109 protein-coding genes, 1 tRNA gene and 4 pseudogenes (1 of these 114 running past the window's edge) are annotated in these 111,041 nt (G+C 60.9%); 66 read left to right on the top strand and 48 right to left on the bottom strand.

Annotated features, from left to right (window positions below; genetic code table 11):
- A protein-coding gene (gene clpA, locus AB4N92_RS00570) for an ATP-dependent Clp protease ATP-binding subunit ClpA (RefSeq protein WP_010209598.1) crosses the window boundary here: on the top strand, positions 1–66 show its end. 2,205 nt of this gene lie to the left of the window's left edge; 66 of the gene's 2,271 nt are visible here — the last part of the coding sequence; its start codon lies off the left edge, out of view; the stop codon is at positions 64–66.
- A gap of 253 nt (positions 67–319) precedes the next feature.
- Here the strand turns inward: clpA and infA are convergent, their stop codons facing one another.
- The 3 genes from infA to aat all read right to left on the bottom strand — a co-directional run bounded on the left by infA (position 320) and on the right by aat (position 2,082).
- Positions 320–538: a translation initiation factor IF-1 gene (infA, locus tag AB4N92_RS00565; RefSeq protein ID WP_002553999.1), complete on the bottom strand. Its 219-nt coding sequence runs from the start codon at positions 536–538 to the stop codon at positions 320–322.
- A 100-nt stretch (positions 539–638) separates the two neighbouring features.
- On the bottom strand, positions 639–1,346 hold the full coding sequence (locus tag AB4N92_RS00560) for an arginyltransferase (RefSeq protein ID WP_010209600.1): 708 nt from the start codon (positions 1,344–1,346) through the stop codon (positions 639–641).
- Positions 1,347–1,401: 55 nt separating this feature from the next.
- Positions 1,402–2,082: a leucyl/phenylalanyl-tRNA--protein transferase gene (gene aat / locus AB4N92_RS00555; RefSeq protein WP_045791934.1), complete on the bottom strand. Its 681-nt coding sequence runs from the start codon at positions 2,080–2,082 to the stop codon at positions 1,402–1,404.
- 245 nt (positions 2,083–2,327) lie between these two features.
- On the opposite strand from aat, the gene AB4N92_RS00550 reads away from it, so the two are divergent.
- The 7 genes from AB4N92_RS00550 to cysG are packed head-to-tail and all read left to right on the top strand — an operon-like array spanning position 2,328 to position 10,063.
- Positions 2,328–2,603, top strand: coding sequence for a hypothetical protein (locus AB4N92_RS00550; RefSeq protein WP_137205507.1), 276 nt, complete (start codon positions 2,328–2,330; stop codon positions 2,601–2,603).
- Positions 2,578–4,986 carry a DNA translocase FtsK gene (locus AB4N92_RS00545; protein WP_010209603.1) on the top strand — a complete coding sequence of 803 codons (2,409 nt, stop codon included), beginning with the start codon at positions 2,578–2,580 and terminating at the stop codon, positions 4,984–4,986. Before AB4N92_RS00550 ends, AB4N92_RS00545 begins: the two co-directional genes overlap by 26 nt.
- A gap of 54 nt (positions 4,987–5,040) precedes the next feature.
- A complete protein-coding gene (lolA, locus tag AB4N92_RS00540) occupies positions 5,041–5,664 on the top strand; it encodes an outer membrane lipoprotein chaperone LolA (protein WP_010209605.1) in 624 nt (207 codons plus the stop codon).
- Between the two features lie 10 nt (positions 5,665–5,674).
- Positions 5,675–6,997 carry a replication-associated recombination protein A gene (locus AB4N92_RS00535; RefSeq protein ID WP_010209607.1) on the top strand — a complete coding sequence of 441 codons (1,323 nt, stop codon included), beginning with the start codon at positions 5,675–5,677 and terminating at the stop codon, positions 6,995–6,997.
- Complete coding sequence (crcB, locus tag AB4N92_RS00530) at positions 6,997–7,371, top strand: fluoride efflux transporter CrcB (protein ID WP_042572146.1); 375 nt, start codon at positions 6,997–6,999, stop codon at positions 7,369–7,371. The genes AB4N92_RS00535 and crcB overlap by 1 nt, the downstream gene beginning before the upstream one ends.
- A 16-nt stretch (positions 7,372–7,387) precedes the next feature.
- Positions 7,388–8,668 (top strand): serine--tRNA ligase, encoded by a 1,281-nt coding sequence (gene serS / locus AB4N92_RS00525; RefSeq protein WP_176332166.1) that lies wholly within the window; start codon positions 7,388–7,390, stop codon positions 8,666–8,668.
- On the top strand, positions 8,669–10,063 hold the full coding sequence (gene cysG / locus AB4N92_RS00520) for a siroheme synthase CysG (RefSeq protein WP_021492757.1): 1,395 nt from the start codon (positions 8,669–8,671) through the stop codon (positions 10,061–10,063).
- 105 nt (positions 10,064–10,168) lie between these two features.
- Here cysG and AB4N92_RS00515 read toward each other — a convergent pair whose 3' ends face one another.
- From AB4N92_RS00515 to tusD, 6 genes are all read right to left on the bottom strand, one after another.
- The gene (locus tag AB4N92_RS00515; protein WP_154847085.1) at positions 10,169–11,164 is read right to left on the bottom strand and encodes a glutathione S-transferase family protein; all 996 of its coding nucleotides are present in this window, start codon (positions 11,162–11,164) and stop codon (positions 10,169–10,171) included.
- A gap of 88 nt (positions 11,165–11,252) precedes the next feature.
- Positions 11,253–12,254 carry a glycosyl transferase family protein gene (locus AB4N92_RS00510; protein ID WP_021492755.1) on the bottom strand — a complete coding sequence of 334 codons (1,002 nt, stop codon included), beginning with the start codon at positions 12,252–12,254 and terminating at the stop codon, positions 11,253–11,255.
- Entirely contained in the window at positions 12,251–12,586 is a 336-nt protein-coding gene (locus AB4N92_RS00505; RefSeq protein ID WP_047540918.1) for a TusE/DsrC/DsvC family sulfur relay protein, read from the bottom strand. Before AB4N92_RS00505 ends, AB4N92_RS00510 begins: the two co-directional genes overlap by 4 nt.
- Complete coding sequence (gene tusB, locus AB4N92_RS00500) at positions 12,583–12,861, bottom strand: sulfurtransferase complex subunit TusB (protein WP_010209618.1); 279 nt, start codon at positions 12,859–12,861, stop codon at positions 12,583–12,585. Before tusB ends, AB4N92_RS00505 begins: the two co-directional genes overlap by 4 nt.
- Positions 12,861–13,211 (bottom strand): sulfurtransferase complex subunit TusC, encoded by a 351-nt coding sequence (gene tusC / locus AB4N92_RS00495; RefSeq protein ID WP_042572148.1) that lies wholly within the window; start codon positions 13,209–13,211, stop codon positions 12,861–12,863. The genes tusB and tusC overlap by 1 nt, the downstream gene beginning before the upstream one ends.
- 1 nt (position 13,212) lies before the next feature.
- Complete coding sequence (gene tusD / locus AB4N92_RS00490) at positions 13,213–13,605, bottom strand: sulfurtransferase complex subunit TusD (RefSeq protein WP_021492753.1); 393 nt, start codon at positions 13,603–13,605, stop codon at positions 13,213–13,215.
- 157 nt (positions 13,606–13,762) lie between these two features.
- On the opposite strand from tusD, the gene AB4N92_RS00485 reads away from it, so the two are divergent.
- Entirely contained in the window at positions 13,763–14,944 is a 1,182-nt protein-coding gene (locus AB4N92_RS00485) for a CaiB/BaiF CoA transferase family protein (RefSeq protein WP_010209624.1), read from the top strand.
- A gap of 105 nt (positions 14,945–15,049) precedes the next feature.
- Here the strand turns inward: AB4N92_RS00485 and AB4N92_RS00480 are convergent, their stop codons facing one another.
- Positions 15,050–15,544 (bottom strand): SprT family zinc-dependent metalloprotease, encoded by a 495-nt coding sequence (locus AB4N92_RS00480; protein ID WP_010209629.1) that lies wholly within the window; start codon positions 15,542–15,544, stop codon positions 15,050–15,052.
- 128 nt (positions 15,545–15,672) lie between these two features.
- Positions 15,673–16,275: a Yip1 family protein gene (locus AB4N92_RS00475; RefSeq protein WP_010209630.1), complete on the bottom strand. Its 603-nt coding sequence runs from the start codon at positions 16,273–16,275 to the stop codon at positions 15,673–15,675.
- Positions 16,276–16,537: 262 nt separating this feature from the next.
- Between AB4N92_RS00475 and ttcA the strand changes: the two genes are divergently transcribed.
- Both ttcA and AB4N92_RS00465 read left to right on the top strand, forming a co-directional pair.
- Positions 16,538–17,362: a tRNA 2-thiocytidine(32) synthetase TtcA gene (gene ttcA, locus AB4N92_RS00470; RefSeq protein WP_010209631.1), complete on the top strand. Its 825-nt coding sequence runs from the start codon at positions 16,538–16,540 to the stop codon at positions 17,360–17,362.
- Between the two features lie 67 nt (positions 17,363–17,429).
- Positions 17,430–18,101, top strand: a complete 672-nt coding sequence (locus tag AB4N92_RS00465; protein WP_010209632.1) for a DNA-3-methyladenine glycosylase I — start codon at positions 17,430–17,432, stop codon at positions 18,099–18,101.
- A gap of 88 nt (positions 18,102–18,189) precedes the next feature.
- On the opposite strand, the gene AB4N92_RS00460 is transcribed toward AB4N92_RS00465, so the two are convergent.
- The 3 genes from AB4N92_RS00460 to arsC are packed head-to-tail and all read right to left on the bottom strand — an operon-like array spanning position 18,190 to position 19,554.
- A complete protein-coding gene (locus tag AB4N92_RS00460) occupies positions 18,190–18,606 on the bottom strand; it encodes a DUF2069 domain-containing protein (protein WP_042572150.1) in 417 nt (138 codons plus the stop codon).
- Entirely contained in the window at positions 18,590–19,204 is a 615-nt protein-coding gene (gene wrbA, locus AB4N92_RS00455) for an NAD(P)H:quinone oxidoreductase (protein ID WP_010209634.1), read from the bottom strand. Before wrbA ends, AB4N92_RS00460 begins: the two co-directional genes overlap by 17 nt.
- Complete coding sequence (gene arsC, locus AB4N92_RS00450; RefSeq protein ID WP_010209636.1) at positions 19,201–19,554, bottom strand: arsenate reductase (glutaredoxin); 354 nt, start codon at positions 19,552–19,554, stop codon at positions 19,201–19,203. Before arsC ends, wrbA begins: the two co-directional genes overlap by 4 nt.
- Before the next feature lie 115 nt (positions 19,555–19,669).
- Between arsC and AB4N92_RS00445 the strand changes: the two genes are divergently transcribed.
- Positions 19,670–20,131 (top strand): TlpA disulfide reductase family protein, encoded by a 462-nt coding sequence (locus AB4N92_RS00445; RefSeq protein WP_010209638.1) that lies wholly within the window; start codon positions 19,670–19,672, stop codon positions 20,129–20,131.
- Between the two features lie 138 nt (positions 20,132–20,269).
- On the opposite strand, the gene AB4N92_RS00440 is transcribed toward AB4N92_RS00445, so the two are convergent.
- From AB4N92_RS00440 to AB4N92_RS00425, 4 genes are all read right to left on the bottom strand, one after another.
- Positions 20,270–20,674, bottom strand: coding sequence for an META domain-containing protein (locus AB4N92_RS00440; protein ID WP_010209641.1), 405 nt, complete (start codon positions 20,672–20,674; stop codon positions 20,270–20,272).
- Positions 20,671–21,111, bottom strand: a complete 441-nt coding sequence (locus AB4N92_RS00435; RefSeq protein ID WP_010209642.1) for a hypothetical protein — start codon at positions 21,109–21,111, stop codon at positions 20,671–20,673. The genes AB4N92_RS00440 and AB4N92_RS00435 overlap by 4 nt, the downstream gene beginning before the upstream one ends.
- Positions 21,112–21,181: 70 nt before the next feature.
- On the bottom strand, positions 21,182–22,171 hold the full coding sequence (locus tag AB4N92_RS00430; protein WP_010209643.1) for a 2-hydroxyacid dehydrogenase: 990 nt from the start codon (positions 22,169–22,171) through the stop codon (positions 21,182–21,184).
- Positions 22,172–22,293: 122 nt separating this feature from the next.
- Entirely contained in the window at positions 22,294–25,047 is a 2,754-nt protein-coding gene (locus AB4N92_RS00425) for a response regulator (RefSeq protein ID WP_021492751.1), read from the bottom strand.
- A 204-nt stretch (positions 25,048–25,251) separates the two neighbouring features.
- Between AB4N92_RS00425 and AB4N92_RS00420 the strand changes: the two genes are divergently transcribed.
- Both AB4N92_RS00420 and AB4N92_RS00415 read left to right on the top strand, forming a co-directional pair.
- Positions 25,252–25,980: a response regulator transcription factor gene (locus tag AB4N92_RS00420; protein WP_021492750.1), complete on the top strand. Its 729-nt coding sequence runs from the start codon at positions 25,252–25,254 to the stop codon at positions 25,978–25,980.
- The gene (locus AB4N92_RS00415; protein ID WP_010209646.1) at positions 25,967–27,337 is read left to right on the top strand and encodes a sensor histidine kinase; all 1,371 of its coding nucleotides are present in this window, start codon (positions 25,967–25,969) and stop codon (positions 27,335–27,337) included. The genes AB4N92_RS00420 and AB4N92_RS00415 overlap by 14 nt, the downstream gene beginning before the upstream one ends.
- Here the strand turns inward: AB4N92_RS00415 and AB4N92_RS00410 are convergent.
- Entirely contained in the window at positions 27,334–27,849 is a 516-nt protein-coding gene (locus AB4N92_RS00410; protein ID WP_021492748.1) for a DUF2062 domain-containing protein, read from the bottom strand. The two genes, AB4N92_RS00415 and AB4N92_RS00410, sit on opposite strands and share 4 nt — an antisense overlap.
- A gap of 135 nt (positions 27,850–27,984) precedes the next feature.
- On the opposite strand from AB4N92_RS00410, the gene AB4N92_RS00405 reads away from it, so the two are divergent.
- The 8 genes from AB4N92_RS00405 (at position 27,985) to murB (ending at position 34,805) form a co-directional block, all read left to right on the top strand.
- The gene (locus AB4N92_RS00405) at positions 27,985–30,210 is read left to right on the top strand and encodes a DNA internalization-related competence protein ComEC/Rec2 (RefSeq protein ID WP_236267454.1); all 2,226 of its coding nucleotides are present in this window, start codon (positions 27,985–27,987) and stop codon (positions 30,208–30,210) included.
- Positions 30,211–30,283: 73 nt separating this feature from the next.
- On the top strand, positions 30,284–30,919 hold the full coding sequence (locus tag AB4N92_RS00400; protein ID WP_010209649.1) for a MotA/TolQ/ExbB proton channel family protein: 636 nt from the start codon (positions 30,284–30,286) through the stop codon (positions 30,917–30,919).
- On the top strand, positions 30,916–31,344 hold the full coding sequence (locus AB4N92_RS00395) for an ExbD/TolR family protein (RefSeq protein ID WP_010209650.1): 429 nt from the start codon (positions 30,916–30,918) through the stop codon (positions 31,342–31,344). Before AB4N92_RS00400 ends, AB4N92_RS00395 begins: the two co-directional genes overlap by 4 nt.
- Entirely contained in the window at positions 31,344–32,354 is a 1,011-nt protein-coding gene (lpxK, locus tag AB4N92_RS00390; RefSeq protein ID WP_236267456.1) for a tetraacyldisaccharide 4'-kinase, read from the top strand. Before AB4N92_RS00395 ends, lpxK begins: the two co-directional genes overlap by 1 nt.
- Positions 32,355–32,378: 24 nt before the next feature.
- Entirely contained in the window at positions 32,379–32,564 is a 186-nt protein-coding gene (locus AB4N92_RS00385; protein ID WP_003174668.1) for a Trm112 family protein, read from the top strand.
- Positions 32,561–33,325: a 3-deoxy-manno-octulosonate cytidylyltransferase gene (gene kdsB / locus AB4N92_RS00380; protein WP_010209652.1), complete on the top strand. Its 765-nt coding sequence runs from the start codon at positions 32,561–32,563 to the stop codon at positions 33,323–33,325. Before AB4N92_RS00385 ends, kdsB begins: the two co-directional genes overlap by 4 nt.
- A complete protein-coding gene (locus tag AB4N92_RS00375) occupies positions 33,325–33,789 on the top strand; it encodes a low molecular weight protein-tyrosine-phosphatase (protein WP_010209653.1) in 465 nt (154 codons plus the stop codon). The genes kdsB and AB4N92_RS00375 overlap by 1 nt, the downstream gene beginning before the upstream one ends.
- A complete protein-coding gene (gene murB, locus AB4N92_RS00370) occupies positions 33,786–34,805 on the top strand; it encodes a UDP-N-acetylmuramate dehydrogenase (RefSeq protein WP_010209654.1) in 1,020 nt (339 codons plus the stop codon). The genes AB4N92_RS00375 and murB overlap by 4 nt, the downstream gene beginning before the upstream one ends.
- Positions 34,806–34,867: 62 nt before the next feature.
- Here the strand turns inward: murB and AB4N92_RS00365 are convergent, their stop codons facing one another.
- Positions 34,868–35,539 carry a Bax inhibitor-1/YccA family protein gene (locus AB4N92_RS00365; protein ID WP_010209655.1) on the bottom strand — a complete coding sequence of 224 codons (672 nt, stop codon included), beginning with the start codon at positions 35,537–35,539 and terminating at the stop codon, positions 34,868–34,870.
- Positions 35,540–35,691: 152 nt separating this feature from the next.
- Between AB4N92_RS00365 and AB4N92_RS00360 the strand changes: the two genes are divergently transcribed.
- A tRNA-Ser gene (locus AB4N92_RS00360) sits at positions 35,692–35,782 on the top strand.
- A gap of 233 nt (positions 35,783–36,015) precedes the next feature.
- Positions 36,016–36,513: a hypothetical protein gene (locus AB4N92_RS00355; protein ID WP_226994521.1), complete on the top strand. Its 498-nt coding sequence runs from the start codon at positions 36,016–36,018 to the stop codon at positions 36,511–36,513.
- 179 nt (positions 36,514–36,692) lie between these two features.
- Here AB4N92_RS00355 and AB4N92_RS00350 read toward each other — a convergent pair whose 3' ends face one another.
- Both AB4N92_RS00350 and AB4N92_RS00345 read right to left on the bottom strand, forming a co-directional pair.
- Positions 36,693–37,667, bottom strand: a complete 975-nt coding sequence (locus tag AB4N92_RS00350) for a fimbrial protein (protein WP_226994520.1) — start codon at positions 37,665–37,667, stop codon at positions 36,693–36,695.
- A gap of 209 nt (positions 37,668–37,876) precedes the next feature.
- Complete coding sequence (locus tag AB4N92_RS00345) at positions 37,877–38,734, bottom strand: sensor domain-containing diguanylate cyclase (RefSeq protein ID WP_021492744.1); 858 nt, start codon at positions 38,732–38,734, stop codon at positions 37,877–37,879.
- Between the two features lie 199 nt (positions 38,735–38,933).
- On the opposite strand from AB4N92_RS00345, the gene AB4N92_RS00340 reads away from it, so the two are divergent.
- The 7 genes from AB4N92_RS00340 (at position 38,934) to AB4N92_RS00310 (ending at position 44,815) form a co-directional block, all read left to right on the top strand.
- Positions 38,934–39,095 carry a hypothetical protein gene (locus tag AB4N92_RS00340; protein ID WP_021492743.1) on the top strand — a complete coding sequence of 54 codons (162 nt, stop codon included), beginning with the start codon at positions 38,934–38,936 and terminating at the stop codon, positions 39,093–39,095.
- A gap of 5 nt (positions 39,096–39,100) precedes the next feature.
- Entirely contained in the window at positions 39,101–39,418 is a 318-nt protein-coding gene (locus AB4N92_RS00335; protein WP_010209663.1) for a hypothetical protein, read from the top strand.
- Between the two features lie 385 nt (positions 39,419–39,803).
- Positions 39,804–40,553: a hypothetical protein gene (locus AB4N92_RS00330; RefSeq protein ID WP_031291146.1), complete on the top strand. Its 750-nt coding sequence runs from the start codon at positions 39,804–39,806 to the stop codon at positions 40,551–40,553.
- Positions 40,554–40,687: 134 nt separating this feature from the next.
- On the top strand, positions 40,688–40,957 hold the full coding sequence (locus AB4N92_RS00325; RefSeq protein WP_010209665.1) for a hypothetical protein: 270 nt from the start codon (positions 40,688–40,690) through the stop codon (positions 40,955–40,957).
- A gap of 192 nt (positions 40,958–41,149) precedes the next feature.
- Positions 41,150–43,267 carry a TonB-dependent receptor family protein gene (locus AB4N92_RS00320; protein ID WP_236267630.1) on the top strand — a complete coding sequence of 706 codons (2,118 nt, stop codon included), beginning with the start codon at positions 41,150–41,152 and terminating at the stop codon, positions 43,265–43,267.
- A 76-nt stretch (positions 43,268–43,343) separates the two neighbouring features.
- Positions 43,344–43,886, top strand: coding sequence for a sigma-70 family RNA polymerase sigma factor (locus AB4N92_RS00315; RefSeq protein ID WP_010209668.1), 543 nt, complete (start codon positions 43,344–43,346; stop codon positions 43,884–43,886).
- Entirely contained in the window at positions 43,883–44,815 is a 933-nt protein-coding gene (locus AB4N92_RS00310) for a FecR family protein (RefSeq protein WP_010209669.1), read from the top strand. Before AB4N92_RS00315 ends, AB4N92_RS00310 begins: the two co-directional genes overlap by 4 nt.
- Here the strand turns inward: AB4N92_RS00310 and AB4N92_RS00305 are convergent.
- Complete coding sequence (locus AB4N92_RS00305) at positions 44,812–46,629, bottom strand: sigma-54-dependent Fis family transcriptional regulator (protein ID WP_010209670.1); 1,818 nt, start codon at positions 46,627–46,629, stop codon at positions 44,812–44,814. The genes AB4N92_RS00310 and AB4N92_RS00305 overlap by 4 nt on opposite strands.
- A gap of 264 nt (positions 46,630–46,893) precedes the next feature.
- On the opposite strand from AB4N92_RS00305, the gene AB4N92_RS00300 reads away from it, so the two are divergent.
- The 6 genes from AB4N92_RS00300 to AB4N92_RS00275 are packed head-to-tail and all read left to right on the top strand — an operon-like array spanning position 46,894 to position 52,817.
- Entirely contained in the window at positions 46,894–47,988 is a 1,095-nt protein-coding gene (locus AB4N92_RS00300; protein ID WP_106119288.1) for an ABC transporter ATP-binding protein, read from the top strand.
- Positions 47,988–49,085, top strand: a complete 1,098-nt coding sequence (locus tag AB4N92_RS00295) for an ABC transporter ATP-binding protein (RefSeq protein WP_106119287.1) — start codon at positions 47,988–47,990, stop codon at positions 49,083–49,085. Before AB4N92_RS00300 ends, AB4N92_RS00295 begins: the two co-directional genes overlap by 1 nt.
- Positions 49,082–49,948, top strand: coding sequence for a carbohydrate ABC transporter permease (locus tag AB4N92_RS00290; protein WP_460128961.1), 867 nt, complete (start codon positions 49,082–49,084; stop codon positions 49,946–49,948). Before AB4N92_RS00295 ends, AB4N92_RS00290 begins: the two co-directional genes overlap by 4 nt.
- A 10-nt stretch (positions 49,949–49,958) precedes the next feature.
- A complete protein-coding gene (locus tag AB4N92_RS00285; RefSeq protein ID WP_003174634.1) occupies positions 49,959–50,759 on the top strand; it encodes a carbohydrate ABC transporter permease in 801 nt (266 codons plus the stop codon).
- Between the two features lie 10 nt (positions 50,760–50,769).
- The gene (locus AB4N92_RS00280) at positions 50,770–51,042 is read left to right on the top strand and encodes a DUF2160 domain-containing protein (protein ID WP_010209675.1); all 273 of its coding nucleotides are present in this window, start codon (positions 50,770–50,772) and stop codon (positions 51,040–51,042) included.
- Between the two features lie 32 nt (positions 51,043–51,074).
- A complete protein-coding gene (locus AB4N92_RS00275; RefSeq protein ID WP_010209676.1) occupies positions 51,075–52,817 on the top strand; it encodes an ABC transporter substrate-binding protein in 1,743 nt (580 codons plus the stop codon).
- A gap of 75 nt (positions 52,818–52,892) precedes the next feature.
- Here AB4N92_RS00275 and AB4N92_RS00270 read toward each other — a convergent pair whose 3' ends face one another.
- Entirely contained in the window at positions 52,893–53,906 is a 1,014-nt protein-coding gene (locus tag AB4N92_RS00270; protein ID WP_010209677.1) for a hypothetical protein, read from the bottom strand.
- 48 nt (positions 53,907–53,954) lie between these two features.
- Positions 53,955–54,386 (bottom strand): hypothetical protein, encoded by a 432-nt coding sequence (locus AB4N92_RS00265; RefSeq protein WP_010209678.1) that lies wholly within the window; start codon positions 54,384–54,386, stop codon positions 53,955–53,957.
- Positions 54,387–54,549: 163 nt separating this feature from the next.
- Here AB4N92_RS00265 and AB4N92_RS00260 point away from each other — a divergent pair, with 163 nt between their 5' ends.
- A complete protein-coding gene (locus tag AB4N92_RS00260) occupies positions 54,550–55,551 on the top strand; it encodes an ABC transporter substrate-binding protein (protein ID WP_042572161.1) in 1,002 nt (333 codons plus the stop codon).
- A gap of 72 nt (positions 55,552–55,623) precedes the next feature.
- On the opposite strand, the gene AB4N92_RS00255 is transcribed toward AB4N92_RS00260, so the two are convergent.
- Positions 55,624–56,412, bottom strand: coding sequence for an AraC family transcriptional regulator (locus AB4N92_RS00255; RefSeq protein WP_010209679.1), 789 nt, complete (start codon positions 56,410–56,412; stop codon positions 55,624–55,626).
- Positions 56,413–56,498: 86 nt separating this feature from the next.
- Between AB4N92_RS00255 and AB4N92_RS00250 the strand changes: the two genes are divergently transcribed.
- From AB4N92_RS00250 to AB4N92_RS00240, 3 genes are all read left to right on the top strand, one after another.
- Positions 56,499–57,497 (top strand): bile acid:sodium symporter family protein, encoded by a 999-nt coding sequence (locus AB4N92_RS00250; protein ID WP_010209680.1) that lies wholly within the window; start codon positions 56,499–56,501, stop codon positions 57,495–57,497.
- An 86-nt stretch (positions 57,498–57,583) separates the two neighbouring features.
- Positions 57,584–57,943, top strand: a complete 360-nt coding sequence (locus tag AB4N92_RS00245) for a type 1 fimbrial protein (protein WP_010209681.1) — start codon at positions 57,584–57,586, stop codon at positions 57,941–57,943.
- A gap of 123 nt (positions 57,944–58,066) precedes the next feature.
- Entirely contained in the window at positions 58,067–59,251 is a 1,185-nt protein-coding gene (locus tag AB4N92_RS00240) for a sugar transporter (protein WP_045791943.1), read from the top strand.
- Between the two features lie 21 nt (positions 59,252–59,272).
- On the opposite strand, the pseudogene AB4N92_RS00235 reads toward AB4N92_RS00240, so the two are convergent.
- Positions 59,273–59,347, bottom strand: a pseudogene (locus tag AB4N92_RS00235) (transcriptional regulator); the annotation flags it as partial.
- Positions 59,348–59,464: 117 nt separating this feature from the next.
- Between AB4N92_RS00235 and aqpZ the strand changes: the two are divergent.
- Positions 59,465–60,232, top strand: coding sequence for an aquaporin Z (gene aqpZ / locus AB4N92_RS00230; RefSeq protein WP_010209685.1), 768 nt, complete (start codon positions 59,465–59,467; stop codon positions 60,230–60,232).
- Here the strand turns inward: aqpZ and AB4N92_RS00225 are convergent.
- Positions 60,162–60,375, bottom strand: a pseudogene (locus AB4N92_RS00225) (NAD(P)/FAD-dependent oxidoreductase); the annotation flags it as partial. The gene aqpZ and the pseudogene AB4N92_RS00225 sit on opposite strands and share 71 nt — an antisense overlap.
- A 10-nt stretch (positions 60,376–60,385) precedes the next feature.
- Here AB4N92_RS00225 and AB4N92_RS00220 point away from each other — a divergent pair.
- Positions 60,386–60,559, top strand: coding sequence for a hypothetical protein (locus AB4N92_RS00220; RefSeq protein ID WP_316250889.1), 174 nt, complete (start codon positions 60,386–60,388; stop codon positions 60,557–60,559).
- A 69-nt stretch (positions 60,560–60,628) separates the two neighbouring features.
- Here AB4N92_RS00220 and AB4N92_RS00215 read toward each other — a convergent pair whose 3' ends face one another.
- On the bottom strand, positions 60,629–61,573 hold the full coding sequence (locus AB4N92_RS00215) for an aliphatic sulfonate ABC transporter substrate-binding protein (protein ID WP_236267585.1): 945 nt from the start codon (positions 61,571–61,573) through the stop codon (positions 60,629–60,631).
- Positions 61,574–61,818: 245 nt separating this feature from the next.
- Between AB4N92_RS00215 and AB4N92_RS00210 the strand changes: the two genes are divergently transcribed.
- The 5 genes from AB4N92_RS00210 to AB4N92_RS00190 are packed head-to-tail and all read left to right on the top strand — an operon-like array spanning position 61,819 to position 66,949.
- A complete protein-coding gene (locus AB4N92_RS00210) occupies positions 61,819–62,757 on the top strand; it encodes an aliphatic sulfonate ABC transporter substrate-binding protein (RefSeq protein WP_021492729.1) in 939 nt (312 codons plus the stop codon).
- Positions 62,754–64,079 carry an LLM class flavin-dependent oxidoreductase gene (locus tag AB4N92_RS00205; protein WP_236267584.1) on the top strand — a complete coding sequence of 442 codons (1,326 nt, stop codon included), beginning with the start codon at positions 62,754–62,756 and terminating at the stop codon, positions 64,077–64,079. The genes AB4N92_RS00210 and AB4N92_RS00205 overlap by 4 nt, the downstream gene beginning before the upstream one ends.
- Before the next feature lie 53 nt (positions 64,080–64,132).
- Positions 64,133–65,191 carry an ABC transporter substrate-binding protein gene (locus AB4N92_RS00200; RefSeq protein WP_042572167.1) on the top strand — a complete coding sequence of 353 codons (1,059 nt, stop codon included), beginning with the start codon at positions 64,133–64,135 and terminating at the stop codon, positions 65,189–65,191.
- Positions 65,178–66,167 (top strand): ABC transporter permease, encoded by a 990-nt coding sequence (locus tag AB4N92_RS00195; RefSeq protein WP_045791946.1) that lies wholly within the window; start codon positions 65,178–65,180, stop codon positions 66,165–66,167. The genes AB4N92_RS00200 and AB4N92_RS00195 overlap by 14 nt, the downstream gene beginning before the upstream one ends.
- Entirely contained in the window at positions 66,161–66,949 is a 789-nt protein-coding gene (locus AB4N92_RS00190) for an ABC transporter ATP-binding protein (protein WP_010209699.1), read from the top strand. The genes AB4N92_RS00195 and AB4N92_RS00190 overlap by 7 nt, the downstream gene beginning before the upstream one ends.
- 155 nt (positions 66,950–67,104) lie before the next feature.
- Here AB4N92_RS00190 and AB4N92_RS00185 read toward each other — a convergent pair whose 3' ends face one another.
- Positions 67,105–67,491, bottom strand: a complete 387-nt coding sequence (locus AB4N92_RS00185; protein ID WP_010209701.1) for a hypothetical protein — start codon at positions 67,489–67,491, stop codon at positions 67,105–67,107.
- A 145-nt stretch (positions 67,492–67,636) separates the two neighbouring features.
- Positions 67,637–68,359 carry a pirin family protein gene (locus AB4N92_RS00180; protein ID WP_010209706.1) on the bottom strand — a complete coding sequence of 241 codons (723 nt, stop codon included), beginning with the start codon at positions 68,357–68,359 and terminating at the stop codon, positions 67,637–67,639.
- Between the two features lie 180 nt (positions 68,360–68,539).
- Here AB4N92_RS00180 and AB4N92_RS00175 point away from each other — a divergent pair, with 180 nt between their 5' ends.
- Both AB4N92_RS00175 and AB4N92_RS00170 read left to right on the top strand, forming a co-directional pair.
- Positions 68,540–69,490, top strand: a complete 951-nt coding sequence (locus tag AB4N92_RS00175) for a GlxA family transcriptional regulator (RefSeq protein ID WP_045791949.1) — start codon at positions 68,540–68,542, stop codon at positions 69,488–69,490.
- Positions 69,491–69,585: 95 nt separating this feature from the next.
- Positions 69,586–71,109: a winged helix-turn-helix domain-containing protein gene (locus AB4N92_RS00170; RefSeq protein WP_045791950.1), complete on the top strand. Its 1,524-nt coding sequence runs from the start codon at positions 69,586–69,588 to the stop codon at positions 71,107–71,109.
- Here the strand turns inward: AB4N92_RS00170 and AB4N92_RS00165 are convergent.
- Together AB4N92_RS00165 and AB4N92_RS00160 are read right to left on the bottom strand one after the other, a co-directional pair.
- On the bottom strand, positions 71,056–73,818 hold the full coding sequence (locus AB4N92_RS00165; RefSeq protein ID WP_236267582.1) for an ATP-binding protein: 2,763 nt from the start codon (positions 73,816–73,818) through the stop codon (positions 71,056–71,058). The genes AB4N92_RS00170 and AB4N92_RS00165 overlap by 54 nt on opposite strands.
- 58 nt (positions 73,819–73,876) lie before the next feature.
- A complete protein-coding gene (locus AB4N92_RS00160) occupies positions 73,877–74,275 on the bottom strand; it encodes a helix-turn-helix domain-containing protein (RefSeq protein WP_010209711.1) in 399 nt (132 codons plus the stop codon).
- Positions 74,276–74,481: 206 nt separating this feature from the next.
- Here AB4N92_RS00160 and AB4N92_RS00155 point away from each other — a divergent pair, with 206 nt between their 5' ends.
- The 5 genes and pseudogenes from AB4N92_RS00155 (at position 74,482) to AB4N92_RS00135 (ending at position 79,965) form a co-directional block, all read left to right on the top strand.
- Positions 74,482–75,390: a LysR family transcriptional regulator gene (locus tag AB4N92_RS00155; RefSeq protein WP_010209712.1), complete on the top strand. Its 909-nt coding sequence runs from the start codon at positions 74,482–74,484 to the stop codon at positions 75,388–75,390.
- 423 nt (positions 75,391–75,813) lie between these two features.
- Entirely contained in the window at positions 75,814–76,404 is a 591-nt protein-coding gene (locus AB4N92_RS00150) for an antibiotic biosynthesis monooxygenase (RefSeq protein WP_010209713.1), read from the top strand.
- Positions 76,401–78,238, top strand: a pseudogene (locus AB4N92_RS00145) (amidohydrolase). Before AB4N92_RS00150 ends, AB4N92_RS00145 begins: the two are co-directional and overlap by 4 nt.
- 29 nt (positions 78,239–78,267) lie before the next feature.
- Complete coding sequence (gene ycaC, locus AB4N92_RS00140) at positions 78,268–78,885, top strand: isochorismate family cysteine hydrolase YcaC (RefSeq protein ID WP_010209715.1); 618 nt, start codon at positions 78,268–78,270, stop codon at positions 78,883–78,885.
- A 198-nt stretch (positions 78,886–79,083) separates the two neighbouring features.
- Positions 79,084–79,965 carry a LysR family transcriptional regulator gene (locus AB4N92_RS00135; protein WP_010209717.1) on the top strand — a complete coding sequence of 294 codons (882 nt, stop codon included), beginning with the start codon at positions 79,084–79,086 and terminating at the stop codon, positions 79,963–79,965.
- Here AB4N92_RS00135 and AB4N92_RS00130 read toward each other — a convergent pair.
- Together AB4N92_RS00130 and AB4N92_RS00125 are read right to left on the bottom strand one after the other, a co-directional pair.
- Positions 79,952–80,989, bottom strand: coding sequence for an AraC family transcriptional regulator (locus AB4N92_RS00130; RefSeq protein ID WP_044287338.1), 1,038 nt, complete (start codon positions 80,987–80,989; stop codon positions 79,952–79,954). The two genes, AB4N92_RS00135 and AB4N92_RS00130, sit on opposite strands and share 14 nt — an antisense overlap.
- 1 nt (position 80,990) lies before the next feature.
- Complete coding sequence (locus AB4N92_RS00125) at positions 80,991–81,905, bottom strand: GGDEF domain-containing protein (protein WP_021492724.1); 915 nt, start codon at positions 81,903–81,905, stop codon at positions 80,991–80,993.
- A gap of 381 nt (positions 81,906–82,286) precedes the next feature.
- Here AB4N92_RS00125 and AB4N92_RS00120 point away from each other — a divergent pair, with 381 nt between their 5' ends.
- The 5 genes from AB4N92_RS00120 to AB4N92_RS00100 all read left to right on the top strand — a co-directional run bounded on the left by AB4N92_RS00120 (position 82,287) and on the right by AB4N92_RS00100 (position 88,720).
- Positions 82,287–84,800 (top strand): TonB-dependent receptor, encoded by a 2,514-nt coding sequence (locus AB4N92_RS00120; protein WP_236267459.1) that lies wholly within the window; start codon positions 82,287–82,289, stop codon positions 84,798–84,800.
- 65 nt (positions 84,801–84,865) lie between these two features.
- Positions 84,866–86,731, top strand: a complete 1,866-nt coding sequence (locus tag AB4N92_RS00115; protein WP_047540957.1) for a phytase — start codon at positions 84,866–84,868, stop codon at positions 86,729–86,731.
- 46 nt (positions 86,732–86,777) lie between these two features.
- Positions 86,778–87,470 carry a protein TolQ gene (gene tolQ / locus AB4N92_RS00110; protein WP_010209725.1) on the top strand — a complete coding sequence of 231 codons (693 nt, stop codon included), beginning with the start codon at positions 86,778–86,780 and terminating at the stop codon, positions 87,468–87,470.
- Positions 87,471–87,485: 15 nt separating this feature from the next.
- The gene (tolR, locus tag AB4N92_RS00105; protein WP_021492721.1) at positions 87,486–87,932 is read left to right on the top strand and encodes a protein TolR; all 447 of its coding nucleotides are present in this window, start codon (positions 87,486–87,488) and stop codon (positions 87,930–87,932) included.
- Positions 87,929–88,720, top strand: coding sequence for an energy transducer TonB (locus AB4N92_RS00100; RefSeq protein ID WP_236267461.1), 792 nt, complete (start codon positions 87,929–87,931; stop codon positions 88,718–88,720). The genes tolR and AB4N92_RS00100 overlap by 4 nt, the downstream gene beginning before the upstream one ends.
- Positions 88,721–88,788: 68 nt before the next feature.
- On the opposite strand, the pseudogene AB4N92_RS00095 reads toward AB4N92_RS00100, so the two are convergent.
- From AB4N92_RS00095 to AB4N92_RS00070, 6 genes and pseudogenes are all read right to left on the bottom strand, one after another.
- A pseudogene (locus tag AB4N92_RS00095) lies at positions 88,789–88,911 on the bottom strand (dihydrofolate reductase); the annotation flags it as partial.
- Between the two features lie 14 nt (positions 88,912–88,925).
- Positions 88,926–90,104, bottom strand: coding sequence for an acyl-CoA dehydrogenase family protein (locus AB4N92_RS00090; protein WP_044287335.1), 1,179 nt, complete (start codon positions 90,102–90,104; stop codon positions 88,926–88,928).
- Positions 90,101–90,238 (bottom strand): hypothetical protein, encoded by a 138-nt coding sequence (locus AB4N92_RS00085; RefSeq protein WP_010209731.1) that lies wholly within the window; start codon positions 90,236–90,238, stop codon positions 90,101–90,103. Before AB4N92_RS00085 ends, AB4N92_RS00090 begins: the two co-directional genes overlap by 4 nt.
- A 13-nt stretch (positions 90,239–90,251) precedes the next feature.
- Positions 90,252–91,226, bottom strand: a complete 975-nt coding sequence (locus tag AB4N92_RS00080; protein WP_047540966.1) for an ABC transporter substrate-binding protein — start codon at positions 91,224–91,226, stop codon at positions 90,252–90,254.
- Positions 91,227–91,633: 407 nt separating this feature from the next.
- Positions 91,634–93,217, bottom strand: a complete 1,584-nt coding sequence (locus AB4N92_RS00075) for a rhodanese-related sulfurtransferase (RefSeq protein WP_069672558.1) — start codon at positions 93,215–93,217, stop codon at positions 91,634–91,636.
- Complete coding sequence (locus AB4N92_RS00070; protein WP_021492716.1) at positions 93,214–93,825, bottom strand: cysteine dioxygenase family protein; 612 nt, start codon at positions 93,823–93,825, stop codon at positions 93,214–93,216. The genes AB4N92_RS00075 and AB4N92_RS00070 overlap by 4 nt, the downstream gene beginning before the upstream one ends.
- Before the next feature lie 217 nt (positions 93,826–94,042).
- Between AB4N92_RS00070 and AB4N92_RS00065 the strand changes: the two genes are divergently transcribed.
- Both AB4N92_RS00065 and AB4N92_RS00060 read left to right on the top strand, forming a co-directional pair.
- Positions 94,043–94,948 carry a LysR family transcriptional regulator gene (locus AB4N92_RS00065; RefSeq protein ID WP_042572179.1) on the top strand — a complete coding sequence of 302 codons (906 nt, stop codon included), beginning with the start codon at positions 94,043–94,045 and terminating at the stop codon, positions 94,946–94,948.
- 107 nt (positions 94,949–95,055) lie between these two features.
- A complete protein-coding gene (locus tag AB4N92_RS00060; RefSeq protein ID WP_021492715.1) occupies positions 95,056–95,850 on the top strand; it encodes a class II aldolase/adducin family protein in 795 nt (264 codons plus the stop codon).
- A 39-nt stretch (positions 95,851–95,889) separates the two neighbouring features.
- Here AB4N92_RS00060 and AB4N92_RS00055 read toward each other — a convergent pair whose 3' ends face one another.
- The 3 genes from AB4N92_RS00055 to AB4N92_RS00045 form a co-directional block, all read right to left on the bottom strand.
- Positions 95,890–96,972, bottom strand: coding sequence for an LLM class flavin-dependent oxidoreductase (locus tag AB4N92_RS00055; protein WP_021492714.1), 1,083 nt, complete (start codon positions 96,970–96,972; stop codon positions 95,890–95,892).
- Positions 96,973–97,171: 199 nt separating this feature from the next.
- Positions 97,172–98,476 (bottom strand): ATP-binding protein, encoded by a 1,305-nt coding sequence (locus AB4N92_RS00050; protein WP_021492713.1) that lies wholly within the window; start codon positions 98,474–98,476, stop codon positions 97,172–97,174.
- Entirely contained in the window at positions 98,473–99,213 is a 741-nt protein-coding gene (locus AB4N92_RS00045) for a response regulator (RefSeq protein WP_010209741.1), read from the bottom strand. The genes AB4N92_RS00050 and AB4N92_RS00045 overlap by 4 nt, the downstream gene beginning before the upstream one ends.
- Positions 99,214–99,506: 293 nt before the next feature.
- On the opposite strand from AB4N92_RS00045, the gene AB4N92_RS00040 reads away from it, so the two are divergent.
- Entirely contained in the window at positions 99,507–100,928 is a 1,422-nt protein-coding gene (locus tag AB4N92_RS00040) for a serralysin family metalloprotease (RefSeq protein ID WP_047540974.1), read from the top strand.
- Position 100,929: 1 nt separating this feature from the next.
- Here AB4N92_RS00040 and AB4N92_RS00035 read toward each other — a convergent pair whose 3' ends face one another.
- A complete protein-coding gene (locus AB4N92_RS00035; protein WP_042572181.1) occupies positions 100,930–102,333 on the bottom strand; it encodes an aminotransferase-like domain-containing protein in 1,404 nt (467 codons plus the stop codon).
- Between the two features lie 123 nt (positions 102,334–102,456).
- Here AB4N92_RS00035 and AB4N92_RS00030 point away from each other — a divergent pair, with 123 nt between their 5' ends.
- From AB4N92_RS00030 to AB4N92_RS00020, 3 genes are all read left to right on the top strand, one after another.
- Positions 102,457–103,089 carry a LysE family translocator gene (locus tag AB4N92_RS00030; RefSeq protein WP_010209745.1) on the top strand — a complete coding sequence of 211 codons (633 nt, stop codon included), beginning with the start codon at positions 102,457–102,459 and terminating at the stop codon, positions 103,087–103,089.
- 80 nt (positions 103,090–103,169) lie between these two features.
- Positions 103,170–104,228 (top strand): diguanylate cyclase, encoded by a 1,059-nt coding sequence (locus AB4N92_RS00025; RefSeq protein ID WP_029529114.1) that lies wholly within the window; start codon positions 103,170–103,172, stop codon positions 104,226–104,228.
- Positions 104,229–104,276: 48 nt separating this feature from the next.
- Complete coding sequence (locus tag AB4N92_RS00020) at positions 104,277–105,506, top strand: M20/M25/M40 family metallo-hydrolase (protein ID WP_044287331.1); 1,230 nt, start codon at positions 104,277–104,279, stop codon at positions 105,504–105,506.
- Here the strand turns inward: AB4N92_RS00020 and AB4N92_RS00015 are convergent.
- The 3 genes from AB4N92_RS00015 to AB4N92_RS00005 form a co-directional block, all read right to left on the bottom strand.
- A complete protein-coding gene (locus AB4N92_RS00015; protein ID WP_329605911.1) occupies positions 105,484–106,095 on the bottom strand; it encodes a hypothetical protein in 612 nt (203 codons plus the stop codon). The two genes, AB4N92_RS00020 and AB4N92_RS00015, sit on opposite strands and share 23 nt — an antisense overlap.
- Before the next feature lie 315 nt (positions 106,096–106,410).
- Entirely contained in the window at positions 106,411–106,779 is a 369-nt protein-coding gene (locus tag AB4N92_RS00010; protein WP_154973405.1) for a hypothetical protein, read from the bottom strand.
- Positions 106,776–111,023 carry an RHS repeat-associated core domain-containing protein gene (locus AB4N92_RS00005; protein WP_460128932.1) on the bottom strand — a complete coding sequence of 1,416 codons (4,248 nt, stop codon included), beginning with the start codon at positions 111,021–111,023 and terminating at the stop codon, positions 106,776–106,778. Before AB4N92_RS00005 ends, AB4N92_RS00010 begins: the two co-directional genes overlap by 4 nt.
- Positions 111,024–111,041 lie beyond the last annotated feature (18 nt).

The following is a 111,041-nucleotide window of genomic DNA, read 5'->3' as shown; positions in this document are numbered from 1 at the left end:
GTGCATATCGACCTGAAGGATGGCGAGCTGACCTTCGAGTTCGAGACCACGGCTGAAATGGCCTGATAGCGGTTGCAACAAAGCAAAAGGCGCCGAAAGGCGCCTTTTTGCTGTCTCTGATTGTGCAGCGCGGTCTTCAGGTCAATAAAGATCAAATGTGGGAGCTGGCTTGCCTGCGATAGCGGTGGATCAGGAAAGGGTTCCTTGGCTGACACACCGCTATTGCAGGCAGGCCAGCTCCCACAGGGTTGACCAGTATCTGCCAAATCGCACACACACAAAAACGCCCGGCATAACCGGGCGTCTTGTATTGACTTGCTTAGCGAGCGCGGTAAGTGATGCGCCCTTTACTCAAGTCATAGGGCGTCAGCTCGACGCGCACTTTGTCACCGGTAAGAATACGAATGTAGTTCTTGCGCATCTTGCCGGAGATATGCGCGGTTACGACGTGCCCATTTTCCAACTCCACACGAAACATGGTGTTGGGCAGGGTGTCGACGACAGTGCCTTCCATTTCGAAGCTGTCTTCTTTCGACATGCAGTAAAGCCCTCGGTATCCAGTGAATGGCCCGGTGCAACTGCGCCAGGCAAAAGCGGCGTGCATTGTGCCCGAAAAAGGGTGTTTAAGCCAAGGGGTTCTAGTTAAGCACGACCCATCTTTGATTAATTAGCAGTTCTATGGGCCGATATTGGGTCTTGTAGTTCATCTTTTTGCAGTTCTTGATCCAGTAGCCGAGGTACACAGCTTCCAGTTCCAGGCGTAAGGCTTCGCCAATTTGCCAGAGGATTGCAAAGCGTCCCAGGCTGCGGCGCTCTTCGCCGGGCTCGTAAAAGGTGTAGACCGCCGACAGGCCGTTAGGCAGTAAATCGGTCACGGCCACCGCCAGCAACCGGCCGTCGGCGCGAAACTCATAGAAGCGCGAGAACGGCAGGTCGCGTACCAGGAACGTGGAGAACTGGTCGCGACTGGGCGGAAACATATCGCCATCGGCATGGCGCTCTTCGATGTAGCGCTGGTACAGGTCGAAGTACTCTTCGGTGAACCGTGGCTTGGTTGGCATCACCGTCAGGTCGGCATTGCGCTTGAGGATGCGTTTCTGGTTGCGGTCCGGCAGAAACTGCGCCACGGGAATACGCGCCGGGACGCAGGCATTACAGTTCTGGCAATGAGGCCGGTACAGATGATCGCCGCTGCGCCGAAAGCCCATCTCCGACAGGTCGGCATACACATGCACGTCCATAGGCTGGCTGGGGTCGAGGAACAGTGTGGTGGCCTGCTCGTCGGGCAGATAGCTGCAAGAGTGGGGTTGAGTGGCATAAAACTTCAAACGCGCCAACTCGGTCATGATCAACCCTCGGATAAGCTTTGAAATAAGTGTAAGCCAGGAGCGCGGAAGTCGCCTAGGAAACCCACGGTCCAGCGTTGGGCTGGTCCAGATGGTCGCGCAGGAAACCTGCGAAGTCGCTGCGGGATATGGCGCGGGCACCCAGGCTATGGAGGTGATCGTTGGGCATTTGGCAGTCGATCAGTACAAAGCCCCAGGCCTGCAGTTGTCGGGTGAGTGTGGCAAAGCCGAATTTCGAGGCATTGTCGGCGCGGCTGAACATGGACTCGCCAAAAAACAGCTGGCCCATCGCCAGGCCATACAGCCCGCCCACCAGCGTGCCGTTGTCCCAAACCTCCACCGAATGGGCGTAGCCGCGCTGGTGGAGCGTCAGGTAAGCGCTCTGGATACTTTCGGTGATCCAGGTGCCGTCGGCATAAGCACGCGGTGCCGCGCAGGCCTGAATGACCGCCGCGAAATCCTGATCGAAGGTCACGGTGTAGCGCTGCTGGCGCAACAGTTTGCCCAGGCTTCGGGAGACATGCAGCTCGTCGGGGAATATGACGGTGCGCGGGTCGGGCGACCACCAGAGGATCGGCTGGCCCTCCGAAAACCACGGGAAGCAACCGTGGCGGTAGGCTTGTACCAGGCGCTCGGCCGACAGGTCGCCGCCGGCAGCCAGCAGACCATTGGGTTCGCGCATCGCCTTGGCGAGTGGAGGGAATGTCAGTGAATCGCGTTGTAACCAGGTCAGCATGGCATCCAGGCTTACGGAAGGGGAGGGAGTGGCAGGTATGGCACCTGCTTGCGCAGTGCTGATTATTGTCGACATGGGGCCATCGGGCCAGCCCGAATCGGCCATTGGCGTGGATTAGCGTGAGCAGGTGTTTCTGCAACTCTGTGTCGGGGACGTGGTCGTAATCGGGCCTGTGCGATGCAGGCCATTTGCCAAGCTTGCCTTGATTGACAAAAACAGCGCATAAGCCTTTGTCAGCAAAGGCAATGCATGCTCAAATTGAACATGTTGTGACAAAAATTTGGCTAGGCTGCCGAGTGAAGGGCAAGGGCGTGGCATCGCCGGCACAAACCCGTACAATGCGGGCATTGTGGCGCTTTCGTCATTTCATCCAGCAAGCGCCCAATGTTAAAAGTAGATTCAACGACGCACGTTCATTTTTCAGCTGCTCGGATTGGGCAGTATTTGCAGTCATTCAACAGATGGACGCGCTAAAGGCGCAGGAAAAGACCCGTTTTGAAGAAATCCGCCGCAACACCTAAAGCAGCAGTCGTGCCGGCCTGGCGCCAGCACCTGCACTATCGCCTCAAGGAAGGTGCGCTGATCGCTATCGGCGCCCTGTGCCTGTTCCTGATGATGGCCTTGCTCACTTACGGCAAGGACGATCCGGGCTGGAGCCACAACAGCAAGATCGAAGACGTGCAGAACTTCGGTGGGCCTGCCGGTTCCTACAGCGCCGATATCCTGTTCATGGTGCTGGGCTACTTCGCCTATATCTTCCCGTTGCTGCTGGCGATCAAGACCTGGCAGATCTTCCGCCAGCGCCACGAGCCGTGGCAGTGGAGCGGCTGGCTGTTTTCCTGGCGCTTGATCGGCCTGGTGTTCCTGGTGCTGTCCGGCGCGGCGCTGGCGCATATCCATTTTCATGCACCGACCGGCCTGCCGGCGGGCGCGGGCGGGGCGCTGGGCGAAAGCCTCGGCGACCTGGCGCGCAAGACCCTGAATATCCAGGGCAGCACCCTGATGTTTATCGCCTTGTTCCTGTTCGGCCTCACCGTGTTCACCGACCTGTCGTGGTTCAAGGTGATGGACGTGACCGGCAAGATCACCCTCGACCTGCTGGAACTGTTCCAGGGCGCTGCCAACCGCTGGTGGGCGGCCCGTGTCGATCGCAAGCGCATGGTCGCCCAATTGCGCGAGGTGGACACCCGCGTCAACGAGGTCGTGGCCCCGAGCACGCCGGATCGGCGCGAGCAGGCCAAGGTCAAGGAGCGCCTGATAGAGCGCGAGCAGGCCCTGAGCAAACACATGTCGGACCGCGAGAAGCAGGTACCGCCGGTGATCGCGCCGGCTCCGCCCAAGGCTCCCGAGCCGAGCCACCGCGTGCAGAAAGAGAAACAGGCGCCGCTGTTCATCGACAGTGCCGTCGAAGGTACTTTGCCGCCGATCTCGATCCTCGACCCGGCCGAAAAGAAACAACTCAACTATTCACCGGAATCCCTGGCGGCCGTCGGTCACCTGTTGGAAATCAAGCTCAAGGAATTCGGCGTCGAAGTGTCGGTGGACTCGATCCACCCCGGCCCGGTGATCACCCGTTACGAAATCCAGCCGGCCGCCGGTGTGAAGGTCAGCCGCATCTCCAACCTGGCCAAGGACCTGGCCCGTTCCCTGGCCGTGACCAGTGTGCGCGTAGTGGAAGTCATCCCCGGCAAGACCACCGTGGGTATCGAGATTCCCAACGAAGACCGTCAGATCGTGCGCTTCTCCGAAGTGCTGTCGACGCCTGAATATGACAACTTCAAGTCGCCGGTGACCCTGGCCCTGGGCCACGACATCGGCGGCAAGCCGGTGATCACCGACCTGGCGAAGATGCCTCACCTGCTGGTGGCCGGTACTACCGGTTCCGGTAAGTCGGTGGGTGTGAACGCGATGATCCTGTCGATCCTGTTCAAGTCCGGCCCGGAAGACGCCAAGCTGATCATGATCGACCCGAAAATGTTGGAGTTGTCGATCTACGAAGGGATCCCGCACCTGCTGTGCCCAGTGGTTACCGACATGAAGGACGCCGCCAACGCCCTGCGCTGGAGCGTGGCCGAGATGGAGCGCCGCTACAAGCTGATGGCGAAGATGGGCGTGCGTAACCTGTCGGGCTTCAACGCCAAGATCAAGGAAGCCCACGACCGCGGCGAGACCATTGATGACCCGTTGTACAAGCGCGAAAGCATTCATGACGAAGCGCCGAAACTGACCAAGCTGCCGACTATCGTGGTGGTGGTCGACGAATTCGCCGACATGATGATGATCGTCGGCAAGAAGGTCGAAGAACTGATCGCACGTATCGCCCAGAAGGCCCGTGCGGCCGGTATCCACTTGATTCTCGCGACCCAGCGTCCGTCGGTGGACGTGATCACGGGTTTGATCAAGGCCAACATTCCCACGCGTATGGCGTTCCAGGTGTCGAGCAAGATCGACTCACGGACCATCATCGATCAGGGCGGCGCCGAACAATTGCTGGGCCACGGTGACATGCTCTACATGCCGCCGGGCACCAGCCTGCCGATCCGGGTCCACGGCGCCTTTGTTTCCGATGACGAAGTGCACCGCGTGGTGGAGGCCTGGAAGCTGCGCGGCGCACCCGAGTACAACGACGACATCCTCAACGGCGTCGAAGAAGCCGGCAGCGGTTTTGAAAACGGCGGCGGCGGTGGTGACGACGATGCTGAAACCGACGCGCTATACGACGAGGCCGTGGCCTTTGTGCTGGAGAGTCGTCGCGCCTCGATTTCTGCGGTGCAGCGGAAACTGAAAATCGGCTACAACCGCGCCGCCCGCATGATCGAAGCCATGGAGATGGCGGGTGTCGTCACCGCAATGAACACCAACGGTTCGCGTGAAGTGATCGCCCCCGGGCAGATGCGCGACTGATCCCGCACCGCGTGGCAACACGCGGCGCGCCCTGAATAATCAATGAGGACTCCCATGCGCCTTATCCGCATGCTGTTGTTGCCGGCACTGGCCCTGACTGCTGTTTCGGCTCACGCTGACCCGGCCTCCGTCGCGAGCCTGAAGAACCTGTTGGACAAATCCCAGACCCTGACCGCGCGCTTCTCCCAGCTGACCCTGGATGCCGGCGGCACCCAGTTGCAGGAAACCGCAGGCGAAATGGCCGTGCAGCGTCCTGGCCTGTTCTACTGGCACACCGAAGGCAAGGCCGAGCAGACCATCGTGTCCGACGGCCAGAAGGTGACCCTGTGGGACCCTGACTTGCAGCAGGCGACCATCAAGAAGCTGGACCCGCGCCTGAACCAGACCCCGGCGCTGCTGCTCTCGGGTGATGTGTCGAAGATCAACGACAGCTTCGACATCACCTCCAAGCAAACCAGCAACGTGATCGAGTTCACCCTCAAGCCGAAATCCAAGGACACGCTGTTCGATACGCTGTCCCTGTCGTTCGGCAATGGCGTGATCAACAATATGCGCCTGGTCGACAGTGTCGGCCAACGCACCGACATACTGTTCTCCGGGGTCAAGGCCAACCAGCCTGTGCCCGCCGCCAAGTTCAAGTTCGACATCCCCAAGGGTGCCGACGTGATCCAGGAATAACACGCTGCCCATGGACCTGTTTCGAAGTGACCCGATTGCCCAGCCATTGGCCGCACGCTTGCGTTCGACCAACCTGGATGAGTACGTCGGTCAGGAACACCTGCTTGCTCGCGGTAAGCCTTTGCGCGAAGCCCTGGAGCAGGGGGCGCTGCACTCGATGATTTTCTGGGGGCCGCCGGGGGTGGGCAAGACGACCCTGGCGCGGCTGCTGGCGAAGGTCTCGGATGCGCACTTCGAAACGGTCTCGGCGGTACTGGCTGGGGTCAAGGAGATCCGCCAGGCGGTGGAAGTCGCCAAGCAGCAGGCCGGGCAGTACGGCAAGCGCACCATCCTGTTTGTCGATGAAGTGCACCGCTTCAACAAATCGCAGCAGGATGCGTTTTTGCCCTATGTGGAAGATGGCACGCTGATTTTTATCGGCGCCACCACCGAAAACCCTTCGTTTGAATTGAACAACGCCTTGCTCTCTCGCGCGCGGGTCTATGTGCTGAAAAGCCTGGACGAAGCGGCGATGCAGAAATTGCTGCAGCGCGCCCTGAGTGAAGACAAAGGCCTGGGCAAGCGGCAACTTCGCGTCAGCGAAGAGGGCTTCAAGATCCTGCTGACCGCCGCCGATGGTGATGGTCGCCGCTTTCTCAACCTGGTGGAGAACGCTTCCGACCTGGCCGAAGACGGCAGCGAGATTGGCGTCGACCTCCTGCAAAGCCTGCTCGGCGACACGCGCCGTCGTTTCGACAAGGGCGGCGAAGCCTTCTACGACCAGATCTCGGCCTTGCATAAATCCGTACGCGGCTCCAACCCGGACGGCGCGCTGTACTGGTTCGCGCGCATGATCGACGGCGGCTGCGACCCGCTCTACCTGGCACGCCGCGTGGTACGCATGGCCAGCGAAGACATCGGCAACGCCGACCCACGCGCACTGAGCCTGTGCCTCGCCGCCTGGGACGTGCAGGAGCGCCTCGGCAGCCCGGAAGGCGAGCTGGCAGTGGCCCAGGCCATCACTTACCTGGCCTGCGCGCCGAAAAGCAACGCGGTGTACATGGGCTTCAAGTCGGCCTTGCGCGCCGCCGCCGAATACGGCTCCCTCGAAGTGCCGATGCACCTGCGCAACGCGCCGACCAAGCTGATGAAACAACTGGGTTATGGGGATGAATACCGCTACGCCCACGATGAGCCGGACGCCTATGCGGCCGGTGAAGACTACTTCCCCGATGACCTTGAGCCACTCCCGCTCTATCAGCCGGTGCCCCGTGGCCTGGAGCTGAAGATCGGTGAAAAGCTCAATCACCTCGCCGAACTCGATCGACTCAGCCCTAAACAACGGAGAAAGTAGTGTTCAAGACGATTCTAGCCGTGTCCGCAGCCGGCATCGCTGGTACATTATTGCGTTTCGCCACTAGCACCTGGGTCAGCGCCAACTGGCCGAAGCATTTTTATGCGGCGACCCTGGCGGTCAACCTGGTGGGCTGTTTGATCATCGGGCTGTTGTATGGCTGGTTCCTGTTGCGCCCGGAAGTACCGATTGAAATTCGGGCTGGCTTGATTGTCGGCTTTGTAGGCGGTCTGACGACCTTTTCATCCTTTTCACTGGATACGCTGCGCCTGCTGGAAAGCGGGCAGGCCCTGATAGCCTTCGGGTACCTGGGCATCAGCGTGTTCGGCGGGCTGCTCGCCACCTGGGCTGGCCTGTCCTTGACCAAACTTTGATAAACGAGAGACCGACATGCTCGATTCCAAACTGTTACGTAGCAACCTTCAGGACGTAGCGGACCGCCTGGCATCCCGTGGCTTTGCCTTGGATGTTGCGCGCATCGAAGCGCTGGAAGAACAGCGCAAGACCGTCCAGACCCGCACCGAAGCACTGCAGGCTGAACGTAATGCGCGTTCCAAATCCATCGGTCAGGCCAAGCAGCGCGGTGAAGACATCGCGCCGCTGATGGCGGATGTCGAGCGCATGGGCACTGAGCTGTCCGACGGTAAAGTCGAGCTGGAAAAAATCCAGTCCGAGTTGGATTCGATCCTGCTGGGCATCCCCAACATCCCGCACGAATCCGTGCCGATTGGCGAAGATGAAGACGGTAACGTCGAAGTGCGTCGCTGGGGCACGCCACCCGCCTTTGATTTCGAGATCAAGGACCACGTCGCCCTGGGCGAATTGACCGGCGGCCTGGATTTCGAAACTGCGGCCAAGATGTCCGGCGCGCGCTTTGCCTTGCTGCGCGGTCCGATTGCGCGCATGCACCGTGCCCTGGCGCAGTTCATGATCAACCTGCACACCGGCGAGCACGGTTACGAAGAAGCCTACACCCCGTATCTGGTGCAGGCGCCGGCGTTGATGGGCACCAGCCAGTTACCGAAGTTCGAAGAGGACCTGTTCAAGATCAGCCGCGACGGCGAAGCCGACCTGTACCTGATTCCGACCGCCGAAGTGTCGCTGACCAACATCGTCGCCGGCGAGATCCTCGACGCCAAGCAACTGCCGATCAAGTTCGTGGCCCACAGCCCGTGCTTCCGCAGCGAAGCCGGCGCATCGGGCCGTGACACCCGCGGCATGATCCGCCAGCACCAGTTCGACAAGGTCGAGATGGTGCAAGTGGTCGAGCCGTCGACGTCCATGGAAGCCCTGGAAGGCCTGACCGCCAACGCCGAACGCGTCCTGCAATTGCTGGAGCTGCCGTACCGTGTGCTGGCGCTGTGCACCGGCGACATGGGTTTCAGCGCCGTGAAGACCTACGACCTTGAAGTGTGGGTGCCGAGCCAGGACAAGTACCGCGAGATTTCGTCGTGCTCCAACTGCGGTGATTTCCAGGCCCGTCGCATGCAGGCGCGTTTCCGTAACCCGGAAACCGGCAAGCCGGAGCTGGTGCATACCCTTAACGGTTCCGGCCTGGCGGTAGGCCGTACCCTGGTGGCAGTGCTGGAAAACTACCAGCAGGCTGACGGTTCGATCCGTGTACCGGAAGTGCTCAAGCCTTACATGGCGGGCGTTGAGGTCATCCGCTAAATGGAATTTCTGCCGCTGTTTCATAACCTGCGCGGCAGTCGTGTGTTGGTCGTCGGTGGCGGGGAGATTGCCTTGCGCAAATCCCGGCTGCTGGCCGATGCCGGTGCGTTGCTGCGGGTGGTTGCTCCCCAGATCGAAGACCAGTTGCGTGAACGGGTACTGGAGAGTGGCGGGGAGTTGATTTTGCGCGGTTATCAGGAGGCGGACCTCGACGGTTGCACCCTGATCATCGCGGCCACGGACGACGAGCCGCTGAACGCGCAAGTGTCCAGCGATGCCAAGCGCCGTTGCGTGCCGGTTAACGTGGTGGATGCGCCAGCCTTGTGCAGCGTGATCTTCCCGGCGATTGTTGACCGTTCACCGTTGGTGATCGCAGTGTCCAGCGGCGGCGATGCGCCGGTGCTGGCACGCCTGATCCGAGCGAAGCTGGAAACCTGGATTCCGTCCACCTATGGTCAGTTGGCGGGGTTGGCGGCGCGTTTTCGTGCCCAGGTCAAAGGCTTGTACCCGGATGTTCAGCAGCGTCGTGCGTTTTGGGAAGAGGTTTTCCAGGGCCCGATCGCCGACCGCCAGTTGGCCGGGCAGGGTGATGAAGCCGAACGCTTGCTGGTCGAGAAGGTCAACGGCGCGCCACCCTACGCGCCGGGCGAAGTCTATTTGGTGGGCGCAGGGCCGGGTGATCCCGACCTGCTGACCTTCCGCGCCCTGCGCCTGATGCAGCAAGCCGACGTGGTGCTGTATGACCGCCTGGTCGCTCCGGCGATTCTCGAACTGTGCCGCCGTGATGCCGAGCGAATTTATGTCGGCAAGCGTCGTGCCGATCATGCCGTGCCGCAAGACCAGATCAACCAGCAACTGGTGGATTTGGCCAAGCAAGGCAAGCGAGTGCTGCGCCTCAAAGGTGGCGACCCGTTTATCTTTGGCCGGGGTGGCGAAGAGATCGAGGAGTTGGCTGCCCACGGCATCCCGTTCCAGGTCGTACCGGGAATCACCGCAGCCAGTGGTTGCGCGGCCTATGCCGGGATTCCGCTGACTCACCGTGACTATGCCCAGTCGGTACGTTTTATCACCGGGCATTTGAAGAACGGGACGTCAGACCTGCCTTGGCAGGATCTGGTGGGGCCGTCGCAGACCCTGGTGTTCTACATGGGTTTGATTGGCTTGCCGATCATCTGTGAGCAACTGATCAAGCACGGGCGTGCATCGGACACCCCCGCAGCGCTGATCCAGCAGGGCACCACGTCCAACCAGCGTGTATTTACCGGCACCCTGGCGGACCTGCCGCGGCTGGTGGCGGAGCATGAAGTGCATGCGCCGACACTGGTGATCGTCGGTGAGGTGGTGGTGTTGCGCGAGAAGCTCAAGTGGTTTGAAGGCGCGCAGTCCCAGGTTTGAGCCTTAAAAGCATCGGGAGCAAGCCCCCTCTCATATTGGAATGCATGCCAATGTGAGAGGGGGCTTGCTCCCGATGACGCCTTCAGACACAACACTGCATCTGGATCAGCCCCAGACAGCTCTGCCGTTTAGCCGCCCACGATCATGCGCAGTATCAAACGCTTGTAACGGCCCCTTCGGCACAATCCCCGTCGGGTTGATCGTGCGGTGACTGGCATAGTAATGCCCTTTGATATGCTCGAAATCCACCGTCTCGGCCACCCCCGGCCACTGATACATCTCCCTCAGCCAATTCGACAGGTTCGGATAGTCCGCAATCCTGCGCAGGTTGCATTTGAAGTGGCTGTAATACACCGCATCAAAGCGAATCAGCGTGGTGAACAGCCGTACATCCGCCTCGGTCAGGTATTCACCGACCAGGTAGCGATGGTCACCCAGATGATGTTCCAGGTGATCCAGCTCGGCAAACACATCCTCAAACGCACTGTCATACGCCTGCTGCGACGTGGCAAAGCCTGCGCGGTATACGCCGTTGTTCACGGCGGGGTAGATGCGCTCGTTCAGCGCGTCGATGGTCGCGCGCAGCGGCTCGGGGTAGAAGTCGAGGGTATTGCCGGTCAACTCATTGAACGCGCTGTTGAACATGCGGATGATCTCCGCCGATTCATTGCTGACGATGCGCTTGAGCTTCTTGTCCCACAGCACTGGTACGGTGACGCGCCCGGTGTAATCGGCAGTGTCAGCGGTGTAGCGCTGGTGCATGAAGTCAAAATCATCCAGCTTGTCGCCGGTCGAGCCGTGGGCCTTGTCGAAGGTCCAGCCGTTTTCCAGCATCAGCCAACTGACCACAGATACATCAATCAGGCTTTCCAGGCCCTTGAGCTTGCGCAGGATCAGGGTGCGATGGGCCCACGGGCAGGCGAGGGAGACGTAGAGATGATAACGGCCGGCCTCGGCCTTGAAACCGCCTTCGCCGCTCGGGCCTGGCGCGCCGTCGGCGGTCACCCAGTTCCGGCGTTGCGCCTGTTCCCGTTGGAATGCGCCGTCTGCGCTACTTTCGTACCACTGGTCTTTCCAGTGTCCTTCGATCAGCAAACCCATGACTGGCTCCTCGACTATTAAGCGTTGGAGCCCAGTCTAAAGGGCTGAGTTCGAACTAAAAGCGCAAAGACCGGGCGTTAATGATCGATTAAATCGATTTGTCTCGCGCATCCCAGTATTGCTGGGCCAGGATGAACGCCTGTTCGCGTGAATGGCCAAGGCCGCGCAACGCCAGGGCCATGGTCGCGATCAAGGCCAATTGCGGATAACTGTCTTCGACATCACCGCGCCACAACGCCTTCAGGTGTTCCGGTTCGAGTGTGGCCGGTTTGACGTGGCGTTGGGCGGAGAGGGCGGCCCACTCCTCGTCCCAGCTTTCGCCGCCGGTGGTGCCGTACAGGTGGCTCGCCGAGTCAGGGTTGATCTCGATCTCGCCGCCATCACCCTTCACCACGATTACGTTGTCGCCGAGCAGGCCGCTGGCATCGCGGTGCACGCCCTGGTAACCGGGGTGGAAAATACTTTGCAGGCCCAGGCGGGCATTCAGGGGGTTGAGCAAACGCGCCAGGGAGTGGATCGGCGAGCGCAGGCCCAGGGTGTTGCGCAGGTCGATCATGCGTTGCAGTTGCGGCGCCCAGTCACCCAGCGGGATAAACGCCAGGTTGCCTTGCGTGTAGGCGCTCTCGACCTGCTGCCAGTTACGGCATAGCGGGATCTGCAAACCTTCCAGCAATTGCTCGGTGTACAGCCGCCCCGCCGTGTGTGCGCCGCCGCCGTGCATGAGAATACGCACGCCATTTTGCGCCAGGCACTTGGCCGCCAGCAGATACCACGGCAGATGGCGCTTCTTTCCGGCATAGGTTGGCCAGTCGACATCCACGTTCAGCGCCGGGGCGGCCAGGCGTTCGCGCACGGCCTCAGTGAAACCGGCGAGTTCTTCCGGGCTTTCCTCCTTGTGGCGCAGCAGCATCAGGAAGGCGCCGAGCTGGGTGTCTTCGACTTTTTCGTCGAGCAACATGCCCATGGCTTCGCGCGCTTCCTCGCGGGTGAGGTTGCGCGCACCGCGCTTGCCTTTGCCCAGGATGCGCACGAACTGCGCAAACGGGTGCTCGGCAGGGGTTTCGAGGGTCAGCGGGGCAAAGTCGGTCATAAGCAATTCGTCGGCCTGGGCAGGCCCGCCAGTTTGGCGGCGAGTTTGGCGGGAGTGCCGTTGAACAGTTTGTTGAGGTGCAGGCTGTTGCCCTTTTCCGGGCCGAGTTTCAAGGCCGTGTACTTGATCAACGGGCGTGTGGCCGGTGACAGCTGGAATTCGGCATAAAACTGGCGCAGCAATTCGAGGATTTCCCAGTGGGCCTCGGTCAGCTCCAAAGCTTCGGCGGCGGCGAGGGCATTGGCGACGTCAGTGGACCAGTCGTCCAGGTGGGCCAGGTAGCCGTCCTTGTCCAGTTCCAGGGTGCGTGCGCCTACGGTCAGGGTGTTCATAGCCAGGTGTTGACCTTGTCGTAGTCAATCGACAATTGCACGAAGCCTGGGTAGTCCACGCTGTCGGCCCAGTCCGGGAGCGGCAGATTGCGGGCCTGCATGTCTTCGGCCAGCACAAACACCTTCACGCCCTTTGTTTGCAGCGCCGCGTTGTGCAGCCCATAGGCGCCATCGCCGCAGAGCAGGATGGCGTCCGTGGCGCCGCAGATGCGCAGGCAGCTTGCGAGGCGGCTATCGGTAAACGGGGAATGGGATACCACATGTAGAGTCGACATCAGAGGGTAATCACCTGGTCGTAACGGTCAATCAGTTCGCAGATCGCTGCAGTGTCCAGCGGCTGGGCGTTGGCGGGTGTTGAGAGGCCGCGCTCGGCCAGGCTGTGGCTGCAGGCGAACACTTCATCAATGCCGAACAGACCCAGTGCTTGAAGGTTGGCGCTGAGGTCTTTTTGCTGCACGGCTTTGGCGTCCTGGTGCGGCGCGAGCTGGAACACACCGTCATCGAGGAACAGCAGGCCGATCGGCAGATCGAAAGCGCCGCCGGCCAACACGATGTCCAGCGTTTCGCGGGCGCTTGGCCCGGACCACGGCGACTGGCGGTTGATCACCAAAAGAGATTTGGACATATCACGCCCCTCCAAAACAGATCAGGCGGTCGGCGGACTGGGCGGCATCGTGCAACTGCCCCAGGCCCGACAACGCCCAAGGTGCGTCGAGGTTGACCGCGCTGCGCTGATAACGCGTGGCTTCCTCCTGGTTGAGCACGCCGCGGCGCAAGGCGGCGGCAATGCACACCACGCCATCAAGCGAGTGCTGGCTGACAAACTCGCGCCATTGTCGGGCGATGTCTTGCTCATCTTGAGGCGCAACGATGTTGCTGGACGCGCTGTGCACGCCGTCCTGATAGAAAAACAGCCGCACAATCTCATGCCCGCCGGCCAATGCCGCCTGGGCGAACAGCAGGGCACGGCGCGAGGAGGGCGCGTGGGCGGCGGAAAACACTGCAATCGCAAACTTCATGGAACACTCTGCAAGCAAACGTGAGCCAATGATAAAGCCGCCGCCACGAAAAAGCCCGCCGTGATCAAAACGGTCACTGTCGGTGACCGTTCCGGCGATTGCCCTCAGGGGCAAGGCTGCCTAGTCTGTGGGCAGTCGAAACGGAAATGGAGTGCCCATGTCAGGTCCCTTGGCGTCCCTCAAAGTGCTGGATTTTTCCACCCTGCTGCCCGGCCCGTTTGCCTCCCTGATGCTGGCGGACATGGGCGCCGAAGTGCTGCGTATCGAGTCGCCCACACGCATGGACCTGTTGCGGGTGCTGCCGCCCCATGATCAGGGCACTTCGGCCAGCCACGCCTACCTCAATCGTAACAAGCGCAGTCTGGCACTGGACCTCAAGCAGGCCGAGGCGCTGGAGATCGTACGGGTACTGGTGAACGACTACGACATTCTGCTCGAACAATTCCGACCTGGGGTAATGGATCGCCTAGGGTTGGGCTATGAGGCACTGAAGGCGATCAACCCCCGGCTGATTTATGTGGCGATCACCGGTTACGGCCAGACTGGCCCCTATAAGGACCGCGCCGGGCACGATATCAATTACCTGGCGCTCGCCGGAGTGGCCAGCTACACCGGGCGCCAGGACGCCGGGCCTTTGCCCCTCGGCGTGCAGTTGGCGGACGTGGGCGGTGGTTCGCTGCATGCGGTGGTGGGGTTGCTGGCGGCGGTCATCGCTCGGCAGCAGAGCGGGGTGGGGCAATACCTGGATGTGAGCATGACCGATTGCTCGTTCAGCCTGAACGCGATGGCCGGCGCGGGTTACCTGGCGTGTGGGGTGGAGCCTGAGTGGGAAAGCCATGTGCTCAATGGCGGTAGTTTCTACGACTATTACCGGTCACGGGATGGGCGTTGGATGTCGGTGGGCAGCCTGGAACCGGCGTTTATGCAACAACTCTGCACAGCCTTGGGCCGCCCCGAACTGGCCGCGCAAGGTTTGTCGCCCAAGCCGGAACAGCAAAAAGCCCTCAAGCAGGCGCTGCAGGTCGAGTTTGAAAAGCGCAGTTTTGATGAGCTGTGTGCGCTGTTTGCCGCGACAGATGCCTGTGTGGAACCGGTGTTGACCCTGAGCGAAGCCGTGGCGCATCCGCAGTTGAAGGCGCGTGCGCTGGTCAGCCAGGTGCCGCGGGGCGACGGCTCGACCCAGTCGCAGCTTGCCTGTCCGTTGAAGTTTTCCGACGGGTTACCGGCGCCTCGGCATATTGGCGTTGCCGTGGGCGCACACAGTGATGAGGTGTTGGTGGAGCTGGGGCTTAGTGCCCAGCGGATAGCCGAGCTGCGACAGGCCAAGGTGGTTGGGTAGTGCCTGATCTGACGCTTTCGCGAGCAAGCCCGCTCCCACAACCGAACGTGTTCTGACCTTGGAATACAGGCGAATGTGGGAGCGGGCTTGCTCGCGAAGAGGCCCTCACTCCACCCGAGTTTCCCCGGTAAAAACCAGCGTCTGCCGACACCTGCGACACAAATACCGCCGCCCCTGAGCCACCATGCCATGTCGCTGCGACGAAAACGGAAAGTCGCTATCGGCACACGGGCAACGATAGATATAGCGAGTCACCTGACGACGCTTCACCTCATAGGTATGGCAACGATCCGGCGGCAGTTCGTAGACCCCGCGCATGATCAATTGCCATTCCTCGCCATGGGGCTGGATACGTTCGCCAAACAATTGGTGGGCAATCAGGTGCGCGACTTCGTGGGCCACGGTCTGTTTCAGGAAGTGCTGGCTGTTTTCACGGTACAACTGTGGGTTGAAACGCAGCAGGTTCTCGTGCAAATGCGCGACACCGGCCTTTTGCCCACGCAGCTTGAGGCTGACCTGGGGGCGTTTGAAGCTTCGTTTGAAAAAGGATTCGGCTTGCAGGAAACAATCTTCGACGCGGGTATTGAGTTGCTCGGGCATGCTGTACATATCTCCAGAGACGTCCAGTATGCCGCAAAGCTGGGTGTTTCCGAATCTGTCAGGCGCCGAATGGTCATGCATGATGCACAAAGCCACCTTGCGGTGGCTTTGCCTGGGGGTTGAAAAGGTCAGTTGGTGTAGATAGGGCCCACGCCCAGGCCCCAGACGACCACGGTAAACGCCATGATTGCCACCAGGACCACCAGGCCCACGGCCAGTACCGAGCTGGAAAACAGGAAGCCTTCATCGGGGTCGATGTTCATGAAGGTCGGCAGCCCGACATAGAGCAAGTACACCGTGTAACAAATGGCCGCCGTACCCACGACCATGCCCAGCCACATATGCGGATAGAGCGCGGCCAGCCCACCGATAAACAACGGCGTAGCGGTGTAGGTGGCAAAGGCCACGCAACGCGCCATGCTGGGGTTGGCGTCGTAGGTGCGTGCCATCCAGTGGACAAACGCGCCCATTACCGCCACGCCGCCGAGCATGGCGGCGTAAGACATGAGGGTCATCCACAAGGCGCTTTCCTGGGTCAGCATCACCGGTGCGCGATTGCCGATGACCCAGCCGACCTGGGTGGTGCCGATAAAGGCGGATACGGCGGGGATCGCCGCAAGAATCAAGGTGTGAGTGAGGTACATGTGGCCGATGCTTTCTTCTTTATCGCCACGGATTTCCCGCCATTCCTGGTCGGGATGGGTAAACAGCCCCACGACGTGATGGATCATGCCAGTCACTCCTGTCGTTATTACCATCGCCCCCCATCGGAGCGCCCACGGGCCAAATGGCCTCAAAGGTCCGGATAGATGTGCGACCTCTAGTCGCAGTATAGGAAGTGATGACCGGAATAACTGTAGGGCCTTTAGAGCAAATTGCGCTGTAAACATTGAGCTTAATCGCGGCGAGGTCTTTTACCGCTAGCCCTTTTGATGGTTTTTTTGCGTAAAATAACCGGCTTTTCGTCACACACCTCTAGCGGATCCAAGCGCCATGGGCACTCTTACGGTCAACCAGAACAAACTGCAAAAACGCCTGCGTCGCCTGGCCGGGGAAGCGGTCGCCGATTTCAACATGATCGAGGACGGCGACAAGGTCATGGTCTGCCTCTCCGGCGGCAAAGACAGCTACACCATGCTCGACGTGCTGCTGCACCTGCAAAAGGTCGCGCCGATCACATTCGAGATCGTCGCCGTCAACATGGACCAGAAACAACCGGGTTTCCCTGAGCACGTGCTGCCGGCCTACCTCAAGGCGCTGGGTGTCGAGTATCACATCGTCGAAAAAGACACCTACTCGGTGGTCAAGGAGCTGATTCCGGAGGGCAAGACCACCTGCTCGCTGTGCTCGCGCCTGCGCCGTGGCACGCTGTACACGTTCGCCGACGAGATCGGTGCGACCAAGATGGCACTGGGTCATCATCGCGATGATATCGTCGAGACCTTCTTCCTCAACATGTTCTTCAACGGCTCACTCAAGGCCATGCCGCCCAAGCTGCGCGCCGATGACGGGCGCAATGTGGTGATCCGCCCGCTGGCGTATTGCAACGAGAAAGACATCCAGGCCTACTCCGACTTCAAGCAATTCCCGATCATTCCGTGCAACCTGTGCGGCTCCCAGGAGAACCTGCAGCGCCAGGTGGTCAAGGAAATGCTGGTGGACTGGGAGCGCAAGACCCCAGGCCGTACCGAAAGCATCTTCCGCAGCCTGCAGAATGTGATTCCCTCGCAGTTGGCCGATCGTAACCTGTTCGACTTCACCAGCTTGAAGATTGATGAGACCGCTGCGTCGCGCTTCGTCAATGTTGTGAACCTCTGAGTCGATTCAACGCTCTGACACACGGCGCTTGCGGGCGCCGTTTTCAATTCAATTGCTAGGAGAGGGCATGCGCGATTACAAGTGGCTGCACGAATACTGTCTGAACCGATTCGGTTCGGCGGCCGAGCTGGAAGCCCACCTGCCTGTACCCAAGACCCCGGCGCAATTGCGCAAGATCAGCGATGATCGCTACCTGTCGACCCTGGCGTTGCGTGTGTTTCGTGCGGGCTTGAAGCACAGCGTAGTGGACGCCAAGTGGCCGGCCTTCGAGCAGGTGTTCTTCGGTTTTGACCCGGAAAAGGTCGTGCTGATGGGCGCCGAGCACCTGGAGCGGCTGATGCAGGACACGCGCATCATCCGTCACTTGGGCAAGCTCAAGAGCGTACCGCGCAATGCGCAGATGATTCTCGACATCGAGCAGGAGAAGGGCAGTTTCGGCGCGTTTGTCGCCGATTGGCCGGTGACCGATATCGTCGGGTTGTGGAAATACCTGAGCAAGCATGGTCACCAGCTCGGCGGGCTGTCAGCGCCGCGCTTCCTGCGCATGGTCGGCAAGGACACCTTTGTGCCGAGTTATGACGTGGTGGCGGCGCTGAACGCGCAGAAGATTGTCGACAAGGCGCCGACCAGCCTGCGCGACCTGGCGACGGTGCAGGGGGCGTTCAACCAGTGGCATGCCGAGAGTGGGCGGCCGATGTGCCAGTTGTCGATGATGCTGGCGTATACGGTGAATCATTGAGACCACGTTGATGCTTTCGCGGGCAAGCCCGCTCCCACAGGGGAATGCATCCAAATGTGGGAGTGGGCTTGCTCGCGAAGGCTGAGTTTCAGGCGTCGCGGGCTTCAACCAATCGCCGATTCAACTGATGCCGCCACCGCACATACAACAACGCCGTACAAAACACCGCCAGGCTCGCCAGCATCTCAAGTACCCCGAACCACTGCCGGTTCGGGTCATAGGCCGCCAGCGCGCCCTTGATGAAGTACAAATTCACCACAAAGCACATCCACGAATGCCCGCGCGCGCTGCCCAGCAGCATGCCCGGCGTCAGCACCAGCAGCGGCACCAGTTCGATCAGCAGGATCACCCACGGCCGTGCGCCGTGCAGATCAGCAACGAACAGGTAGTACACGCACAGCAACCCCACCAAGCCGAAAAACGTCAGCAGGCTCAGCACGCGCGCCAGCTTGACCCGCGGCTCCAGCCACGCCTGGGGCGGCAGGACCTTAGGCTTTCTGGCCACGGCCGTTCTCCAGCAGCGTGGCGGTGGTGGCCAGGCGCAGGCCGAGGGCGCGGCACAGGGCGATTTCATGTTGATCGAGCAGGCGCTTGCCGTCAGGCCCGGCATGGTGGCTGGCGCCATACGGCGTGCCGCCGCCCTGGGTGTCGAGCAGCGCCTGTTCGCTGTAGGGCAGGCCGGTGATCAGCATGCCGTGGTGCAACAGCGGCAACAGCATCGACATCAACGTGGTTTCCTGGCCGCCGTGCAGGCTGGCGGTAGAGGTGAACACCCCAGCCGGCTTGCCGACCAGGGCACCGGTAAGCCACAGGTTGCTGGTGCCGTCGAGGAAGTACTTGAGCGGCGCGGCCATGTTGCCGAAGCGGGTCGGGCTGCCCAGGGCCAGGCCCGAGCAGTGCTTCAAGTCATCGAGGCTGGCGTACAGCGCGCCTTCCTCTGGAATGCTCGGCGCCACGGCTTCGCACTCGGTGGAGATCGCCGGCACGGTACGCAGCCGGGCTTCCATGCCGCCTTGCTCGATGCCCCGGGCAATCTGCCGGGCCATTTCGCTCACCGAGCCATTGCGGCTGTAATACAGCACCAGCACATACGGCGACGTCACGGCAGAATCTCCAGCACGTTTTCCGGCGGACGGCCAATGATGGCGGTGTCGGCGGTTTCCAGAATAGGGCGTTCCATCAGCTTCGGATGCTCGGCGATGGCGGCAATCAACTGTGCTTCGCTGAGGCTGGCGTCCGCCAGGTTGAGGGTTTTGTATTCATCTTCACCCGTGCGTAGCAGTTGGCGGGCGCTGATGCCCAGCTTGCCCAGCAACGCCTTCAATTGCGCGGCGTCCAGCGGGGTTTCCAGGTAGCGCACCACCGTCGGAGTGAGGCCGCGGGCTTCCAGCAGTTCCAGCGCACCGCGGGATTTCGAGCAGCGCGGGTTGTGATAAAGCGTCAGATCGGTCATGTGCGGGTCGCATCTTGCGTAAGGTGGCAGGTATTCTACCCGCGCAGCGACCTGTCCTTAAACCGTAAGAGGCGATAGGTCGCAGCCAACGTTCATTTTTGCGAAGGATTACCCCATGACAAGGCGACTGATCGGAGCATTGGCGATCATCACAACCCTGCTGCTCAGCGGCTGCGGTAACGATTACGGCGTTGACCAATATGGCAAGAAGGTAGCTTCCGAACGCCTGGACAAGCAATGGCTGGTGGTCAACTACTGGGCCGAATGGTGTGGCCCGTGCCGTACGGAAATCCCCGAACTCAATGCGTTGGCCGAGCAGTTGAAGGCGCAGAACGTAGGCGTATTTGGGGTCAATTTCGACAACGTGCAGGGCGAAGAACTGAAAGCCGCCAGCGACAAGCTGGGCATCAAGTTCACGGTGCTGGCGCAGAACCCGGAAGAGATTTTCGATATTCCACGCAGCGAAGCATTGCCGGTGACCTACATCATTGATGACAAGGGCAAGGTACGTGAGCAGTTGATGGGTGAGCAGACAGCGGAAGGGGTGTTGGCCAAGCTCAAGGCCTTGCGCGGCTAAAACCACGACTCAAAACACCTGTGGGAGGGGGCTTGCCTCCGATGACGGCATGTCAGCAATAATATATTGACTGATCCAGCGCTATCGGGGGCAAGCCCCCTCCCACATTCAGCTTCCATCAAGCCATAGATTGGTACATCAGCCTTCTTCGAGCCACAAGCGGATCGGCTTGCCTTCGGCCGGCCAGAACCGCGTCTGCTCGATGGGCGAGATATCCCAACGCTGCACGCCTTGCAGGGCCTGGAAGAAGCGGTGTTCCTGCTCCATCAGGGCCTCGGCGCAGAGTTTGCGGGTGCTGCCGATCTTGCCGAAGCTGAGGCTGTCGCCGTCGACGGTGTAGGGCGCAAACCAGTGGTTGCAGCCGCCATTGCCGTAGGCGCGGCCATCGGCGCCGAGGGTGACGGTCAGGTGCGCATAGTCCATCAGCGGGCGTTCACCAATCCATTCCACCACGTAGCTGTGATCCTGCTTGAGCTTGACCGAATCCCCGGCGCAACCCGTCAGGGCCGCACCGATGGCGGCGAGCAGAAGCAGGCCTCTCATTGCGCGGCCTTCTGGCATTTCGGGCAGCGGTGCTTGTCACCCTCGCTGGCCCAGCCCAGTTCGGCAATGCGCGCATTCGCGGCGGGTTGCAGCGGCTCTTTGGTCAGCTTGGTTTCCACCGCGAATTCGAACTCCAGCACGGCCTCGCAGCTGTCGCAGTTGACCTTCCAGGTGTGAATCTCCAACTCGCCGAACTTCGGCCCCTGGGCCATGGCGACCCACTGGCCTGCCGGGCGGATGGAGTAGCGCGCGTCACCTTCGACGGTGAGGCGCATCGACAGGGTTTTACTACCGCGCAAGGTGACGATCAGCACGTCGCCGTGCTTGATCGAACCACCGTTGCCAGTGACCTGATAACGGCCCGGCACCAGGGCGCGGCATTCGATCAGGGTGTGTTGCGGGCTCAGCAAACTGAAGCGGAAATCGTGTTCGGCCATGGATCCTCCAAATAGGCGCGGCATCCTATCACGGTGCTGGCTCATCATGAGCCCGGTATGTGACCGCTGATCATCCTTCGACAAGGTTCTGCGCCCGCCCATCGGCCCAGGCGGCAATGTTGGCCAGGGTGGTGCCGGCAATCGCCGCCAGGGCCTCGCGCGTGAGGAACGCCTGGTGGGCGGTGATGATCACATTGGGGAAGGTCAGCAGGCGCGCGAGGACGTCGTCCTGCAGGGGCAGGTCGGAGCGGTCCTCGAAAAACAGCTGGGCCTCCTCTTCATACACATCCAGTCCCAGATAGCCGAGCTGGCCGTCCTTGAGCGCCTCAATCAGCGCCGGGGTGTCGACCAGGCCGCCGCGACCTGTGTTGATCAGCATCGCGCCCGGCTGCATCTGCGCCAGGGAGCGGGCGTTGATCAAGTGCTTGCTGTCGGCGGTGAGCGGGCAATGCAGGCTGATGATCTGTGCCTGGGCGAGCAGTTCGGGCAGGCTCACGTAGCGCGTGCCCAGGGCCTGTACCTGCGGGTTGGGGAAGGGGTCATAGGCGAGCAACTGGCAGCCGAAGCCGGCCATGATCTTGGCAAACGTAGCGCCGATCTGCCCGGTGCCGACCACGCCGACGGTCTTGCCCACCAGGTCGAACCCGGTGAGGCCATGCAGGCTGAAATCGCCATCGCGGGTGCGGTTGTAGGCCCGGTGCAGTCGACGGTTGAGGGCGAGGATCAGTGCGACCGCATGCTCGGCCACCGCATGGGGCGAATACGCCGGTACCCGCACGATGGTCAGGCCCAGGCGCTTGGCGCAGGCCAGGTCCACATGGTTGTAACCCGCCGAACGCAAGGCGATCAACCGCGTGCCACCCTTGGCCAGATGCTCCAGGACCGGGGCGCTGAGGTCGTCGTTGATAAAGGCGCAGACCACTTCGTGATGCTCGGCCAGGGCTACGGTGTCCAGATTGAGACGGGCTGGCTGGAACTGAAGCTCCAGGCCAGGCGGCAGCGGTTCGCCGAGGAAACTGTCGCGGTCGTAGGTCTGGCTGCTGAAAAGAATGACGCGCATGGAAATGCTCCCTGCAATGACAAATGAAGGCACAGGCGTTTGTGGTGAGCGGGCTTGCCCCGCTCGCGCGATACGGCGAGCCGACAAGCCCGCTCACCACAAACGCCGGTACCTGTGCAAAATCAGGCGTTGACCCGCGCTTCACTGGCGAGTCGGGCGATGGCCATGTCCAGTTCGTCCAAGGCATGCTGGGCCTTGGCGTCGTCCTGCTTGAGCAGGGTTTCGGCGCGGTGGCAGGCGGCCCGCAGTTGCGGTACGCCGCAATAACGGGTGGCGCCATGCAGTCGGTGCACACGCTCGATCAGGGCGTTGTTGTCGTTGGCGTCACGCGCAATGGTGATGGCGAGTCGGTCGGCCTCCAGGGAGGCGAGCAACATGGCGAGCATGTCCGCCGCCAGATCCGCCTTACCGGCGGCCAGGCGCAGGCCTTCTTCATGGTCAAGCACAGGCAGTTGTACGCCGGGGCCGAGGCCATCCGCTACGCGTTCCGGGCCTTGATTGCGCAGGGCCAGGCCGGTCCACTTCAATACCACCTGAGCCAGCTGCCGCTCGCTGATGGGTTTGGTCAGGTAATCGTCCATGCCGCTTTGCAGCAAGGCGCGTTTTTCGTTGGCCATGGCGTGGGCGGTGAGGGCGACCACTGGCAATGGCGTGCCGCTGCGTTCGCTTTCCCACTGGCGGATCGCCTCGGTGCTCTGGCGGCCATCCATGCCGGGCATTTGTACGTCCATCAGCACCAGGTCGAAGGTGTCCTGTTTCACGGCGTCGATGGCGGCATAACCGCTTTCCACGGCACGCACCCGCGCGCCCATGTCTTCCAGCAGGGTCTGTACCAGCAGCAGGTTCGCCGGATTGTCATCCACGCACAATACGCGCGGCGCACGGCTGGACAACGGTTCGCCCGGTTCACTGCGCGACGGACGCGGGCTGATCAGGTCGGACAGCGCACGGCGCAGTTTGCGCGTGCACGCCGGTTTGGCCTGCAACTGGCTGTTGGGGTTGGGCACGGATTGGTTGAACAGCATCTGCTCGGTGGTGGGGCACAGCACCAGCACTTTGCAGCCCAAGTGTTCGAGGTCCCACAGGTGCTGGTTGAGGCGCTCGGGCGGGATGTCGTTGGCCGTCACGCCGAGCACCGCCAGGTCGATGGCCTGTTCGGTCTGATGGGCGCTGGTGATGCCGTTGGTCAGACTTTCCAGGCTATTGAACGGGGTGACTTCCAGGCCGCAGTCTTCCAATTGATGTTGCAGCGCCTGGCGTGCCAGTTCATGGTTTTCCAGCACGGCGACGCGATGACCCAGCAGGGGCGCGGAAGGCAAGTCTTCGACGTCGTCGCGGGTCTTGGGCAGGTTCAGGCTGATCCAGAATTCCGAACCTTCGCCCGGCGTGCTGTCGACGCCGATTTCGCCGCCCATCTGCTCGATCAGGCGCTTGGAAATCACCAGGCCCAGCCCCGTGCCGCCGGGTTGGCGCGACAGCGAGTTGTCGGCCTGGCTGAAGGCCTGGAACAGCGCGCGCACGTCCTGGCTGGACAGGCCGATACCGGTGTCCTGCACGCTGATGCGCAATTGCACGCTGTCCTCCTGTTCGTCCTCGATCATTGCCCGGGCCACGATGGTGCCCTCGCGGGTGAACTTGATCGCGTTGCTGATCAGGTTGGTGAGGATCTGCTTCAAGCGCAGCGGGTCGCCGACCAACGCCAGCGGCGTGTCGCGGTACACCAGGCTCACCAGTTCCAACTGTTTGGCATGGGCGGCGGGTGCGAGGATGGTCAGGGTGTCTTGCAGCAAGTCCCGAAGGTTGAACGGGATGCTGTCGAGCACCAGCTTGCCGGCTTCGATTTTCGAGAAATCGAGGATCTCGTTGATGATGCCCAGCAGGTTGTCGGCGGACTTTTCGATGGTGCCCAGGTAGTCAAGCTGGCGTGGGGTCAGCTCGCTTTTTTGCAATAAGTGGGTAAAGCCAAGGATGCCGTTGAGCGGCGTGCGGATCTCATGGCTCATGTTGGCCAGGAACTCCGATTTGATGCGGCTGGCCTCCAAGGCCTCCTTGCGTGCCAGGTCCAGCTCAATGTTCTGGATCTCGATGGTTTCCAGGTTCTGGCGCACGTCCTCGGTAGCCTGGTCGATGCTGTGTTGCAGTTCTTCCTGGGCATTCTGCAAGGTCTCGGCCATGCGGTTGATGCCGGAAGCGAGCTGGTCCAGTTCCTGGCTGCCCAGGGGCGGCAGGCGGGTTTCCAGATTGCCGTCCTTGAGTTGAGCCACGGCTTGTTTGATCTGGCCGATCGGCGAATTGATCGTGCGGCTGATGCGCAGCGCCAGCGCGGCGGTGCAAATCAGGCCGATGGCGATCAGCAACAGGCTGGCGAACAGGCTGCGGTAGCCGCGCAGCAACATGCCGTTGTGGGACAGTTCCACCTCGACCCAGCCCAGCAGGCGGTCGGCTTCATCCGGGATCAGCTCGCCGGCAAGGTTGCGATGGCGCCCGAACACCGGCAGCAAATAGCGGGTGGCGTCATTGCCGGTGCGTTGCAGCAGGTGAGAGCTGTTGCCGACCGGCGGTTGGTTGAGCATGGTCGGGCCGGCGTGGGCGAGGGACGCGCGTTCGGGGCTCAGAAAGGACACGGCACGCACGTCCGGCTGTTCCAGGGATTGAGTGGCGATGCGCTCAAGCAGATCGGTGTTGCGCGCGCTGAGGGCGGGCGCGACCAGCGGCGCCAATTGCTCGGCAATCATCTCGCCGCGTTGCAGCAATTGGGTCTGCAGTTCCGAGAGCTGCATCCAGGTGAAATAGCCCCCCAACAACGAGGCCATCAGGCTGGTCGGTAATAAGGTCAGCAACAGTACGCGGCCTTTTATCCCCATTCTTGTCAGCACGCCACTCTCCTGCTACCACATTGATATCTACGAAATTGCGCGGGCATCCGGTCCGCGCCACCTGCGCAGTGTAGCCATTTGCGCGGCGAGGAATCTTGCAAATTAATGACATACGGCAATCTTCAAGGCATTTGGCGCGGTGGCGATTGCCTGTGGCGGGTGAATCTTGAATAATCAGTGATTGAGAATGAATTGCAGATACTAATGAATCCCGCAGCGATTGGCCTACCCAGTGTCCTGACCATTGAAGATGACCCCGTGCTGGGCGCCTATGTCCAGGAGCACCTGGGCCGCTGTGGTTTCCACGTCACCTGGTGCCAGAACGGCCAGCAAGGCCTGCAGATGGCGCGCAATCAAGTGTTTGACGTGGTGCTGATGGATATCCTGCTGCCGGGGCTGGATGGGTTGTCGATCCTGACCCACCTGCGTCAGAGCCATTCGATCCCGGTGATCCTGATGTCGGCACTGGGGGCCGAGGCCGATCGCATCAGCGGTTTCCGCCTGGGCGCCGATGACTACCTGCCCAAGCCGTTCAGCATGATCGAGCTGCGTGTGCGCATTGAAGCCATCCTGCGCCGGGTGGCCCTGGACCGACGCCCATTGCCGAGCCTGGCACCCGCACGTGACGATGCCCGCACCCTGCGCTTCGACGATCAATTGTGCGATGTCTTCCACCTGGGGCACTGGGCCGGCTTGACCCGCAGTGAATACCGGCTGTTGGAAACCCTGCATCGCAACGCTGAAGAAGTCCTCAGCAAACCCTTCCTTTACCAGCATGTGCTGCAACGCGGTTACGCGCCCCATGACCGCAGCCTCGACATGCACATCAGCCAGATCCGCCGCAAGCTCAAGGCCATCGGCTACACCGAGCGCGAAGTGCGTACGGTGTGGGGCAAAGGCTATGTGCTGAGCGGTGCCGATGACAGCCTTTGAACGCCCCTTGAAGCGGCTGCCGGGCAAGCACTCGTTGTTCTGGAAGCTGGCCTGCCTGTTGATCGCCTTCTGTTTGCTGATGATCTGGCTCAGTTGGTCGTGGGGTCGGTACATGGAGCAGAAGAACGCCTACCTGTCCGATGAAGCGCGGATCACGTTGAGTGGCTACGCAGTCGGTGCCGAGCAGGCGTGGAGTCAGGGTGGACGTGCGGGTGTCGACGCTTGGCTGCAGGCGATGGGCAAGCGTGAAACCACCTGGATAGGCGTGATCGGCAATGACCTGCAGTCGCTCAGCAGTTACCCGCTGACCGATAAGGAAAGCCAGCGCCTGACCTTTCTGCGTGGCCTGGATTGGCCGGTGAGCCGACATGTCAAAGGCCTGCCGTGGCTGAAAATCCCGTTCCCCGTCGACCCCAACGCGGGTTCGCTGGTGATCGAGTTGCCGCAGCGCTTCATGCCGGGGCGCTATCAGCTGTTCTGGCGGGTGGTGACCAATGGCGTTATCCCCGGTCTGTTTACCCTGTTGTTGTGCGTCGGCCTGTATCGGTTGCTGATCGTGCCCCTGAATCAACTGCGTGAGCAGGCCAACGCCTGGCGTGCCGATCAATTGAATACCCGGTTATCCCACGATGCGACCAGTCGCCGGGATGAATTGGGCGAGCTGGGCCGTGCGTTCGACCATATGTCCGAGCGTTTGCAGGGCACCGTGGTGTTGCAGCAGCAACTGCTGCGGGACATGTCCCACGAACTGCGCACACCGCTGAGCCGTCTGCGGGTGGCCTGTGACAGTGAGCAAGACCTGACGCAACTGCGCGAGCGCCTCGGCCGTGAGATCGACGCCATGCAACGCCTGGTCGAAGACAGCCTGCAACTGGCCTGGCTGGACACCGAACGGGCGCCGCTGCCTCAGGAAGATATTCAGCTGCAGGCCTTGTGGGACATGCTGCGCGAAAACGCGTGTTTCGAGAGCGATTGGCCGGCATCGCGTCTGCCGTGCCTGCTCGGCCCGGATTGCTGGGTGCGAGGCAACCTGAACGCGTTGGCCCAGGCGCTGGAAAACATCCTGCGCAATGCCATCCGCCACTCACCCGTGGGCGGTGTGGTCAGCCTGGATGGGCGTCGCGAAGGTGACTATTGGCATGTGTGGCTGGAGGACCAGGGCGGCGGGATAGATGAAGGGGATCTGGAGCGGATCTTCGCACCTTTTACCCGGCTGGACGGTTCACGCCCGGGCGATGGTGGCTTCGGCCTGGGCCTGAGCATCGCGCGCAATGCCGTGCAGCGCCAGGACGGTAGCCTCTGGGCAGAAAATACCGGGCAAGGGTTACGGGTGCATCTGCGCCTGCGGGCTTGCTAGGCGCGACGTTGTTTGCGTTTTTTCCATTGGTGGGCCACCCACCAGCGCCAATAGCCCATGGTCAGGCAGTACGCGATCGCGCCCAATACCAGCCCCAACACCACTGAACCCAGCAGGAACGGCTGCCATAACGTGCTCAATTGGCCGCTGATCCATTCCCAGGTCAGGTCATCCGGCAAGCTGCGCGGCGGCACATTCATCAGCCAGGCGCCGGTCATGTAAGTACAGATAAACACCACAGGCATGGTAATCGGGTTGGTCAGCCATACCAGGCTGACCGCGATGGGCATATTGGCGCGCACGGTGATCGCCAGGACGGCTGCCAGCAACATCTGCAACGGAATCGGGATAAAGGCCGCGAACAAACCCACGGCCATTGCGCGTGCGACCGAATGCCGGTTCAGGTGCCAGAGGTTCGGGTCATGCAGCAAGGTGCCGAGAAACTGTAATGACTTGTGTTCCCTGATACTGCTGGGGTCAGGCATGTATCGTTTGAATAAGCGCCGGGGCATAAGGGGTCCAGGTCAGTTCGAGGGCCAAGTATGCCCGCATTCTATAAACAGAAAATTCAGACTTTGTGACAAAACATCATAGGCCGTATTGGACAACCGGCTAAGACTGAGTGGATCACTCGAAAAGGAGGATCCATGAGGACAGGGATGTTCGCGTTTGCGCTGGGGTTGCTGGCCTTGCGCTTTTTACCGGCATTGCCGCCGACCGGTTGGCTGATCGCCCTGCTGGTGTTGGCCTTGATGCTGTTGCCGTTTCGCACTTATCCCTTGGCGTTTTTTCTGTTGGGGCTGAGTTGGGCCTGTATCAGCGCGCAGTGGGCGCTGGATGACCGTCTCAGGCCCGCGCTGGAGGGGCAAACACGCTGGGTGGAAGGGCAGGTCAGCGGGCTGCCGCAACAGACGGGCGATGGCGTGCGCTTCGTACTCACCGACAGTCGGTCGCGTAACGCTCGGTTGCCCAAGCGCATCCGGGTGTCCTGGCGCGGTGGGCCGCCCGTGCGCAGCGGTGAACGCTGGCGCCTGGCAATCACCCTCAAGCGGCCGGCCGGGTTGCTGAACTTTCATGGGTTTGATCAGGAGGCCTGGCTGCTCGCCCAGCGCATCGGCGCCACGGGTACGGTAAAGGACGGAGAGCGCCTGGCCCCGGCTGCCGCCGCCTGGCGTGACAGTGTGCGTCAGCGCCTGCTGGCGGTAGATGCCCAAGGCAGGGAGGCAGGCCTGATTGCCTTGGTGTTGGGCGATGGCTCTGGATTGGCGGCGGCTGATTGGCAGGTACTGCAGGACACCGGCACTGTGCACCTGCTGGTCATCTCCGGCCAGCACATCGGCTTGCTCGCTGGCTTGATCTACGGATTGATCGCCGGCCTGGCGCGCTATGGGTTCTGGCCTCGAACCTGGCCGTGGCTGCCGTGGGCCTGTGGGCTGGCGTTCACCACGGCATTGGGTTATGGCTTGCTGGCCGGGTTTGGCGTGCCGGTACAGCGCGCCTGTGTGATGGTTGGGTTGGTATTGTTGTGGCGATGGCGCTTGCGTCATCTCGGGCTGTGGTGGCCGTTGTTGCTGGCGCTCAATGGGGTGCTGGTCCTGGAACCATTGGCCAGTGTGCAGCCGGGTTTCTGGCTGTCATTTGCGGCGGTGGCGGTGCTGATCCTGGCGTTTGGCGGACGGCTGGGGCCCTGGAGCCTATGGCAGGCCTGGACCCGGCCGCAGTGGTTGATTGCCATCGGGTTGTTTCCGGTCTTGCTGGTGTTGGGGTTGCCCATCAGCCTGAGCGCACCATTCGCTAACCTGGTGGCGGTGCCATGGATCAGCCTGGTGGTATTGCCGTTGGCCCTGTTGGGCAGCGCATTGCTGGTGCTGCCGTTTGTGGGGGAAGGATTGCTCTGGCTGGCGGGAGGGGCGCTGGATGCCTTGTTTAACGGCTTGGCGTGGCTCGCCGGGCAGATGCCGGCCTGGATTCCGGCCGAAGTACCGCCGGGGTATTGGCTGGTGAGTCTGCTGGGCGCCACGTTGCTCCTGTTGCCCAAGGGCGTGCCGTTTCGTGTGCTGGGCTGGCCGATGCTGTTGCTGGCGGTGTTTCCACCGCGAGCGCCGGTGCCTGACGGGCAGGTGGAGGTGACGCAGCTTGACGTCGGCCAGGGGCAATCGCTGATTTTGCGTACCCGCCATCACACCTTGCTGTACGACGCCGGCCCGCGCTCCGGAGCCTTTGACCTGGGGGCCCGCGTGGTACTGCCATCTTTGCGAAAACTCGGGATAGGGGAGCTGGACATGCTGCTGCTCAGCCACGCCGACGCCGATCATGCCGGTGGCGCAGCAGCCATTGCCAAAGGCATGCCGATCAAGCGCGTGGTGGGCGGAGAGACCGAAGGCCTGCCAATATCGCTCGGCACCCAGCCTTGCGTCAGTGGCGAGCGCTGGACCTGGGATGGCGTGACCTTCGAACTCTGGCAATGGCCTGACGCTATCAGCGGCAACGCGAAGTCCTGCGTTTTGCAGGTGCAGGCCAAGGGTGAGCGCCTGTTGCTGACCGGTGATATTGACCGCGCAGCCGAACAGGCCATGCTCGCGTCCCCCCTTGCTGTGCCCACCGATTGGCTGCAGGCGCCGCACCATGGCAGTCGCAGTTCTTCGTCCTGGCCCTTTGTGGAACGGCTTGCGCCGCGATCTGTGCTGATCTCGCGTGGGCGCAGCAACGCGTTCGGCCATCCCCATCCGCAGGTGATGGCGCGTTACCAGCGGTTGGGCAGCCAGGTGTATGACTCTGCCGAGCAGGGCGCCGTGCGTCTGCGATTAGGGGCTTTCGCGGCGCCGGTTGTTGCGCGCAGTCAACGCCGGTTCTGGCGCGAGCGGTTACCTTAGCCGAGGCCGATGGGGTCTGTGGTCTACGCACCTATATGGTAAAGTGGCGCACTTTTTCGAGGGGACATTCACTGTGTGGGAATTGGTCAAATCCGGCGGCTGGATGATGTTGCCGATCATCATGAGCTCTATCGCCGCACTCGGCATCGTCGCCGAACGCCTGTGGACCCTGCGCGCCAGCCGCGTGACCCCCGAGCATCTGCTGGGGCAGGTCTGGGGTTGGATCAAGAACAAGCAACTGGACAAGGAAAAGCTCAAGGAACTGCGCGCCAACTCCCCGTTGGGTGAAATCCTTGCTGCAGGCCTGGCCAACTCCAAGCACGGTCGCGAGATCATGAAGGAGTGCATCGAAGAGGCCGCCGCCCGCGTCATTCATGAGCTTGAGCGTTATATCAATGCTCTCGGCACCATCGCCGCGATGGCGCCGTTGCTCGGCTTGCTCGGCACAGTGCTGGGTATGATCGATATTTTCAGCTCATTCATGGGCGCCGGCATGACCACCAACGCGGCCGTACTGGCCGGCGGTATCTCCAAAGCGCTGATCACCACAGCCGCAGGCTTGATGGTGGGTATTCCTTCGGTGTTCTTCCACCGATTCCTGCAACGTCGCATTGATGAGCTGGTGGTCGGCATGGAACAGGAAGCCATCAAGCTGGTGGAAGTGGTGCAAGGCGACCGTGACGTCGACCTGGTTGGGGGCAAAGCGTGAAATTTCGCCGCAAGCAACGGGAAAACGTCGATATCAACCTCGCGTCGCTGATTGACGTGGTGTTTATCCTGCTGCTGTTTTTTGTCGTCACCACCACCTTCACCCGGCAGACCGAGCTGCGCGTCGACCTGCCGGAAGCCGTGAGCGGCTCGCCGGCCGAAGACCAGCAAGTCAAGCAATTGGACATCGCCATCAGCGCCGACGGGGTGTTTTCGGTGAACAACCAGTTGCTTGAGAAAAACGACCTGGCCAGCCTGATGGACGCTTTGCAGAAAGAGTCCGGCGGCGACACCAAGCTGCCACTGTCCATCAGTGCCGACGGTAAGACCCAGCACCAGGCCGTGATCACCGCGATGGACGCGGCCGGAAAGCTCGGTTTCAGTCATCTGCGCATGACCACCGTCGAGGCGGCGGGCCAACCCTGATGGCCATGTCCGATCGTTTGCTCAAGGCCTGGTACGAGGGCCATCCGGCACTCACGCTGCTGCGCCCGCTGGAGTCCTTGTACCGTGGAGTTGTGCAGCGCAAGCGTGCGCGCTTCCTGGCGGGTGAGGGCGAGATCTATCAATCGCCGGTGCCGGTGGTGGTGGTCGGTAATATCACCGTGGGTGGCACTGGCAAGACGCCATTGATCCTGTGGTTGATCGAACATTGTCGACGCAGCGGCTTGCGCGTGGGGGTGGTCAGCCGCGGTTATGGCGCCAAGCCGCCACAGTTGCCATGGCGGGTTGAAGCCAGCCATAGCGCCGAAGTGGCGGGTGACGAGCCTTTGTTGATCGTGCAGCGCTGCGGCGTCCCGTTGGTGATCGACCCCAATCGTAGCCATGCAGTCCAGGCGCTGCTGGCCAGCGAAACCGTGGACCTGATCCTTTCCGACGACGGCCTGCAGCACTACCGCCTGGCCCGTGACCTTGAACTGGTCCTGATCGACGCCGCCCGCGGCCTGGGCAACCGTCGTTGCCTGCCGGCGGGGCCGTTGCGTGAGCCGGTGGAGCGGCTGCAGAGTGTCGACGCGTTGCTGTACAACGGCGCCGTCAGTGATCGAGACGATGGTTTCGCCTTTCGCTTGCAACCCACGGCACTGGTCAGCCTGCTGACCGGCGAGCGGCAGCCGGTGGATCATTTTCCCGCCGGCCAGCCGGTGCATGCGGTGGCCGGTATTGGCAACCCGCAACGTTTCTTCAATACCCTTGAAACGCTACACTGGCAGCCGATACCCCATGCATTTGCCGACCACGCGCCCTACAGCGCTGAGGTCCTGAATTTTACGCCGTCATTGCCGCTGGTCATGACCGAGAAGGACGCGGTGAAGTGCCGCGCCTTTGCCCAGCCCGACTGGTGGTACCTTGCGGTGGATGCACTGCCGTCGCGGGCGTTCATCGCCTGGTTCGACACGCAGCTGATGCGTCTGCTGCCTGCCCGTCTTTTGCCTTAAACCGCTGCTTTCCAGGAACCACTCATGGACACCAAACTGCTCGACATCCTCGCTTGCCCGATCTGCAAAGGCCCGCTCAAGCTCAGCGCCGACAAAACCGAGCTGATCAGCAAAGGCGCCGGCCTGGCTTACCCGATCCGCGATGGCATCCCGGTGATGCTGGAAAGCGAAGCCCGCACCCTGACCACCGACGAGCGTCTGGATAAATGACCACCGCCTTTACCGTTGTCATTCCTTCCCGCTACGCATCGACCCGTTTGCCGGGCAAGCCGCTGCAACTCATCGGCGACAAGCCGATGATCCAGCGGGTGTGGGAACAGGCCTGCAAAAGCAGCGCCGAGCGTGTGGTGGTGGCCACCGACGATCCGCGTATCATCGAAGCCTGCAAGGGGTTTGGCGCCGAGGCGGTGTTGACCCGCGAAGACCATAACTCCGGCACCGATCGCCTGGCTGAAGTTGCCACCCAGCTTGGCCTGGCACCGGACGCCATCGTGGTCAACGTACAGGGTGACGAACCCCTGATCCCGCCCAGCGTGATCGACCAGGTCGCTGCCAACCTGGCCGCCCATGGCGAAGCGCGCATGGCGACCCTCGCCGAGCCGATCGAAGACATCGAGACCCTGTTCAACCCCAATGTGGTGAAAGTGGTCAGCGACATCAACGGCCTGGCGCTGACGTTCAGCCGCTCGGTCTTGCCTTGGGCGCGCGACGCCTTCGCCAAGAAACCTGACGTATTGCCGGAAGGCGTGCCTTACCGTCGCCATATCGGCATTTACGCCTACCGCGCCGGTTTCCTGCATGACTTCGTCAGCTGGGGCCCGTGCTGGCTGGAAAACACTGAATCCCTGGAGCAACTGCGGGCCCTGTGGCACGGCGTGCGTATCCATGTGGGCGATGCGCTGGAAGCACCGCCGGCCGGTGTCGATACCCCGGAAGACCTTGAGCGCGTCCGTCGCCTGCTGGGGGCCTGATGGAGGTTCTGTTTGTCTGCCTGGGCAACATCTGCCGTTCGCCCACAGCAGAAGGCGTACTGCGTCATAAATTGCGCGAAGCGGGGCTGGCGGGGCAGGTGGAAGTAGCGTCTGCAGGGACGGGTGAATGGCATGTCGGCAACCCGCCGGATCAACGCAGTCAGCGTGCGGCGTTGGTGCGCGGCTACGATCTGTCCGCCCAGCGTGCCCAGCAGGTGTCTCGCGCCGACTTTGCGCGTTATGACCTGATCCTGGCCATGGATCACAGCAACCTGCGCAACCTCAAGGCCCTGCAACCGGGCCAGGGCAAGGCGGAGCTGGACCTTTTCCTGCGCCGCTACGACGCCGAAGTTGACGAAGTGCCGGACCCGTATTACGAAGGTGAACAAGGCTTCGAACGGGTCCTGGACCTGATCGAACGCGCCTGTGATTTATTGGTGATCGAATTGAAGGGACGGTTATGACCTTGCAAGTGCTTGCGCAGGTATCGCTCAAGCCATTCAACAGCTTTGGCATTGATGTCAGTGCCCAGTTGTTTGCCGAGGCCCACAGCGATGATGACGTCCGTGAGGCGCTGGCCTATTCAGCGGTGCACGCGGTGCCGCTGTTGGTGATCGGCGGTGGTAGCAACTTGCTGTTGACTCAGGACATTCCGGCGCTGGTCCTGCGCATGGCTACCCAAGGCATCCGTGTGTTGCATGACGACGGCACGCAGGTGGTGGTCGAAGCCGAAGCCGGCGAAGCCTGGCATCCGTTCGTGCTGTGGACCCTGGAACAGGGATTCTGCGGCCTGGAAAACCTCAGCCTTATCCCCGGCACCGTCGGTGCAGCTCCGATGCAGAACATCGGCGCCTACGGCGTGGAGATCAAGGATGTATTCGCCGGCCTGACTGCTCTGGATCGCCACACCGGCGAGCTGCGCGACTTTAGCCTGGACGAGTGCAACTTTGCCTACCGCGACAGTCTGTTCAAACACGAAACCGGACGCTGGCTGATCCTGCGCGTGCGCTTTGCCCTGAGTCGCGCCAGCCACCTGAAACTCGACTACGGGCCGGTGCAACAGCGCCTGGCGGGGCAGGGGATCACCGAGGCGACGCCGAGTGACGTCAGCCGCGCGATCTGCAGCATCCGCCGGGAAAAACTGCCGGACCCGGCAGAACTGGGCAATGCCGGCAGCTTCTTCAAGAACCCGCTGGTGTCCCAGGCGCTGGCGGCTGAGCTGCAAGCGGTGTATCCGGACCTGGTGGCGTACCCGCAGGCGGATGGGCAGATGAAGCTCGCGGCCGGCTGGCTGATCGACAAGGCGGGGTGGAAGGGCTTTCGCGACGGCGATGCCGGCGTACACAAGTTGCAGGCGTTGGTGCTGGTCAACTATGGCGATGCCACGGGGCACGATATTGCGAACTTGGCCCAGCGTATCCAGCGCGACATCGCTGAGCGTTTCAAGGTTGATCTGGAAATGGAGCCCAACCAGTATTAACTCCCTTGAAACAAAAATGCCCCGCATCTTTCGATGCGGGGCATTTTTTATTGCGTTAACAATCAGTCATCACGGCTCATGATGCCGAAGATCTGCAACAGGCTGATGAACAGGTTGTAGATCGACACATACAGGCTGATGGTCGCCATGATGTAGTTACGCTCGCCACCATGGATGATTGCGCTGGTCTGGAACAGGATGCACACCGAGGAGAACAGCACGAAACCTGCGCTGATCGCCAGTTGCAGGCCGCTGATCTGGAAGAACATGCCCGCAACCACCGCCGCCAGCAGCACGAAGAAACCAGCGGTGATGAAGCCACCCAGGAAGCTCATGTCCTTACGGGTGATCAGCACGTAGGCCGACAGACCACCAAACACCAGCGCCGTCATGGCGAACGCCGAGCTGACCACTTCCGCGCCGCCAGCCATGCCGAGGTAACGGTTGAGGATCGGGCCGAGGATAAAGCCCATGAAACCGGTCAAGGCAAACGCCGACACCAGGCCCCAGGCCGAGTCACGCAGCTTGTTGGTCAGGAAGAACAGACCATAGAAGCCGATCAGCACGACAAAGATATTCGGGTAGCCGACACGCATCTGCTGGGCCACGAACGCCATCACGCCGCTGAATGCGAGGGTAAGGGCGAGCAAGCCATAGGTGTTGCGCAACACACGGCTGACTTCAAGCTGCTCAGCCTGCGCGTTACCATTCACTGCGTAATTCTGTTCGCGCATGGCGACACTCCTTCGATTTTGAAACGTTCAGTCGCAAAGATCATAACAGACGCTCTGTAACAAGCGATGGCAAGAGTTTGACAGTGTGTTTCATTCGGGTATTATGGCGCCCGCTGAGACGGGATGGGCTACTATAATCCTGTGATGCACAAGGGAAATTGGCAGAGTGGTTGAATGCACCGGTCTTGAAAACCGGCGGACGTTAATAGCGTCTCCAGGGTTCGAATCCCTGGTTTCCCGCCAAGATTCAAACAAAAGCCCCGCGATTGCGGGGCTTTTGTGTTTCTGGGATTAGGTGGTGGAAGATCAGCTTTTACTCGTCATCTCTTTGTTTTTTTACTACTATTGTCCGTCTGTGCGCTCAAGGAAGAGAGGCTGAGCGCCTTGAGTCTGGTAGAGAATTTACACTCGAAGATTGAGTGGGTTATTGCTTTTACCCAGAACCTAACGACTCAGCCAACCATAATGACCTCTTGGTGAACCCGATGGATAAAATGTGTGGCATCGTTGTAGTGGTAGGACTTGCCCTCGCGGGATGCGCTACGAAAACTCCAGAAAAAAAACCTGAAGTGACTCCACCTCCCGCCGTCGTCCATGAAGCACCACCTGAAGTCGCACCTTCGTCACCACCCAATTGGACTGTGCGATATGAGGCTGCACCTGCTAACGCCGCGGCCCACGCCTCTCCAGAGTCCGCTCAGCCAGAATCAGAAACAGACTTAAACCAGAATCGCGCTGAGCAATGCCGTAAAGAGCTGGATGTCTTAAAGGTTTACAACAAAGCGTCCTACGTTAAATACGAGGCGGAATACCAAGCCATTGCTGCCAAGACGGCTAAATATATGGAAATCAAGGACTCGTTGGGTTCCGATTTGAACTATATGGTTATGCCCGCGTATCAATTTCAAATTCGTGAGTTCTGCTTCCGCGTGAAAACCCGGCTGTCGGAGCTTGTGCTTCGCCAAGCCAAATAATACAAGCGAACCCGCTGCGAGTGGTTTCTGGTCTAGAGAGGTCAGGTGGGGGCCGTAATGCTTAAAAAACCTGTTGACGTATCCAAGACCACAAAACTTAATGCCTCGACTTGTCGGGGCATTAACTTTTAGGCGGTGCTGGCGGCGTTTTAACACGGCCAATGCCGACACTCAGCGTGCTACAGATAGTTCATTACAAAGGTAACCGACGCGTTGGCAGTGCCGGCCTTCAGTTCGCCGTCAGCCAGGCGGTAATAAGCCGCAGAAAGAGGGATTTTGAAGCTTGTGCCTGTGGTACTGAAGCCATTGAATGGGTAGGTAGTACCCAGGACAATAGGTTTACCGGTGTCGTCCATCAGTTTCAGGCCGATGCCTTTTGCGGTCGAACTGGCGTTCAACGCTACGATGCCTTGTTGCTGATCAATCACTTGCGAAGTGGCTTTAAGGGCATAGGTGACCTTCTGGATACCTGTCTGGCATTGGTTAAGACCAATGTTGAATCGAACGCTTTGTGACGTATCACCAATCTTGCTGAATTCATCAAGGTAATAGTCATCTCCCATTTGAACAGAAACATCCGGGGTCTCGCAGGATGCAGCGTTCAAGATGATTGGGTTGGTCAGGTTAACCTTCACAAGATCAATATCGCCGTACCGATGCGCTCCCAGGTTGCCTGCGGGAACCTCATTTTTCGATGACAGTTCACCTGATTTAGTAATTTCAAGGGTGTACGTCCTGCTTGGGTCCAGGTAATTCCCGGACATAACCCTGTCTGCACTTAAATAGCCATTTTGTGAGGTCTTGATTTTCATTGACAGCCCTGTTTTACCCAGGGGGAAAGTAGTACCAGTCTTAACGCTACCAAATGTCGGGTTCAGACTAAAGATAAAGGGTGACGATACAGTGCAGTTAAAACCCTGCTTCGGTGCTGTGATGGTTTCTTCGTACACCACCGTGCCTGCGGGCGTATCTCGAGGGACCGTCAAGGTAATTGGCGCGGCGGCGTAGTTAGCCGTGAACGTTTCACCCTGGGTGAAATTGCAACTCGCGGCCATCGTATCCGCTGAATAAGCAGACATAACCGCGGCGGCGGTACTCAGCAGTGCACGCAGTCGGCGTTGTTTTTCTGAAACACACATTTTGTTCACGGCCATGATAGAGGCAAGATGGACGAGCACCCTATCGATCAACTACGGCTGAGAAAATCAGGCGATTCTTAGAGTGTGTGCCGCGATGACGCTATTTGCAGTGGAAGGGGCCGCGGGAGGAGGTCAATCATTTGCACACCTTGATACTTGCCCGCGACTTGATTGGTTTTCGAGCCAGGCAGGTTAGGTAAAACCATCGCCAGCCCGGCTGTTGATTAGTTCCACCGCTGCCTTTTCACCCGATACATCTCCCCATCCGCATGACTCAACAGCGTATCTGCATCCTCTCCATCCGCCGGGTAAAACGCCACGCCAACACTGCAGGACGGCATCTTAACCCCGCCAAACTCGGCACCCAGTGGCTCAGCCATGACTGCAAGTATCTGCGCCACCTTGCCGGCCACCGCATCCTGCGACTGGATATCCGTAATCAACACCGTGAACTCATCCCCGCCCATCCGGGCCACCAGGTCGCTCTCGCGCACGCAGCGCTCCAGTCGTCGGGCAATCACACAGAGCACGCGATCGCCCATGGCATGGCCATGCACATCGTTGATGCCCTTGAAGTCATTGATGTCCAGGAACAGCAGCGCCAGGATCTGGTTATGAAGCTGTGCGGCCTTCAGGGCGTCGTCCAGCCGAGCATTGAACAGCGACCGGTTGGTGAGGGCCGTCAGCGGGTCATGATGGGCGAGGAAGCGTAGTTCTTCCTCGGCCTGGGTGAGTGCGGTCACGTCCCGTGCGACGCCGATCCGCGCCCCGACCTCTTCGGACCAGAACGCCGCCCACAGGATATGTACGACGCTGCCATCCTTGCGGATATAACGGTTGCGGAAGTCGACATGGGGTTGGCCGTTCATGACCCGGATAATGGAGGCGCGAGTGCGTGCCAGGTCTTCAGGGTGCATGTAGTGAGTGATCAGGGTACCCACCAGCTCATTGGCGCTATAGCCGAGCAGTGCCTCACAGGCATCGCTCACGAAGACAATCTGGTTATCGCCGTCGACGACGAAGACCGTATCCAGCATCAGGTGGATCAGTTTGGGATAGAGGGCTTCCAGGTCAATGGGCATTGGCAGTCAGGCGTCTGATTCATAGGGGCTGATCATAGCCCGAACACGGCGAGTGGCGGCGAGACGTGCGGTGATTTTTTGATGTCCTGCATCACGGGGGCTGTTTGCCCGGGGTGTTCACAACACCTGGTCAAACGTATGATCGGGCCGAGCGCCCTATCCGGTCGCTGAGACTCACCCCCTTTTGAAGGACATGAGCATGCAAAAGCACTTCGGTAATTCAGGCCTGTTCAAGGCTGCTTCGTACATCTGCGAAGAAACCCTCGGCAGCGGCATCGCCGGCTGGGAGTTGAAAAACAGTGCGTTGAATACGAAGGAGTTTTTGATATGTCCAAAGAATTACTCGGAGTTTCTGCTCTAGGGTTGATGGTCGTCGGTGAGTTTTGTGCAATCTATAGTGAGGTAGTCACCGCCAGGCTGGCCCAAGCCAGCGACGGCTCATGGCAAGCTTTCATCATGCCGGTGGTGGTGATGTGCTTCGCAGGACTTTGTCTGTTGGGGGCTTATTGGCTGGGTTATCTGGCAGTCGGTGATATCTGGGTGGTAACGGTGGTTTCCGTGACGTCGTTATTGCTGCTGGAACCGATCGTGATCTGGGCGCTGTTCCAGGAGTTTCCCGGCCGAGGCGCGATGATCGGGTTTTGCCTGGGAGCCTTGGGCATGCTGGCCACTGTCTTGCTGTAGCTGCACGCTCTGGCCCGGCATTTGGATGTCGGGCCAGATTAGAGTGAGCAGTGGGCAATACCTTCCACCGCCGCAAGGGCGGCTGAGTATTAAAGCCGTGACACGCAACTCAGCAAAAAAGCTGCGCCACCGAAAGCAGGCAAATCATCTGGACAACCATTTGCGCACGAATTGAATGTTTCATTGCCGTGACCCTGATTACAGTCGTTACAGTAAGTATAGAGACAGAATAGAATTATTCAGAATGTAAGCCCATTCATCTGCCCAGCGGTCTCTGGTTACAACTCTCTGCCCCCGGTCACTGCACTTTTCTGGATTTCTCCGCTCTATCCTTGTCCCAGCCCCGCCGATCCCCGCGTGGGCGGATGAATCAGATCGGGTGCCGATGGATCGCACGTTTCCTTGTTTCAATCGTCGACGGGTGCGCCAGCCCTTGCTGCTGGCGGCCTTGTTAATGCTCTGTGCCAGCGGCTGCAGCCAGCAGCAGGGGCAGGATATCGTCAAGCAGTTCAGCAATGGCAAGCCCGATGAGTTCTTCCAGACCAGTGTCGATCGCATGGCGACGCTGGGCATGCGCGACAATCTGCAAAGCCTGTATTTACTGATGAGCAAACTCTATCTGCGTAATCCCAGCCAGTGGCGGCAGTCGGGTTACCCGGACGCGGTGACTGCGGCGCGGGAGATTCGCCAGGCCATCGAGCAACGTCGCGCACTACCAGCCCTAGGGGAGCGTCGTGACCTGGCGGCGCTGAGTTACTCCTTGAGCCCTGAATTCAAAGGCGACCGGGTCGGCGCCTTCATCTACGCAATCGGCAGCATGATCGTGACCGCCCACGGTGGACGCACGGAGTTCTACATCACCGATTCAATCAACCCGCAGTTCGTCAGCAATGCCGCGCGCAATATCGAGAAGGCCACGTGGCTGCTGAGCAAACGTCAGGATGCGAATGGCGTGCTGCTGCTGTTTTCCAACGAAATTTCGGAGGAGGGCAGCAACCTCAGCTTCGCGGTGGAGTTCGGCAAGATCGTCGCGCGTCTCGATCTGCTGACCCAGATGCTCGATGAACGCTACCGGCGTATTGGCCTGAACTATGCGCAGAGCTTGTTGCTGATGAATTTTCTGCCGGTGCAATAAACAGGGATACGTCAGCATAAAGGTACGGTGCTTCCCTTTTGCGCGTAGGAATCGGCCTATCTTGCTGCCCACTGCTTGAAACACCCCTTGGTCATCAATAGCCTCGGATTTTTCTGAAATATGAGGCCTTTACCATGGGTAAGCGGAAAACGGTTTGGCCTACTGAAAGAGAAATACGCCTGCGCTTTATCCTGTTGGCTGTGATCGATGCGGCGAGTATTCAGGGTGTCTGCGCCGAACTGTTGTTGCCTGCGCACGAACTCCTGCGTGACTCGCCCACCGAGGCGCAATTGCTCGATGCACTGCGCGGGATACTGGCCACGGATGAAATGTATGGATTCCGATTGGCTCCGGGATCAGAAGCAGAAGAATTGATGCAGGTGCTGAATATCCCCGACAGCTGAGGATTTTGTGTGGGAGGCGACAACGTCCTGGATGGAGTCGCGCCCCATACGGATGTGAACCTCCTATGTGCCAGGTCAGCTTCAGCTGTGTCACGCAAAACAGCCCAGGAGGTCAAAGCGTTAATAAGGCGTGACCTGGCGTGCGTCCCAGCCTTCCCACCACGTGCCCCCCGAACTCCAAGGACCTGCCCGATGCTGTTGCGCCACCCTCCGTTCCTGTTTGCCGCCCTGACGTTAAGCTCGCTGGTGCACGCCGAAGACCTTCAATTGGCCCCGGTCGAAGTCACCAGCAGCGAAGCCAGCGCCGGTGAAGTGGCCGAGGCGCAGCTCAAGAGTGTGCCCGGTGGCACCAACTACATCGACATGAATAGCGTGCAGCAGGGGCGGGTGAGTACCAACGAAGACGTGTTCAAGTACCAGGCCGGGGTGTACGCCAAGGCGGCCAACAACGAAGGGGTGAAGCTCTCGATTCGCGGTTCGGGCCTGAACCGCAGCCCCGGGTCCCACGCCTCCGGCCTGTACGAAATGTTCGACGGCCTGCCGTTGACCGGTCCTGGCGGCACCCCTTACGAGCTGAAAGACCCGTTGTGGCAAAGCCGGGTAGAAGTGCTGCGCGGCGCCAACGGTTTTGACCAGGGCGCGTTGGCCCTAGGCGGCGCCGTCAACTACGTGACCCGCACGGGCTACGATGCGCCCAAGCTGCAACTGCGCTATGAAGCGGGCAGCAAAGGCTACGCCCAGCGTGAGATCAGTTCCGGCCAGGTGCTGGGGGATGCCGACTATTACATCAGCCTCACCGATTCCGAATCCGACGGCTACCAGCACCAGAGCGCAGCAACCGGCAAAGGGGTGGCCGCCAACTTCGGTTACCGCTTCAACCCGGACCTGGAAACCCGCTTCTATTTCCGCTACCGCGAAACCACCAACGACACGCCGGGCAAACTCACGCGATACCAGATCAGCCACGACCCGCGCGCGGCCGCCAGCCTCAACGCCGCCCGTGACTCCAAGCGCCTGCAGCCGGGCTCGACCTGGATCGCCAACAAGACCACCTTGCAGCTGGACGATAATGCCCGCGTCGAAGTCGGCCTGGCGTACCACGATTACCCGATGGACCTGCGTGAAGGCACCAACCGCCTCAAAGTCGCGTACACCGATATCAGCAGCACCCTCAACTACATCCGTCAGGACACGCTGTTTGGCCACGACAGCAACACCACCGTCGGCCTGCGCACCACCCAGGCGATGCCCAACAACGGCGCCTCGGAATATGTGCGCACGCCTGCCGGTAATACCGCTGGCTACGCGCCCGGCACCAAGACCCGTGACTACAGCTACCTGGGCTCCGACACCGTGTTGCACATCGGCAACGATCTGGAACTGATTCCCGACCTATGGCTGACCACCGGCCTGGCGGCGATCTACACCCGTCGCGAAACCCAGGTCACCTATCCCGAAGGCCAGGCGCCGCTCAGCCAGCACGACTGGGACTACGCTCCGCGTATCGGCCTGCGGTACGACTTCACCCCGCACCTGCAGGTGTACGGCAACCTGAGCCGATCGGTCGAGCCGCCGCATGCGTGGTCGATGATTTGGGGTTCGAACAAATACTTCCCCAAAGACAGCGGCCCGGCCACCGGCCTTCAGCGTGAAGGCGTGAGCCTGAAAAACCAGACCGCCACCACCCTGGAATTCGGCGGGCGCGGCGAGCAATGGTTCGGCCAGTGGGACCTGGCGCTGTACCGCTCTGAAGTGCGCCACGAATTGCTCACGGTGGAAACCCAGGCGCAAACCGCCACCCGCAATGCCATCGTCGCAGAATCCAACGCCAGCCCCACTGTGCACCAGGGCGTGGAACTGAGCCTGCTCAGCCCGTTGTGGGAAGGCGGCCATAACGGCCAGCTCACTCTGCGCCAGGCCTACACCTTCAGCGACTTCCACTACCGTGATGACGACCGCTTTGGCGACAACGCCCTGCCGGGTATCCCCAAGCACTACTATCAGGCGCAGGTGCGCTACAGCCATCCGACCGGTTTCTACACCAGCCTTAACACCGAGCATTCATCAAGAGTGGCAGTGGACTACGCCAACTCCTACTACGCCGCGTCCTACACGGTGCTCGGTGCCACCTTCGGCTACGACGCGCCCCGGCAGGATTGGCAAGCCTGGGTCGACCTGCGCAATCTCACCAACCGGCGTTACGCCAACACCGTCACGCCGGGATACGACGATAAAGGCCTGGATGTAGCGCGTTCCACGCCGGCGGATGGCCGTGGCATCTACACCGGTGTGTCGTGGAGCTGGCGCTGAGCCCCTTGCCCAAACCCTGTTTTACTGGCATTGTCTGCGCAATTGGCAATTATTCCCATTTGAGATCTTTTTGCGCATGCACGACATTCCGGCCGCGCCAGGCGACTCCGTCCGGCAGCAGACCCTTACGGCGATGTACAGCGAGCACCACGGCTGGTTGCACGGCTGGCTGCGCAAGAAACTCGGGTGTTCCCAGCATGCAGCGGACCTCGCCCATGACGCCTTCATCCGCGTCTTGATGCTGGCCGAACCTCAACAGATCAAAGAGCCCCGCGCGTTCCTGGCCACCACGGCAGGGCGGTTGCTGATCGACGGCGCCCGTCGTCGTCGCATCGAAAAAGCCTACATGGAAGCCCTGGTGATCCAGTGCGAGGACGCTGGCATGCCCGACCCGGCCGCGATTCATGTCGCGCTGCAAGCCCTGGAACGTATTGCGGAGATGCTTGCCGGGCTGCCTGCCAAGGCGCGCGAAGCGTTCCTGCTGAGCCGCCTCGACGGGCTGACCTACAGCGAAATCGCCACACGCCTGGACGTGTCTGCCAGCACCGTCAAAAACTACATCTCCAGTGCCTTGGTTCACTGCTACCACAGCCTGCACCCGGCAGACCCGCTGGCATGAGTTCCGAACAGATCATCCAACAAGCGGCGCAGTGGCTGACCCGCCTGCATGACGAAAACGTCACCGAGGCCGACCACCAGGCATTCAACACCTGGCGCCAGGCCGACCCGCGGCACGCTGTGGCCATCGAACGCATGGGCGCAGTATGGGGCAGCCTCGACACGCTGCCGGCCAAGCCCGCACGCATTGCCTTGAACCGCGCATTCGCCCCGCGACGTGCGCGAGGTGCGCAAGCGGTGGGCTTGCTCGGCGTGGTCCTGTGCGGCTGGCTGGGCCTGCAACACCTGCCGGTCTGGATGGCCGACCAGCGCACCGGCGTCGGCGAGCGCCGGCAGATCGCCCTCGAAGACGGCAGCCAGTTGCAGCTCAACAGCAATTCGGCGGTCGACGTGAAATTCGACGGCCATCAACGGGTCATCGAGTTGCTGCAAGGCGAACTCTGGGTGGACGTGGCCAAGGATGCGCAACGGCCGTTCGTGGTGCGTACCGACCAAGGTACGGCCACGGCATTGGGCACGCGTTATCTGGTCAAACGTGCAGCGGATGGCACCACGGTGGTCACGGTGATCGAGTCCAGCGTCGCGGTCAAAGGCGCCACCCGCGACGGCGTCAACGTCACCGCCGGCCAGCGTTCGGTCCTCGATCACGGCCGCGCCCAGCCGCCGCAAGCCATCGGCAACAGCGACCCGGACGCCTGGACCCGTGGCCTGCTCAAGGTCAACGATCAACCCCTGAGCGACGTGCTGCAAACCCTCGCCAGCTACCGCCATGGCATGCTGCGCTTCGACCCTCAGGCGTTGCAGGACCTGCGGGTGTCCGGTGTGTTCAAGCTGGATGATACGGCGGCGGCGCTGTCGTCACTGGCGGACAACCTGCCGATCCAGGTGGAGTACTTCACCGACCTGCTGGTGGTGGTCAAGCCGCGTTAGCCTTCGTGCTGGCGCAGGCGTTTGTACAAGGTGTTGCGGCTCACCCCCAGCTCCCGCGCCAGGTGGGAGATGTTCCCGCCTGCCGCCTTCAAACGCTGGTTCAGATCGATGCTGTCATCCAGGTATTCACTGGCGGGCAGCGGTGGATCTACCTTCAAGTCCACAAAAAAATCATCCGGCAGGTGTTCCGCGCGGATCGGCTGTTCCTCAGCCATGGCCAGCGCCACCTGCAACACGCTGCTCACCTGACGCAGATTCCCCGGCCACGGGTGCTGTTCGAATAACGCCAGCACTTCGGCGCTGAGGCCTGCCCATTGAGTCGGCTCGCGGTGTTGCTGCCACAGTTGTTGGAACAGTGCCTGCTTATCGGTACGTTCGCGCAACGGCGGCAGTTCCAAGGTCAAGCCGCCGATGCGGTAGTACAAATCCTCACGAAAACGTCCGGCCTGCACCAGCTCGCGCAGTGCACGGTTGGTGGCCGAGATGATTCGCAGATCTACCGGGAACAGCTCGCTGCTGCCCACCGGCTGTACACAGCGCTCCTGCAGCACCCGCAGCAAACGGGCCTGGGTCGGCAGGGGCATATCACCGATCTCGTCGAGAAACAGCGTGCCCTTGTCGGCCTTGCGGATCAGGCCGATGCTGCCTTTCTGATTGGCGCCGGTGAAGGCGCCTTTTTCATAGCCGAACAGTTCCGATTCCACCAGCTCGGCGGGAATCGCCGCACAGTTCACCGCGATAAACGCCTTCTGGCTGCGCGAACTGGCCTGGTGCAGGGCTTTGACGAACACTTCCTTGCCCACGCCGGTTTCGCCATGGATCAGCAGCGGAATGTCCTTTTCCAGTAAGCGTTCAGCCTGGCGCACGGCCTTCTCCACGCGTACATCGCCGAAGTGCAGGGTCTTGAGGCCAATCGACGCAGGCGTCGGTGGCGTCGGCTCGGTGAACACGCGCGCCTGCACGGGCATCTGCTTGGGGCGTCTCAACACGCATTGGAAGCGGTTGCGTCCTGCGGCCTGCAGGGAGAAAGGCAATCCTTCCGGCTGGTTCAACAACTCCAGCAATGACACCTTGAACAAACTGTCGATCATCACCCGCGACAAGCTGATGCCCAGCAGGTTGTCGGCACGCCGGTTGGCTGACAGCACCTGGCCGCTTTCATCAAAGATCAGCAGGCCGGCCCACTGGCTGTCGAGGTTGCTCAGGCCGGTGTTGAAGGTCAGTTGGAAGTGCTCGCCGCGAAACAGGTTGAGGATCAGCCGGTTTTCCACGGTCTGGCTCATCATCTTGACCATGCCCAGGGTGTGCGAGGGCGGCAGGTAGCTGTCGCTGGACACATCCAGCACCGCGATGATCTCGCGCTGCGCATCGAAAATCGGCGCCGCCGAGCCGGTCATGAAGCGGTTGGCCTTGAGGAAGTGTTCATCGTGCTCGATATGCACCGCTTGGGCACAGGCCAGCGCGGTGCCGATGGCATTGGTGCCGCTGGAGCGCTCCATCCAGCTGGCGCCGGGGTTGAAGCCTCTGGCCAGCTTGGGGTCGATAAATCGCTGGGTGCCCCAGCTGGTCAGCACCTGGCCCTGGTTGTCGGCCAGCATGATCAGGCAGTTGGAATTACTGAGGATGTTTTCGTAATAGGGCAGCACTTCCTGATGCGTGGTCTGTACCAGCGAGTGCTGGCTTTCCAGCAGTTGACTGATGCCCTCGGCGGGGAGCTGGTCGAAGCTGGGCGTGCTCTGGTGGTCCAGGCCGAAGGCGCGGCAGCGGCGCCAGGATTCCTGGATAAGGGTGTCGTGAGCCAGTGGTTCGGCCATGGGGTGACCTTCGTTTTTATTGTTATTGGGCTTGCACAATCTGCCTGGAAAAACCGCTCCCACAGTTGCCCTGTGTTGTGCATGAGAGTGTTGTTCAGAACTGTTCATTGTCAACCCCTGAACTGTTCAATTGTTCAGTCAGATTGTTCACTCTCGAACATCGCTTTCACCCCATTTCCTTGCACATCAAACACTTGTCGTTTTGGCACGAAACTCGCTCTGACAGCTGGCCAGATTCATTCCAATAATAAAAAAGGTCGTGTCATGTCATTGACCCTGGAACATGTCTCCCGCGTTGTCGAAGGCCAGACCTGGATCGACGATGCCACCCTGCGTTTCGAAGCCGGTTCCTTTAACGTCTTGCTCGGTCGCACCCTGTCCGGCAAGACCAGCCTGATGCGCCTGATGGCCGGCTTGGATAAGCCCAACAGCGGTCGCATCCTGATGAACGGTGTGGATGTCACGCAAAAGCCGGTGCGCCTGCGCAACGTGTCGATGGTCTACCAGCAGTTCATCAACTACCCGACCATGACGGTGTTCGAGAACATCGCCTCGCCGTTGCGCCAGGCCGGTGTGTCCAATGAGCTGATCCAGAGCAAAGTGCTGGAAACCGCGAAGATGCTGCGCATCGAGAAATTCCTCCAGCGTCACCCGCTGGAACTCTCCGGTGGCCAGCAGCAGCGCACGGCCATGGCGCGCGCACTGGTCAAGGACGCCGAGCTGATCCTGTTCGACGAACCACTGGTGAACCTGGACTACAAACTGCGCGAAGAACTGCGTCAGGAAATGCGCGAGCTGTTCGCCGCGCGCCACACCATCGCCATCTACGCCACCACCGAGCCCAACGAAGCGTTGGCCCTGGGCGGCACCACCACCATTCTTAACGAAGGCCGGGTGATTCAGAGCGGCAAGGCTGCCGAGGTCTATCACCAGCCGCAGACCGTGCTGGCGGCCGAGCTGTTTTCCGAGCCGCCGATCAACCTGATGCCGGGGCGTATCAGCGGCAATGAGGTGAGCTTTGCCAATTTCGTGCACTTCCCGCTGAACGTCGATCTGCGCCCGATTGGCGAAGGCGAATTCCGTTTTGGCGTACGCCCCAGCCATATCAGCCTGGTGCCAAGCAACGATGACGATCTGGAGCTGGCGGTCACCGTGGAAGTCGCGGAGATCAGTGGTTCGGAAACCTTCCTGCATGTGCGCAGCGAACATTTCCTGCTGGTACTGCACCTGCCGGGGGTCCACGAATACGACGTCGACGCGCCGATCCGCGTGTATATCCCCACCCATAAACTGTTTGTGTTCGATGGGCAGGGCCGTTTGGTCCAGGCCCCCGGGCGCCGTGTTGCGAGGGTTGCCTGATGGCCGAGATCCATTTGCAGAACCTGGCGCATAGCTACAGCCCTACGCCGAGCGGTCCTGAGGACTACGCCATTCGGGAAATGAACCATGTGTGGGAGCAGGGTGGGGCCTACGCCTTGCTTGGGCCGTCGGGCTGCGGCAAGTCGACCCTGCTCAACATCATCTCCGGCCTGCTCAGCCCGTCCGAAGGCCATGTGCTGTTTGACAGCAAAGTGGTCAATGACCTCACCCCGGAAAAACGCAACATCGCCCAGGTGTTTCAGTTCCCGGTGGTGTACGACACCATGACGGTGTTCGACAACCTCGCGTTCCCGCTGCGCAACCAGGGCATGGCCGAGGCAAAAATCCACAGCAAGGTGCAGGAAATTGCCGAAGTTCTCGACCTGCAGAACCTGCTGACCAAGAAGGCCCGCAACCTCACCGCCGACGAGAAACAGAAAGTCTCCATGGGCCGTGGCCTGGTGCGTGACGACGTGTCGGCAATCCTGTTCGATGAACCGTTGACGGTGATCGATCCGCACCTCAAGTGGAAACTGCGACGCAAACTCAAGCAGATCCACGAGCAGTTCAACATCACCATGGTCTACGTCACCCACGATCAGTTGGAGGCCTCGACCTTCGCCGACAAGATCGCGGTGATGTACGGCGGCCAGATCGTGCAATTCGGCACACCCCGCGATCTGTTCGAACGGCCCAGCCATACTTTTGTCGGCTATTTCATCGGCAGCCCTGGGATGAATCTGATCGAGGTGCAAGCCGAGGCGGGCGGGGTGCGGTTTGCCGACACCCACCTGCCATTGCCAGCGGCCTTGCAGCAACGTATTGCCAACACCGAGTACAAAAAGCTGCAGGTCGGTATCCGCCCGGAATTCATCCACGTGTGGGACGAGTACAACCCTGACGCCCTGCAGGCCGATATCACTCATCTCGAAGACCTCGGCACCTACAAGATTATTACCCTCAACCTCAACGGCGCGTTGCTCAAGGTACGCCTGGCCGAAGACAAACCCGTGCCCGAAGGCAAGGCCTCCATCAGCTTTCCCGCGCAGTGGTTGATGGTGTACGCCGACGATTACCTGCTGGAGGTGCAGCCATGAACAAGGTGCAAAACAACAAGGCCTGGTGGCTGGTGCTGCCAGTGTTCCTGCTGGTGGCATTCAGTGCGGTGATCCCGATGATGACCGTGGTCAACTACTCGGTGCAGGACATCTTCGACCAGTCCAGTCGCTACTTCGTCGGTGCCGACTGGTATAAGCAGGTGCTGCTTGACCCACGCCTGCACGATTCGCTGCTGCGTCAGTTCATTTACTCGGCCTGCGTGTTGCTGATCGAAATCCCGTTGGGCATCGCCATCGCCCTGACCATGCCGACCAAGGGCCGCTGGTCTTCGCTGGTGCTGATCATCCTCGCCATCCCGCTGCTGATCCCATGGAACGTGGTAGGGACAATCTGGCAGATCTTCGGTCGCGCCGATATCGGCCTGCTGGGTTACAGCCTCAACGCCCTGGGCATCAGTTATAACTACGCCGCCAACACCATGGACGCCTGGGTAACGGTGCTGGTGATGGACGTATGGCACTGGACTTCCCTGGTGGCGCTGCTCTGCTACTCCGGACTGCGCGCGATTCCGGACGTGTACTACCAGGCTGCGCGGATTGATCGCGCATCGCCCTGGGCGGTGTTCCGACATATCCAGTTGCCGAAGATGAAAAGCGTGCTGCTGATCGCGGTGATGCTGCGCTTTATGGACAGCTTCATGATCTACACCGAGCCTTTCGTCCTCACCGGCGGCGGTCCGGGTAACGCTACTACGTTCCTGAGTCAGACGCTGACCCAGATGGCTGTAGGCCAATTCGACCTGGGCCCGGCGGCGGCATTCTCGCTGGTGTATTTCCTGATCATCCTGTTGGTGTCCTGGCTGTTCTACACCGCCATGACCCACTCCGAAGCCAACCGCTGAGGCCGCCAACATGAGTAAGCGCAAGGTTATTCCGCTGCTGATCTACATCCTGTTCCTGCTGGTGCCGATCTACTGGCTGCTGAACATGTCCTTCAAGAGCAACACCGAAATCCTCGGCGGGTTGACGCTGTTTCCGCAGGATTTCACCCTGGCCAACTACAAGGTGATCTTCACCGACCCGAGTTGGTACACCGGCTACCTCAACTCGCTGTACTACGTAAGCCTGAACACGGTGATCTCCCTGAGCGTGGCGCTGCCGGCGGCCTATGCGTTTTCGCGCTACCGCTTCCTGGGCGACAAGCATCTGTTCTTCTGGTTGCTGACCAACCGCATGGCGCCACCGGCGGTGTTCCTGCTGCCGTTCTTCCAGCTGTATTCGTCCATCGGGCTGTTCGACACGCACATCGCGGTGGCGCTGGCGCACTGCCTGTTCAACGTGCCGTTGGCGGTGTGGATCCTTGAAGGCTTCATGTCCGGCGTGCCCAAGGAAATCGACGAAACCGCCTACATCGACGGCTACTCGTTTCCTAAGTTCTTCGTGAAGATTTTTATCCCGTTGATCGGCTCCGGCATCGGTGTCACCGCGTTTTTCTGCTTCATGTTCTCCTGGGTCGAACTGTTGCTGGCGCGCACCCTGACCTCGGTCAATGCCAAGCCCATCGCGGCGGTGATGACCCGCACGGTGTCGGCGTCGGGTATCGATTGGGGCGTGCTGGCGGCGGCGGGGGTGTTGACTATCCTTCCCGGCATGCTGGTGATCTGGTTTGTTCGCAACCACGTGGCCAAGGGCTTTGCCCTGGGCCGGGTCTGAGGAGTCGATGATGGAATGGATGGCCTGGACCACCCCCACCGCGCTGTTTTTTGGTGCCATAGCCCTGATCCTGGCGGGCATGACCACTTGGGAGCTGCGTTCTCCGAGTATTCCCCGGCGTGGGTTCTTACCGATCAGCACCACCCGTGGTGATCGTTTGTTTATCGGTCTTCTCGGCAGCGCCTACCTGCATTTGCTGGTCATCGGCGTTACCGACTGGAGCATCTGGGTGGCGTCCGCGCTCTCCCTGGTATGGCTGTTGAGTGTGATGCGTTGGGGCTAGTGCCCTTATGAATAAACAACCTGGAGGTCTCTATGTTGAATAAGAACAATAAGCTGCGACATAGCATTTCATTGGCCGCCGTACTGGCCCTCAGTGGTTTGAGCGCCTCGGCCTGGGCCGATGCGTACGAAGATGCCGCAAAAAAATGGATCGGCAGCGAGTTCAAGCCGTCCACCCTCACGGCTGAACAGCAGCTTGAAGAGCTCAAGTGGTTTATCAAGGCTGCGGAACCGTTCCGTGGGATGAAGATCAACGTGGTGTCGGAAACCCTCACCACCCACGAGTACGAGTCCAAGGTGCTGGCCAAGGCCTTCAGCGAAATCACCGGCATCAAGCTGACCCACGACCTGCTGCAGGAAGGCGACGTGGTGGAGAAGCTGCAAACCCAAATGCAGTCCGACAAGAACATCTATGACGGCTGGGTCAACGACTCGGACCTGATCGGTACACACTTTCGCTACGGCAAGACCGAATCCATCACTGACCTGATGGCCAACGAAGGCAAGGACTTCACCTCGCCGACCCTGGATATCAAGGACTTTATCGGCATCTCCTTCACCACCGCGCCCGACGGCAAGATCTACCAATTGCCCGACCAACAATTCGCCAACCTGTACTGGTTCCGCGCCGACTGGTTCGAGCGTCCGGAGCTGAAAGCCAAATTCAAGGAAAAATACGGCTATGACCTCGGCGTACCAGTGAACTGGTCGGCCTATGAAGACATCGCCAAGTTCTTCAGCGAAGACGTCAAGGAGATCGACGGCAAGCGCGTGTATGGGCACATGGACTACGGCAAGAAAGACCCGTCCCTCGGCTGGCGCTTCACCGATGCCTGGTTCTCCATGGCCGGTGGCGGCGACAAGGGCCTGCCCAACGGCTTGCCGGTGGACGAGTGGGGCATTCGCGTGGAGGACTGCCACCCGGTCGGGTCCAGCGTCACCCGTGGCGGCGACACCAACGGCCCGGCCGCCGTGTATGCCACCCAGAAATATGTGGACTGGATGAAAGCCTATGCGCCACCGGAAGCGGCGGGCATGACCTTCTCCGAATCCGGCCCGGTGCCGTCCCAAGGCAACATCGCCCAGCAGATCTTCTGGTACACCGCGTTTACCGCCGACATGGTCAAGCCAGGCTTGCCTGTGGTGAATGCCGACGGCACGCCGAAATGGCGCATGGCGCCATCGCCCGTCGGACCGTACTGGGAAAAGGGTATGAAGAAGGGCTATCAGGACGTGGGCTCCTGGACGTTCCTCAAGTCGACGCCTGAGAAACAGAAGCTTGCGGCCTGGCTTTACGCGCAGTTCGTGACCTCGAAAACCGTGTCGCTGAAGAAAACCATCGTTGGTCTGACACCGATTCGTGAGTCCGACATCAACTCCCAGGCCATGACCGACATGGCACCGAAACTGGGTGGCCTGGTGGAGTTCTATCGCAGCCCGGCCCGAACCGAATGGTCGCCGACCGGCACCAACGTGCCGGACTACCCACGCCTGGCACAACTGTGGTGGAGCAACATCGCCGCCGCCGCCAGCGGCGAGAAAACCCCGCAACAGGCGTTGGACAACCTGGCCAAGGAACAGGACGCCATCATGACGCGCCTGGAACGCTCCAAGGTGCAACCGGTGTGCGGCCCGAAAATGAACCCCGAGCGTGACGCGCAATACTGGTTCGACCAGCCGGGCGCGCCGAAGCCGAAACTGGCCAATGAGAAACCGAAAGGCGAGACCGTGAACTACAACGACCTGCTCAAGCAGTGGGAGGCGGCGCGTAAGTAAAACTCTTTTGCGACTAACGCTGTGCAGGTGGTGAGGGAGTACGATCCCTCGCCACCCTTGTATCGCGCCAAGTGATTAAACGGGTTTCTTCCAAGCACCAAGCAGTTTGGCAATCGAGTCGGCTGCATCGTAAATGCTGGGAGGTGGTGCGTTATCGCTGATCACTTCGGAGAAAATCATGTTTTCGAATTTCATGAGTGTTTCGCGCTCCAAATCCTTGGACTTGGCAGCATAATCATGAACGAATGCGCACATTGAACTTCTGAGTTCGAGTTGTGAGATTTGATTTTTCAATACTGCCCAGCGAGAGTGAATGAGTCTGAAGTAGTAGATTAAAATAATTTCCACGGCAATTGAAAATGTGAGGGTCAGGAGGGGCAGTGTCGTTTCTTTTTTGAACAAGAAAAGTGTTATTCCAGCTAGCAACTGAATGAGAGGAAGGGATAAGGCAAGTGCGCCTGCGATCTTGAGTGCTGATAGAAGGCCTGAAGCTTCTTTGCGCTTGCTCTCGACTATTTTATCGAATGCATGGCTCAGGCCGAGGTAGTTATTGCCTGAAGTCACCTCTCTGTAACGGTCTTCTGCTTCAGCTGCTCGTTTTTCCCATTGATCAATGTTTGAGCTCCACGTCTCGATTTTTTTGATATTTTCGTCAAGGTTTCGAGAATTGTATTCAGTTCGTTCACGGTAAATAGTGTACGCAACACCGAATGTGATTTCGTCGATCCTCGAAAGGAGGGTTTCTTCGAATTTAGGGTGGATGTAAAACTGGACAATTGGTGACGTACTAAAATCTGGTGTTGAGCCTAAGGCGCTTATGTATCTTAAAGTTTTCGCTAGCTCAAAGTGAGTATGCTCAATGGTTATTTCATCTATCGGAGAGGATAGTAGGTTTTTGATCGTTAACAGTTGGTCGTTGTAGTAGGTGGACTGTTGAGTGGGAAAAGAGAAGTCTCGGCGACCTAATAGGGTGCTGCCAATCTGTTTTGCCATGGTTTTGACGCAAGCGGATATATCACTTTTGTGCAGCTCAAGATATTCCTTGAGTGCACTTTGGTATTGTTCCGCCTGTTCTAGTGTCGTCAGCATATTTACATCCCTATTAATGTCTCGTCGCCTTGACCTGTTGCACGTCTGTCAGCCGGCCATCTGAGGCAACAGGTGTGATTCTCCGCCCACATCCTTGACCAACCCACTGGCCAAAAACAGCGGTGCCAGGCGTTTATGCAGTTGCGGTTCAACAAACTCCTTCACGGTGTCCAGCGCCAGTACACCGCTCAACGGCAACTCGGCCTTGGTGTACGACAACCAGGCTTTCTTCAGCGCCTGCAGCACATCGCTGCCCGCCGTGGATGCGAAGCGGCGTTGGGTGGGTTTACCGTCGAAGGTGAAGGTGTGCTGGAACTCATAGCCGGTTTCATCACCTTGGCTGGCCGTGCAGCGGATGCAGCTGCACGGGCCGTCGCCGAAGGCGCTGCGCAGGTAGGCGTTGAAGTCCACCACGGGTTTGAGTGACAGGCGCTTATCCACCTCGAACAGGTCCCCGGTCATTTTTTCGTCAGTGTTCAACGTCCATTTCCTCGCAGGTTCGGCAGTTTTTCAAAGCGCGGCACAATACCAGCCGAGCGGGTGTTTGTGGGTGATTTGCATAACAATAGATCCCGATATTCTTTTCCTGTCTTAAAAATCGCCGCTAGGCTCCATCACCTTCTTAAAAACGCGGCAGATTCCTATGACTTTCAAGCGTTCTTCCCTGGCCCTGCTGGCGGTTGCGACAGCGTTGATCAGTATCGGCGCCCAGGCCGAAGGCAAGATCAGCATCGCCCAGCAATTCGGCATCGGCTACCTGATCCTCGACGTGGTGCGCGACCAGAACCTGATCGAAAAGCACGGCAAGGAACAGGGCCTGGACATCAAGGTGGAGTGGAGCAGCATTTCCGGCGCCACCGCGATGAACGAGTCGCTGCTGGCCGGTGCGCTGGATGTGGTCTCTGCCGGTGTGCCGCCGATGCTGACCCTGTGGGATCGCACCAAGGGCAAGCAGAACGTCAAGGCCATCGCCTCCCTCGGCTCGATGCCCAACTACCTGCTGACCAACAACCCCACCGTGAAGACCCTCAAGGATTTCACCGAAAACGACCGCATTGCCGTGCCAGCCGCCGGCGTGGGCTTCCAGTCGCGCACGCTGCAGATCGAGACCGCCAAGCAGTTCGGCGATGCCCACTACAAGAAATTCGACGACATCTCCATCAGCCTGGCGCACCCCGACGCGACCGCCGCGTTGATTGCCGGTGGTTCGGAGATCAACTCACACTTCTCCAGCCCGCCGTTCCAGTACCAGGAATTGCTCAATCCGAATGTGCACAAGGTGCTCAGTTCCTACGACATCCTGGGCGGTCAGGCGACGTTCAACGTGCTCTACACCACGCAGAAATTTCATGACGAAAACCCCAAGACTTACAAGGCGTTCTATGACGCGCTGGCCGAGGCCGAGAAGATCATAAAGGCCGACAAACCGGCTGCGGCCAAGGCATACATCCGCGTAGAACAGTCGAAACTGCCGTTGGACCTGGTGGAGCAGATCGTCCAGGACCCGGAAATCGATTTCACCATCGTGCCGCAACGCACCTACGTCTATGCCGAGAAATTGCAGGCGCTGGGGGTGCTGAAAAACAAGGCTGCCAGTTGGAAAGACTACTTCTTCGAAGAAGCCCATGGTGGCGATGGCAGCTGATATCCGCGAAGGGCGCGCCACGGCGGGCATGGCGAATAGCTGTGGCGCCAGGCAATTGTGGCGAAGGCCTGCCTAGCGGAAGAACTCCCCCGGCGTCGCCTCGAACTGCTGGCGAAACGCGTTGATAAACGCCGAGGTGGATTCATACCCACAGGCCAGCGCCACATCCGTCACGCGCTCGCCCTGCTCCAGGGCGGGCAGGGCAGTCAGCAATCGCAAACGCTGGCGCCACGCCCGAAAGGTCAGCCCGGTATCACTCAGAAACAACCGGCTGAGGGTCTTCTCGCTCACGCCCAGCTTCTGGCTCCACTGACTCAATGTGGTTTGCTGTTCCGGGCGCAGGTTCAAGCTGCGGTAGATGTGGCGCAAACGCGGGTCCAGGGGCAGCGGTAGCATCAGATCCACCTGAGGCGCCGCCGCCAGTTGGTCCAGCACCACCTGGGCCAAGCGCCCATCCGGCCCATCCTCGGCATACTCCACCGGCAGTTCGCTGAAGCTGCGGATCAATTCCCGCAGCAAACTGCTCACCTCCAGCACATGACAGCGTTCGACCGCCCAGGCGGTGACGCTGCAATCCAGGTACAAGCTGCGCATTTCCGTGTGGGGCGAACTGAACACGCGGTGCGGCACACCTGCCGGGATCCACACCGCACGCTGAGGCGGTGCGACGAAGCGGCCGACGCTGGTCTGGATCTCCAGCACCCCGGAAATCGCGTAGGACAATTGCACCCACGGGTGGCTGTGCCGGCGGGTCAGCGCACGATTGGGCAAGGATTCGGTGCGCCCGTACACCGGCCGCGGCAGGCTGGAAAGCCCAGGCACACTGCGGCGGACGGTCTTGTCATGTCCTTTAGGCGGCATTTAGTGGCTCATTGGCGTTAGTCGGTAACAAGGCGTTACGTTAGAGTCGCGACGACGCTCTTGGCAACCCCCGGAAGATCCTGCTTATGACTCGCCCCCGTTTTCTGCCTGACAACTTCACCCTGACCCTGATCGCCACGGTGATCCTCGCTTCCCTGCTGCCCGCCAGCGGCCAGACTGCCGTAGCCTTCGGCTGGGTCACCAACCTGGCGATTGCGTTGCTGTTCTTCCTGCACGGCGCCAAGCTGTCGCGCCAGGCCATCGTCGCCGGTGCCGGCCACTGGCGCCTGCATCTGCTGGTGTTCAGCCTGACCTTTGTGCTGTTTCCACTGCTGGGCCTGGCGCTCAAGCCACTGCTGTCGCCGCTGATTGGTAAAGACCTGTACATGGGCATGCTTTACCTCTGTGCTTTGCCGGCCACGGTGCAATCGGCGATTGCCTTCACCTCCCTGGCGCGGGGCAATATCCCGGCGGCGATTTGCAGTGCGGCGGCGTCCAGCCTGTTCGGGATCTTCCTTACGCCGTTGCTGGTGACGCTGCTGCTCAACGTACACGGCGAGGGTGGGTCTACCGTCGACGCGATCCTGAAAATCAGCGTGCAATTGCTGTTGCCGTTCATCGCCGGGCAGATCGCCCGTCGTTGGATCGGCGAATGGGTTGGCCGCAATAAATCCTGGCTGAAGTTCGTCGACCAGGGCTCGATCCTGCTGGTGGTGTACGGTGCCTTCAGCGAAGCGGTCAACGAAGGCATCTGGCATCAGATCCCGCTATGGGAACTGGGCGGACTGGTGGTGGCGTGCTGCGTGTTGCTGGCCTTGGTGCTGGTGGCCTCGACCGTGCTGGGCAAGGCCTTCGGCTTCAACCAGGAAGACCGCATCACCATTCTGTTCTGCGGTTCGAAGAAGAGCCTGGCGACGGGCGTGCCAATGGCCCAAGTGTTGTTCGCCGGAGCGACCATGGGCGTGCTGATCCTGCCGCTTATGCTGTTCCACCAGATCCAGCTGATGGTCTGCGCGGCGCTGGCACAGCGTTATGCCAAGCGTGCGGAAAGCATTCCGGAAATGATGGGGCAGGTGGATCCTTGAACTACGTCACAGCGTTTGCCGAATAAACTCAAGTAAGCGGCGGGCCCGACGACTACCTTCTTAACCACCCAAGAAGGAGCGTCGACATGAACGTTAAGCGTTTTTCACTGATGACCGGCGTTCTTGCGGTATGGGCGGGGGCTTGCATGGCGGGATCCTCTGGCGTCATTCAGTTTCACGGCAGTGTTGTCGAGCCCAGTTGTCATGCGGCGTCGCCGGGTGGGTCGACGCTGGAACTCAAGGGCTGCCCGCAGGCCCTGCGTAGCAGCCATTTCGAGGTGCGGCCGGTGCGCACGGTGAAGGCAGTGGGCAACGCCCAGGCTGACGTCAAGTTAGTGGCCGACAGCAATGATGGGCGCTATTACGACCAGCGGTATGTACTGGTGGATGCCCTCGGCAAACCCATTCAATCGGGGGCCTACGTGGTCACCCTGACCGCGCCGTGACGCCACCGAGGTTGTTTTGAGCTGGATCGGCGTCAACAGCCGCGCCAGAAACCTATAGAATGCTCGGCGGCGGCGCTTGTCCTGGGTGGCCGCTTGATCACCGTCAGAGTACCGCGCCGTTCAATGAGCCTTTCAGCCGCAACGCCCCAAGCCAATTGGCAACCGGTCATCGCCCTCGCGTTGGCCGCCTTTGTGTTCAACACCACCGAATTCGTGCCCGTCGGGCTGCTCAGCGCCATCGGCGCCAGCTTCGACATGCCTGTGTCCAGCGTCGGGTTGATGCTCACCATCTACGCCTGGATCGTGTCGCTGACCTCGCTGCCGGTCATGCTGCTGACCCGTAACGTTGAACGGCGCAAACTGCTGATCGTGCTTTTTTGCATGTTTATCGTCAGTCACATCCTTTCCAGCGTCGCTACCAGCTTTGGCATCCTGATGCTCAGTCGCATCGGCATCGCCTTGTCCCATGCCTTGTTCTGGTCGATCACCGCATCGCTGGCCGTTCGCCTGGCACCGGAAGGCAAGCAGGTGCAAGCCCTCGGCCTGCTGGCTACCGGTACTTCCCTGGCGATGGTGCTGGGTATTCCGCTGGGCCGCCTGCTCGGCGAAGCCATGGGCTGGCGCACGACGTTCCTGGTAATTGGCGCCTTCGCCGCTGCCCTGGTGTTCTGGCTGGCGCGCACCTTGCCGCTGCTGCCGAGCCAGAACTCCGGCTCCTTGCGCAGCCTGCCGCTGTTGTTCAAGCGCCCGGCGCTGGTGGCGTTGTACGTGCTCACCGCCATTACCGTGACCGCGCAATTCACCGCCTACAGCTACATCGAGCCCTTCGTCGAAGGCGTCGCCGGCATGAGCGGCAGCGCGGTGACCCTGATCCTGCTGGTGTTCGGCGGCGCCGGCATCATCGGCTCGCTGTTGTTCAGCCTGGTGCACCGCTTCAACCCGCATGTGTTCGTGGTCGGCGCGGTATTCATTCTCGCCGCGTGCCTGGCGCTGCTGCTGCCGTTGAGCGGTGCAGAATCCTACCTGGTGGTGCTGAGTGTGTTCTGGGGCATGGCGATCATGGGCTTCGGCCTGGCGATGCAATCCAAGGTGCTGGTGCTGGCCCCGGATGCCACCGACGTGGCCATGGCGATGTTCTCCGGCATCTACAACATCGGCATCGGCGGCGGCGCCCTGGTGGGCAGTTGGGTCGGCAGCCAGTTCGGCTTCGCCTGGATCGGCGCGGCGGGCGGGTTGCTGGCGGCGCTGGCGTTGATTGGGTATTGCCTGGCGATCCGCCGGTTTGGGCAGGGTGTGGCGCGAGCCTGAGTCAAACTCCCGCGCCACCGTCAATGCATTCAACGCATGCACCGGGCCATTGTGAATGGCCCTCAACAGCGCTTTGGCCGGCCCTGTCGGTTCCCTCCAGACGTTAAACGTTCAAAAGCAGTAATCCAGACAAGTCTTACACAGCAATTTGATACCCATTGCTACCGTCGCCCAAGACCGCCCACGGCCTGTGGTGACGGCACTTGAACAGCAATGGAGTCGATTGTGCAAAAACGTTTGACCGCCGAGTTTATCGGTACTTTCTGGCTGACGTTCGGCGGCTGTGGCAGCGCCATCCTGGCGGCGGCTTTCCCGGAACTGGGCATTGGGTTTGTCGGCGTTTCGCTGGCGTTCGGGCTCACGGTGCTGACCATGGCCTATGCGGTAGGCGGAATATCCGGTGGGCATTTCAACCCGGCCGTCACTCTTGGCTTGTGGGCGGGTCGCCGTGTAGCGGCCGGTGAAGTGCTGCCGTACATCGCGGCGCAGGTTGCCGGTGCGATTGGCGCTTCTGCGGCGTTATACCTGATTGCCAACGGGCAGCCGGATTTTGCAATAGGTGGCTTTGCCGCCAACGGTTATGGCCCATTGAGCCCTGGCCTCTTTGACATGAAGGCCGCGCTGCTTGCGGAATGCATCGCCACGTTCTTTTTCTTGTTCATCATCATGCGCGTGACCTCGTCGGGCGCTGTGCCTGGCTTTGCACCCATTGCGATTGGCCTGGCGCTGACCTTGATTCACCTGGTGCTGATCCCGGTGACCAATACTTCGGTGAACCCTGCACGCAGCACCGGGCCGGCGTTGTTTGCCGGGGGCGAGTACCTTGCGCAGCTTTGGCTGTTCTGGCTGGCGCCGATGGTCGGCGGGGTGATGGGAGCGTTGGCGGCGCGTTCGTTGGGTGAGCGCGACAAATCAGCGGGTCCGCCGCAGCCAGCGCCACCGTGCGATCAGCGGCGGGTGGGTAGATCCACACCGTGTTGATCTGACCGCTTGAGGTCCTTGGCTTCCTGGCCAACCAGCTTCATCTGGCGGTCCCAACCTTCGGTGAACACGGCGCCCCAGGCGCCGAGGTCGAGGCAGGTCACGTATTTGGGCTGGCTGTAGGTCATCGGCGCGACGCGCAACCGTTGGCTGATGCCGTTTTTGGCCAACCTGCTGCAACGCCCGGTGGTGCGCAGCCTGTCACCGGAGGTCTCGGCGCTGGGCGCGGCGCATCTGGCGGGAAGGGCGTTGGGGGTGCGCGACAGCCAACCACTCTCCAACTGTTGCGCCGCGGTCCACCTGTGGGAGCTGGCTTGCCTGCGATAGCGGTAGATCAGCAATGGGCAAAGCGGCCGACCCACCGCTTTCGCCACCGGATCTATCCTTGTTCCGCCCTCAAGGTTTCCAGGTCTGTACATCCTTGGCGTCCACGGCCTTGGGCAATAAGCCCGCCTTGAAGAAGGCATCGGCGATTTTCTGCTGTTCGCCCAATTGATCGATCGTCACTGGCTGCACTTGATAGCTGCGGTGCGCATTGGCTGCTTCAACCGTCGCTACATCCAGGTTGCCCCACAGCGGGCCAAGTACTTTGGCCGCGTCTTGCGGGTGGGTTTTCACCCACTGGCCGGTCTTTTCCAGTTGTGCGTACACCACTTTCAACACGTCCGGGTGGGCCTTGGCGTACGGCGTGCCGGTGAGGTAGTAGCGCTTGTAGCTGGCCAGCCCCGCGCCGTCCGCCAGGGTACGTGTTGGCAGTTGGCGCTGCACGCTGGTGAGGAAGGGTTCCCAGGTGACCCACGCGTCCACCTTGTCGTTCTCGAACGCTGCGCGACCGTCGGCGGGGGACAGGTAGGCCGGTGTGATATCCGAAAATTCCAGGCCCGTCTGGGCCAACGCGGCAATCAACAAGTAGTGGGTGCCCGCCGCCTTGGTCACGGCGATTTTCTTGCCTTTGAGGTCCGCCAGTTGCTGGATCGGCGAGTCCTTGCGCACCATGATGGCCTGGGCTGAAGGCGAGGGGGCTTCCTGGGCGAAGTAGGTGAGCTTGGCCTGCGCAGCCTGGGCGAAGAGCGGCACGGTGTCGGCCACGTCGGCACTGATGTCGACGTTGCCCACGTTCAACGCTTCGAGCAGGGGCAGGCCACTGGGGAACTCATGCCAGCTCACGTCGATGTTGTCGGCCTTGAGGGCTTTTTCCAGGGTGCCCTGGGTTTTCAGCAGGGTGATCAGGGTCGAGGATTTCTGGTAACCGATGCGCACAGTTTCCTGGGCCTCGGCGCTGACCGCAACGGAGAAGGCCAGCAACCCTGCTACCGCAGCGAGGGGACGACGTATGGACATGGCACGCTCGATTTTTGACGAAACAGTATTGAGCTTAAAGTTCTAAAAACTATTCGTTAAATACTTTTTCGATCTGAACTTAGGACGCTTTTTCCACCTGCCTATGAATTGAGCATAACCATAGAATTATAAGATTCTTTCATCATCTCCAATCATTAATATAATCGAATCAACTTTGCTGCCAGGCCTTAAGCGGTTTTTTGGCATATGCAGTTCTCTTCGTTTCTTCCTCGCCAAGGCCTCCCATGACGTTTAAAAAACTAATCGTTGCCGCCAGCCTGCTGTTCGCCGCGACCGCGGCCCATGCCGAGCAAACCCTGGACATCAGCTATCAGCGCTCATCCACCCTGTGGATCCTGCTCAAGCAAAATGGCCACTTGGAGCAGCGCCTCAAGCCCCTGGGCTTCACGGTGAACTGGCACGAGTTCAGCACTGGCTTGCTCAGCTCGCTGAACGCCGGCAGCGTCGACCTGCACGCCGACGTGGCCGACGCCTTTGCGCTGTTCACCCAGGCTGCCGATGCACCGTTGACCTACTACGCCCAGGAAAACTCATCGTCGAGTGCCCAGGCGATCATCGTCCAGGATCAATCGCCGATCCACAGCATCGCCGACCTCAAGGGCAAGACCGTCGCCGTGTCCAAGGGCTCTGGCAGCCATTACCTGCTGATATCCGCGCTGAGAAAAGCTGGCTTGACCCTGGCCGATATTACCCCGCGCTACCTGGAAGCCCCGGACGGCGGCGCCGCCTTCGCCAATGGCAGCGTGGACGCCTGGGTGATCTGGGACCCGTTCCTCGCCACCCAACAGCTGGATCACCACGTGCGTGTCATCGCCGACGGCAAGGACGGCCTGGCCGACTACAACCGTTTCTACTTGGCGACCACGCGATTCGCCAAGGCCCACCCGGACGTGTTGCAGGTGACCTTCGATACCCTGCGCGAGACCGGCCAATGGGCGAAGGCCCATCCCAAGGAAGCTGCCGAGATCCTCGGCCCGCTGTGGGGCAATATCGCCCCGGCTACAGTGGAGCGCGCCAATAGCCGCCGCAGCTACGACATCATCCCGGTGAAGGTGGAAAACCTCGCCGAGCAACAGCGCATCGCCGACACCTACTACGCCGCCAAGTTGATTCCCAAGCCGTTGAAGGTCAGCGCCATCACCGTGTGGACACCCAAGCCATGAGCCGCCAAATCCATTTATCCGCGTTTTTGTTGAGTGGGCCGGTGGTGCACAGCCATGCGGTGTGGCGCCACCCTGAAACCGTTGGCAATTACCTCGATCCCGAGTACTACGCGCGGGTCGCCAAGGTGGTGGAGGAGGGGCTGTTCGACTTCCTGTTCTTCGCCGATCGCCTGGCCGTGGGTGATCAGATGGGCGGCTCCCGCGAGTTCGCCTTGCGCTACGGCGCCCAGGACGCCACGCGCCTGGACCCGTTGCCGATCCTCTCTTACCTGGTCGGCAAGACCAGTAAGCTGGGCCTGGGCGCGACGCGTTCCACCACCTATTACGAACCGGCGCACATCGCCCGTGAATTCGCCACCCTCGACCACCTGTCCAAGGGGCGGGCGGCGTGGAATATCGTCACCTCGATGAACGACAGCGAAGGGCGTCTGTTCGGCAAGGACAAGCACCTTGAACACGACCTGCGGTATGACCGCGCCGATGAGTTTGTCGAAGTCGCACTGAAGCTCTGGAACAGCTGGGGCAATGGCGCGCTGAAACTGGATCGCAAAAGCGGCGTGCTGGCGGACCCGGAGTTGATCCGTTCGGTGCAGCATCAGGGCGAGTGGTTCAGGGTTGAAGGCCCGTTGAATATTCCGCGCACGCCCCAGGGTCGGCCGGTGCTGATCCAGGCCGGTTCTTCCGGGCGTGGCCGGCGCTTTGGCGCGCGTTGGGCCGAGGCGATTTTCACGATTCATCCGCACTTGGCGGCCATGCGTGCGTTTCGCGATGACGTGCGTGCGCAGGTGGTGCAGCAAGGCCGTGAGGCTGACAGTTGCAAGGTGCTGACGGCGGTGATGCCGTTCATTGGTGGCAGCGAAGCGCAAGCCCGCGCCAAGCGCGATCAACACAACGCGCTGGCACGGCCGGAGCTGGGGCTGGTGACCCTGGCGTCGCAGCTGAATGTAGACCTGTCGCCATTCCCGCTTTGCGCGACGCTGGCCGAGATCGCCCAGTCGCCGCTGATCCACCCGGCCGCCGCTGAAAAGCTGTTGATGCAAGGGCCGGAAACCACCCTCGAACAGCTCGGGCGCATCTTCGCCAGCAGCGTGCGCGTACCGCAATTAGTAGGCACGGGCGCGCAAGTGGCCGAGCAGTTGGCCGAGCTGTTCGAACAGGGCGGTTGCGACGGGTTTGTGATCTCTCCGGGGTATTTGCCGGGTTCGTTCACCGAGTTTGTCGAGAGCGTGAACCCGCATTTGCAGCGCAAGGGGCTGTTCCGCACCGCTTACGAAGGGTCGACGTTGCGTGAGCACCTGGGTCTCTCCGAGCTTACTGGCTGAAACGAAAAGCTCGCTCCTACACACCGCACTACCGCACATAAAGGGATTCTTCTGTGGCTATATTCGATCATTTGACCCGCCGCCGCCTGCTCGGCCTGGCCGGCATCACTGTGGCCAGCCTGTCGCTGCCACGCTTGGGCGTTGCCGCCGACGAACATGCCGGTCACAACACTGCCCAGGAGCCCGCAGGCACCGGTGAGTTCATCCGCCTCGACGCACCGCGCAAGCTGAAACTGGCGGTCAACCTCAACGCCGTGTGCCTGGCGCCAGTGGTGATCGCCCATGGCCAGGGGTTTTTCACAAAGCACAATCTGGACGTAGAGCTGGTCAACTTCGGCAACTCCACCGAAGTGCTGCTGGAGGCCATCGCCACCGGTAAAGCCGACGCGGGCGTGGGCATGGCATTGCGTTGGCTCAAGGCGCTGGAGCAGGGTTTCGATGTGAAGCTCACCGCCGGCACCCACGGCGGCTGCCTGCGTTTGCTCAGTGCCGTGAACGGCGCTGTGGCCAAGCTGGAGGACCTCAAGGGCAAGGCCATCGGTGTGACCGACATGGCCAGCCCGGATCGCAATTTCTTCTCGATCCTGCTGAAAAAACACGGTGTGGACCCGGTGCGCGATGTGGAGTGGCGCCTGTATCCCGCCGACTTGCTGGGCACTGCGCTGGAGCGTGGCGAAGTGCAGGCAGTGAGCGGCAGTGACCCGTTCATGTACCGCCTGATCAAGTCTGGCGTGGCGCGTGAACTGTCTACCAATCTGGTAGAGGAATACGCCAACCTCAGCTGCTGCGTGGTCGGCGTCACCGGCAAACTGGTGCGTGAAGACAAGCGCGTGGTCGCGGCCTTGACCCAGGCGATCCTCGAAGCCCACGACTATTCCGTGCAGCACCCGGAAGAAGTTGCCAAAGGCTTCCAGGCCCATGCATTGAATACGTCGATAGAGGAAGTGCAGGCGATCCTCCACGACCACACCCACGGTCACCACGCGGTGGGCGCGGCATTGACCAGGGAAATCCTCACCTACGTCACCGACTTGAAAACCGTCGAAGTGATCAGCAAGAGCACTGACCCGGTGGAGTTTGCCAAGGAGATCACCGCCGATGTCTTCAGCTGATGCGACAACCCTGAACCCGTCCCTGGCGTTCAAAGTCCGGTGGCAAGGCGTGGCGGTGGTTGGGGCCTGGCTGGCCGTCGCGCTGCTGATCAGCTTCTGGCCCAACGCGACGCGTAATTGGCCGATGACCCAAGGCCTGGCCAACCTGTGTGTGGGTATTGCGGGGCTGTACGTCGTGTTGAGCCTGTTGGGGCGCACGGTATCCAAGCTTGGCCAGCGCTTGCGCAATGCCGGTCCTTGGCTGATCGCCTTACCGGTGCTGCTCGGGGGCTGGGAGCTGTTGACCGCCAAACTGGCACTGTTGCCGGTGCCGTTTTTTGCGCCGCCCCAGGCGTTGCTGGCGGTGTATATCGAAGACTACGCGCGCCTGGCCGACAGCCTGTTGCACTCGGCATTGCTGCTAGGCTCGGGCGTGGCGCTGGGGACGATCACCGGGTTTATCGCCGGGGTGGCGATCGGGTGGTCCACGCGCATCGGTTACTGGCTGCACCCGGTGTTGCGCATCCTCGGGCCGGTGCCGTCGACGGCGTTGTTGCCGCTGTGCTTTTTTCTGTTTCCCAGCAGTTGGAGTGCCAGTGTATTTCTGATCGCCCTGGCCACCTGGTTTCCGGTCACGGTGCTGACCTGGTCTGGCGTGGCGAGTGTGGACAAAGCCTATTACGACGTAGCCCGTACCCTTGGTGCCAAGCAGGCTTTTCTGATTTTCAAGGTGGCGATTCCCGCAGCGTTGCCGCATGTATTCGTCGGCCTGTTCATGGGCCTGGGGGCGTCGTTTTCGACCCTGGTGGTGGCAGAAATGATGGGCGTCAAATCCGGCATCGGCTGGTACCTGCAATGGGCCCAGGGCTGGGCCGCCTACGCCAATATGTACGCCGCCTTGCTGATCATGGCGCTCGCTTGTTCGGGGTTGATCACCGGGTTGTTCCTGGTGCGTGACCGGTTGTTGGCCTGGCAGAAAGGATCTATGAAATGGTAGCCCTGGCACACGCAGTATCGGCGTCGGAAAGTTTGGCGCTGCGGATAGAAAACCTGAGCCATGGTTTTGCCCTGGACGGCCAGCATCTGCCGGTGCTGGAGCGGGTTTCGTTGGACGTGGCGCCGGGCGAGTTCGTGGCGTTGCTCGGGCCTTCGGGGTGTGGCAAGTCAACCTTGCTGCGCTTGGTGGCCGGCCTGGAGCCCGCGGACTCCGGCCGCTTGCTGGCCGACGGTGAGGCGATCACCGGCCCGGACCCCAGCCGTGTGGTGGTGTTCCAGGACCCGACGCTCTACCCGTGGCGCCGTGTATGGGACAACGTCGCTGTTGGCCTGGAAGCCCAGGGCCTGCTTAAGACCCATGCGGCCAAGGTTGATGAAGCCCTGGAAAAAGTCGGCCTCAGCCAGTTCGCCCGCGCCTATCCCCGGCAGTTGTCGGGTGGCATGGCGCAGCGAGTGGCTTTGGCCCGTGCACTGGTCAATCAACCACGCCTGCTGATCCTCGATGAGCCGTTGGGCAAGCTCGACTCCCTGACCCGTATCACCCTGCAAAAGGAGCTGATCGACTTGTGGCAGCGCCAGGGCTATACGGCTTTGTTGGTGACTCACGATGTGGAAGAAGCCTTGCTGCTGGCCAATCGCGTGATTGTCTTCAGCGATCGCCCCGCCAGGATCCAGGCACAACTGACGATCGACCGCGCGTACCCCCGGCACCGCGACGATCCTTACCTGGTGGACCTGCGACGGCAGATTCTGGGCCTGCTGGGGTTGGGTGAAAACTGGTAGCCGACGGCGCTACTGTGTAGGCCCTACCTGTGCGCATCGAAGCGCGGCAAAAGATCGGCAAGGCGGTGCAGGGGGCAGCCGCGACCTGCATTAATCACAGGCGAAAAAAAACCGGCTGATCAGGCCGGTTTGGGGTTCCCGCCAGCAGCGCGGGGTTAAACGTTGTTGCCTTGCAAGCGATCAGCACCGCCTTCAGCCAGGCCACGTTCCTGCAGACGATCAGCACCGCCTTCAGCCAGGCCACGTTCCTGCAGACGATCAGCACCGCCTTCAGCCAGGCCACGTTCCTGCAGACGATCAGCCCCGCCTTCCGCCAGGCCACGTTCTTGCAGACGATCAGCACCACCTTCGGCGATACGACGTTCCAGCAGGCGGTCCGAACCGTTTTCGGCAACGCGGTTACCTTGCAGGCGGTCCGAGCCACCCTCTGCGACACGATTTTCGATCAGGCGATCCGAGCCGCCTTCAGCAACGACAGGGTGAGCAAATGCGTTTGCAGCGAGTACCGAGAAAGCGAGGCTAAGCAAGATTTGGCGTTTCATGAGGGTGTGCTCCGAGTGTTTTAGTTGGGTTGTTGCTGGTATGGGGTTGATGTTACGCGTTGCATTTTTTAAGAGAACTTCATTGGGCTGATGGTGACTATCGACGTCAGCGATGGCTCGTTCCGCCGAGCCATCGCAGGGCCGGTCAAGGCATCTGCGGCAGTTCCTGCGGGCGCAGGTCGAACACCAGCACCTCGGCGTCTTCGCCGTGGCCCAGGCGGATCTGCCGTTCATCCCGCACACGGGCACCGTCGCCTTCCTGCAAGCGTTGGCCGTTGACTTCAACGCTGCCTCGGGCCACATGGATGTACACATGCCGATCGGGCGCCAGGTCCAAGGTTGCGGCCTCGTCGCCGTTGAACAGCCCGGCGTACACCCGTGCGTCCTGGCGCACGCTGAGGGAGCCATCGCTGCCGTCCGGCGAGATGATCAACTGCAGGCGCCCACGTTTCTGCGCCTCGCTGAAGTGCTCCTGCTGATAGCGCGGTTCGGCGCCGGCTTGATTCGGCACGATCCAGATCTGCAGGAAGTGCACACCACGGGTCTGGCTGTGGTTGAACTCGCTGTGGGCCACGCCGCTGCCGGCACTCATCAGTTGCACATCACCTGGGCGGATCACCGAGCCCGTGCCCAGGGTGTCTTTGTGTTCCAGCGCGCCTTCCAGCACATAGGAGAAGATCTCCATGTCGCGGTGCGGGTGCTGGCCGAAACCTTTGCCGGCCGCGACGCGGTCATCGTTGATCACCAGCAGGTCGGAAAAGCCTTGTTCTTTCGGGTTCCAGTAGTTGGCGAACGAGAAGGTGTGGAACGACTTCAACCAACCGTGATTGGCGGCGCCGCGTTCGGAAGCTTTGCGAAGGGTCAGCATGGTTTTGTCCTCAAGTGGGAGCGGGCTGCGACATGCAGGGCTCCGGCGTTGAGAAGAAGGTTAATGGTTACTGAAACATTCATTAAGAAGATGAAAACTGAATAACTGTCTCTCGTGAGTTGACAGTGGTGGACGTGCCATAATGCCGTCCGCACTCCTTGACGATGGATCCTCCCCGATATGAAAACCGTGGCCATGGCGCTGTTTCCGGACTTCCTCCTGCTCGACATGGCCGGGCCGCTGGAAGTATTTTCGATTGCCAATCGCTACCTGCCGGCGGCGGAGCACTACCGGATCCTCACCCTCGGCACCGAGCCCGGCCCGCTGCGTGCCTCCAATGGCGTAGCGGTGCAGACTGATCTGTTACTGGACCAGGCCCAGGACGCCTATGACCTGTTGCTGGTGCCCGGTGGTCCCGGTGCCTACAACGAATGCCACCCCGCGTTGCTGCCCTGGCTCAAGGCAGCAGCCCCGCGGGCGCGGCGCTTCGGTTCTATCTGCACCGGGGCCTTTGTGCTTGGGCATGCCGGACTGCTGGACAATCACCGCGTGACCACCCATTGGCACTACACCGAGCGGCTGATCAAGGCGTTCCCCAAGGCTATTGTCGAAACTGATCGTATCTATTTGCAGGACGGTCGCTTGATCACCTCGGGCGGCGTTACGGCCGGTATCGACCTGGCACTGTCGGTGGTGGCCCAGGACCACGGCAAGCAAGTCGCGGTGGACGTGGCCAAGGTGCTGCTGGTGGTGATGAAGCGCCAGGGCGGGCAAGCCCAGTTCAGCCCGATGACGGCGGCGGTTGCGCCTCAAGAAACCGCGATTACCCGTGTGCAGAACCATGTGCTCGAACATCTGTGCCAACCCTTCACCATCGAGTCCATGGCCGCGTTGGCTGGCATGAGTGCGCGGCATTTTGCGCGGCTGTTCGCCAAGGAGGTGCAGATGACGCCCATGGCGTTCCTGCAAGGCGCGCGCATCGACCGCGCCCGGCAGTTGCTGGAAACCACTGACCTGCCGCTCAAGACCGTGGCGTTCCACGCAGGCTTCGGCAGCGTGCGGCATATGCGCTTTTTGTTCAGCGAGAAACTGGGCCTGAACCCGACCCAATACCGACAACAGTTCAGTTAACGACAGAATGTCCGTGTTGCGCACCCGAATGTCCGTGTCGCTCCCCGTGCCAGCATTGTCCTGCCATCCCCAGGTGGCAAGATAGCGTCAGGCCCATGGAAAAGGATGCGCAGACGCCCAAGGCCGGGCGTTTCAGCGCTTTTACACGCATGAATAACCCTCAGGCGATTGACATTAATGGCACGCAGCGCTTCGGCGCTTATGTCTTTCACCGGCAACAGCGGCGGGTCAGCAAGGCTGGCTGGCCGGTGCCCTTGGGGGGACGTGCGCTGGATATCCTCACGGTGTTGCTAGAAACACCCGGGCAATTTATCAGCAAGGCGACGTTGATCGAGCGGGTCTGGCCGAACAGCGTGGTGGAGGAGAACAACCTGCGCGTGCACATCGCAGCACTGCGCCGTGCCCTCGATGGGCAGCGCTATATCCTCAACGACCCCCAGCGTGGCTATTGCTTCGCAGTCAAGCTGCAGGAAGGGCTGCCAGCCACGTTGCCCCGCCACAATCTGAGCGCACGGCTCAGCGCGGTGATGGGCTGCGAGGCATTGCTGGGTGTACTGGTGCGGCGTCTGTCCGGGCTGCAGTTGATGACGCTCACCGGCTGCGCCGGCGTCGGCAAGAGCACCCTGGCCCTGGCGTTGGCCGAACGCGTATTGCCGCGCTACCGGGATGGCGTGTGGTGGGTCGACCTGGCCACCGTCGAGGCGCCGGTGGCCATGCTGCGCCACCTGGCCACGGCATTGCATCTGGAGCCCATCGCCAGTGCCACCGAGCTGGGCCATCAATTGGCCTCCCGCCAGCTCTTGCTGGTGCTGGATGGCGCCGACCTGCTGCTGGGCGCGTGCCGGCACCTGGTGCGGGTGCTGCGCGAAAAAGCGCCCCAGGTCAGCGTGCTGGTCAGCAGCCGTGAAGCCCTGCATGTCGCGGGCGAGTGGGTGCAACGCGTGCCCCGGTTGGCAGTGCCTGCACCGTCGGCGCTGGGCAGTGTTGAGCAGGCGATGGCGTATCCGGCCGTGCAGTTGTTTGCGGCGCGGGCAAGCGCCGGTCAGCAGGGGTTTGTGCTGCGGCCCCAGGACCTGGCGCCGCTGCGCGATATCTGCCGGCGCCTTGATGGCATCCCACTGGCCCTTGAACTGGCCGCCGCCCAGGTCGATGCGCTCGGCGTGCGCGGCTTGCAGCAGCAACTGAGCAAAGGCTTGCAGGTGCTGACCCGCGGCCGGCGTACGGCGGTGGAACGCCATCAATCCCTGACTGCCGCCCTGGACTGGACCTACCAACGCCTGAGCCTGCCGGAGCGCTGGCTGTTCCTGCAGTTGAGTTTGTTCAAGATGGCCGTGACCTTGCCCACCTTGAGCAAGCTGGTCAGCGGGACTGAATTGGAGCACGCTGACCTGTCGTACCTGCTGGGGCGCTTGGTTGATACCTCGCTGCTAAGCCTTGAACCTGGCCCGGGCCTTGCGCGCTACCGCCTGCTCAACTGCGTGCGCAGCTATGCCCTGGCGCAGCTGCGTGACCCGGAGCAGGTGGCGCGCTTGCAGCAGGGTTATGGGCATTACCTGGGGCCGTTTTCAGGCCGGCCGTTTGTCCTGCAACTCGTCGAGCAGGCGGCGTACGCGGACTAGGTCAGGGGTGGCAAAACCTTCAGTGAACCGCGCGTAAATCGAGCCCAGCAAGTCCCGTGCAGCCTCTAGACGGCCTTGGGACTGCCACACACCCGCCAGTGACGTTGCACAGCGCAATTCCCAGGCCAGCGCGCCTTGCTGGTGCGCCAGGCCCAGGGCCTCCAGCAACAGTGCTTCGGCTGCGTGGGCATCGGTCATGCTTTCGGCGTGTACCCGCAGGATTTCCGGGGTGCACCAGCCCGCGTCGCCGGCGCGGGCACGGTCGAACCCGGGCGCGTCCACGGCGTGGGAACCCAGCGTGACGAGGATGTCCTCGATCAACCCCAGGCCTTGCAGGTCCTTGTGCCCGAGGATTCCCGCGTAGTGGCCTGCCCAGGTCTTGAATAACTGCACCGAATGCTTGTGGGCGTGTTCCAACAGCAACGCCTGCAGGGTTTGGGCGGCGTCTTCGTCACCGTTGTAGCGGGCGATGACCACGCCCGCCAGGGCCAGGGTGTAACAGATTGAGGTGCCATGATTGATCTGCTGCGCCAACCCCAGCGCTTGGCTGGCGGTGCGCCAGGCTTGCTCGGGAAAGCCTTGCAACCACAGGATTCGCGCCAGCACCGTGAGTGAGGCGACGCTCTGGTCGTATTGCACACCGATGCCGTGGGCAAACCGGTTGAGGTGGCCACTGTGCGCCATGCGTTGGATCACTTGCTCGGCATTGTGCCGGGCGAGTGCCTGGTTGCCGTTGTAGTGCTGGGCCAGTACGCGCAAGCGCTGGGCGCTGATGTCCAGTTGCGGGTCGGTGCGTGGGTCGAGACGATCGAACTGCAGACTGTGCGCCAGCGCCTGGCGATACTGGCCAGCACACAGGTTCACCGCCATATGCCCGGAAACCGCACGCAATTGCCCTGGGACATCTTCGCTCGCGTCGGCCAAACGCCGTGCACTGACAAACGCGGCAATGGTCTGCGGGGCACCGCCCATGGCGTGATAGGACAGGCTGCCCAGCGCCAACTGCAGTTGCATCGTCAAACGGGGGCAGGGCGAGACGGCCTGGTCCATCAACGCCAGCGCCTTGTCCACGTACAAGCGGTGTTCCCTGAGCAACGACAACTCTTGCCACAGTGGCATTGCGCTGACCGTCAAGCGAATCGCCAGCAGGTGTTCGCCCTCCTGCGCGAGCCCCCAGTCGAGGGCCGAGCGGATATCTTCACGCAGCGGTGCATAGCGGTCGATCCAGGCTTGAGTGGCGACCGACTCCCAATCCTCGCGCGCCTGTTCCATCAGCGCCAGGCAGCGCTCGACGTGGCGGTCGCGGGTGGCGTCCAGTTCTTGGGCAACGCTAAGCTTTTCCAGGGCGTAGGTGCGGGTGATGTCCAGCAGGCGATAGACCATCTCGTCATCACCGGCTTCTACATTGAGCAACGACTTGGCAACCAATTGCGTGATCGAGGCCAGCACCTCGGTCGGCGCGACCTGTCCCCCGGCAATCACCGCCGCCGCGCTGGCCAGGCTGAACCCGCCGCGAAACACGGCCAGGCGACGCAGGCAGATCTGCTCGCAGGCCGTGAGCAGTTCAAAGCTCCAGTCCAGCGTGGCCCGCAGGGTTTGATGGCGGGGCAGGGCACTGCGCCGACCGCGGGTCAGCAAACGGAAGTTGTCCTCCATTTGCACCAGTAGACCTGGCAAGCCAAAGCGTTCGATCTGCGCCGCCACCAACTCGATCGCCAGGGGAATGCCGTCCAGGCGCTGGCAGATATCGATCGCCAGCGGCAGTTCGGCGTCGCTCAGTTCAAAGCTGTCCTGGTGGGACATGGCCCGTTCGATCAACAATTGCAGGGCCGGATAGCCCAACGCCTGGGCGCGGTTGCCGGCGGCCGGCGGGCAGGCCAGGGGCTCCAGGCGCTGCACGTACTCACCTTCGGCGCGCAGTGCCTCGCGGCTGGTCGCCAGGATATGCAGCCTCGGCGCGTGGCGTAGCAGGGTTTCGCTGATCAGGGCGATGTCGTCCAGCAGGTGCTCGCAGTTATCGATCACCAGCAGCACCTGGCGTTCCTGCAGGCTGCGGGCGAACGCGACCAGGGGCTCATGCTCAGTGTGGGTGAGGTCGAGCAGCGCTGCGAGGTTGGGCAAGATCATCGACGGCGCACTCAGCGGCGCCAGGTCCAGAAAACGTATGCCGTCGCGGTAATGCCCGATCAGCAGTTCCGCCACCCGCAGCGCGACAGTGGTCTTGCCGATCCCGCCGGCGCCGGTGAGGGTGATAAAGCGCTGTTCGGGCAGTTGCTGCACCAGGCTGTCGATCAGGGCCTGGCGCCCGAGCATCCGGGTACGGCGCAGCGGCAGGTTGTGGCACGTGCCTTGCGGGGCGCCCTCGGTGGGTAGCGTCATCGGTTCGATGCTCAGTGGCGCAACAAAACTGTAGCCGCGCTGGGCGACGGTCACGATATAGCGCTGCCCGGCCTGGCCATCGCCCAAGGCCTTGCGCAACGCCGCCATATGCACCCGCAGGTTGCCGTCTTCCACCACACTTTTGGGCCAGACGCGGGCGATCAATTCCTGCTTGCTCACGACATTGCCGGCCTGTTCGAGCAGGATCAGCAGGATCTCCACTGCGCGCCGCCCCAGGCGCAACGGGCGACCGGCCTCCAGCACCAGGCGCTGGCGCGGGTGGATGCGATAGGGGCCGAAATGCACAGCCTGGTCGCTGAGGTCACTCATGGAAGGCCATGCTCGAAAAGGACAGAGCGGCCAGCATATTCCAGGTAAGCACCGACCACTAGGCTGCGATCACTTGAGGCTTATGGCGTAAGTAGCGATTTCGCCAGGTCATGGGATTGACGCCTTCGCTGCGGGTGAACATATGGCAAAAGTGCGCTTGGTCGCAAAACCCGCATTCCAGGCTGATTTGCGTCAGGCTCAGGGATGAACTGGTGATCAGTTCCTTGGCCCGTTGGATGCGCTGTTGACGGATCCACTCCTGCGGCGACAACCCGGTGGTGCACTTGAACGCACGGGAGAAATGGCTGCGTGACAACGCGCAGGCCTGGGCCAGGTCGGCAATGGCCAGGCTTTCGCCGAGGTTGGCCAGGATCAGTTGCTTGGCGATGCGCTCGCGCCGAGGGCACAGGCCTCCGGTGGCGGACAGACGAGGGGCATATTGCTCGAGTCGGGCCATGACAAATATCCGCAGTCGATGGGAGCGTTCCCGGTGGATGGATGCAGTGTAGACGGGGCCCATCTTGTTGCCGGACCATCCGGCTGACGAGTTAATCGTTGTTAATTTCGCCAGGTGCCGAGCTGGAAAAGACAGCACAGGCATGCAATGCAGGGCGCTTTTCCCATGCTTATCTGTAGGCTTGCCAACCGTTTGGACATGCCCCTATGAACCGCAACGACCTGCGCCGCGTCGACATGAACCTGCTGGTGATTTTCGAAGCGCTGATGTTCGAGAAGAACCTGACCCGTGTCGCCGAAAAGCTCTTTATGGGGCAGCCGGCGGTGAGTGCGGCCTTGGGGCGTCTGCGCGATCTGTTCGACGACCCGTTGCTGCTGCGTAATGGGCGGGGCATGGAGCCCACGCCACGCGCCGTGGCGATACTCAAGGAGTTGCAACCGGCCATGGACACTATTTCCGGCGCCGTCAGCCGTGCCAAGGATTTCGACCCTTCTACCAGTTGTGCGGTGTTCCGCATCGGCCTCTCGGACGACGCTGAATTTGGCCTGTTCCCACCCCTGCTTAGTCAACTGCGCGAGGAGGCCCCAGGGATAATCGTGGTGGTTCGCCGGGCTAATTACCTCTTGATGTCGTCGTTGCTGGCCAGTGGGGAGATCACGGTAGGGGTGAGCTACACCACCGAGTTGCCGGCGAATGCCAAGCGCAAGAAACTGCGGGACATTCCGTGCAAGGTCTTGCGTGGGGATGACGGTGCTGCACCGCTGACCTTGGATGACTACTGTGAGCGCCCCCATGCGATGGTGTCGTTTTCCGGGGATTTGAGCGGCAACATTGACCTGGACCTTGCGCGCATCGGCCGGGCGCGGCGGGTGGTGTTGGCCGTGCCGCAGTTCAGCGGATTGCGGGCGCTGTTGGCGGGCACCCAGATTATCGCGACGGTGCCCGATTATGCGGCGTGTGCGTTGACCGAAGGCACCGCCTTGCGCGCGGAGGACCCGCCGTTCGCCATCGACGCGGCGGAGTTGTCGATGGTGTGGAGTGGGGTGCATGACAATGATCCGGCGGAACGCTGGTTGCGGGCGCGGATTGGGGAGCATATGGCGCGGGTGGTTTGATCTTTTGAGTCCATATCCATTTCTGCGGTAACGACTGCTATTGGTTCCGCCCTTGCGCACGCTCCAAAGCCTGCGTTCGGTCAGCGTGTTTTACGGGGGCGCCGAAGATCAAAAACCAAAGCGCGGCAGTCTTATAGCCGACCGGTATTCTGTGGTCGAACTCGGTCAAAAACTGTGGGAGCGGGCTTGCTCGCGAATGCGGTGGGTCAGTTACAGATATATCAACTGACCCACCGCATTCGCGAGCAAGCCCGCTCCCACATTTGGGTCTGCCTCTATCAGCCGATATCTTGCTGCTCTTGATCTGGCTGTTGATCGTGATCTCGGGCAACCCCACCAAACAGCACGTACATCCAATTTTCCCCACCGCACCCCCGGCAAACTCCCCCTCATCGCTGAAACATCAAGGCAGAGGGACATCCCATGGACCCAGCAGCAAAACCCGGCCCCGACGAAGTCGTCACCCTCGTCGTCAAACACCTGATCAAACAAGGCCATGAAGCCGACTACGAAGCCTGGCTACGCCGCATCGTGCGCATCGCCGGCGACCGTCCTGGCCACCTCGGTGTCGACGTAGTGCGCAGCAAGCAGGGCAAACTGGCACTGTTCACCTGCATATTGCGCTACCGCTCCACCGACGACCTTGAAACCTGGCTCGACTCTCCCGAACGCAAGACCTTGATCGCCGAAGCCACTCCGATGCTGGCCGAAGGCGACAACACCGAAATCGGCGCGGTTAACGAATTCTGGTTCAACCCCGAATCTGAAAACGCCGCCAAGCCGCCGCGTTGGAAACAGGCGGTGGTCACCTTGTGCGTCATCCTGCCGCTGACCCTGCTGGTACCCATCGTGTGGGGCCCGGTATTGCGCCTGCACCCGTTCCTGTCCAACTACGTGGTCGCCACGTTCCTGGTCACCGTGACTATCGTTGTGCTGGTGGTCTACCTGCTGATGCCGGCGGCCACCCGCCTGTTCGCTCCCTGGCTTGAAGCCTCTGTAAAGGAAACCCTATGAACGCCGATCTGATTCTGTTCAATGGCCAGTTCCACACTGTGGACCGTGAAAACCCACGCGCCACTGCCGTCGCGATCCGCGAGGGGCGCTTTGTCGCCGTGGGCAGTGACGGTGAAGCCATGGCCCTGCGCGGCAGTGGCACCCAGGTCATCGACCTCAAGGGCCGTACCGTCATCCCCGGCCTCAATGACTCCCACTTGCACCTGATCCGTGGCGGCTTGAACTACAACCTCGAACTACGCTGGGAAGGCGTGCCGTCCCTGGCCGATGCCCTGCGTATGCTCAAGGACCAGGCCGACCGTACGCCAACCCCGCAATGGGTGCGCGTGGTGGGGGGTGGAACGAGTTCCAGTTCGCCGAAAAACGCATGCCGACCCTGGAAGAGTTGAACCAGGCAGCGCCCGATACGCCGGTGTTCGTGCTGCACCTGTACGACCGCGCCTTGCTCAACCGTGCTGCGCTGCGCGTGGCCGGCTACACCAAGGACACGCCAAACCCGCCGGGTGGCGAGATCGTGCGTGACAGCCACGGCAACCCTACCGGCATGCTGGTGGCCCGTCCCAACGCGATGATCCTGTATTCGACGCTCGCCAAAGGCCCGAAACTGCCGCTGGAATACCAGGTCAACTCGACTCGCCAGTTCATGCGTGAACTCAATCGCCTGGGCCTGACCAGCGCCATTGATGCCGGCGGCGGTTTCCAGAATTATCCGGACGATTACGCAGTGATCGAGCAACTGGCCAAGGACGAACAGTTGACGGTGCGTATCGCCTACAACCTGTTCACCCAGAAGCCCAAGGAAGAACTCAGCGACTTCAAGCAGTGGACCGGCAGCGTCACCCTGCACCAGGGCGATGACTACCTGCGCCACAACGGCGCGGGCGAGATGCTGGTGTTCTCGGCGGCAGACTTTGAAGACTTCCTTGAGCCACGCCCGGATTTGCCGTTGAGCATGGAGCAGGAGCTGGAGCCGGTGGTACGCCACCTGGTGGAGCAGCGCTGGCCGTTCCGCCTGCACGCGACCTATGACGAATCCATCTCGCGCATGCTCGACGTGTTCGAGAAGGTCAACCGCGACATCCCGTTTAACGGCTTGCCGTGGTTCTTCGACCACGCCGAAACCATCACCCCGAAAAATATCGAGCGTGTGCGCGCCCTCGGCGGGGGGATCGCGATCCAGGACCGCATGGCATTCCAGGGCGAGTACTTTGTCGAGCGCTACGGCGCCAAGGCCGCCGAAGCCACGCCGCCGATCAAGCGCATGCTCGCCGAAGGCGTGCCGGTCGGGGCGGGCACTGATGCCACGCGGGTGTCGAGCTACAACCCGTGGACTTCGTTGTACTGGATGGTCAGCGGCCGCACCGTCGGTGGCCTGGAACTGCACGCCGAGGGCCTGCCGCGCCTCACCGCGTTGGAGCTGTTCACCCATGGCAGCGCCTGGTTCTCGTCCGAGCAGGGCAAGAAGGGCCAGATCAAGGTCGGGCAGTTGGCCGACGTGGCGGCACTGTCGGCGGACTTCTTCAGCGTCGACGAAGAGGCCATCAAGTGGATCGAGTCGGTACTGACCGTGGTCGGTGGCAAGGTGGTCTACGGCGCCGGTGACTTCGAAGATTACGCACCGCCGCGCGTTCCGGTGCTGCCGGATTGGTCGCCGGTGGTCAAGGTGCCAGGGCACTGGCGCCCAAGCTCGCCCTTGCAGGCTCAGGTGCACCAATGCAGCGGCCCGTGCGGCGTGCATTCCCATAGCCATGAAAAGGCGCGCCTTTCCAGTGTGCCGGTCAGCGACTTCCAGGGTTTCTGGGGGGCGTTTGGCTGCTCGTGCTTTGCCTTCTGAATTCCATACATCCCTAAAGGAGTTACCCCATGCCTTACTCGCGCTTGAACAAAGATGACGCCGTGGTCCTGTTGGTCGATCACCAGACCGGCCTGATTTCTCTGGTACAGGACTTCTCCCCGAACGAATTCAAGAACAACGTGCTGGCGTTGGCTGACGTCGCCAAATTCTTCAACCTGCCGACCATCCTGACCACCAGTTTTGAAAGCGGTCCCAACGGTCCACTGGTTCCAGAGCTCAAAGCCCTGTTCCCGGACGCCCCGTACATCGCCCGCCCTGGCCAGATCAACGCCTGGGACAACGAAGATTTCGTCAAGGCGGTCAAGGCGACCGGCCGCAAGCAGATCATCATTGCCGGCGTGGTGACGGATGTGTGCGTCGCGTTCCCGACCCTGTGTGCCCTCGATGAAGGCTTTGAGGTGTTCGTGGTCACCGATGCCTCCGGTACCTTCAACGAAACCGTGCAACAAGCTGCCTGGGCGCGCATGACGGCCGCCGGTGCGCAACTGGTGAACTGGTTCGCCGTGGCCTGCGAGCTGCAAGTGGACTGGCGCAACGACATGGAAGGCCTGGCCAACCTGCTGTCGCCGCGCATTCCCAACTACCGCAACCTGATGAACAGCTACTCGGCGTTCACTGCCAAGTAACTAGCCTTCAAGGATGTAGGTAATTCCCTGTGGGAGGGGCTTGCTCCCGAATGCAGTGTGTCAGTCCCAGCATCTGTGACTGACCCACTGCATTCGGGAGCAGGCCCCCTCCCACATTTGTTCGTGTTTCCCTATTTTGGTTTGTGGCGTGCCCACTAAACCGCTATAAAAACCGCAAATGTCCACCGAGAAGCGACAATGAACCCCTTCGAAGACATGCGCCTGTTCTGCCAGGTCATGGAGTCCGGCAGTTTCACCGCCGCCGCCGAGCAATTGGGGCTGTCCAAGCAGTTCGTCAGCCGCCGCCTGATCCAACTGGAAGACCGCCTGGGCGTACGCCTGCTCAACCGTTCCACGCGCCGGCTGGACGTCACGCCACTCGGCCAGAGCTACTACGAGTCCGCCTTGCGCCTGCTCAGTGAAGTCGAGCAGGTGGAGCAGGGCATCGCCGGCCAGAACAGCGAACCCCGCGGTACCATTCGCCTGAGCGCGCCTTTGTCGTTTGCCATGGCCCACCTGGGTTGCCTGTTGCCGCTGTTCCTGCGGCGCTATCCCCAGGTCGCGGTGGAGGTGGACTTGAGCGACCGCCCCGTGGACCTGATCGGCGAAGGCTACGACCTGGTGCTGCGCATCGGCACCCTGGAAGACTCCACCTTGATTGCCCGTCGCATCGCCAGCATTCCCCGGGTGTACTGCGCCAGCCCCGACTACCTGGCCCTGCGCGGTACGCCGCATAAACCCGACGACCTCGCCGAACACGATTGCCTGCCCTACGGCCATGGTCGTCAGGTGCAGTGGCGCTTCAAGGGCAAGGTGCAGGCGCTGAACGTCAGCGGGCGCATGCGTGTGAACAACGGCGACCTGCTGCGCGACACGGCCATCGCCGGCCTGGGCGTGACCTACCTGCCGACCTTTATCGTCGGCGACGCGTTGAAGGACGGCCGCCTGGTCACCGTCCTCGACGAATTCGCCCCCGAGGCCCTGACCCTGTCAGCGGTTTACCCGCAACACCGGCAAGGCTCGCGGCCGGTGCAGGCACTGGTGGAGTTCCTGCGTGAACGCCTGGCTAGCGGCTGTTGAACAGCTGGCGGATCAGGTGGGGCGTGCTACCGGTCCAGCGCTTGAATGAACGGCGAAAGTTTGCCGCGTCGTTGAAGTTCAGGTACGCCGCCACTTCGTCATTGCTGTAACCCTTGACCTGATACAGGTGCAGCGCCACCTGCTTGCGCACACGGTCAACCTGCTGCTGAAAGCCGGTGGCATGTTTATGCAGCTTGCGCTTGAGGGTCGCCGGGCTCATGGCGAAGGCGTGCGCGGCCTGTTCCAGGCTTGGCGGCTGGCGCACCTGCTCGTGCAGGTAGTCGTAGAGACAATCAAGAAAACTGCTGGTGAAACCCAGCTGTTCGATCTGCTCGCGGGCGTGTTGGCGCGCGACTTGGCCTGCGGTGGCCGAGGCGCCGGGCCACGCGCGGATGAGGTGTTCGCGGGGGATGCTCAGCATGTCCAGCGGTCGCTCGAAACGCGTGTCTTCCCCCAGGTGCACCCAATACTGTTCGACATAACGCGGTTCGGCATGGCTGAAGCTGGCCGTCCACGGCAGGCGCTCGCCGCTGAGCCATTGGCTCATGGCAACCAGTGAGGTCATGCTGGCTTCGAGCAGGAAGCGCCAGTGTTCACCGGCGCCGCAACTGTCCAGCCAGTACAGGTAGGCGTGGTGCTCATCCAGCTCCAGTTGCAGGGTGACCAGCGGGCTGAGCAACACCTGTTGCTGGATCAGAATGTCCAGGGCCTGGTGCAGGTTCTGTGCATGACCCAACGCGTGGCTGGCGGCGCCGTAGTAGCCGGGCAACAGGCGTTGGCCAAACAGAAAACTGCTGTCATCCGCGTCCAGTAACTTGCGACTGTTGCCGATCAATCCGAGGAACTGCTGCGGGCTCAACCGCGCAGTGCCGGCCAGGATGTCTTCGTGGAACAAGCCGGTGCCGCGCAGCAGGCGATGGCTGTCGATGTCCCGGGACAGGGCCAGGTCGATCAGCGTGGCCGGTTGGTAGTGACCGGGAATAAAGCGGCTGTCGGCTTCGTACCAGCTGGTTTTGACGGCCATCTCAGGCGCTTTTCGCCAGGGGCTGCTTGGCCCTGGCCAGGGCCAGGTTGAGGCGCTTGAGCAGGTCGTGGGGCGGCTCGTTCAGGGCCATGACCACGGCAGTGGTCGCCGCCAGTTGCAGACGTTCACCGTGCAGCCGGGTTTTGTGGGCCAGGCCGCGCACTGCCTGTTGCAATTCCAGCGCCAGCGCCTTGGCCTGGCGCTCGCCGGTATTGGGCAGCAGCACCACAAACCGATCGCCGGCCAGGCGGCACAGCAGGTCCTGCCGGCGCAGGTTGAGCAACAACAAATGGCTGAGGGCCTGCAGCACCGCGTCGCCCTCGGCATGCCCGTAGGCCTGGTTGATGGCGGCGAAGTTGTCCAGGTCCAGAGCCAGCAGCGACAGGGGTTGTTGCTGGGTGTGGCTGTCCTGCAGGCTGTCGGCCAGCTGGCGCTTGAGGTAGTCGGCACCGGCCAAGGGGGTGAGTTTGTCGAACAGCCGATGCTCGCGAAACAACCGCTCGCGCTTTTCCATCTGCGCGCTGATCGCCAGTTGCTCGCGGTGCCAATGGTAGATGCCGATGGTCAGCAGGATCATGCCCACCGGCATTGGTCCGGATTCCAGCCAGTGGTCCCAGGTGATGCTGTCGGGCAGGCGGATGAATTCGTCGAGGCTGTCGATCCACCAGGAGAAAAAGATGCATGACAGGCCTAGCGCCAGGTAGTTGGTGACGCGCCCGGCGGGGCGGCTTTTCAGCACCAGGCCCAGCCAGACCAACGCCAACAGCGCGGAGCCGCCTTCGCCGACGATATCCAGCCACACCCATTCGCTGAAGCTTTTCAACTCGCCGCAGGCCAGGTGCAGGATCAGCCCGAGGTTGGCCGCGATCAGCAACAGGGAGAGTTTCCAGCGGTGGGGCTTGAGCACGGAAAACATGGCCGCGAGTCCTTGGGCAAATAAGCGATGGGCGCCAGCACAGCAGATGGATGTGACGGTTGCGTGACGGTGGGGAGGGGTCGAATCAGCTCATCCGTCCAGGCATTAAAAATCAAAAATGGGGGAGGGGGCTTGCCCCCGATAGCGGTGTGTCAGCGGAAAATCAGGTGACTGACCTACCGCCATCGAGGGCAAGCCCCCTCCCACAGTTGATCTTCACAGGTCATATCAGCTCATTTCACATCGAATCCCAGCGTAGAGCCCTTGTTTACGGGCCTTCACGCCACCCCTTGTCACAGAACCGTCATCCCCCACCCCTAGCGTGCCCTTCCAGTTGCCGGGCCTCTTGCCTGGCGCCAACGGATTCTTGGGGAGGATTGCATGTACAAGCGCACCGGGCTCGTCGGCTTCACGCTTACTGCCTTGGCCCTGGCAATTGCCAGCGAGCGGCTTTCGGCGGCCGAAGTGAGCAACACCGAGCACGTCGAAGTGGTCGGCCAGGCGGCAGCCATGGATCAGGCGCTCAAGGAGCAACGCAGCGCCGACAGCATCAAGAGCGTGGTGCATGCCGACGGCGTGGCCCAGTTGCCGGATGAAAACGTCGCCGAAGCGGCGCAGCGCCTGCCGGGTATCAGCGTGGAACGCGACCAGGGCGAAGGGCGCTTTGTCAGCGTGCGCGGCCTGGGCCCGGACCTCAACAGCGTGACCATCAACGGCACCCTGGTGCCCGCCCCGGAAAGCGCACGCCGCGCGGTGGCCCTCGATGTGCTGCCTTCGGAGCTGGTGCAGTCGCTGTCGGTGATCAAGACCCTCACCCCGGACATGGACGCCAACTCCCTCGGCGGCACCGTGGATGTGCAAAGCCTGTCGGCCTTCGACCACAAGGGCCTGTTCTACACCGGGAGCACCGAAGCCAGCTACGACAAGAACAGCCACCAGACCAGCCCGAAATTCTCCGGCGCTGCCAGCAACCGTTTCAGCCTCGGCGACGGCGTCGACAACTTCGGCGTGGCCGCCGCGCTCAGTTGGCAGAAGCGTGACTTCGGCTCGGACAACGTCGAGACCGGCGGCGCGTGGGATTTCACCCATGGCGCCAAGCTCAACGAATTCGAACAGCGCGACTACGACATCAGTCGAGAACGTGCCGGTGGCGGTCTGAACTTCGACTACAAACCCGATGACCTCAGCAGCTACTACCTGCGCACCCTCTACAGCAGCTACAAAGACACCGAGACCCGTAACGCCACCAGCATCGAATTTGCCGACCCACTCGCCGCCGGCGAACTGGGCGATGCCGAGGCCAAGCGCAAGCTGAAGAACCGCGAAGAGACCCAGAAAATCCAGTCCTATGTGTTCGGTGGCGAGCGCATGCTCGGCCTGTGGACCCTGAGTGGCCAGGCCGGCTACAGCCAATCCAGTGAAGACAGCCCGGCGCATATCGCCGGCGCCACGTTCGACGGCGGTGACTTTGCCAACAGTGGCTTCTACGACAAAGACACGCCACGCCCGATCATTGGCAGCGGCTTCTATGACGCACGCAACTTCACCCTCGACAAGGTCGACTGGGAAAAACAGAACACCAAGGACACCGAGAAAAACCTGCGCCTGGACCTGGCCCGCGACTACGACCTGAGCGGCTATACGTCCCAGGTGAAGTTCGGCGGCAAGGTCAGCCGTCGCAACAAGGACAACGACCTGGAAGCCTGGGTTTACAAAGACTTCGACACCCTCGGTTTTACCGACGATCAGCTCAACCTCAGCCAATTCCAGAAAAGCAACGTGGACTACCGCCTGGGCAACTACGGGCCAGGCATCAGCCCCAGCAGCATCAAACACCTGATCGGCAACCTCAACGCCGCAGACTTCTATGACGAGACTGAATCCCGGGTCAACGACTTCACCCTCCGTGAAGACATCAACGCCGGTTACCTGATGAACACTATCGATATCGACGACTGGCGCTTCATCGCCGGCCTGCGTTACGAAGGTACCGAGTTCGAAGCCAAGGGCACAGGCGCCACCGATGGCGTGTTCACGCCCACCGAGACCAAGCGCCGCTATCACCACTGGCTGCCGGGCCTGCATGCGCGCTACCAGATCGACAAGAACACCCAGGTGCGCGCGGCCTGGACCAAAGCCGTGGTGCGCCCGACCTTCGGCCAATTGGCGCCGGGGTTTGTCATTGACGATGACGAGGCCACCTTCGGCAACCCGGACCTCAAGCCCCTGGAATCGAGCAACCTCGACCTCGGCATCGAGCACTTCATGGGCCGCGCCGGCACCGTCTCGGCGTTTGTGTTCTACAAGGACATCAAGAACTTCGTCTACAACACCGACCTGGCCGGCAGCGGGGCCTGGGCCAACTTTTCCGAGGCGCATACCTATGCCAACGGTGACAGTGCCAAGCTCTACGGCCTGGAACTGGCCTACTCACAGAAATTCGATTGGCTGCCTGCACCGTGGAACGGCCTGCTGATCGGTGCCAATACCACGTTCAGCCGTTCCAGCGCCGACATCGAAGGCTTCGACAGCGCCAGCGGTTCGAATCGCAAACGCAACATCAGCCTGCCTAACCAGTCAGACACCGTCGGCAACCTGATGCTTGGCTGGGAAGACGACAAGCTCAGCCTGCGTCTGTCGGCCAACTACAAATCGGCCTACCTCTACGAGCTGGCCTCAATCAACGACAAGGCCCACGACCTGCACGTCGACGCCCAGACCTTCGTTGATTTCAGCGCGCGCTACTCACTGACCAAGAACCTGCAAGTCAGCTTCGAGGCCCAGAACCTTACCGATGAGTCGTACTTCGTCTACACCGGCCACCGCAGCTACAACGGCCAGTACGAAGAGTACGGCCCGACCTACAAGCTGGGCCTGACGTTCACCCACTTCTAACTCGCCATTTTTCCACTGTAGGCGCGAGCGAATTCGCTCCTGCACGACAAGGATTTTGATTGTTCATGAGAATGTCCAAGCTCTACCTAATGATGGTGTTGGCCGCGTGCTCGCCGGTCATGGCCGCCGACCTGGCGCTCACCCCTTGGGCGCCAAGCCTGAATGCTGACGCGGTGACTTTCCTGCCGGGCCGCACTGAGCGCCTGGCCGCCGGTACCCGCAACGGCCTGCAACTGCTCGACGGCAAAGGTGCCGAACTGGTCCGCTTCAACGGTAATTTCAGCAGCCTTGACACCCGCACCGCTGGCAACCAAGTGCTGGTTGCCAGCCTCGACAACGACCGCCAGCAAGCGCTGTTGGTGAACCTCGATGCCTCGGCTAAAACCTTCGGCAAACCGCTGTACCTGCCGACTCGCGACTACCCGGTCAATGGCCTGTGCCTGTTCCGCGACGCAGCCGCCAACCTCTTTGTGTTCCTGGTGGGAGACGAGGGCAAGGGTGAACAATGGCTGGTGGGCAATGGTTCGACGCTGTCAGGCGAGCCTCAGCGCGTGCGTGGTTTGCCACTGCCGCCGTCGGCACAGTTTTGCCAGGTGGATGATGCGACCCAGCAGTTGCTGGTCAATGAAGAAAACGTCGGCTGGTGGGCCTACCCGGCGCACCCGGAGGCGGAGGTGAAACGCACGCCGGTGGCGCTGTTTGACGCTCCCAAACGCGAGGCTGGCGCCATGGCGTTGGTGCCGGGTGGGCTGGTGACGCTGGACCCGAAGACTGCCCAACTGCATCTGTTTCAGCACACCGGCGAGCGTTGGGTGGAACAGGGCAGCCTGACGCTGCCGGGCCTGAAAGAACCGGAGCAACTGAGCGTCAACGGCCAGCAAGTGCTGGTGCGCGATGACGACACCGGTCGGCTCTACCAAGGCCAACTCGACTGGCAGCCCAAGCCTGTGGCCACCGAGTCGGTATTGGCGGAAGTCGCCGCTCTGCGCCAGACCGACCCGGTCGGTCGCCAGGGCGATGCGGCGGATGATCCCGCGATCTGGATTCACCCCGAACAACCGGCCCGCAGCCGCGTGCTCGGTACCAACAAAAAACACGGCCTGCTGGCCTATGACCTCGACGGCAAGCTGTTGCAGGAGCTTGCGGTCGGTCGCCTGAATAACGTTGACGTGCGCCCCAACTTCAAGCTCGGGGCGCAGACCGTCGACCTGGCCGTGGCCAGCAATCGTGATCACAACAGCCTGAGCCTGTTCAGCATCGACCGCCGCAGCGGCGAACTGCGCGAAGCCGGTGAAGTGCCGACGCCACTCAAGGAAATCTATGGCATTTGCCTGTTCCAGCCCGCCAGCGGTGAGATCTACGCGATTGCCAACGGCAAGGACGGCACCTTCCTTCAATACCGCCTGAGTGCACCGGACGGCCGGGTGCAGGGCGAGTTGGTGCGCCAGTTCAACGTCGACAGCCAACCCGAGGGCTGTGTGGCCGACGACCAGCGCCAGCGTTTGTTCATCGGTGAAGAAGACGTCGGCGTCTGGGCGGTGGATGCGCGTGCCGACCAACCGGCCACGCTCACCAGCGTGATCAAGGTCGGGCCGCAGCTGCATGCGGATGTCGAGGGCCTGGCGTTGTACCAGAGCGATGAACGCGACTACCTGGTGATCTCCAGCCAGGGCAATGACAGCTACCTGGTGCTGGATGCCGAGCCACCGTTCGCCATGCACGGTGCCTTTCGCGTCGGCCTGAATGCGGCGGCAGGGATCGATGGCGCTTCCGAAACCGACGGCCTGGAAGTCACTGCCATCAACCTTGGCGGCCCCTGGAGCAAAGGCCTGCTGGTGGTGCAGGACGGGCGCAAGCGCATGCCCGAACAGACCCAGAACTTCAAGTTCGTGCCCTGGGCCGACGTGACCCGCGCGTTGAAATTGCCGTAGGCGTCATCACCCGGTCATCACTTTTTAATCGAATAGGAGCTTAACCATGCACGCGACGATGGAACATATGACGATCTGGGGCTTGATCAGTGACGCCAGCCTGTTGGTCAAGGCAGTGATGGTCACATTGCTGCTGGCGTCCTTGCTCAGTTGGTACCTGATCATCCAGCGCGCCAGTGTCCTGCGACGCCTGGAGCGGCAGTTGAAAGGTTTTGTGCTGCGCTTTCGGGCTGCGCCTGACTTGCAGCCGCTGTACCGCGAAACCGTGCAGGCGGGCGAGGGTGGCGTTGCGCCGATCTTTATCGCGGGGGTGCAGGAATATCAGCACCTGCAGGGCCACGACCCGGCGGTGCTGGAAGGTGTCGAGCGCGCGCTGCAGGTGGCGATCACCGAGCAGGAAATCGAGCTGGAAAAGGGTCTGCAATTCCTCGCGACTGTGGGTTCGGTCAGCCCCTACATCGGCTTGTTCGGCACGGTGTGGGGCATCATGAATTCCTTTATCGGTTTGTCCCAGGTGCAACAGGCCACGTTGTCGACGGTAGCGCCGGGCATCGCCGAGGCATTGATCGCCACTGCCATCGGCCTGTTCGCGGCCATCCCGGCGGTGATCGCCTACAACCGTTTCGCGGCACGTGGGCAGACCTTGCTGACCCGCTACTACGCCTTCGGTAACGAACTGCAAGTGCGTCTGCACCGCACCCTGCGCGGTACGCCGATCAACCTGGCCGTGGCCGCCTGAACAAGGAGCAAACCGATGTTGACCAGGCCACAACGCAAGCACGGGCCCAAGGCGGAGATGAACGTGGTGCCTTACATCGACGTGATGCTGGTGCTGCTGGTGATCTTCATGGTCACCGCCCCGATGTTGACCCAGGGCGTGAAAATCGAGCTGCCCAAGGTCGCCGCCGAGGCACTGGCGAGCGACACGCGCCAGCAGATCCTCACGCTGTCGGTCAAGGCTGACGGCGGCTACTACTGGAACCTGGGCGGCGAACTCGACACCACGCACCAGACCGACAGCGCCGTGACCCTGGATGAAATGGGCGCCAAAGTCACGCAGGTGGTGGCGGCGCGCAGCGACACCCAGGTGTACATCCGCGCCGATGACAACGCCGGATACGGCAAGGTCGTGGCGGCCATGGCGGTGTTGCAGAAGGGTGGTGTAAGCAACCTGGGGCTGGTGACCGAGGCCCCGCAATGACGGCGATGATCATGCACAGTCCGCTGCTGACGATGGCGCCCCCGGCGTTTTCCGGGCTCTGGAGAAACAGCTTGGCGGCCAGCCTCGCGGTGGCGCTGCATGTGGGGGTGCTGGCGGCGCTGATGCTGGGTTGGTCGACGGAAGCACCCACGCTGGAAGCGCCAAGGGTGATGCATACCCAGTTGGTGATAATGCCGCCAGCGCCAGCGCCAGTGCCAGTGCCAGTGCCTGAGCCGGCGGCGGTCGCAGCGCCTGCGCCGGAGCCTGTCGTGGTTCCCGTGCCGGCGAAACCGGTCGTTGATCCACAGGTCCAGGCACAAAAACTGGAAAAAGCCGCGTTGGCGCGCAAGCGGGTTGAGGAAAGGAAGCTGGAGCAGCAACAGCAACAGCAACAGCAACAGCAACGCCAGGCCGCTGAACAACGCAACCGCGAGCTGGAGCAGCAGCGTCTGGCCCAGGAGCGCCTCGCCGCTGAACGCGCACGCCCTGCAGCCCCGGCCGCTGCGCCGGCATTCGACAGCCGCCAGTACCAACCCTTGAGCAAGGAGGCGCCGGACTATCCGGAGCGTGCCCTGGACAAGAACATTGAAGGCGATTGTTCGGTGGAGTACACCGTCAACACCCTGGGCCGCGTGGAAAACCCCAGGGTGCTGGACGGCTGCCACCCACTGTTCATGCGGCCTTCCCTGGCGGCGGCGAATACCTTCCGCTACCAACCGAGAGTGGTGGACGGCAAGGCAGTAGCGGTGCCGGCGGTGCGCAACACCTTCCACTACCGCATCAAATAATCCTAGATTTTTACCGCGTTAGGCGTTGGCGAGATTCGCCAGTTCGGAGCTCGCCGCATACCGCTCCAGATCTCATTGCGGCTGTTGGTGGAAATCGCCGACGTACGCGGCGACAACCTCACGCTCGGGTGGGTATACAAAGGATGCCCATCCCGCAACGCCTCGTGATTCAGCAACCCGCCCCGCGCGATCTGGCTCACCGGGCTCACGTACGTTCCTTCTGGCGTTGGACGAAGACGGCTTTGCCGATGCCTTGCAATACGGCGTCGTTCTGTGGGGTGTGTACGCGGCTGCACAGCACGTCGCGGTAATGCCGTTGCAACGGACTATGGCGCGACAGGCCGGGGTTGCCCGAGGCTTCGATGGCCAGCTCCACGGCGCGGATGGCGTTGTGGGTCACCAGGTATTTCAACTGCGCCGCGTTGGCGGCTGGCGTGTGACCTTCGGCGGCAGCGTCAAGCAGGCTGCGGTTGGCGAACAGCAGGGTGTCGATATGGCCGACGGTTTCCTGGAACCGCGGCAAGGTCGACAGCGCAGCACCAAGGTTGGACGGCGTACGCGCTTCCAACCAGTTCACCAGCCAGTCCCGCGCAGCCTGGGCCACGGCGTCGTATACCGAGGACAGCAACACCGACATCCACAGCAAGCCTTCGCCATCCAGCTCCGGCGTCGGCGCGCTCCACGGGCTGACGCTGACGGCATGGTCCAGCGGCACCAACACGTTGTCGAGCACCACTTCATGGCTGCACGTAGCCCGCATGCCCAGGTGGTCCCACGTGTCGATGATGGTCACGCCGGGACTGTCTTTGGGCACCAACCAGGCGCCCACCAGTGGGTCGGCATCATCACTGCGGCCCCACACGCTGAGCCAGCTCAGGCCGTGGCTGCCGGTGGAGTAGACCTTGCGGCCGCTGATGCGCCAGCCCTCGGCGGTGCGTATCGCGGTGGTCGCCGGCAGACCGCCGCGGGCCGGGGTGCCAAGGTCAGGTTCGACACGCAGGGCGTTGATCAAGGCGCCGTTGCGCACGGCGTCTTCGGCCACTTGCGTGCGCAGGTGGGCGGGCCAGGTCTTGCTGTCTTGCAGGCGCGTGTGTTGCAAGTACTGCATCACCAGGATCAGCGCCGTGGACGGTTCGCCCTTGGCGATCGCACTGATGGCCTTGCGCGCCTGGAGCAGGCTGGCACCGCCGCCGCCAAAAGCCTTGGGCACGGTGAGGGCGACCAGGCCATGTTGGTGCAGCAACTGGAAGTTGGCGTGGGGAAAGGCGCCGCTCTCGTCGTAGAGGTGCGCGGTGCTGGCCAGCTCGACGGTGAGGCGTTCGAGCAGGGCTTCGAAGTGGGCGACTTCCACGGAGCGTAGGGCAGGGTGCGAGGATTGGCTCATGCCAGCGCCTGCTGCTGCGCTTCAACCTCGGCGGCGACGCTGTAGCGGTCGGAGCCGCCTTTCTGGCTGTTGGAACCCAGGTCACCGAGTTCCGGGAACGGCGCATCCAGTTTCAAATGCCGTGGCTCGCTCATGTTCTGCTCCTATTTAGCGCGATGCTTGGGAAAGGGGGACACGCTTGGCGTTGAAGCTCTTGTCGAAGCCCTGAGACACGTCGATGTGCTTGAGCAACAGGCCCTCTTTTTGGTAGGTGTCAGCGGTTGTTTGCAGGCCGCTGATAACCGCATCGTCGATGGCGACCGGTGTCAGGTGGGTGTCCTTGGCCACTTCGACATGCACATCCAGCGGCAGGCCGGTGATCTTGGCCTGGGCGGCCGCGTATTCATGAGGGTGCACGTTGGCCCAGGCATAAGCGCGGTCGACGCGGGCGACAAAGTCATCCAGTTGCGGGCGCTTGTCGGCGATGGCTTGGCGGGTGGCCGCGAGGTACAGGTGATTGCTCAACAGCTTGTTGCCACTGATCAGCACGCGGGCCTGGCTTTGCGAGGTGACCACCGTGGTGTACGGGTCCCAGGTGGCCCAGGCGTCGGCAGTACCGTTATCCAGCACCAGGCGCGATTCGCTTGGTAGCAGGAAAATGAACTGCACATCCTGGGTGGTCAAGCCGGCGGTGGCCAGGGCCTTGATCGCCAGGTAATGGCCGATGGAGCCGCGCCCGGTGACGATCTTCTTGCCCTTGAGGTCGGCGACGGTCTTGATCGGTGAGTTCCTGGGGACCACCAGGGCGGTGGTGTTACGCCCCTCAGCGTGAATGATGCTGACCACCTTGAGCGACGCACCGGCACCCAGGGCGAACACGTAGGGCGCATCACCAAGGGCGCCGATGTCTACGGCCCCGGCATTCAAGGCTTCGCCCAGGGGTGAGGCGGAGGGGAACTCCGCCCAGCGAATGTCGTAGGGCACGTTTTCCGATTCGCCGGAAGCTTCCAGCAGCGCCTTGATGGTGGATTTCTGATTGGCTACGCGCAGCGGTTGCAGGTCGGCGGCGTGGCTGCTGCCGATCAGGCCGAAGGCGAGTGCGGTGCCCAGGAGCAGGCGCTTGAAGGGGGTGGTAAAGACCATGGAATGCAGGCTCCAGGCAGATCAAGAAAAGGTTCGTTTACCTCCGCCTGGAGAAGGGGTCGGTGCATGGGTTAACGTTATGCCTATAAAAACTGGCTGTGAAGTTCTTTTTGGTTATATTGTAATTATGAAAATAAATGATTAAGTGGAAGAATATTATTCTCTAACCGTATTTTTTTGGTGTGATTCGGGTCAGGGTCAGGTTGCCCTACAGGCCCCGATAATGGGTGTCGCCCCGTTCGTTCAGCAAGCATGCATAGTCGTCGCCCACGCCCGGTAAAAGGGGACGCGTTGATGTCATGGCGACGCCCTGTAGGAGCGAGCTTGCTCGCGAAAACCGTCAACGAAAACGCGGGCATCCGGATTAAAGCCTGCGCCGCGTGTGGGTGCAGGCAGCTTGGGGGATTTCAGATCACATAGAAACCATGGGTGCCGTCGCGGGCCAGTTGGTCGACCAGGCCGAATTCCCAATCCAGATACGCCTGCATGGCTTCCTTGGGATTGTCGGTGCCTTCGTACGGACGGCGGTAGCGGTCGATGCGCGGTGAGGCCAGGTGAGTTTCACCTTCTTCGAGTGGCAGTTGCGCGTCGATCCAGCCGGCGGTGCCGCCTTGCAGCAGGAACACGGGCTTGCCGGTGATGGCTTCGACTTCAGCTACCGCCAGGCGCGCCAGTTGGCTGCTGCCACACGTCAGCACATAGCGTTGGGCGGTGGGCACCTTGGCCAGGGCCTGGGGCAGTTGTGCGCGCAGGGCCCACCAGGCACCGGGGACGTGGCGCTTCACGTAGTTGGCGCTGGCAGTGAAGTCCAGTACCACGGTGTCGCCATGGGCCTGCCATTCGGCGAGGGTATGGGGGCTGATCAGTTCGGCCTGGGGCGGTGCCGGCACTGGTGCGACCCAGGCGCCTTTCTCGCTGAATTGCGCGGGCTGCAGGTTATCCAGCACGTACACTTCCCAACCCAGTTGGGCCAGCCAGGAGGCGGACATGTTTGCGCGCACGCCGTCGTCATCCGCCAACACCAACCGTGCGCCACGCACGCTGGCGACGTGGTCGGTTTCCTGCACCAACTGACCGCCTGGCGTGGAGCGCGCGCCCTGCAGATGCCCGGCGTCAAATTCTTCCGGAGTACGTACGTCGAACAGGTACGTCGTACGTTTCTGCTCCCGCTGCCAGGCGTGCAGATCGGCCAGAGTGGCACGGCCGACGCGAGCCTTGTCGGCAACCCGACGCGCATCGGTAGCGGCGAGCTGGCGGTGCTCTTCCGCGGTCGGCGCAAAGCGGCGCGACTGGCCGTGTGCGAGCGTCTGCCCGGCCAGTGTCCAGCCAATGGTGCCGTTGCGCAGCGCCGAGACGGGGTTGGCCACGCCGGCATTGATCAGCGACTGGGTGCCGATAATGCTGCGGGTGCGCCCGGCGCAGTTAACGATGATGCGGGTGGCCGGGTCCGGCGCCAGTTCGCGGGCGCGCAACACTAACTCGGCACCGGGCACGCTGATGCCGGTGGGAATGCTCATGGTCTGGTATTCGTCAAAGCGCCGCGCGTCGAGCACCACCACATCGGCCTGGCTGTCGAGCAGGGCCTGCACTTCTTCGGCGGCCAGTGACGGCGTGTGTCGTTCGCTCTCCACCAGTTCGCCAAATGCCTTGCTCGGCACGTTTACGTCGATGAACAGCTCGCCACCGGCGTTGCGCCAACCGTCCAACCCACCTTCCAGCAGGCTGACCCGGGTGTAGCCCAACTCGCCCAGGCGCTCGGCAGCACGGACAGCCAGGCCTTCGCCGTTGTCGTAGACGGTGACCTCGGTATCGCGCCGCGGGATGCGTGAATACACCTCCAGTTCCAGTTTCGACAGCGGAATGTTCGCGGCAAACAACGGATGGGATTCGGCGAACGGCGCTTCTTCGCGCACGTCGACCAGGGCGACTTCTTCACGGTCCAACAGGGCCTGGCGAATCTGCGCAAAGCTGCGGGTCGATACGGGGGTCATAGGGCAGGGCTCTTTTCTTTGGACAAATCCCAGATATTCGGGAGGAAGGCGTTGGAATAACCGGAGATAAAAAGTTTCTCGCTGCCGTCGGGCTGGTACACCGCGCGGCGCACCGCACCGATATTGGCGCCGTACACGTGGATGCTGATCGACACCTGGTCGCTGTGGGCGTTGCTCACCTGGTGAATGTCACCGACCTTGGGCGACACAGCCTCGACTTGGCCCGGCACCAACCGGACCGGCTTGCCATCGGCAATCAGGCTGCCATCGGGGGCGCGTTCGAACCCTTGGGAGAACTCCGAGCCGCGCAGCATCCCGATCAATCCCCATACCCGGTGGTCGTGGATCGGCGTGCTTTGTCCTGGTCCCCAGACAAAACTGACGATGCTGAAGCGCTGGCGCGAGTCGGCATGCAGCAGGAATTGTTGATAGCGCTCGGGATCGGGTTGGGCGAACTCATCGGGGAGCCAGTCATCATGGCTGACCAGTTGCGCCAGCAACTTGCCGCCACGGTGCAGCAGGTCGCCCTCGCGTGGATTGCCGTCGATCAATTCCGCCAGGGCGCCTATGAAGGCTCTAAGTCTCTCGGGGTGTCGGGCCTGGGTCATGACAATTCCATCGTGTGGTCGGTAATGATGGGTTTATCTAAGCATAATGTTTATTGTTAATATGCTATTTTTTAATGATTAGCTTATAGCCGAAGGTAATTTAGAACCGATCTGAATAGTGTAAGACGTTATCGATCACAGCGCGGGCTATCCAGACTTCGTTCCTGCAACTATGCTTCCCACACATCTTAATGACTGTTCTCTATGTGCGGCCCAAATGAAAATTGACGATATCGATGCCTTTGTCGAAGTGATTCGTTGCCAGTCCATCAGCCATGCCGCCGAGTCGTTGCAGCTGACCCAGCCGGCTATCACTCGCCGGGTGCAGAACTTCGAGCAGGCGCTGGGGGTGGAGCTATTCGACCGCAATACCAAACCTCTCAAGCCTACGCTGATCGGCACCCGGGTCTACGAGCAGTGCCGGTTGATCCTGCGCGAGATGGACGCCCTGCGTGAACTGGTGGCCACTGACGCACCCCCCACCGGCCTGTTGCGCCTGGGTGTGCCGCAGACCATAGGTGATGTGGTGCTGCTGGACGCGCTCAAACACCTGCGTACGGAGTATCCGGACCTGCGCGCCCAGGTCGCTACGGGCTGGGGCAGCCAATTGGTGGGCAAGATCGAGCGCGGCGAGTTGGATGCGGCGGCGGCACTGTTCCCGGCGGGCAAGATCTTCCCGGACAACATCGTCGGCGAGTCGATCGGCAAGATGGAGCTGGTGGTGGTCTGCGCCAAGGCGCAACTGCCGAAGAAGCCCTGCAAACTGGCGGATGTGTACCAGAACGGCTGGATTCTCAATCCGGATGGCTGCGGTTTCCGCGCGGGGTTGCAGCGGACCTTGTCCGATCAGGGGCTGGCATTGCGGGTGAACCTGGAGACGTTTGGCACTGAGCTACAACTGGGGTTGGTGGCGGACGGCCTGGGCCTTGGCCTGGTACCACGCCCGTTGTTGGAGCGCAGTGTGCACCGTGAGCAACTGGCGGTGATGCCGCTCAAGGATTTCAAGCCGGTGATGGATCTGTGGCTGATCTATCCGCACTTCCTGGGCAACCTGCAAGGGCCGGTGGATGCGTTTGGCAAGTTAGTGGCTGCCTCGTTGCACCCGATCAAGCATGCAGCTTGATATAAAAAATAATAATAATTAGCTTAGATTAAAATGTGCTTTTTATTATTTTTTTGCATCCCATAGGCTTGCCTGGAAGTCCTTAAGGCCATCCAGGAAGTTTTGCCATGAGCAGCGTCACCTCGATTTCCAGCGTTTCCAACCCTGTTCGCCAGCGCGTCACTGCGGAAGAATGGGAGGTGCGCGTCAAACTGGCCGCCGCCTATCGCCTGGCGGCGTTGTACAAGTGGACCGATCACATCTACACCCACTTCTCCGCTCGCGTGCCGGGCCCGGACGCGCATTTCCTGATCAATGCATTTGGGTTGTTGTTCGATGAAATCAATGCGTCCAACCTGGTCAAGGTCGACCTCGACGGCACTATCGTCGACGACCCTACCGGCCTTGGCATCAACTACGCCGGCTATGTGATCCACAGCGCCATCCACGGCGCACGCCACGACCTGCAAGCGGTGCTGCACACCCACACCCGAGACGGTATTGCGGTGTCGGCGCAAAAAGACGGCCTGTTGCCGATTTCCCAGCATTCCATTGGTTTCTCCGGGCGTGTGGCGTACCACGGCTATGAAGGCATTGCCCTCGACCTGGACGAGCGCGAGCGATTAGTCGCGGACTTGGGCGACAAAAGTGTGATGATCCTGCGTAATCATGGGTTGTTGACCGCCGGCGTTAGCGTAGAGCATGCGTTTCAGCAACTGCAGCAACTGGAGCGGGCCTGCAATATCCAAATCGCAGCCCAGGCAGCGGGGAATGCGGCGTTGATTTTCCCCCCAGTGGACGTGGTGGAGAAGGTCGAGCAACAGGCCAAGGCGAACGCCAGCGGCGAAGGACCGGGCGTGGCGCGGCATTGGAATGCGTTGATTCGGCAGTTGGAGCGCAGTGATACCGACTACAAGAACTGAACTTTCCTAAGGGAGCTGGCTGACCAGCTCCCCTATGAATCAAGCCACTTGCTGGGCCTGTTCGCGTTCAGCGATCAGCTGGCGGGTGAGAGGAATCAAGCGCTTGCCATAGTCGATGGCATCATTCAAAGGATCAAACCCACGAATCAGGAACGTGGTGATCCCCAGGTCGTAGTAATCCACCAATGCCTCCGCGACTTGCTCAGCCGTGCCCACCAGTGACGTTGAGTTGCCCTGTGCCCCCAGTAGCCCTGCAATCCCCGTCCACAAACGCTTATCCAGCCGCGATCCCTGCGCCGCCGCCGCGAGCAACCGGCGCGAGCCTTCGTTCGGCGGTTCACGTCGGACAAATCCATTTTTCTCTGCCAGCTCGGTGGCCTGCTGCAAGATGCGGTCGGCCCGTGCCCACGCCAGTTCTTCGGTCTCGGCAAGGATCGGCCGCAACGAAAGGCTGAAACGAATCGTGCGTCCATGCTTGGCCGCTTCGGCGCGTACCTGGGTCACGATCTCGCGCACTTGTTCGTAGGTTTCGCCCCACAGCGCGTACACATCGGCGTGTTTGCCCGCCACTTCGATCGCGGCTTTGGACGCACCGCCAAAATACAAGGGGATGTGCGGTTGTTGCGGTGACTTCACCGTGGAATGTGCACCTTCGACCTGATAGTAGGTGCCCTTGAAGTCAAAAGGTTGTTCGCTGGTCCATTCCTGACGCACCACGCTCAGGTATTCATCGGTACGTGCGTAGCGTTCGTCCTTGCCGATGTGGCTGCCATCGGCACGCAATTCGCGGTCGTCACCACCGGTGATGATGTGCACTGCCGTGCGCCCGCCGTTGAACACGTCGAGCGTGGCGAATTGGCGCGCCGCCAAGGTAGGCTGGGCGAAACCGGGGCGATGGGCGATGAGGAATTGAAGTTTTTGCGTCACGCTGGCGGCATGGGAGGCGATCAGCGTGCTGTCCGGGCTGTTGGAGTGAAAGGCCACCAGCGCGCGGTCGAAGCCGGCTTGTTCGTGAGCGCGGGCCACGGTCTCGATGTAGTCGGGTTGCAGGGTAGGGCCGCTGCGTGGGTGAATTTCGGAAGCGTGATGGCCGCCAATGTAGCCGATGAATTCGATGCTCATGGTCTGTCCTGGTTCAGTGCGTGATGGACACCTCCACCGGGCAGGGGGTCGGTTATTCGCCTCTAAAGTAGGGGCCGAAGCCAGGGCTGTAAAATGCCGATTGGTTCTAACCTAATTATTAAAATGTTGAATCATGGGGGAGTTGATGTATCAGTAATTTGCATCTGTATCCCGCACCGGCAACACCGGTCTCTGAGGCTTAAAGCCCCAGGCGTATCTCGGCACACAACCCACCTTGCGGTCGATTGCTCAAGGTCAGCGAGCCGCCTATCGCGACTGCCAGTTGTTGTGCAATCGCCAAGCCCAGTCCGGTGCCACCGGTGCCGCGGTTGCGTGAACTTTCGACGCGGTAGAATGGCTGCATGACCTGAACCAGTTCGTCTTCGGCAATTCCGGGGCCACGATCCAATACCTTGATCGACAATTCCCCGTCCGCCGTCGAGCCCACTTCCAGTTCGGCACTGCCTGCAAACTTCAATGCATTGTCCACCAGATTCACCAGCACCCGGCGCAAGGCGTGGGGGCGCGTGTCGAACACGACTGCGCTTTTTCCCGTGAGGCTGACCTGTTTGTGCATGTCCTGGTAGTCGAACACCAGGCTGTCGAGGAACGCATCGAGGTTGATCCGGTGGCTGGTTTCGGTAGCGCCGTGAACGCTGCGCGCATAGGCCACGCCTTCGCGTACCAGGTGTTCCATCTCGCCCAGATCACTCCAGAGCTTGTCGCGTTCGGCGCTATCTTCCATGAATTCAGCGCGCAGTTTCATGCGGGTGATCGGGGTTTGCAGGTCATGGGAAATCGCCGCCAGGATCTGCATGCGTTCCTTCAAGTATTCGGCGATGCGTTTTTGCATTTCATTGAACGCGGCAGCGGCGTGGGCAACTTCGGTTGGCCCCTGTTCGTCCAGCGGTGTGGGATGGGCGTTGGGGTCGAGGGTTTCCACGGCGCGGGCCAGGCGGGTCAGCGGGCGGATGGCCAGGCGCACGGCGATCCAGGTGCAGCCCAGCAACAGAGCCAGTTGCAGCACCAGTACCACCGGCAGCCAATAGGCGACCGGCAGGGCGGCGGGGCGCACGTCGATGGTGATCGGGCTGCCATCGGCCAGGTTCAGGTGCGCCTGGAAGTGCTTCTGAATACCGGGGATGTCGCGGAAGGTCAGCGCGTAGTGTTCACCCAGCGCATCCGCGATCGAGGTGGCGGCCATGGGCACATCATCGCTGCTCATCGGTTCGCCGGTCTCGCCCGCGTTGAGCAGGTAGCGATAGTTCTGACGGTCGAGACGCGGCAACCAGCTGGCCCGTTCGTTGACCGGCAGCCGGTCGAGGATCGCCACCGAGGTGGACACATCGTTTTCCAGGTTGCCCAGCATGGCGGTGCGCGCGCTGATGTAGCGCTCGTAGAATTGCGCACTGAAGGACAAGCCATGGGCGCACACCAGGCTGATCAGGAAGATCAGCGACAGTTGTGATGCCAGGGTGCGCGGCCATCCCAACCTGAAGGTCATTGCTCGGCCCCGAGGATTTCCACCGGCAGGGAGAACACGTAGCCCTCGCTGCGCACGGTCTTGATATAGGCCGGTTCACGGGCGTCATCCAGCAGACGTTGACGCAGGCGACTCACCAGCAGGTCGATGGAACGGTCGAACAGGTCGGCGTCGCGGCCCTGGGTCAGGTTAAGCAACTGGTCGCGGTTGAGCACGCGTTGCGGGTGGTCGAGGAACACCCGCAGCAAGCGGTATTCGGCACCGCTCAGCGCCACGAGGGTGTCATCGTCGTCGAGCAGATGGCGGGCGGTGGTGTCCAGGCGCCAGCGACCGAAGCGGATCAATCGTCCGGTTTCACTGACCACAAGGTTCGGCGGCAGCATCCGCGTGCGGCGCAATACGGCGTTGATACGCGCCAGCAGTTCACGGGCGGCGAAGGGTTTGACCAGGTAGTCGTCGGCGCCCATTTCCAGGCCGATAATGCGGTCGGTTTCATCGTTGCGCGCGGTGAGCATCAGCACCGGCGTGGCCTTGTGTTTGCCGACTCGCAGTTCGCGGCACAGCTGTAGGCCGTCATCACCGGGCATCATGATGTCCAGCACGATCAGGTCCACCGGGGTGGTGTCGAGGAAGCTGCGCATCTGACGGCCGTCGGCGACCACGGTAGTACGCATGCCGTTCTTCTTCAGGTAGTTGCCTACCAGTTCGCGGATCTCCCGGTCGTCATCGACGATCAGGATGTGATCGACATGATCCATGCTGTGCCTTCCTCGTTAATTACTCATTGGGGCGCAGTCTAGCCACTGTCGGCGCCTTTGCCTTGTGCCCTTTGTATTGCAGTGTATCTGGCGATAAGGAGATACACGATGAAGCAAAATTGCGGCTTCAATGCTCAAGGGGAGCGCAAGCGTTGAGCGACGTCCTACGCGCTGCGGGCATAAAACGATGGATTCACTTGAACGTAATCGCTCGAATTCCCGGCTTAAACGCACATCCGATTATGTGCCCAAGGTCGCAAGATCAGGCTTCATTGCCTGATGAGAGCGCATTCATGACAGCCATTACCTCGCGAGCGAGCACCACATTCCAGACGATTGAACAGTTTCAGCACCGAGATGATCGCGGTGGCGGCATCCAGCACAACGGATTACCGTCCAAGACGCCCGAAGAAGCAACCGCACGACTTTGGCGTGGGAGTGCTGGATGGCCGGATAAGAACGGCGACGGCCGTTATGATGTGACCTATACGTTTCGAGAGCCTCCCGAGGACAAGCATCAAAGACAGCACAATAAATCCGGGTTCACTCACGTGCTCGAAAATCAAAGGCAACAGACCCGGCGCAGCTTGCAATCCATTGCGGATGTGGCAAACGTGAGGTTTACCGAGGGGCCGAAAACGGCGAGCAGCGAAGGTCACATCACCCTCGGCAATTACGCTGATTTGTACAATAAGAAGGGCCAGTCCGTTGCGGCTTATCCTCAGACGTCCTTGCCCAACCCCAAGGACAGATTCAGCGGCGATGCTTGGTTCGTCGATACAAAAGACGATCAGAGCGTGCCGAATGCGTCCCACGGTGATGCAGGTCGCTTCACCCTCGTGCATGAGTTGGGCCATGCCTTGGGATTGAGCCACCCTAGCCAATACGACGTCAGTTCCGGGTCTGCCAAAGCCGGGTATCTGGAAGACTCCGAAAGCCATACCACCATGAGTTACCTGGGCGAACGTCACGGCTATATGAATCACGGCGGCATCCGCGCGTCGGCGCCGCAACTTGACGATATCAGCGCCTATCAACAGGAATACGGCGCCAACCATGAAACCCGCAAGGACGACACCACCTACGGTTTCAATTCCAATACCGATCGGGATTTCCTCAGCGTCAAGGCCGACCAGGACAAGATGGTCGCTGCCATCTGGGATGGCGGCGGCACCGACACATTGGACTTCTCCGGCTACCAGCAGGACCAACAGATCAGTCTCAAGGCCGGGACGTTTTCGGATGTCGGCGGCCTCAAGGGCAATGTCTCGATTGCCTATGGCGTGACTATCGAAAACGCTGTGGGCGGCTTCGGCAATGATTTGCTAGTGGGTAACGACGCGGCCAACACCCTCAACGGTGGAGAGGGCAACGACCGCATATATGGGGCGGGCGGGGCGGACATCTTGTGGGGCGGCAAAGGCAATGACGTCTTTGTCTACGGGAAAACCAACGAGTCGACCCGCGACGCGCCGGATCAGATCATGGACTTTGTCAGTGGCGAAGACCGCGTGGATGTGTCCGGGATCCGCGCGACGCTGGGCGACAAGCCGCTGACGTTCGTGCGTGCATTTTCGGGCGCCAGCGGTGAAGCGATGGTGACCTATGACCCGGCAGTTCAGAGGAGTACGTTGCAAATCAGCGGCAAACCTGACGAGCCGGCCTTTCTCCTGGTGGTCCACGGCAAATTGCAGCAGAGCGACATCGTGAGTTGATTCAGCCGGTGCTTCGCAACAGCGTCTCAAACAGCTGCTGCACCCGTGGCTCATCACTGTGGGCCACATTGAAGCGCATCGAATCACGCTGGACCGGGTCGTAGCCAAACAGCGCGCCCGGTGCCAGCACCATGCCCTGTTTCAATGCCGCCTGGGCCAGCAGCTCGCCGTTGACCCCAGGCGGCAGCCGCGCCCAGATAAACATTCCGCCTTCGTAACCCATCGGCAGCTCGCAGCCGCAACGCTTGAGCCATTGCTCCACGCGTCCACCGGCCTCCATCAAGCGCTGCACCATGCGCTTGCGGTGCTTGGCGTAACTGCCTTCGCTGAGCATGCGGTACACGACCTGCTCGAACAGCTCGGAGGTCACGCCGCCGCTCATCAGTTTCATGTTGGTGAGGTTGGCTGCCAGTTGCGGTGCGGCCACCACAAAGCTGACGCGGGCGTTGGCGCTGAGGATCTTGGAGAAGCCCGACAGGTAGGTGACCTGGTCCAGGCCGGCGAGGGCGGCCAGGCGCGGCGGCGGGTTGGGGTGCAGGTCGCCGTAGAGGTCGTCCTCGACGATATGGCAGTGGTAGCGCTCGGTCAGTTGCAGCAGGCGGAACGCCTGGCCGGGGCTTAAGGAGTGGCCGGTGGGGTTGTGCAACACGCTGGTGGTCAAGTACAGGCTGGGGCGATGCTCGGCCAGCAGCTGTTCGAGGGCCGTGAAATCAAAACCGTCGGGGCGACGCGGGATCGTCACCACCTTGACCCCGTGCAAGGCCAGGTTGGCGTGGAAGTTGAAGTAGCACGGTGCGTCGAGCAGGACCGTGTCACCGGGACGTGCCAGCAGGCGCATCAGCATGTCCAGGCCTTGTACGGTGTTGGGAGTGGTGATGATTTGTTCCACCGACACCGACAGGCCCTCGCCGTGCAGCTTCTGTTGCAGCGCCTGGCGCAAAGGCAGCAACCCGGCCGGTGTGCCCAGGCTGGCGATGCGCAGCGACGGCGCCCGCACCACGCTGCGCAGGGTTTGGCGCAGGGCTTCGCTGTCCAGCCAGGTTTCCGGCAGGTGGCCGCCGCCGGGGCGCAGGTCGCCGTGGGCCGTCGCAAGCGGTCGACGCAACACGCTGAGCAGGTCCTGTGGCAGCAGATCGACCCAGTTCGAGGTTGTCGGGCGTGCACGGTCTGTCGCGACGAAATAGCCACGGCCTTGACTGGAAGTGAGCAGGTTGCGCCCGCGCAGGCGGTCAAGGGCCTCATTGAGGGTGAACTTGCTCACACCCAGTGTCTCGGTCAGTTCGCGCACCGAGGGCAACTTGCTGCCGGGCGTCCATTCGCCGTTTTCGATGGCCTGGCTGAACGCCTCGACGATCTGTAGCACCTTGGGGGTGCCTTCTACAAAGGTGATGGCTGATACGAACACGCGACGTCCTTGCCTTTGCTGGAAGTTTTACCGGTAAAGTTCGGGCGGATTAGGCCTCACTTTACCTGCCTTGCGCAATGCCAACTGCCTAGACTGCGGGCTCCATCCTCCAGGTCCCCGGCCATGACAAGTGCGTTAACCCTCTCCTCGTTCCTGTATTTCCTCCTGTTTTGCGCCACCATGACCTTCAGCCCCGGCCCCATGACTCTGCTGTTGTTGAGCCTGGGCGTGCGTGACGGTCTGCGCCGTTCGATCCCGGCGCAGATCGGCGCCAGTGTGTCGTACCTGATTTCGATCTTGATCTTTGCAGTGGGCTTTTCCGAGTTGATCAAGGGCTATCCGGTGATCACCCAGGTCATCCAGGTGGTCGGCGTGGCGTACATCCTGCATCTTGCCTACAAACAGTGGACCAGCAGCGGCGTGGTGATCGAACGGATCGGCCAGGTCGAAGCGGCGCGTAACCTGTTTGGCAAGGGCTTGCTGACTGGGTTCTCCAATCCCAAGACCCTCATCATGTTCAGTGCCGTGTTCCCCCAGTTCGCCGGTACCGGGGCGAGCCGTTCGACGGTGGACATTGCGATCCTTGGGCTGACGTTCCTGTTGCTGCAATTCGCCAGCGGCTGCCTGTATTGCTACTTCGGTCAGCGCATCAAGCATGTGCTGGAAAACCCCAAGCGCCGTGTGTTGTTGCAGCGCATCACGGCCGTGTTGCTGCTGGGCGTGGCAATGATGCTGGCGCGGGGCTTTGCCCACTGAGTCTTGAGCTAACGAGCAATAGTGGCGATCTGCCGTTACCCTGATAGACTCCAGGCATTCATTCAGGATCTCACCCCACCATGTCAGCTGCAGAAGGCACCGGACTTCCGCTCGCTTCTCGGTTGTACAGATCCCGTACCCTCGGGCTGACGCTCGGATTTGTCTGCGTGGTGTTCGGGATGTATCCCCTGGACCCGGCCTGGTGGGTGTGGGCCTGGATGTTGATCAATGCCTTTGTCTGGCCGCATGTGGCTTTTCAACTGACGCGGCGCAGCGCCAGCGCCCTGCGCAGTGAACGGCGCAATCTATTGTTCGATTCCTTTTGTGGTGGGTTCTGGGTCGGCGCCATGCACTTCAACCCGCTGCCGAGCGTGACCACCTTGTCGATGATGAGCATGAACAACGTGGCCATCGGCGGCCCGCGCTTCATGCTGGCGGGGTGGGTGGCGCAGGCGTTGGGTCTGGGCACTGCGTTGCTGATCTTCACGCCCGCATTCATCGCTGTGACCACCCAGGCGCAGCTCTACGCCTGCCTGCCGATCCTGATGCTGTATCCGCTGGCCTTAGGGTGGATCTGCTACCGTCAGGCGCTGACCCTGGCACGACATAAACGTGAACTGCTGGCCCTTAGCCGCACTGACAGTCTGTCCGGGCTGCTCAACCACGGCGCCTGGAAGGATCACCTTGAGATCGAGTTCCAACGCTGTCGCCGCGATTCCATGGGCGCCGTCATTGCGCTGATCGACATCGACCATTTCAAGACCATCAATGACACCTACGGCCATGTCACCGGCGATATCGTCCTGCGCCAGCTCAGCAAAGTGTTGCGCCAGAACCTGCGCGCCACCGACCTGGCCGGGCGTTACGGGGGTGATGAGTTCTGCGTGATCCTGCCGGGCATGCCGCTCAACCGCGCCACAGAAGTGATGGACGCCTTGCGCGATCGCTTCAACGCCTTGGCCTACGCCCAGGACCCGACCCTGCGCGTCAGCCTGAGCATCGGCCTGGCGCCGTATCAACCGACCCACGCAGATTCGACCAGTTGGTTGAATGACGCCGACCAGGCCTTGTACGACGCCAAAAGCAGTGGGCGGAACCGCGTCAGCACGGTACAGGAGGGTTGGTTGCGATCGGTCTAGTGGAGTAGGGTGTCACGGCACCTTCCAACAAAAAACAAGGATCGGTTCATGCTCTTCAACTTCCCCCGTACCCTCCTGGCCGCCACCCTGGCCATGTCCTTCGCCGTGCCGGCCTACAGCGCCGAACCCCACAAACAGATCCAGGCACACGCCGAGCAGTACAAGGCCGACGCCCTGAAATTGCTGGAGCGCCTGGTGAACATCGACTCGGGTTCCGGCTATGAACCGGGCCTGACGCAAGTGCGCGACATTGCTGTGGACGAGCTGAAACAGCTGGGTTTCTCGATTGAGCTGGTGCCGGATAAAGCGGCCAACAACAGTCACGTGGTTGCCACCCTCAAGGGCACCGGCAAGGCCAAGATCCTGCTGATGGCCCATATGGACACGGTGTTCAAGGAAGGCTCGGCCGCCGAGCGTCCGTTCCACATCAAGGACGGTCGCGCCTATGGCCCTGGCGTGATGGATGACAAGGGTGGCATCGTCGCCGGCATCTACGCGCTCAAAGTCCTCAAGGACCAGGGCTTCAAGGACTATGCGCAGATCACCTTCCTGCTCGACGCGAGCGAAGAAACCGGCTCCGACGCCGCCTCTGATCTGATCCGCAAGACCGCCAAGGCCCACGACGTCACTCTCAACCTCGAACCCGGCCGCCCAGCCGATGGCCTGGTGGTCTGGCGCAAAGGCAGCGCCACCGCCGTGGTTGAAGTCAAAGGCAAAGCCGCCCACGCCGGCGTCGCCCCGGAACTCGGGCGTAATGCTGCGATGGAAGCGGCGCACCAGATTCTGCAACTGGGCAAGCTGGGGGATGAAGAGAAGAAAACCACCATCAACTTCACCGTGATCAAGGCCGGCGACCGTACCAACGTCATTCCCGACCAGGCCACCGCCAAGGCGGACGTGCGCGCGGCGTTGCCGGAGGAGTTTGACCGCATCGAGAAAGACCTGGCCCGCGTATCAGCGAACAAACTGATCCCGGAAACCGAAGTGAAGACCAGCTTGCAGCGTGGGTTACCACCGATGCCGCAGACGCCGGAATCGGACAAGTTAGTGGCGATTGCCCAGGGGATTTATGGGGAGTTGGGCAAGAAGCTGACGATTGAAGGCAGCGGTGGCGCGGCAGACGCGAGTTTATCGGCTGGGGTGGGGACGCCGACGTTGGATGGGTTTGGGATTGTCGGCGGGAATATTCATACCCCGGAGGAGTATGCGGAGGTTGAGAGCGTGGTGCCGCGGGTTTATTTGCTTAGTCGGATGATTATGGAGCTTTCGAAGCGGTGATTTTCCGCTGATTGGCTTGCTTTTGTGGTGGGCAGGCTTGCCCTGCGTTGGGCTGCGAAGCTGCCCCAAAACAGGTGATGCCGATCCGCCTGAAAACCCTATTGCCTGGAGTGGGGCCGCTGAGCGGCCCAACGCGAGCAAGCCAGCTTGCCACAATGCCTTGGAGAGTAGTATTACCAAGTTGATTGGTCCTCAAGGCTGGCTTTTTGAAGGTCGTCTTCCACCATTCATTCGCTAACCGATATATATCTTCGAAAAAGCCTCGAGGCCTTACCATGTCGCTCCATCCCCTGGGCAGGGAACAGTAGAACCCAGGAGCCTGGCGTAGCACGTGCGAAAAATTATATGTTTCGTCATTGAGCGCAACGCTCAATTTGTCAACTAAGACTTTTCGATGTCGATAATTTAAATCTGTGCTTTTGTCTATTATGTATTTTTTAATTAATCGCTCCCTGTCGGTCTCATTGTTTATGTCATAAGTTTCGAGCTCTTTACCTAGCGTCTCTTCGCGGTCGTAGATGTCGAATGGTCCGAGGAAGTATCTAAGCTTTGGCTGGTACGGGATATTCAGAAAAGGGTGTTTTAACATTGATAGTCGCTCACTGGAAATACGGTGTAAAGTTTCTTTGTCTCGCGATCAAATTTAGCAATTGCCGTATTCATGTTTTCATCAAGTGTCGGGTTGTTTAAATCTGTGGGGTTCGGTATGTATCCTCTTCCACAACCTTGCATTTCTATCCGGACGATGGGATTTCCGTAGTAGTCCTCTCCGGTGAATGGGTCGAGGTTTCGAGTTGTGCGTGTGGAAGCTTCATTTAGAGCAGCGAATTGCATTTTATGACTTTTGAACTGGGAGCTCAATTGCATTATTTATAGTCCTTTAGTGTGTTTGCTTGTATGTTAATCAGATGTCGGTTTTTTTTAAGGTTGCTTCTTTATGATATTTTTTAAGGCATTTTAGCAACACTTTCATGAAACGCCGTTTGTCGGCGATCTCGTCTTCAAAATGTGTGTCGAAAAGATAGAACACTGATTCAAAATCTTCATCTGTTTGTAGCAGGTATTCTAGGTTTTCAACATGACGTTGCCTTTCGTCGACTTTGTATCTGACGAATTCTGGTTTTGTAAGTTTGTTGAATAGATTTTCCAGTTCTTTGTCATTGTTAATGTTTGTGGCTGCGATGAGTTCTTCTCTAGCCGGATTTTTTGCGTTTTCGACGCAGTAGGTGAATAGCAAACCTTGGGTGATTGATGTGCTTGGCTTAAGTTTCATTCGAACTCCGTAAATGCTGTAATAGGTTTGCCTTCGTCATTCAAAAAAACTCTGGCTTTTCTTTGTTTTCCATATTCGTACCCTTCTCGCTTGTATCCTTCACCAATTATTTTTCCCATGTGCATTGGCTCTTTTGACCTCGAATGGTCAGTAAGCTTGAAGATGAGTTGTGAGCGGTAAATTGCGTTCAATTGGTCCCTGTGGTTTAGAAAGTGAGTAGCGGCACTGGGTGGCCTTGGTAGCCCCCTTCTTCTCCCATTAAGAAAGGTCTCGACTTCGCCGGTAGTGGGATTTGTAGCTGTCATCACTCGTTCGAGCTGAGACTCTCGCGACGTCTGAGCCCCATGTTTTTCCAAGAAGTGTGCTCCCGGAATTGATCCCTCGAGTTCCGATAAACGCCGATGAGCATTTGATTCGGCAAGCTCATCAATTCTTGCTTGTCGCTGCCTACTTGTCAGTTGCGGTAGGGCCGGCTCTGAGTGATTAACACTTTCAGCTGGTTTTTGGGCGGAAGCGTTTGGCTCGCAACCATTCTTGTCAGGACAGGCGTTCAGCCCTAATGGATCTACCCACCCTATAGGATTGGGCACGTACTGGTACGCATTGATCCCACCCGCCAACTTCACCGGGTCCGGCGTGAGGTAGCGACCAATATCCGGATTGTAGTAGCGATGGCGGTTGTAGTGCAGCCCGCTTTCTTCATCGACGTATTGGCCCTGGAAGCTCAGCGGGTTGTCGATTTTTCCGATGTCGAGACGAGTGATTTCGCCGTAGGCGCGGTAGTGGGCGGACCAGACGATTTCGCCATCTGGGGCGGTGAGTTCCTGTGGGGTGCCGAGGTGGTCGAGTTGGTAGTGATAGGGCTTGGTTTCGTTTGGACCAAAGCCTTCCAGTAGCGCCAATGGCCTGAAGCTGTCGGGTTCGTAGAGGTAACTGCGATGGCGATCCGCTTGGTGTTCGGCGATGAGTGTGTCGCCCTGCCAGAAAAACTCCGTAGTGATGCCGTCAACGGTTTTGCTGATGCGCCGCCCAAACGGGTCATAGCGGTAGCTGGCGGTCTGGCCATTGGGTTTTTTAATGCCGATCAGACGGTGCTGGCAGTCGTAGCGGTATTCGGTGACGAGCGCGTGGCCTTTGCCGCGTCGTTGGCGGATAAGGTTGCCGAAGGCGTCGTAGTCGTAGTGGTGGTCGCCCTGGATCATCAGGCGATTGCCCGCGACGATGTCGGGGCCGGGGCGGTTTTGCATGAGCAGGTTGCCAGCCGGGTCGTGGGCGAAGCGTTCTTGCTCGCCTTGGGAGTGGTCGGCGCGGGTGAGGCGGTTTAGTGGGTCGTAGTGGTAGTGATGCTCGCCTTTGCGAGTGTCGAGGAGGCGGGTGAGGTTGCCGGATTGGTCGTAGTCGTAGTGGCGCTGGTAAAGGGTGTGTTGTTGCTGGGTGACGGCGTGGGCGTGCAGGCGTTGCTGGTCGTCATAGTGGTAGTGGCTGATCAGTTGGCCTTGTTGGCGTTGGAGTTCCTGGCCGGCTTTGAATAGGTGGGACGTCAGCACCGTGCCGTTCAGCTCGACGGTGGCGAGGTGGCCGCCTTTGTCGTGGTTGAAGGTGAGACGGTTGTTGTCCGGCAGGCGCAGGTTTTGCAGTTGGCCGCAGGCGTCGTAGCCATAGCGCAGCGTGCCCCAGCCTTGGTGTTCGGCGGTGAGACGGTTTTGGCTGTCGTACTCGTAGGCCAACGCCCAGTGGCCGTTTTCGACGCTTAAGAGATTCCCCTGACGGTCGTAGGCGTAATCGACAAGGCTGCCGTCGGGTAGGGTTTTTCTTACGAGGCGACCGGCATGGTCACGCTCGTAACGGGTAACCAGCTGACTGCCGTCATCGCCGTGTTCGGTCTTCTCCTGAAGGTTGCCGTTGAGGTCGTAGACGTAAGCCGTGCGCTGGCCATCAAAGCCGGTTTCCTGTTGGATCAGGCCGTTGCTGTGGTATTGGAGTCGGTAGGTTTCGCCCACCTCGTTTTCGATCTCGGTCAGCAATAACCTAACGTTGTCGTACCGGTATTTGACCTGGGTGCCATCAGCGTTGATGCGACGGCTGATCAGGTGCAGGCCGTCGGCGTATTCGTAGCGGGTGAGGTGACCCAGTTCATCGCGTTCGGAGGTGATTTTTCCGTAAGCGTTGTAGCTGTATTCCCGTGCGGCACCGCCCGGTAGCACAACACGGATCAACCGACCTACGCTGTCCCACTGATACTGGGTTAGCGCCCCCTGTGCATCTTCACGGGCAACCTGTCGCCCAAGGTCGTCATAGCGATAGCGCTTAACGCCACCGTTCGGCAACTGCTCCTCAAGCAACTGCCCACGCTCATTCCACACCAGCCGATGACAGCTGTGATCCGGGTACCAAACACCAACCAGCTGCCCATATTTGTTGTAGCTGTAGTCAGTAGCGTTGCCGTCAGAGTCGGTCTTGCGCGTCACGTCGCCCTGGTCATTACGCTCGTATTTCCAGACCGCGTGACCCCGCCTTACAACCCGTACGAATCCATTGTCATGCTCGTAGGTCGTCGGCTCATCGTCCCCCGGAAACAGCGCCACCAAACGCCCGGCTTCGTCGTACTGATACGCCGTGATCGCACCCAGCGGATCCTGCTCAACCGTCAGCCGGCCTTTGTCATCGTAGGATTTAAAGTGTTGGGCACCGTCAGGGTCCACGCGCTGCACCAGCCGCGCCCGCAGGTCATGCACGTAGACTTCCTGGCTTCCGTCGGCGTTAAACACCGTGACCTGCCCGTTGTCATCCCAGGCGTACCGCGTGTCCATCTGCGAGAAACTGGCCCAGTGCCGGACACACCGCGCGGCCTTGCCAGACCGTTCCCAGGCCCAGAAAAAACTTGCCCCACCGGCCAAGCCACGCTCAAGAATTACGTGCTGATCGTCGTACCGGTAAACCTCGCTTTCACCGACCGCATTGGTCGCCGAAATCAGTCGCCCAGCGTCGTCATAGGCGTAGGCAACAACGGTCTGCTCTGTTACCCAGACAAATGGGCCGTCATCGACAGCCCGCTCGATCTGGTAATCCACCGCCACGATCCGGCTCGAGGCATAGCGCAAAAACAGCGAACGTCCGACACCGTTATCCAGCCGCTCAATGCGTCCTAGAAAATCCCTGCAAATGCGCAGCCGGTTGTCATACGCATCGCTGATCGCTGTCAGCACACCGTCGTGGAAGTGGTAGAAACGTGACCCTTGAGACAGGACTAACTCATCGGGCACAGCCCCCAGGTAGATCGCCGCTTCGGCCAGGCTGTTGGTGATCGCGGGCCGAGAAGCGGTGGGCAGGGGCAGGGTGGTCGAGCGATTTTCATGATCGGTCCACACCACCGCATCCCCGGAAACACTCAGCCGATGCGCCAGCGAGTGACTCCAGCCAAACCCCAACCCGCAGTCCATTTCCACCGCACTGGTGCGGTACAAGCGGGTCCACTCAAACGGCAAGAGCCCGTCCAGCGTTCCATCGGTGAGGGTCAGCAGTTCCTCGCCCGTGACCATGGACACCGGGCACCCGTTGGTGGCGGTCTTGTCCGAAGACGCAGCGACATTCCCAGCCGGGTTTCGAGCGGAAGCAGGCACATCGTCGACAGGCTCCTGCCGCACCAACACCGTCCGTTGCGTGGCCTTGTCCCGAACCAGCGGTACCGGGTTGGCAACCACCTGATCCCCAACCTTCAATGGCACATCCGGAATTACCCTGATCGGCGTCGCCGCGCTGCCCAGCAACAACGGCTTGGCCGCTTCGACATGCGCGTCCAACCGAGGCCCGACGAGCTGATCGGCCAGCCTCTCCAGCCATCTACGCGTGCGGCCGGATTTGATATGCCCCACCACCTGGGGGCCCAGGCGCAGGGTCACACCCATGGCGCCTGCAACCCTCACGAGCAGCAGCCCGATCAATACATCGCCGGTGATTTCCCCCATCACCTCGTTCATTTCTTGCGGCGGCAACATCCGTATCCAACTGGATATCGCCGACACATAGATAAACACCAGCGGTTCATCGCTGAGCACCAGCAGTCCGCGGCCAATGGCCTCCTTGCCCAGTTTCAGCAGTTCATCAAGTTCGGTCTGGGTAACGTATTGCAGCCACTTCTCACTGTGGGTCTGGATATCCGCCAGCAGGCCATACAGTTGCGTGAAGTTGTCCCAAAGGCTGTAAAGCGCCTTACCCATTCCCTGAAGAAACGCCTTCTCCAGCATCCTGCGTTGATCAAGAGG

Source organism: Pseudomonas sp. S3_A09 (genome assembly GCF_054668065.1).
Note: the sequence above shows the minus strand (reverse complement) of the source record. Positions and strands in the feature narration are given on the sequence as shown.

What these genes read in the sequence shown, in the direction of transcription:
- infA (WP_002553999.1), bottom strand. Translation starts at nt 538, where the DNA reads ATGTCGAAAGAAGACAGCTTCGAAATGGAAGGCACTGTCGTCGACACC.
- AB4N92_RS00560 (WP_010209600.1), bottom strand. Translation starts at nt 1,346, where the DNA reads ATGACCGAGTTGGCGCGTTTGAAGTTTTATGCCACTCAACCCCACTCT.
- aat (WP_045791934.1), bottom strand. Translation starts at nt 2,082, where the DNA reads ATGCTGACCTGGTTACAACGCGATTCACTGACATTCCCTCCACTCGCC.
- AB4N92_RS00550 (WP_137205507.1), top strand. Translation starts at nt 2,328, where the DNA reads ATGCATGCTCAAATTGAACATGTTGTGACAAAAATTTGGCTAGGCTGC.
- lolA (WP_010209605.1), top strand. Translation starts at nt 5,041, where the DNA reads ATGCGCCTTATCCGCATGCTGTTGTTGCCGGCACTGGCCCTGACTGCT.
- AB4N92_RS00535 (WP_010209607.1), top strand. Translation starts at nt 5,675, where the DNA reads ATGGACCTGTTTCGAAGTGACCCGATTGCCCAGCCATTGGCCGCACGC.
- serS (WP_176332166.1), top strand. Translation starts at nt 7,388, where the DNA reads ATGCTCGATTCCAAACTGTTACGTAGCAACCTTCAGGACGTAGCGGAC.
- cysG (WP_021492757.1), top strand. Translation starts at nt 8,669, where the DNA reads ATGGAATTTCTGCCGCTGTTTCATAACCTGCGCGGCAGTCGTGTGTTG.
- AB4N92_RS00515 (WP_154847085.1), bottom strand. Translation starts at nt 11,164, where the DNA reads ATGGGTTTGCTGATCGAAGGACACTGGAAAGACCAGTGGTACGAAAGT.
- AB4N92_RS00510 (WP_021492755.1), bottom strand. Translation starts at nt 12,254, where the DNA reads ATGACCGACTTTGCCCCGCTGACCCTCGAAACCCCTGCCGAGCACCCG.
- AB4N92_RS00505 (WP_047540918.1), bottom strand. Translation starts at nt 12,586, where the DNA reads ATGAACACCCTGACCGTAGGCGCACGCACCCTGGAACTGGACAAGGAC.
- tusB (WP_010209618.1), bottom strand. Translation starts at nt 12,861, where the DNA reads ATGTCGACTCTACATGTGGTATCCCATTCCCCGTTTACCGATAGCCGC.
- tusC (WP_042572148.1), bottom strand. Translation starts at nt 13,211, where the DNA reads ATGTCCAAATCTCTTTTGGTGATCAACCGCCAGTCGCCGTGGTCCGGG.
- tusD (WP_021492753.1), bottom strand. Translation starts at nt 13,605, where the DNA reads ATGAAGTTTGCGATTGCAGTGTTTTCCGCCGCCCACGCGCCCTCCTCG.
- AB4N92_RS00485 (WP_010209624.1), top strand. Translation starts at nt 13,763, where the DNA reads ATGTCAGGTCCCTTGGCGTCCCTCAAAGTGCTGGATTTTTCCACCCTG.
- AB4N92_RS00480 (WP_010209629.1), bottom strand. Translation starts at nt 15,544, where the DNA reads ATGCCCGAGCAACTCAATACCCGCGTCGAAGATTGTTTCCTGCAAGCC.
- AB4N92_RS00475 (WP_010209630.1), bottom strand. Translation starts at nt 16,275, where the DNA reads ATGATCCATCACGTCGTGGGGCTGTTTACCCATCCCGACCAGGAATGG.
- ttcA (WP_010209631.1), top strand. Translation starts at nt 16,538, where the DNA reads ATGGGCACTCTTACGGTCAACCAGAACAAACTGCAAAAACGCCTGCGT.
- AB4N92_RS00465 (WP_010209632.1), top strand. Translation starts at nt 17,430, where the DNA reads ATGCGCGATTACAAGTGGCTGCACGAATACTGTCTGAACCGATTCGGT.
- arsC (WP_010209636.1), bottom strand. Translation starts at nt 19,554, where the DNA reads ATGACCGATCTGACGCTTTATCACAACCCGCGCTGCTCGAAATCCCGC.
- AB4N92_RS00445 (WP_010209638.1), top strand. Translation starts at nt 19,670, where the DNA reads ATGACAAGGCGACTGATCGGAGCATTGGCGATCATCACAACCCTGCTG.
- AB4N92_RS00440 (WP_010209641.1), bottom strand. Translation starts at nt 20,674, where the DNA reads ATGAGAGGCCTGCTTCTGCTCGCCGCCATCGGTGCGGCCCTGACGGGT.
- AB4N92_RS00435 (WP_010209642.1), bottom strand. Translation starts at nt 21,111, where the DNA reads ATGGCCGAACACGATTTCCGCTTCAGTTTGCTGAGCCCGCAACACACC.
- AB4N92_RS00430 (WP_010209643.1), bottom strand. Translation starts at nt 22,171, where the DNA reads ATGCGCGTCATTCTTTTCAGCAGCCAGACCTACGACCGCGACAGTTTC.
- AB4N92_RS00420 (WP_021492750.1), top strand. Translation starts at nt 25,252, where the DNA reads ATGAATCCCGCAGCGATTGGCCTACCCAGTGTCCTGACCATTGAAGAT.
- AB4N92_RS00415 (WP_010209646.1), top strand. Translation starts at nt 25,967, where the DNA reads ATGACAGCCTTTGAACGCCCCTTGAAGCGGCTGCCGGGCAAGCACTCG.
- AB4N92_RS00410 (WP_021492748.1), bottom strand. Translation starts at nt 27,849, where the DNA reads ATGCCCCGGCGCTTATTCAAACGATACATGCCTGACCCCAGCAGTATC.
- AB4N92_RS00405 (WP_236267454.1), top strand. Translation starts at nt 27,985, where the DNA reads ATGAGGACAGGGATGTTCGCGTTTGCGCTGGGGTTGCTGGCCTTGCGC.
- lpxK (WP_236267456.1), top strand. Translation starts at nt 31,344, where the DNA reads ATGGCCATGTCCGATCGTTTGCTCAAGGCCTGGTACGAGGGCCATCCG.
- AB4N92_RS00385 (WP_003174668.1), top strand. Translation starts at nt 32,379, where the DNA reads ATGGACACCAAACTGCTCGACATCCTCGCTTGCCCGATCTGCAAAGGC.
- kdsB (WP_010209652.1), top strand. Translation starts at nt 32,561, where the DNA reads ATGACCACCGCCTTTACCGTTGTCATTCCTTCCCGCTACGCATCGACC.
- AB4N92_RS00375 (WP_010209653.1), top strand. Translation starts at nt 33,325, where the DNA reads ATGGAGGTTCTGTTTGTCTGCCTGGGCAACATCTGCCGTTCGCCCACA.
- murB (WP_010209654.1), top strand. Translation starts at nt 33,786, where the DNA reads ATGACCTTGCAAGTGCTTGCGCAGGTATCGCTCAAGCCATTCAACAGC.
- AB4N92_RS00365 (WP_010209655.1), bottom strand. Translation starts at nt 35,539, where the DNA reads ATGCGCGAACAGAATTACGCAGTGAATGGTAACGCGCAGGCTGAGCAG.
- AB4N92_RS00350 (WP_226994520.1), bottom strand. Translation starts at nt 37,667, where the DNA reads ATGGCCGTGAACAAAATGTGTGTTTCAGAAAAACAACGCCGACTGCGT.
- AB4N92_RS00345 (WP_021492744.1), bottom strand. Translation starts at nt 38,734, where the DNA reads ATGCCCATTGACCTGGAAGCCCTCTATCCCAAACTGATCCACCTGATG.
- AB4N92_RS00340 (WP_021492743.1), top strand. Translation starts at nt 38,934, where the DNA reads ATGCAAAAGCACTTCGGTAATTCAGGCCTGTTCAAGGCTGCTTCGTAC.
- AB4N92_RS00335 (WP_010209663.1), top strand. Translation starts at nt 39,101, where the DNA reads ATGGTCGTCGGTGAGTTTTGTGCAATCTATAGTGAGGTAGTCACCGCC.
- AB4N92_RS00330 (WP_031291146.1), top strand. Translation starts at nt 39,804, where the DNA reads ATGGATCGCACGTTTCCTTGTTTCAATCGTCGACGGGTGCGCCAGCCC.
- AB4N92_RS00325 (WP_010209665.1), top strand. Translation starts at nt 40,688, where the DNA reads ATGGGTAAGCGGAAAACGGTTTGGCCTACTGAAAGAGAAATACGCCTG.
- AB4N92_RS00320 (WP_236267630.1), top strand. Translation starts at nt 41,150, where the DNA reads ATGCTGTTGCGCCACCCTCCGTTCCTGTTTGCCGCCCTGACGTTAAGC.
- AB4N92_RS00315 (WP_010209668.1), top strand. Translation starts at nt 43,344, where the DNA reads ATGCACGACATTCCGGCCGCGCCAGGCGACTCCGTCCGGCAGCAGACC.
- AB4N92_RS00310 (WP_010209669.1), top strand. Translation starts at nt 43,883, where the DNA reads ATGAGTTCCGAACAGATCATCCAACAAGCGGCGCAGTGGCTGACCCGC.
- AB4N92_RS00305 (WP_010209670.1), bottom strand. Translation starts at nt 46,629, where the DNA reads ATGGCCGAACCACTGGCTCACGACACCCTTATCCAGGAATCCTGGCGC.
- AB4N92_RS00300 (WP_106119288.1), top strand. Translation starts at nt 46,894, where the DNA reads ATGTCATTGACCCTGGAACATGTCTCCCGCGTTGTCGAAGGCCAGACC.
- AB4N92_RS00295 (WP_106119287.1), top strand. Translation starts at nt 47,988, where the DNA reads ATGGCCGAGATCCATTTGCAGAACCTGGCGCATAGCTACAGCCCTACG.
- AB4N92_RS00290 (WP_460128961.1), top strand. Translation starts at nt 49,082, where the DNA reads ATGAACAAGGTGCAAAACAACAAGGCCTGGTGGCTGGTGCTGCCAGTG.
- AB4N92_RS00285 (WP_003174634.1), top strand. Translation starts at nt 49,959, where the DNA reads ATGAGTAAGCGCAAGGTTATTCCGCTGCTGATCTACATCCTGTTCCTG.
- AB4N92_RS00280 (WP_010209675.1), top strand. Translation starts at nt 50,770, where the DNA reads ATGGAATGGATGGCCTGGACCACCCCCACCGCGCTGTTTTTTGGTGCC.
- AB4N92_RS00275 (WP_010209676.1), top strand. Translation starts at nt 51,075, where the DNA reads ATGTTGAATAAGAACAATAAGCTGCGACATAGCATTTCATTGGCCGCC.
- AB4N92_RS00270 (WP_010209677.1), bottom strand. Translation starts at nt 53,906, where the DNA reads ATGCTGACGACACTAGAACAGGCGGAACAATACCAAAGTGCACTCAAG.
- AB4N92_RS00260 (WP_042572161.1), top strand. Translation starts at nt 54,550, where the DNA reads ATGACTTTCAAGCGTTCTTCCCTGGCCCTGCTGGCGGTTGCGACAGCG.
- AB4N92_RS00255 (WP_010209679.1), bottom strand. Translation starts at nt 56,412, where the DNA reads ATGCCGCCTAAAGGACATGACAAGACCGTCCGCCGCAGTGTGCCTGGG.
- AB4N92_RS00250 (WP_010209680.1), top strand. Translation starts at nt 56,499, where the DNA reads ATGACTCGCCCCCGTTTTCTGCCTGACAACTTCACCCTGACCCTGATC.
- AB4N92_RS00245 (WP_010209681.1), top strand. Translation starts at nt 57,584, where the DNA reads ATGAACGTTAAGCGTTTTTCACTGATGACCGGCGTTCTTGCGGTATGG.
- AB4N92_RS00240 (WP_045791943.1), top strand. Translation starts at nt 58,067, where the DNA reads ATGAGCCTTTCAGCCGCAACGCCCCAAGCCAATTGGCAACCGGTCATC.
- aqpZ (WP_010209685.1), top strand. Translation starts at nt 59,465, where the DNA reads ATGGAGTCGATTGTGCAAAAACGTTTGACCGCCGAGTTTATCGGTACT.
- AB4N92_RS00220 (WP_316250889.1), top strand. Translation starts at nt 60,386, where the DNA reads ATGCCGTTTTTGGCCAACCTGCTGCAACGCCCGGTGGTGCGCAGCCTG.
- AB4N92_RS00215 (WP_236267585.1), bottom strand. Translation starts at nt 61,573, where the DNA reads ATGTCCATACGTCGTCCCCTCGCTGCGGTAGCAGGGTTGCTGGCCTTC.
- AB4N92_RS00210 (WP_021492729.1), top strand. Translation starts at nt 61,819, where the DNA reads ATGACGTTTAAAAAACTAATCGTTGCCGCCAGCCTGCTGTTCGCCGCG.
- AB4N92_RS00205 (WP_236267584.1), top strand. Translation starts at nt 62,754, where the DNA reads ATGAGCCGCCAAATCCATTTATCCGCGTTTTTGTTGAGTGGGCCGGTG.
- AB4N92_RS00195 (WP_045791946.1), top strand. Translation starts at nt 65,178, where the DNA reads ATGTCTTCAGCTGATGCGACAACCCTGAACCCGTCCCTGGCGTTCAAA.
- AB4N92_RS00190 (WP_010209699.1), top strand. Translation starts at nt 66,161, where the DNA reads ATGGTAGCCCTGGCACACGCAGTATCGGCGTCGGAAAGTTTGGCGCTG.
- AB4N92_RS00185 (WP_010209701.1), bottom strand. Translation starts at nt 67,491, where the DNA reads ATGAAACGCCAAATCTTGCTTAGCCTCGCTTTCTCGGTACTCGCTGCA.
- AB4N92_RS00180 (WP_010209706.1), bottom strand. Translation starts at nt 68,359, where the DNA reads ATGCTGACCCTTCGCAAAGCTTCCGAACGCGGCGCCGCCAATCACGGT.
- AB4N92_RS00175 (WP_045791949.1), top strand. Translation starts at nt 68,540, where the DNA reads ATGAAAACCGTGGCCATGGCGCTGTTTCCGGACTTCCTCCTGCTCGAC.
- AB4N92_RS00170 (WP_045791950.1), top strand. Translation starts at nt 69,586, where the DNA reads ATGGAAAAGGATGCGCAGACGCCCAAGGCCGGGCGTTTCAGCGCTTTT.
- AB4N92_RS00165 (WP_236267582.1), bottom strand. Translation starts at nt 73,818, where the DNA reads ATGAGTGACCTCAGCGACCAGGCTGTGCATTTCGGCCCCTATCGCATC.
- AB4N92_RS00160 (WP_010209711.1), bottom strand. Translation starts at nt 74,275, where the DNA reads ATGGCCCGACTCGAGCAATATGCCCCTCGTCTGTCCGCCACCGGAGGC.
- AB4N92_RS00155 (WP_010209712.1), top strand. Translation starts at nt 74,482, where the DNA reads ATGAACCGCAACGACCTGCGCCGCGTCGACATGAACCTGCTGGTGATT.
- AB4N92_RS00150 (WP_010209713.1), top strand. Translation starts at nt 75,814, where the DNA reads ATGGACCCAGCAGCAAAACCCGGCCCCGACGAAGTCGTCACCCTCGTC.
- ycaC (WP_010209715.1), top strand. Translation starts at nt 78,268, where the DNA reads ATGCCTTACTCGCGCTTGAACAAAGATGACGCCGTGGTCCTGTTGGTC.
- AB4N92_RS00135 (WP_010209717.1), top strand. Translation starts at nt 79,084, where the DNA reads ATGAACCCCTTCGAAGACATGCGCCTGTTCTGCCAGGTCATGGAGTCC.
- AB4N92_RS00130 (WP_044287338.1), bottom strand. Translation starts at nt 80,989, where the DNA reads ATGGCCGTCAAAACCAGCTGGTACGAAGCCGACAGCCGCTTTATTCCC.
- AB4N92_RS00125 (WP_021492724.1), bottom strand. Translation starts at nt 81,905, where the DNA reads ATGTTTTCCGTGCTCAAGCCCCACCGCTGGAAACTCTCCCTGTTGCTG.
- AB4N92_RS00120 (WP_236267459.1), top strand. Translation starts at nt 82,287, where the DNA reads ATGTACAAGCGCACCGGGCTCGTCGGCTTCACGCTTACTGCCTTGGCC.
- AB4N92_RS00115 (WP_047540957.1), top strand. Translation starts at nt 84,866, where the DNA reads ATGAGAATGTCCAAGCTCTACCTAATGATGGTGTTGGCCGCGTGCTCG.
- tolQ (WP_010209725.1), top strand. Translation starts at nt 86,778, where the DNA reads ATGCACGCGACGATGGAACATATGACGATCTGGGGCTTGATCAGTGAC.
- tolR (WP_021492721.1), top strand. Translation starts at nt 87,486, where the DNA reads ATGTTGACCAGGCCACAACGCAAGCACGGGCCCAAGGCGGAGATGAAC.
- AB4N92_RS00100 (WP_236267461.1), top strand. Translation starts at nt 87,929, where the DNA reads ATGACGGCGATGATCATGCACAGTCCGCTGCTGACGATGGCGCCCCCG.
- AB4N92_RS00090 (WP_044287335.1), bottom strand. Translation starts at nt 90,104, where the DNA reads ATGAGCCAATCCTCGCACCCTGCCCTACGCTCCGTGGAAGTCGCCCAC.
- AB4N92_RS00085 (WP_010209731.1), bottom strand. Translation starts at nt 90,238, where the DNA reads ATGAGCGAGCCACGGCATTTGAAACTGGATGCGCCGTTCCCGGAACTC.
- AB4N92_RS00080 (WP_047540966.1), bottom strand. Translation starts at nt 91,226, where the DNA reads ATGGTCTTTACCACCCCCTTCAAGCGCCTGCTCCTGGGCACCGCACTC.
- AB4N92_RS00075 (WP_069672558.1), bottom strand. Translation starts at nt 93,217, where the DNA reads ATGACCCCCGTATCGACCCGCAGCTTTGCGCAGATTCGCCAGGCCCTG.
- AB4N92_RS00070 (WP_021492716.1), bottom strand. Translation starts at nt 93,825, where the DNA reads ATGACCCAGGCCCGACACCCCGAGAGACTTAGAGCCTTCATAGGCGCC.
- AB4N92_RS00065 (WP_042572179.1), top strand. Translation starts at nt 94,043, where the DNA reads ATGAAAATTGACGATATCGATGCCTTTGTCGAAGTGATTCGTTGCCAG.
- AB4N92_RS00060 (WP_021492715.1), top strand. Translation starts at nt 95,056, where the DNA reads ATGAGCAGCGTCACCTCGATTTCCAGCGTTTCCAACCCTGTTCGCCAG.
- AB4N92_RS00055 (WP_021492714.1), bottom strand. Translation starts at nt 96,972, where the DNA reads ATGAGCATCGAATTCATCGGCTACATTGGCGGCCATCACGCTTCCGAA.
- AB4N92_RS00050 (WP_021492713.1), bottom strand. Translation starts at nt 98,476, where the DNA reads ATGACCTTCAGGTTGGGATGGCCGCGCACCCTGGCATCACAACTGTCG.
- AB4N92_RS00045 (WP_010209741.1), bottom strand. Translation starts at nt 99,213, where the DNA reads ATGGATCATGTCGATCACATCCTGATCGTCGATGACGACCGGGAGATC.
- AB4N92_RS00040 (WP_047540974.1), top strand. Translation starts at nt 99,507, where the DNA reads ATGACAGCCATTACCTCGCGAGCGAGCACCACATTCCAGACGATTGAA.
- AB4N92_RS00030 (WP_010209745.1), top strand. Translation starts at nt 102,457, where the DNA reads ATGACAAGTGCGTTAACCCTCTCCTCGTTCCTGTATTTCCTCCTGTTT.
- AB4N92_RS00025 (WP_029529114.1), top strand. Translation starts at nt 103,170, where the DNA reads ATGTCAGCTGCAGAAGGCACCGGACTTCCGCTCGCTTCTCGGTTGTAC.
- AB4N92_RS00020 (WP_044287331.1), top strand. Translation starts at nt 104,277, where the DNA reads ATGCTCTTCAACTTCCCCCGTACCCTCCTGGCCGCCACCCTGGCCATG.
- AB4N92_RS00015 (WP_329605911.1), bottom strand. Translation starts at nt 106,095, where the DNA reads ATGTTAAAACACCCTTTTCTGAATATCCCGTACCAGCCAAAGCTTAGA.
- AB4N92_RS00010 (WP_154973405.1), bottom strand. Translation starts at nt 106,779, where the DNA reads ATGAAACTTAAGCCAAGCACATCAATCACCCAAGGTTTGCTATTCACC.
- AB4N92_RS00005 (WP_460128932.1), bottom strand. Translation starts at nt 111,023, where the DNA reads ATGCTGGAGAAGGCGTTTCTTCAGGGAATGGGTAAGGCGCTTTACAGC.